The 114813-nt window shown below is 71.2% G+C and carries 101 protein-coding genes, 1 tRNA gene and 1 pseudogene (1 of these 103 running past the window's edge); 67 read left to right on the top strand and 36 right to left on the bottom strand.

All coding sequences use genetic code 11. From position 1 onward, the window contains the following. The 4 genes from OG782_RS17615 to OG782_RS17600 form a co-directional block, all read right to left on the bottom strand. Positions 1–964, bottom strand: partial view of an NAD-binding protein gene (locus OG782_RS17615; protein WP_406452046.1) — the 5' end (the start) only. It extends 1043 nt beyond the left edge of the window; the window shows 964 of its 2007 coding nt (coding positions 1–964); it begins with the start codon at positions 962–964; its stop codon lies beyond the left edge, outside the window. Positions 965–993: 29 nt separating this feature from the next. Then, positions 994–5994 (bottom strand): DNA repair ATPase, encoded by a 5001-nt coding sequence (locus OG782_RS17610; protein ID WP_406452044.1) that lies wholly within the window; start codon positions 5992–5994, stop codon positions 994–996. A 480-nt stretch (positions 5995–6474) separates the two neighbouring features. Continuing rightward, positions 6475–8583 (bottom strand): flotillin family protein, encoded by a 2109-nt coding sequence (locus tag OG782_RS17605; RefSeq protein WP_406452042.1) that lies wholly within the window; start codon positions 8581–8583, stop codon positions 6475–6477. A gap of 135 nt (positions 8584–8718) precedes the next feature. Then, positions 8719–9381 (bottom strand): hypothetical protein, encoded by a 663-nt coding sequence (locus OG782_RS17600; protein ID WP_406452040.1) that lies wholly within the window; start codon positions 9379–9381, stop codon positions 8719–8721. Positions 9382–9686: 305 nt separating this feature from the next. On the opposite strand from OG782_RS17600, the gene OG782_RS17595 reads away from it, so the two are divergent. Both OG782_RS17595 and OG782_RS17590 read left to right on the top strand, forming a co-directional pair. Further along, a complete protein-coding gene (locus tag OG782_RS17595) occupies positions 9687–10772 on the top strand; it encodes a PucR family transcriptional regulator (RefSeq protein WP_406452038.1) in 1086 nt (361 codons plus the stop codon). 152 nt (positions 10773–10924) lie between these two features. Continuing rightward, positions 10925–12505: an MFS transporter gene (locus tag OG782_RS17590; RefSeq protein ID WP_406452036.1), complete on the top strand. Its 1581-nt coding sequence runs from the start codon at positions 10925–10927 to the stop codon at positions 12503–12505. Positions 12506–12547: 42 nt separating this feature from the next. On the opposite strand, the gene OG782_RS17585 is transcribed toward OG782_RS17590, so the two are convergent. Beyond that, on the bottom strand, positions 12548–13801 hold the full coding sequence (locus OG782_RS17585) for a cation:proton antiporter (protein ID WP_406452034.1): 1254 nt from the start codon (positions 13799–13801) through the stop codon (positions 12548–12550). Positions 13802–13803: 2 nt separating this feature from the next. Continuing rightward, positions 13804–14274: a cation:proton antiporter regulatory subunit gene (locus OG782_RS17580; protein ID WP_406452032.1), complete on the bottom strand. Its 471-nt coding sequence runs from the start codon at positions 14272–14274 to the stop codon at positions 13804–13806. Positions 14275–14470: 196 nt separating this feature from the next. On the opposite strand from OG782_RS17580, the gene OG782_RS17575 reads away from it, so the two are divergent. After that, a complete protein-coding gene (locus OG782_RS17575; protein ID WP_406452030.1) occupies positions 14471–14866 on the top strand; it encodes a nitroreductase/quinone reductase family protein in 396 nt (131 codons plus the stop codon). 67 nt (positions 14867–14933) lie between these two features. On the opposite strand, the gene OG782_RS17570 is transcribed toward OG782_RS17575, so the two are convergent. From OG782_RS17570 to OG782_RS17560, 3 genes are all read right to left on the bottom strand, one after another. After that, positions 14934–16382 carry a flotillin family protein gene (locus OG782_RS17570; RefSeq protein WP_406452028.1) on the bottom strand — a complete coding sequence of 483 codons (1449 nt, stop codon included), beginning with the start codon at positions 16380–16382 and terminating at the stop codon, positions 14934–14936. A gap of 75 nt (positions 16383–16457) precedes the next feature. Then, a complete protein-coding gene (locus tag OG782_RS17565; RefSeq protein WP_406452026.1) occupies positions 16458–16967 on the bottom strand; it encodes a hypothetical protein in 510 nt (169 codons plus the stop codon). Between the two features lie 199 nt (positions 16968–17166). Continuing rightward, entirely contained in the window at positions 17167–17652 is a 486-nt protein-coding gene (locus OG782_RS17560) for a peroxiredoxin family protein (protein WP_406452024.1), read from the bottom strand. 96 nt (positions 17653–17748) lie between these two features. On the opposite strand from OG782_RS17560, the gene OG782_RS17555 reads away from it, so the two are divergent. After that, positions 17749–18486 carry an alpha/beta hydrolase gene (locus tag OG782_RS17555; protein WP_406452023.1) on the top strand — a complete coding sequence of 246 codons (738 nt, stop codon included), beginning with the start codon at positions 17749–17751 and terminating at the stop codon, positions 18484–18486. Here the strand turns inward: OG782_RS17555 and OG782_RS17550 are convergent. Then, complete coding sequence (locus OG782_RS17550) at positions 18447–19103, bottom strand: TetR/AcrR family transcriptional regulator (RefSeq protein ID WP_406452021.1); 657 nt, start codon at positions 19101–19103, stop codon at positions 18447–18449. The two genes, OG782_RS17555 and OG782_RS17550, sit on opposite strands and share 40 nt — an antisense overlap. A gap of 69 nt (positions 19104–19172) precedes the next feature. Here OG782_RS17550 and OG782_RS17545 point away from each other — a divergent pair, with 69 nt between their 5' ends. The 3 genes from OG782_RS17545 to OG782_RS17535 all read left to right on the top strand — a co-directional run bounded on the left by OG782_RS17545 (position 19173) and on the right by OG782_RS17535 (position 22937). Then, positions 19173–20645, top strand: coding sequence for an MFS transporter (locus tag OG782_RS17545; protein ID WP_406452019.1), 1473 nt, complete (start codon positions 19173–19175; stop codon positions 20643–20645). 157 nt (positions 20646–20802) lie between these two features. Next, entirely contained in the window at positions 20803–22500 is a 1698-nt protein-coding gene (locus OG782_RS17540; protein WP_406452017.1) for a SpoIIE family protein phosphatase, read from the top strand. A gap of 50 nt (positions 22501–22550) precedes the next feature. Further along, positions 22551–22937 (top strand): hypothetical protein, encoded by a 387-nt coding sequence (locus OG782_RS17535; RefSeq protein ID WP_406452015.1) that lies wholly within the window; start codon positions 22551–22553, stop codon positions 22935–22937. Positions 22938–22961: 24 nt separating this feature from the next. Here OG782_RS17535 and OG782_RS17530 read toward each other — a convergent pair whose 3' ends face one another. From OG782_RS17530 to OG782_RS17510, 5 genes are all read right to left on the bottom strand, one after another. Beyond that, entirely contained in the window at positions 22962–23810 is an 849-nt protein-coding gene (locus OG782_RS17530) for a GNAT family N-acetyltransferase (protein ID WP_406452013.1), read from the bottom strand. Between the two features lie 63 nt (positions 23811–23873). Continuing rightward, a complete protein-coding gene (locus tag OG782_RS17525; RefSeq protein WP_406452011.1) occupies positions 23874–24473 on the bottom strand; it encodes a hypothetical protein in 600 nt (199 codons plus the stop codon). After that, entirely contained in the window at positions 24470–25732 is a 1263-nt protein-coding gene (locus OG782_RS17520; protein WP_406452009.1) for an MAB_1171c family putative transporter, read from the bottom strand. Before OG782_RS17520 ends, OG782_RS17525 begins: the two co-directional genes overlap by 4 nt. An 80-nt stretch (positions 25733–25812) precedes the next feature. Next, on the bottom strand, positions 25813–26373 hold the full coding sequence (locus OG782_RS17515; RefSeq protein WP_406452007.1) for a toxin: 561 nt from the start codon (positions 26371–26373) through the stop codon (positions 25813–25815). Positions 26374–26375: 2 nt separating this feature from the next. Next, positions 26376–26822 carry a hypothetical protein gene (locus OG782_RS17510; RefSeq protein ID WP_406452005.1) on the bottom strand — a complete coding sequence of 149 codons (447 nt, stop codon included), beginning with the start codon at positions 26820–26822 and terminating at the stop codon, positions 26376–26378. Between the two features lie 637 nt (positions 26823–27459). On the opposite strand from OG782_RS17510, the gene OG782_RS17505 reads away from it, so the two are divergent. The 4 genes from OG782_RS17505 (at position 27460) to OG782_RS17490 (ending at position 30723) form a co-directional block, all read left to right on the top strand. Then, positions 27460–27807 carry a MerR family transcriptional regulator gene (locus OG782_RS17505; protein WP_406452003.1) on the top strand — a complete coding sequence of 116 codons (348 nt, stop codon included), beginning with the start codon at positions 27460–27462 and terminating at the stop codon, positions 27805–27807. A gap of 329 nt (positions 27808–28136) precedes the next feature. Then, positions 28137–28340: a cold-shock protein gene (locus OG782_RS17500; protein ID WP_015609674.1), complete on the top strand. Its 204-nt coding sequence runs from the start codon at positions 28137–28139 to the stop codon at positions 28338–28340. Positions 28341–28764: 424 nt separating this feature from the next. After that, complete coding sequence (locus tag OG782_RS17495) at positions 28765–30360, top strand: DEAD/DEAH box helicase (RefSeq protein ID WP_406452001.1); 1596 nt, start codon at positions 28765–28767, stop codon at positions 30358–30360. A 51-nt stretch (positions 30361–30411) separates the two neighbouring features. Beyond that, on the top strand, positions 30412–30723 hold the full coding sequence (locus tag OG782_RS17490; protein WP_406451999.1) for an SCO5918 family protein: 312 nt from the start codon (positions 30412–30414) through the stop codon (positions 30721–30723). 87 nt (positions 30724–30810) lie between these two features. Here the strand turns inward: OG782_RS17490 and crcB (OG782_RS17485) are convergent, their stop codons facing one another. From crcB (OG782_RS17485) to crcB (OG782_RS17475), 3 genes are read right to left on the bottom strand one after another with little or no spacing between them, the layout of a single operon-like run. Further along, complete coding sequence (gene crcB / locus OG782_RS17485) at positions 30811–31185, bottom strand: fluoride efflux transporter CrcB (RefSeq protein WP_406451997.1); 375 nt, start codon at positions 31183–31185, stop codon at positions 30811–30813. Then, entirely contained in the window at positions 31182–31535 is a 354-nt protein-coding gene (locus tag OG782_RS17480) for a DUF190 domain-containing protein (protein WP_406451995.1), read from the bottom strand. The genes crcB (OG782_RS17485) and OG782_RS17480 overlap by 4 nt, the downstream gene beginning before the upstream one ends. Continuing rightward, positions 31532–31948: a fluoride efflux transporter CrcB gene (gene crcB / locus OG782_RS17475; RefSeq protein ID WP_406451993.1), complete on the bottom strand. Its 417-nt coding sequence runs from the start codon at positions 31946–31948 to the stop codon at positions 31532–31534. The genes OG782_RS17480 and crcB (OG782_RS17475) overlap by 4 nt, the downstream gene beginning before the upstream one ends. 391 nt (positions 31949–32339) lie before the next feature. Between crcB (OG782_RS17475) and OG782_RS17470 the strand changes: the two genes are divergently transcribed. The 6 genes from OG782_RS17470 (at position 32340) to OG782_RS17445 (ending at position 38900) form a co-directional block, all read left to right on the top strand. Next, the gene (locus OG782_RS17470) at positions 32340–33077 is read left to right on the top strand and encodes a polyprenol monophosphomannose synthase (RefSeq protein ID WP_406451991.1); all 738 of its coding nucleotides are present in this window, start codon (positions 32340–32342) and stop codon (positions 33075–33077) included. A gap of 114 nt (positions 33078–33191) precedes the next feature. Beyond that, positions 33192–33956 (top strand): N-acetylmuramoyl-L-alanine amidase, encoded by a 765-nt coding sequence (locus OG782_RS17465; RefSeq protein ID WP_406451989.1) that lies wholly within the window; start codon positions 33192–33194, stop codon positions 33954–33956. Positions 33957–34041: 85 nt separating this feature from the next. Next, positions 34042–34662, top strand: a complete 621-nt coding sequence (locus tag OG782_RS17460; protein WP_406451987.1) for a GNAT family N-acetyltransferase — start codon at positions 34042–34044, stop codon at positions 34660–34662. Between the two features lie 170 nt (positions 34663–34832). After that, complete coding sequence (locus OG782_RS17455; RefSeq protein ID WP_406451985.1) at positions 34833–37052, top strand: MMPL family transporter; 2220 nt, start codon at positions 34833–34835, stop codon at positions 37050–37052. A 5-nt stretch (positions 37053–37057) separates the two neighbouring features. After that, entirely contained in the window at positions 37058–38245 is a 1188-nt protein-coding gene (locus tag OG782_RS17450) for a sensor histidine kinase (RefSeq protein ID WP_406451983.1), read from the top strand. 1 nt (position 38246) lies between these two features. Then, entirely contained in the window at positions 38247–38900 is a 654-nt protein-coding gene (locus tag OG782_RS17445) for a response regulator (RefSeq protein ID WP_406451981.1), read from the top strand. A gap of 102 nt (positions 38901–39002) precedes the next feature. Here OG782_RS17445 and OG782_RS17440 read toward each other — a convergent pair whose 3' ends face one another. Then, complete coding sequence (locus OG782_RS17440; RefSeq protein WP_406451979.1) at positions 39003–39341, bottom strand: P-II family nitrogen regulator; 339 nt, start codon at positions 39339–39341, stop codon at positions 39003–39005. Next, positions 39338–40660 carry an ammonium transporter gene (locus tag OG782_RS17435; RefSeq protein ID WP_406451977.1) on the bottom strand — a complete coding sequence of 441 codons (1323 nt, stop codon included), beginning with the start codon at positions 40658–40660 and terminating at the stop codon, positions 39338–39340. The genes OG782_RS17440 and OG782_RS17435 overlap by 4 nt, the downstream gene beginning before the upstream one ends. Before the next feature lie 289 nt (positions 40661–40949). Here OG782_RS17435 and OG782_RS17430 point away from each other — a divergent pair, with 289 nt between their 5' ends. Next, positions 40950–41912 carry an SMP-30/gluconolactonase/LRE family protein gene (locus tag OG782_RS17430; RefSeq protein ID WP_406451975.1) on the top strand — a complete coding sequence of 321 codons (963 nt, stop codon included), beginning with the start codon at positions 40950–40952 and terminating at the stop codon, positions 41910–41912. Between the two features lie 28 nt (positions 41913–41940). Here OG782_RS17430 and OG782_RS17425 read toward each other — a convergent pair whose 3' ends face one another. Next, a complete protein-coding gene (locus OG782_RS17425) occupies positions 41941–42765 on the bottom strand; it encodes a sugar phosphate nucleotidyltransferase (RefSeq protein ID WP_406451973.1) in 825 nt (274 codons plus the stop codon). A gap of 515 nt (positions 42766–43280) precedes the next feature. Between OG782_RS17425 and OG782_RS17420 the strand changes: the two genes are divergently transcribed. From OG782_RS17420 to OG782_RS17410, 3 genes are all read left to right on the top strand, one after another. After that, entirely contained in the window at positions 43281–44555 is a 1275-nt protein-coding gene (locus OG782_RS17420; RefSeq protein ID WP_406451971.1) for an LAETG motif-containing sortase-dependent surface protein, read from the top strand. A gap of 224 nt (positions 44556–44779) precedes the next feature. Beyond that, positions 44780–45454: a DUF998 domain-containing protein gene (locus OG782_RS17415; protein WP_406451969.1), complete on the top strand. Its 675-nt coding sequence runs from the start codon at positions 44780–44782 to the stop codon at positions 45452–45454. A gap of 107 nt (positions 45455–45561) precedes the next feature. Continuing rightward, positions 45562–45774, top strand: a complete 213-nt coding sequence (locus OG782_RS17410; protein WP_406451967.1) for a DUF4287 domain-containing protein — start codon at positions 45562–45564, stop codon at positions 45772–45774. A gap of 159 nt (positions 45775–45933) precedes the next feature. Here the strand turns inward: OG782_RS17410 and dacB are convergent, their stop codons facing one another. Then, on the bottom strand, positions 45934–47550 hold the full coding sequence (dacB, locus tag OG782_RS17405; protein WP_406451965.1) for a D-alanyl-D-alanine carboxypeptidase/D-alanyl-D-alanine-endopeptidase: 1617 nt from the start codon (positions 47548–47550) through the stop codon (positions 45934–45936). Between the two features lie 342 nt (positions 47551–47892). Then, positions 47893–48558 (bottom strand): signal peptidase I, encoded by a 666-nt coding sequence (gene lepB, locus OG782_RS17400; protein ID WP_406451963.1) that lies wholly within the window; start codon positions 48556–48558, stop codon positions 47893–47895. 205 nt (positions 48559–48763) lie between these two features. Between lepB and OG782_RS17395 the strand changes: the two genes are divergently transcribed. From OG782_RS17395 to OG782_RS17345, 11 genes and pseudogenes are all read left to right on the top strand, one after another. After that, entirely contained in the window at positions 48764–50104 is a 1341-nt protein-coding gene (locus OG782_RS17395; RefSeq protein WP_406451961.1) for a YncE family protein, read from the top strand. A 212-nt stretch (positions 50105–50316) separates the two neighbouring features. After that, positions 50317–50916: an RNA polymerase sigma factor gene (locus tag OG782_RS17390; protein WP_406451959.1), complete on the top strand. Its 600-nt coding sequence runs from the start codon at positions 50317–50319 to the stop codon at positions 50914–50916. Between the two features lie 917 nt (positions 50917–51833). Next, entirely contained in the window at positions 51834–53576 is a 1743-nt protein-coding gene (locus OG782_RS17385; RefSeq protein ID WP_406451957.1) for an acyl-CoA dehydrogenase, read from the top strand. A 426-nt stretch (positions 53577–54002) separates the two neighbouring features. After that, positions 54003–55526, top strand: coding sequence for a hypothetical protein (locus OG782_RS17380; RefSeq protein WP_406451955.1), 1524 nt, complete (start codon positions 54003–54005; stop codon positions 55524–55526). Positions 55527–55652: 126 nt separating this feature from the next. Next, positions 55653–57011, top strand: a complete 1359-nt coding sequence (locus tag OG782_RS17375; protein WP_406451953.1) for an AAA family ATPase — start codon at positions 55653–55655, stop codon at positions 57009–57011. Positions 57012–57142: 131 nt separating this feature from the next. Next, complete coding sequence (locus OG782_RS17370; protein ID WP_406459122.1) at positions 57143–58348, top strand: DUF2201 family putative metallopeptidase; 1206 nt, start codon at positions 57143–57145, stop codon at positions 58346–58348. A gap of 383 nt (positions 58349–58731) precedes the next feature. Further along, a complete protein-coding gene (locus OG782_RS17365; protein ID WP_406451951.1) occupies positions 58732–59385 on the top strand; it encodes a DUF1214 domain-containing protein in 654 nt (217 codons plus the stop codon). A 669-nt stretch (positions 59386–60054) separates the two neighbouring features. Continuing rightward, positions 60055–62001: a YncE family protein gene (locus OG782_RS17360; protein ID WP_406451949.1), complete on the top strand. Its 1947-nt coding sequence runs from the start codon at positions 60055–60057 to the stop codon at positions 61999–62001. Between the two features lie 38 nt (positions 62002–62039). Beyond that, on the top strand, positions 62040–62702 hold the full coding sequence (locus OG782_RS17355; protein WP_406451947.1) for an SDR family NAD(P)-dependent oxidoreductase: 663 nt from the start codon (positions 62040–62042) through the stop codon (positions 62700–62702). A 31-nt stretch (positions 62703–62733) separates the two neighbouring features. After that, positions 62734–63171 (top strand): NUDIX domain-containing protein, encoded by a 438-nt coding sequence (locus OG782_RS17350; protein ID WP_406451945.1) that lies wholly within the window; start codon positions 62734–62736, stop codon positions 63169–63171. Positions 63172–63482: 311 nt separating this feature from the next. Further along, a pseudogene (locus OG782_RS17345) lies at positions 63483–63746 on the top strand (site-specific integrase); the annotation flags it as partial. A gap of 595 nt (positions 63747–64341) precedes the next feature. Here OG782_RS17345 and OG782_RS17340 read toward each other — a convergent pair. Both OG782_RS17340 and OG782_RS17335 read right to left on the bottom strand, forming a co-directional pair. Then, positions 64342–64680, bottom strand: coding sequence for a thioredoxin family protein (locus OG782_RS17340; RefSeq protein ID WP_406451943.1), 339 nt, complete (start codon positions 64678–64680; stop codon positions 64342–64344). A 258-nt stretch (positions 64681–64938) separates the two neighbouring features. After that, positions 64939–66078 carry a CdaR family transcriptional regulator gene (locus OG782_RS17335; RefSeq protein WP_123460220.1) on the bottom strand — a complete coding sequence of 380 codons (1140 nt, stop codon included), beginning with the start codon at positions 66076–66078 and terminating at the stop codon, positions 64939–64941. Positions 66079–66163: 85 nt separating this feature from the next. Here OG782_RS17335 and OG782_RS17330 point away from each other — a divergent pair, with 85 nt between their 5' ends. Together OG782_RS17330 and OG782_RS17325 are read left to right on the top strand one after the other, a co-directional pair. Then, entirely contained in the window at positions 66164–67219 is a 1056-nt protein-coding gene (locus OG782_RS17330; RefSeq protein WP_406451941.1) for a ferredoxin reductase, read from the top strand. 7 nt (positions 67220–67226) lie between these two features. Next, entirely contained in the window at positions 67227–68345 is a 1119-nt protein-coding gene (locus OG782_RS17325; RefSeq protein ID WP_406451939.1) for a fatty acid desaturase family protein, read from the top strand. 344 nt (positions 68346–68689) lie between these two features. On the opposite strand, the gene OG782_RS17320 is transcribed toward OG782_RS17325, so the two are convergent. Continuing rightward, positions 68690–68763 (bottom strand) — tRNA-Gly (locus OG782_RS17320). Positions 68764–69314: 551 nt separating this feature from the next. Between OG782_RS17320 and dcd the strand changes: the two genes are divergently transcribed. Both dcd and OG782_RS17310 read left to right on the top strand, forming a co-directional pair. Then, a complete protein-coding gene (gene dcd, locus OG782_RS17315; RefSeq protein WP_406451937.1) occupies positions 69315–69890 on the top strand; it encodes a dCTP deaminase in 576 nt (191 codons plus the stop codon). A 6-nt stretch (positions 69891–69896) separates the two neighbouring features. Next, positions 69897–70397 (top strand): phosphoribosyltransferase, encoded by a 501-nt coding sequence (locus tag OG782_RS17310; protein WP_406451935.1) that lies wholly within the window; start codon positions 69897–69899, stop codon positions 70395–70397. An 84-nt stretch (positions 70398–70481) separates the two neighbouring features. On the opposite strand, the gene OG782_RS17305 is transcribed toward OG782_RS17310, so the two are convergent. The 4 genes from OG782_RS17305 to OG782_RS17290 form a co-directional block, all read right to left on the bottom strand. Further along, a complete protein-coding gene (locus OG782_RS17305; protein ID WP_406451933.1) occupies positions 70482–71450 on the bottom strand; it encodes a Yip1 family protein in 969 nt (322 codons plus the stop codon). 109 nt (positions 71451–71559) lie between these two features. Continuing rightward, positions 71560–72714 (bottom strand): FG-GAP repeat domain-containing protein, encoded by a 1155-nt coding sequence (locus OG782_RS17300; protein WP_406451931.1) that lies wholly within the window; start codon positions 72712–72714, stop codon positions 71560–71562. Positions 72715–72915: 201 nt separating this feature from the next. After that, on the bottom strand, positions 72916–75183 hold the full coding sequence (locus OG782_RS17295; protein ID WP_406451929.1) for a (Fe-S)-binding protein: 2268 nt from the start codon (positions 75181–75183) through the stop codon (positions 72916–72918). A gap of 141 nt (positions 75184–75324) precedes the next feature. Beyond that, positions 75325–76047 carry a sugar transferase gene (locus tag OG782_RS17290; protein ID WP_406451927.1) on the bottom strand — a complete coding sequence of 241 codons (723 nt, stop codon included), beginning with the start codon at positions 76045–76047 and terminating at the stop codon, positions 75325–75327. 325 nt (positions 76048–76372) lie between these two features. Between OG782_RS17290 and dnaK the strand changes: the two genes are divergently transcribed. The 4 genes from dnaK to OG782_RS17270 all read left to right on the top strand — a co-directional run bounded on the left by dnaK (position 76373) and on the right by OG782_RS17270 (position 80638). Beyond that, positions 76373–78232, top strand: coding sequence for a molecular chaperone DnaK (gene dnaK / locus OG782_RS17285; protein WP_406451925.1), 1860 nt, complete (start codon positions 76373–76375; stop codon positions 78230–78232). Then, positions 78229–78879, top strand: coding sequence for a nucleotide exchange factor GrpE (gene grpE / locus OG782_RS17280; protein ID WP_406451923.1), 651 nt, complete (start codon positions 78229–78231; stop codon positions 78877–78879). The genes dnaK and grpE overlap by 4 nt, the downstream gene beginning before the upstream one ends. Before the next feature lie 123 nt (positions 78880–79002). Then, complete coding sequence (gene dnaJ, locus OG782_RS17275; RefSeq protein ID WP_406451921.1) at positions 79003–80190, top strand: molecular chaperone DnaJ; 1188 nt, start codon at positions 79003–79005, stop codon at positions 80188–80190. A gap of 1 nt (position 80191) precedes the next feature. Next, entirely contained in the window at positions 80192–80638 is a 447-nt protein-coding gene (locus tag OG782_RS17270) for a heat shock protein transcriptional repressor HspR (RefSeq protein WP_018522258.1), read from the top strand. A gap of 120 nt (positions 80639–80758) precedes the next feature. On the opposite strand, the gene OG782_RS17265 is transcribed toward OG782_RS17270, so the two are convergent. Beyond that, positions 80759–81727, bottom strand: coding sequence for a helix-turn-helix transcriptional regulator (locus OG782_RS17265; RefSeq protein WP_406451919.1), 969 nt, complete (start codon positions 81725–81727; stop codon positions 80759–80761). A gap of 335 nt (positions 81728–82062) precedes the next feature. Here OG782_RS17265 and OG782_RS17260 point away from each other — a divergent pair, with 335 nt between their 5' ends. Next, positions 82063–82383, top strand: coding sequence for a (2Fe-2S)-binding protein (locus OG782_RS17260; RefSeq protein ID WP_406451917.1), 321 nt, complete (start codon positions 82063–82065; stop codon positions 82381–82383). A 97-nt stretch (positions 82384–82480) separates the two neighbouring features. On the opposite strand, the gene OG782_RS17255 is transcribed toward OG782_RS17260, so the two are convergent. Beyond that, entirely contained in the window at positions 82481–82885 is a 405-nt protein-coding gene (locus tag OG782_RS17255) for a pyridoxamine 5'-phosphate oxidase family protein (protein ID WP_406451915.1), read from the bottom strand. A gap of 195 nt (positions 82886–83080) precedes the next feature. Between OG782_RS17255 and clpB the strand changes: the two genes are divergently transcribed. Continuing rightward, positions 83081–85687 (top strand): ATP-dependent chaperone ClpB, encoded by a 2607-nt coding sequence (clpB, locus tag OG782_RS17250; RefSeq protein WP_406451913.1) that lies wholly within the window; start codon positions 83081–83083, stop codon positions 85685–85687. A 150-nt stretch (positions 85688–85837) separates the two neighbouring features. After that, positions 85838–86398 carry a YbjN domain-containing protein gene (locus OG782_RS17245; RefSeq protein ID WP_406451911.1) on the top strand — a complete coding sequence of 187 codons (561 nt, stop codon included), beginning with the start codon at positions 85838–85840 and terminating at the stop codon, positions 86396–86398. A gap of 245 nt (positions 86399–86643) precedes the next feature. Here the strand turns inward: OG782_RS17245 and OG782_RS17240 are convergent, their stop codons facing one another. Then, positions 86644–87246 carry an HAD family hydrolase gene (locus OG782_RS17240; RefSeq protein ID WP_406451909.1) on the bottom strand — a complete coding sequence of 201 codons (603 nt, stop codon included), beginning with the start codon at positions 87244–87246 and terminating at the stop codon, positions 86644–86646. Between OG782_RS17240 and OG782_RS17235 the strand changes: the two genes are divergently transcribed. The 7 genes from OG782_RS17235 (at position 87245) to OG782_RS17205 (ending at position 95780) form a co-directional block, all read left to right on the top strand. Beyond that, entirely contained in the window at positions 87245–87955 is a 711-nt protein-coding gene (locus tag OG782_RS17235) for a metallophosphoesterase (protein WP_406451907.1), read from the top strand. The two genes, OG782_RS17240 and OG782_RS17235, sit on opposite strands and share 2 nt — an antisense overlap. Continuing rightward, positions 87955–89181, top strand: a complete 1227-nt coding sequence (locus OG782_RS17230) for an ATP-grasp domain-containing protein (protein WP_406451905.1) — start codon at positions 87955–87957, stop codon at positions 89179–89181. The genes OG782_RS17235 and OG782_RS17230 overlap by 1 nt, the downstream gene beginning before the upstream one ends. Beyond that, positions 89178–90476 (top strand): ATP-grasp domain-containing protein, encoded by a 1299-nt coding sequence (locus OG782_RS17225; RefSeq protein WP_406451903.1) that lies wholly within the window; start codon positions 89178–89180, stop codon positions 90474–90476. Before OG782_RS17230 ends, OG782_RS17225 begins: the two co-directional genes overlap by 4 nt. Continuing rightward, on the top strand, positions 90473–91729 hold the full coding sequence (locus tag OG782_RS17220; protein WP_406451901.1) for an ATP-grasp domain-containing protein: 1257 nt from the start codon (positions 90473–90475) through the stop codon (positions 91727–91729). The genes OG782_RS17225 and OG782_RS17220 overlap by 4 nt, the downstream gene beginning before the upstream one ends. Positions 91730–91773: 44 nt before the next feature. Beyond that, positions 91774–93135, top strand: coding sequence for a TldD/PmbA family protein (locus OG782_RS17215; RefSeq protein WP_406451899.1), 1362 nt, complete (start codon positions 91774–91776; stop codon positions 93133–93135). Next, the gene (locus OG782_RS17210; protein ID WP_406451897.1) at positions 93132–94436 is read left to right on the top strand and encodes a metallopeptidase TldD-related protein; all 1305 of its coding nucleotides are present in this window, start codon (positions 93132–93134) and stop codon (positions 94434–94436) included. Before OG782_RS17215 ends, OG782_RS17210 begins: the two co-directional genes overlap by 4 nt. A gap of 78 nt (positions 94437–94514) precedes the next feature. Continuing rightward, complete coding sequence (locus OG782_RS17205) at positions 94515–95780, top strand: MFS transporter (protein ID WP_406451895.1); 1266 nt, start codon at positions 94515–94517, stop codon at positions 95778–95780. A gap of 91 nt (positions 95781–95871) precedes the next feature. Here the strand turns inward: OG782_RS17205 and OG782_RS17200 are convergent, their stop codons facing one another. Then, positions 95872–96900, bottom strand: a complete 1029-nt coding sequence (locus OG782_RS17200; protein ID WP_406451893.1) for a LuxR C-terminal-related transcriptional regulator — start codon at positions 96898–96900, stop codon at positions 95872–95874. Between the two features lie 309 nt (positions 96901–97209). Here OG782_RS17200 and OG782_RS17195 point away from each other — a divergent pair, with 309 nt between their 5' ends. The 7 genes from OG782_RS17195 to OG782_RS17165 are packed head-to-tail and all read left to right on the top strand — an operon-like array spanning position 97210 to position 104914. Continuing rightward, positions 97210–98406, top strand: a complete 1197-nt coding sequence (locus OG782_RS17195; protein ID WP_406451891.1) for an FAD-dependent oxidoreductase — start codon at positions 97210–97212, stop codon at positions 98404–98406. Next, positions 98403–99026, top strand: a complete 624-nt coding sequence (locus OG782_RS17190; protein ID WP_406451889.1) for a hypothetical protein — start codon at positions 98403–98405, stop codon at positions 99024–99026. The genes OG782_RS17195 and OG782_RS17190 overlap by 4 nt, the downstream gene beginning before the upstream one ends. Continuing rightward, on the top strand, positions 99023–100102 hold the full coding sequence (locus tag OG782_RS17185; protein ID WP_406451887.1) for a hypothetical protein: 1080 nt from the start codon (positions 99023–99025) through the stop codon (positions 100100–100102). Before OG782_RS17190 ends, OG782_RS17185 begins: the two co-directional genes overlap by 4 nt. A 30-nt stretch (positions 100103–100132) precedes the next feature. After that, positions 100133–100834 (top strand): TenA family transcriptional regulator, encoded by a 702-nt coding sequence (locus OG782_RS17180; RefSeq protein WP_406451885.1) that lies wholly within the window; start codon positions 100133–100135, stop codon positions 100832–100834. Positions 100835–100837: 3 nt separating this feature from the next. Further along, on the top strand, positions 100838–101953 hold the full coding sequence (locus OG782_RS17175; RefSeq protein ID WP_406451883.1) for an amidohydrolase family protein: 1116 nt from the start codon (positions 100838–100840) through the stop codon (positions 101951–101953). After that, positions 101940–103199, top strand: coding sequence for a pyridoxal phosphate-dependent aminotransferase (locus tag OG782_RS17170; protein WP_406451881.1), 1260 nt, complete (start codon positions 101940–101942; stop codon positions 103197–103199). Before OG782_RS17175 ends, OG782_RS17170 begins: the two co-directional genes overlap by 14 nt. Further along, complete coding sequence (locus OG782_RS17165) at positions 103196–104914, top strand: hypothetical protein (protein WP_406451879.1); 1719 nt, start codon at positions 103196–103198, stop codon at positions 104912–104914. The genes OG782_RS17170 and OG782_RS17165 overlap by 4 nt, the downstream gene beginning before the upstream one ends. A 377-nt stretch (positions 104915–105291) precedes the next feature. Here the strand turns inward: OG782_RS17165 and OG782_RS17160 are convergent, their stop codons facing one another. Then, positions 105292–105960, bottom strand: a complete 669-nt coding sequence (locus OG782_RS17160) for a gamma-glutamyl-gamma-aminobutyrate hydrolase family protein (protein WP_406451877.1) — start codon at positions 105958–105960, stop codon at positions 105292–105294. A 111-nt stretch (positions 105961–106071) separates the two neighbouring features. Between OG782_RS17160 and OG782_RS17155 the strand changes: the two genes are divergently transcribed. From OG782_RS17155 to OG782_RS17115, 9 genes are all read left to right on the top strand, one after another. Further along, positions 106072–106743 (top strand): hypothetical protein, encoded by a 672-nt coding sequence (locus OG782_RS17155; RefSeq protein ID WP_406451875.1) that lies wholly within the window; start codon positions 106072–106074, stop codon positions 106741–106743. A gap of 1 nt (position 106744) precedes the next feature. Beyond that, complete coding sequence (locus tag OG782_RS17150; protein WP_406451873.1) at positions 106745–107323, top strand: nitroreductase; 579 nt, start codon at positions 106745–106747, stop codon at positions 107321–107323. Beyond that, positions 107320–107850 (top strand): flavin reductase family protein, encoded by a 531-nt coding sequence (locus OG782_RS17145; RefSeq protein WP_406451871.1) that lies wholly within the window; start codon positions 107320–107322, stop codon positions 107848–107850. The genes OG782_RS17150 and OG782_RS17145 overlap by 4 nt, the downstream gene beginning before the upstream one ends. Positions 107851–107946: 96 nt before the next feature. Beyond that, positions 107947–108090 (top strand): hypothetical protein, encoded by a 144-nt coding sequence (locus OG782_RS17140; RefSeq protein ID WP_406451869.1) that lies wholly within the window; start codon positions 107947–107949, stop codon positions 108088–108090. A gap of 85 nt (positions 108091–108175) precedes the next feature. Next, complete coding sequence (locus OG782_RS17135; protein ID WP_406451867.1) at positions 108176–108619, top strand: hypothetical protein; 444 nt, start codon at positions 108176–108178, stop codon at positions 108617–108619. Then, positions 108612–109289: a DUF6445 family protein gene (locus tag OG782_RS17130; RefSeq protein ID WP_406451865.1), complete on the top strand. Its 678-nt coding sequence runs from the start codon at positions 108612–108614 to the stop codon at positions 109287–109289. Before OG782_RS17135 ends, OG782_RS17130 begins: the two co-directional genes overlap by 8 nt. Positions 109290–109295: 6 nt before the next feature. Then, positions 109296–110033 carry a pentapeptide repeat-containing protein gene (locus tag OG782_RS17125; RefSeq protein ID WP_406451863.1) on the top strand — a complete coding sequence of 246 codons (738 nt, stop codon included), beginning with the start codon at positions 109296–109298 and terminating at the stop codon, positions 110031–110033. After that, positions 110026–111258 (top strand): MFS transporter, encoded by a 1233-nt coding sequence (locus OG782_RS17120; RefSeq protein WP_406451861.1) that lies wholly within the window; start codon positions 110026–110028, stop codon positions 111256–111258. The genes OG782_RS17125 and OG782_RS17120 overlap by 8 nt, the downstream gene beginning before the upstream one ends. A 107-nt stretch (positions 111259–111365) precedes the next feature. Beyond that, positions 111366–112070, top strand: coding sequence for a nucleotidyltransferase domain-containing protein (locus OG782_RS17115; protein ID WP_406451859.1), 705 nt, complete (start codon positions 111366–111368; stop codon positions 112068–112070). A gap of 180 nt (positions 112071–112250) precedes the next feature. Here the strand turns inward: OG782_RS17115 and OG782_RS17110 are convergent, their stop codons facing one another. Continuing rightward, on the bottom strand, positions 112251–113411 hold the full coding sequence (locus tag OG782_RS17110; protein ID WP_406451857.1) for a pyridoxal phosphate-dependent aminotransferase: 1161 nt from the start codon (positions 113409–113411) through the stop codon (positions 112251–112253). Positions 113412–114277: 866 nt separating this feature from the next. On the opposite strand from OG782_RS17110, the gene OG782_RS17105 reads away from it, so the two are divergent. Beyond that, positions 114278–114799, top strand: coding sequence for a DUF2617 family protein (locus OG782_RS17105; RefSeq protein WP_406451855.1), 522 nt, complete (start codon positions 114278–114280; stop codon positions 114797–114799). The last annotated feature ends 14 nt before the right edge of the window (positions 114800–114813 follow it).

Genomic DNA, 114813 nt, shown 5'->3' with positions numbered 1-114813 from the left:
GCAGCCGGCGCGAGAAGAACTGGCTCAGCGGTGCGCTCCGGCCGCCCATCCGGGTCGCCGGGGCGGCCGGACCGTTCTGGCTGACGGCCTCCAGGACGATGGTTCCGCGCCCGGTCGCGGCGGCCACCTGGGCCCGGTCGGGCAGCAGCCGGGGGCCTTCGTCCCCGCTGCTGTCGGAGCCCTCGGTGCCGGCCGGGTCATGGGTGGTGGAGGAGAGCAGCGCCAGTGTGCACAGGCCCGGGTCGGCGATCTGCCCGTCCCGGGGAGGGGTGCGTTCGGCGGCCCGCAGGAGCAGGCCCTCCGCGTGGATGACCTTGCTGGAGCCGGCGAGCGCGGTCGCCGCGAGGGCGGGGGCCGCGGTGTCGGCGTCGGAGAGGACCGTGGTGGAGGCGTCCAGCGCGGTCGGGTCGAGGCCGGGCGAGGCGACGGCGGCCGCCTGGTCGAGCAGGGCCTCCAGATGCTGGCCGAGCTTGCGGTTGTAGAGCCGGATCACCAGCCGGACACGGGGGTTGATGCGGCGCGCGGTCAGCGCGGCACGGATGTTGCGCTCGTCGTCGTCGTAGACGAGGGCCAGCGCGGCGGCCGTGTCGATGCCCGCCTCCTCGAACGCCTCGTCGGACGGCTCCGCCGCCTGGAGGATGCGGACCGCCTCCACCCCGGCGTTGGTGTCGTTGTCCCCGCCGTTGCCGCTCGCGCCGTTGCCGTTCCCGAGTCCGCCGTTGCGGTTCATCGCCGACGACATGCGGCCGAACAGGGCGGCCGCCCGGCCGCGCCCGGTCAGCGGCAGCTCCGGCCGCACCGAGCGGGGATCCGGCGGCAGGACGAGGGTGACCCGCTCCCCGTAGACGTAACGCAGCTCCACCGCGAGCCGCTGGGCGAGCGCGTCGTCGCCGCAGACGACCATGTGTCCGGAGAACGGGGAGCGTTGGGGCTGCTGGGGAAGAGGAGGCACATGTCCCAGCATGCCCTGCTCCCTTCTGATGATCGGTACGGTCAGCCGTCCTCGTGTGTCCCGGAGTGTGCCCCGGGGTGTGTCCAGGGGTGGGCCTCGCCGTGCGTCCCGGGGTGCGTCGCGGACGGTGGCCGGGTGAGCAGACGGCGCGGGTCCGCCGCCCGGCTGATCGCCGACTCGACCGCCGCGATCCGGTCCGCGAGCAGTCCGAGTGCGGCCACCGCGCGGGTCAGCGGATCACCGTCCGGTCCGCCGAGCGCCTGGGCGCGGACGTACGAGGCGGTGACGGCGGACCACCGCTCGGCCTGCGCGGGGCTCAGCGTGCCGCGCAGGGCGGCGAGTTTCAGCAGGGACGCCTCGGCGCCCGTGGTGAGCGTCTGGGCCTCGCCGGCGTAGTGGTCGTCGATGACGGCGGACAGCTCGGCCCCGTTCATCACGGGGACGATCCGCTCGGCGATCCGGTTCATGTTCCGGTACGAGCCCTGGAGCCGGAACGGCGGCTCGGTGCGCGTCGCGTCCGTCTGCGCGGCCGACGCGATGTACGCGGCGTTGACGGCGAGCACCGTGTCGCGGGCGTGCAGCAGATGCCGCAGCACGGCGGTGATCCGGTCCACCTCGGCAGGTGCGTAGGGGTGTTCGAGCTGCTCCGCGCGGGCGGTGGCGTCGGTGCCGGAGGCGAGCCGCAGGAACAACGAGAGGTCCTCGCGGGAGCGCCCGGCGAGCGGGGCCAGCACCGGGTTGGCGGTCAGCGCGTTCTCGACGAAGCTCAGCGCGAAGACGTCCTCGTGGCCGCTCAGTACCTCGCCGAGGTTCCAGACGTCGGCCCGGTTGGCCAGCATGTCGGGGATCGTGAACCGCTCCCCGGACTCGGTGTACGGATTGCCCGTCATACAGACCGCGAACCGCTTGCCCCGCAGGTCGTAGCTGCGCGGCTCGCCGTCCCGCACACCCTCGATCCTGCGGGTGGCGTCGCAGAGGGGGATGAACTTCTGGAGCAGTTCGGGGGAGGTGTGCTGGATGTCGTCGAGCTGGAGCAGTGTGTTGTTGCCCGCCTCCAGCGCGAAGTTGATCTTCTCGATCTCCTGGCGCGCGGTCGCGCTGCGCGCCTGCGCGGGGTCGAGCGAGGTCACCTCGTGGCCCAGGTTCGGCCCGCTGATCTTGACCAGGACCAGGCCGAGCCGGTCGGCGACGTACTCCATGAGCGTGGTCTTGCCGTAGCCGGGCGGCGATACGAGCAGCAGCAGGCCCTGCGAGTCGGTGCGCCGGTCCGCGTCGGCGGTGCCGAGCTGCTTGGCGAGGCTGTCGCCGATCAGCGGCAGATACACCTCGTCGAGCAGCCGGTTGCGGACGAACGCCGACATGACGCGCGGCCGGTGGTCGTCCAGCCGCAGCCGGGAGCGCTCGGCGGCGGCCAGGGCGGTGCGCCGGCGCTGGTAGGCGCGGAAGCCGGGGACGGCGGCGGTGCGGAACTCCCCGGTACGGAAGAGGAGTTCATCGATGCGTACGGTCAGCAGGCCGCCGGTGATGCGCGGGTGGACGCCCAGCAGCCCCGACACGGTCGCGGTGAGGGGCGCGTCGCTCTCGTAGCGGGCCAGGACCGGCTCCGGGCAGAGCTCGACGGCGACGGCCTCCGCGAGATCGCCCGCGTCGAGTTCCGTCCCGCTCGACCGGGCGTACGAGGTCAGCCATCCCTCGACGAGCTGGCGGCGGGCGGGCAGATCGTCCACCACGCCGTTGGCGGCGAGATCCTCGTCGTACGCCGAAGTGCCGGTCGTGCGACGGAACTTGTCGAGGAAGGTGCGGACCGTGGCACTGGTGACGAAGCCCTCCGGGCCGCTCGTCAGTTCCTCGAAGAGGTACGAGGCGACGGCACGGGAGTTCTCGCCCGCGATGACGCCGGCCCACTCCTCCTGGAGCGTGGCGATGGCCGGGCTGAGCCCGAACGTCTCGCGGGCGCGGGCCAGTGAACGGGCCCGTCGCGTCCAGGACGTCCGGCGGGCCTCGTCGGCCCCGTACGCCCAGAAGAGCTGGGCGGCGGACCGGACGGCGGGCGTGCAGCGCAGCAGTCCGGCGGCTGTGTGCAGCTTCAGCAGGGCGCCGAGGATGGCGGTGGCGTCCTCGTCGTGGACCCCGCGCTGATGGCCCTCGTCGTACGCGGCTGCGGCCGACTCCCGTACGAGCGAGGCCAGTTCGCCTTCCGCGAGTGCCGTCAGCCGGTCGGCGCCCTGCTCGTCCAGCAGTCGGGCGGCCAGGTGCTCGCCCCGGTAGACGGACGGGGACTCGGAGGGCAGCGACTGGTCCCAGTACGGGCGGGTGACCAGGAAGTCCGGGTCGGTGACCGGCATCCGGTAGTCGGTCCCGGTGACGGCGAACGCGAGTCCGTCCTCCTGCGGAACCAGCGTCAGCTCGAACGGCTGGGTGTTCACCGCGAACCGGTGCCGGCCCAGCCGGATCGCCGTCCCGCCGTCCGCGTACAGCTCGCTGCGGTCGCGCAGCGCCCGCCCCGCCTCCTGGCGTGCGGCGAGCAGCTGCCCCTCGAGTTCCTCGGCCCGCACCGTGTCACCGAGTCCGCGCAGCTCGTCCGCGGTTCGGCGGACCTTGGCGACCATCGGGTCGGAGGCGAAGTAGGTGTGCACGGCGTCCGCGTCCGGCAGCGCGGCGCTGCGGCGGCCGACGGTGTCCAGCACCCGGGCGGCGGACTGTGCGAGGCGTTCGGTCCGCCGGGCGAGGGCGTCCTGAAGGGTCTGCCGGCGGGCCGAGAACGCCTCGTACACCTCCGTCCGCCGCTCACCCAGCTCGGTCAGGAAGTCGTCGAACTCGGCGAACCGCGCTTCCAGGTTCTCCAGTTGCAGCAGCAGCCGCGCGAGCTGGTCGTCACAGGCGGCCGGGGTGTCCGCTGCGGCCAGTGCGGCCGTGACGGCCTGCCCCAGCAGGGCGAACTCGGCGGCGAACTCGGCCCGGCCCTCGTGGTCGAGCAGCGCGCGCCGGCGGGCGTCGAGCGTGGCGCGGGCCCGGTTCACCCCGCCGAGCACCTCGGCGATGCGTTCCAGGATCGCGGTGCGGACCACGCCGTCACCGATGTCGAGACCGGTGACGACGTCCGTCACCGTGTTCAGCCCGTCCGTCATCCCCGCCAGCCGCTCGCCGAGCGCGGCGGCGTCGCTGACGGTGGCGAGGGCGGCGGCCTCGTCCGTGAGCCGGGCGATGTCCTCGTGATAGCCGGCGAAGGCCCCGTCCCCGGCCAGGAACCCGACCGCGCGCCGGCCGGCCGCGGTGAGGTCGTCCGCGGTGGCGGCGGTGAGCTCGGCGATCCGCTCGGTGTCCGCGTACCGCATCTCGGCGAGCGTCGCCAAGTGGCCGTGGGCGTTGCGCAGGTCGGTCAGCCGGTCGACCCATTCGGCGGCCGAGCGCGGCGCCTCGCCGCGGACCCGGCGCACCAGCGCGGTGATCCGGTCCGCCGTCTCGGTGAGCGCGTCCGCGGCCCGCCGGGTCTGTTCCTGCACCGCGTCGAACTCGGCCAGCACCTGCTGTGCGGTCGTGCGGAGTTCGGCCAACGGTTCGCCGAGGGCGCCGAGTTCGCCCTCGTCCAGCCAGTGGTACCGGTCGGTGGCGCGTGAGCAGTCGGCCACCAGCCGCGCGTACCCGGCGCCGGTCGGGGTGGTCCCGTCGGCGCTGTGCGCGATCGCCAGGCAGTCGGAGATGCCGCGCACGAGGTCGGCGTTGCCGACCCGGGCGAGCGGGCCGGTCCCGGCGGGGCGGGAGGCGGCGTAGGTGTCGGAGACGTACGGGGTCTGCCAGCGCTGCACCGGGTGAACCCGGACCGGGCCGCCGTCCGCGCCCTCGACCGGGTCCCGCAGGAGTACGAGCGTGCCGTCGTCGAGCAGGCCGTGGCCACGGCCCTGGAGCGGGGTGGCCACCTCCTGGCGGATCACGTTGTACGGGAGGAGCAGGCTGCGCCCGTCCTCCCGCGAACGGAACACGTACAGGACGTCCTCGCCGTTGGGGGAGCGGACGGCTCCCTCGAAGACGGGGTCGGCGAGCGGCTCCGCGATGTCGAAGGTCTTCGCGGTGCCGGCGGTCAGGTAGTAGCCGCCCGGGAAGATGATCCCCTGGTCCTCGGGGAGCCGGTGGCAGGCCGGACCGATCCCGTCCAGCCGCTGCACGGTGCCCAGGAGCCGGTTGTGGACGAGATGGCGGCTCGCCTCCTCCTTGTACGGCCGGATGCGGAGCAGGACGAGCGGGCCGGTCAGCGCGTACTCGACCTCGGCGTCGGCGAGCGACTGGAGGGGTTCGGTGACCGGCTCCCGGTAGATCCCGTCGGGGCTCTCCGTGTCGTCGGCGGTCTTGAGCGTGAGGTGTCCGCCGAGCGTGCTGACGAAGAGCGGGGCGTCCTTGCCGTCCTCGGTCCCGCCGACGGCGATGTGCGGGTGCCGGCCCGGGATGTGGGCCTCGCGCCCCGCGACGGTCCAGGCGAAGTCGTGCGACGGCGGGAACACGTGGTCGCGCTCGCCGCGGGCGTCGAGGAAGGCGCCGGGCGATCCGTCGGCGTTCAGCTCCCAGCGCAGGACGCGGATGTCCTCGGCGGTCTCGCCGGTACGGAACACGGCGAGCAGCCGTCCGTCGGTGCGGCGCAGCCGCAGCAGCCGGGCGTCGCGGTAGTAGCGGTGCAGGCCGTTGAACTCACGGACGAAGGCCTCGTCGGAGAGGAGTGGGTGGGTGCCGGGGGCGAGGTCGGCGCCGTACAGCGCGAGTACGTCGTCGACGGCGGGGTCGTCGGTCCGGCCTGCGCCCCGCTCGAAGCCGAACAGGAGCTGTCCGCCGATCGCGACGAGGTCGCGGGGGGTGGACGGCTGCGCGGTCCGGACCCGCTCGCTGCCGAGCAGCCGCAGTCCGGTGGAGCCGAACTCCTCGGTCCGGCGGGAGTTGAGCGCCTCGGCCCTGCGGGTGAGCTCCGCGGCCTGGGCGGCGAGCCGTCGGCGCAGCACGTCGTAGGCCCCGGCCTCCACGGGGCCGCCCGGGGGCGGCGGGGTTCCGGTGTCCATGCGGTGCGGGCTCCTTACGTGGATGTGCGGGGTGCGCCGGGCGGGCCTGCGGCCGGCGGTTGTCCTCAATCGCCGGACGGGCTTGATTTGGGCCTGATGGGGGTTCGGGTTCCGGGTGGTGTGGGGGTTGTTGGGCGTGCCGGTCGTCCTCAATCGTCGGACGGGCTTGATTTGGTTGGGGTTTCGGGTGGCGTGCGGTTTCTTGTGCGCGCCGTCTGTCCTCAATCGCCGGACGGGCTTGTACTGCCTGGCGTTGCTGTGAGCGCGAGCGGGAGTGATCCCGGCCGTGCGGCCACATCCAGCCCGTCCGGCGATTGAGGACGGACGGTGCTCCGGGGGACTGCCACGGGACAGGTCCGGCCGCATCCAGCCCGTCCGGCGTTTGAGGACGGACCGACGCCCCGGGGGGCATCCGCCGGACAGGTCACGGAACACACCGAGCCTGTCCGGCGATTGAGGACAGGGAGACAGGGGACCCGGCTACCCCACCGGCGTACCGTTCCTCGACGGTGACGGGTTCGGCACCGCGCCGACCGGCAGGTCCGCCAGGCCCAGGGACCGGGCGTGCTCCAGGAGCTCGCGGACCTGGTCCGCACCCACGCCCCCCACCCCCGGCGCAGCCATCATCCGCATCAGGAGCGCCGAAACCGTCAGGTTCTGTACGTCACCCGACGACACCGACCCCAGCACCCGCGTCACGTCGTCCGTGAACGACGACGTGCCGTTCAGCCACGCCCCGCCGAGCGCCTTCGCCGTGTCCGAGTTCTCGACGAACCCGTCCAGGCTCTTGCCCATCGAGATGGACGAGACCAGCCGGTCGAAGAAGACCGACTCCCCGCCCACGATGTCGATGTCGGCGTTCTCCAGACCCGCGGCCACAATCGTCGCCTGCGCCTGGGCGACCTGCCGCTGCACATCGAGACCGGCCAGCCGGATCTCCTTCTCCGCCGCCAGCCGCAGCCGGTACTCCTCGTGGCCGCGCGAGGCGTCGTCCAGCGCCGCCATCGCGGCCGCCTTGTCCGTGAGCCCCGCCGCCTCGGCCTTCAGCTTCTCGCCGATCATCGCCGCGTCGGCCGTCGCCTGGGCCTGGGTGCCCTCGGCCGTCGCGAGCGCCTTGAGCCGGGAGCCCTCCGCCTCGGCCCTGAGCCGGGCGGACGTCGCCTCGGCCTCGGCCCGGCCGGTCTTCTCGATGACATCGGCCGCCGCGTCCCGTACCTGCACGTCCGCGAGTCCGGGCGCCGCCGACTCCGCCTGGACGCCCTCGGCCAGCCGCAGCTTCGCCCGCGCGTCCAGGTCCGCGGTCTTCAGCCGGGCCTCCGCCAGCGTCAGCGCCTCGGCGGCCCGGTGCGTGGCCGCGGCCTCGGCGGCCTCCGCGGCCTTGATGTCCTTGACGAGCTTCTCCTGGGCCTCCGCCTCCGCGGCGATGATCACCGACTTGCGGGTCCGCTCGGACTCCTCGACGGCCCGCAGCGTCTTGATGGACTCCTCCTGCTCGGCGACCGTACGGTCCACCGCGATCCGCTCCCGGATCACATCGGCCACCTCACGGCGCTCGGCCTCGACCTCCTTCGTCGCGGCGATGCGGTTGAGCTCGGTCTGCCGTTCGCGGCCGATGACCTCGATCAGCCGGTCCTTCTCGATGCGCTCGTTCTCCACCGCGATGACCCGCTCGCGGTTCTTCTGCGCGACGGCGATCTCCCGCGCCTGGTTCTCCCGCTGAACGCCGAGCTGCTCCTCGGTCCGGATGAACGCGGCCTGGGCGCCCAGGCGTTCCTCCTCCTGGACCCGGGCGGTGGCGGCCTCCTCGCGGGCGCGCAGCGTCTCGACCTCGCGGCGCTGCTTGATCTCCGCCTCGGCCTGCCGGCGCTCCAGCTCCAGGATGGTCTCCCGGGCGTCGACGTCCTGCCGGGTGATCTCCTTCTGCTCGGTGCGCTGGAACTCGTTGGTCCGCACATGCTCGATCGCGGTCAGCTCGGTGATCTTGCGAATGCCCTGTGCGTCAAGGATGTTGGCGCGGTCGAGCTGCGTCATCGGCGTCTGCTCGAGGAAGTCGATCGCCGCGTCGTCGAGGTGGTAGCCGTTGAGATCGGTGCCGATGACCCGGATGATCCGGTCCCGGAACTCCTCGCGCTTGGTGTACAGATCGACGAAGTCCAGCTGCTTGCCGACGGTCTTGAGCGCCTCGGAGAACTTCGAGGCGAAGAACTCCTGGATCTCCACCTTGTCGCTGGCCCGCTCCGTACCGATGGCCTGGGCGACCTTGATGACGTCCTCGACGGTCTTGTTGACGCGTACGAAGAAGTTGATGTGGATGTCGGCACGGATGTTGTCCTGGCAGATCAGGCCCTCGCGCCCGGTGCGCCGGATCTCGATGGTCTTCACCGAGATGTCCATGTACTCGGCCTTGTGCAGCACCGGCAGGACGACCGCGCCGGTGAAGGTCACGTCGACCTTCTTGGTCTTGGAGATGATCAGGGCCTTGCCCTGTTCCACCTTGCGGAAGAGCCGGGTGACGATCAGGAGCAGGGCGATCGCGATGAGCAGGACCACGGCGATGAGCAGGCCGAGGCCCAAGGAGATGGCTTCCATGACAGTCCTTGGCGGCTGGTGGTACGGAAACGGGAACGGGGACGGAAACGGGAACGGAGATGGGGACGGAGCCGGAAGAGGAGAGGTGCGCGGGCAGCACGGTGCGGCGCGTACCGCGCGGACGGGGTGCCTGGATCAGGCGGAGTGGCCCGGTGGTCCGGGGCGGCGCGGGCGCCGCGCGGCCGGCGGCGGACCCGGGTCGAGCGCACGGTCGTACGGCGAGACCCAGAAGAACTCGCCCGCCTCGTCGTACGCGTAGAGCAGCCCCGAACTCCCCGCCGTGAACTCCGCGTCGGTCGGCTCCAGTTGGCGTACCTGGACGATCGCGGTGGATCCGTCGGCAGCGGCGACCTCGGCCTGGCCGAAGTCCGTGCCGACCGAGCCCGTACGGATCGTGCAGACGCGGCCCAGGAAGTCCTGGCGCGATGGAGGAGGCTGGTCCGGGAAGACGCGGCGGAAGTGGCGCACCAGCAGCCGCACCACGGCCCAGGCGATCAGCAGTGCCCCGGCCAGGACGCCGAGGGCCAGCGCGGTCCGGGCGGTGCCGGTGGCGTCGGTGCGGTGCAGCAGGACCGAACCGGTCAGGGCGCTGAACCAGCCGACGGCCACCATCACCGAGACCGAGACGGTGACGGGCACCCCGCCGATGCCGGCGAGATCGGTGTCGAGGTCCGCGCCGAAGGAGTGGTGGTCGGCCGCGCCGGCCAGGACGAGCAGCCAGAAGGCGATGACGACGACCAGCGCCGCGGCGAAGATCACGGCCGGGAAGGACAGCGTCGCGGTCACGAACTCCTGCATCGGTCCACCCCCTGCCGTTCCGCCGGCAGTCGCTGCCGGTGGCTGTGCAGGGTCCGGCGATGACCCCGGTGCTGCGGTACCGCCGTCAGCGGTACCGCAGCAGCCGGGTCTTCCCCCGTCCCCCGTGCACCCCCGTGTTTCCCCCGTGGTCCCCCGGTCGGTGCTGATGGGATCGTGTCATCCGGGGCGGGACAGCCGCATTGCCGGAGTCCGGCAGTCTTTCTTCGCGCTCGATGCCGGGCACCGGCATTCGCCCGTACGCGTTGTGTAAATATCACTGATGCATCAGGAGCGGAGGCGGACGCGTGGCGGAACCGGAGATTCCCGACGGTTTTCTGGAGGGCTACGCCCGGATTCTGGCTGAGGTCGCCGTCTCCGGGCGCAGGCTCACCCGGGAGGAGCTGGACGCCCGCCGCGCGCTGGGCCGGCAGGCCGCCGAGGCCGGACACCAGCTGCGCGCCCTGGTCCGTATCCATCTGGCCGAGACCCGGGCCAACTGGCCGCAGGCCGTCCCCGGAGCGTCGGCGTCCGCCGCCGCCGCGTCCGCCGGGAGTGTGCTGGCCGCGGTGGAGCAGGCGGTCGACGCGTTCGCCGAGGGCTTCGAGCGGGCGCAGCGCCTCACCGTCCGGCGGGAGGAGGCCGCGCGCCGGGAGTTCATCGACGACCTGCTGTACGGGCGCAGCGACCTGGGCCGGCTCGCCGAGCGCGCCACCCGGTTCGGGCTGCGGCTCTCCCGCGCCCACGCCGTGGCGGTGGCGTCGGGCCCGGAGGCGTACACCGAGACGGATACCGTGCCGCGGCACGTGGAGTCGGCGCTGCTGGCCCGGTTCGACGGCCGGAAGATCCTGCTCACGACGAAGGACGGCCGGCTGATCTGCATCGCGCCCGGCAGCCAGCCCGATGTCCTGCGGTTCTTCGCCAAGCAGGCACACGCGGCGACGGACGGCGGCCGGGTCGCCATCGGCCGCGCCCACCGGGGTCCCGGCGGCGTCGTCCAGTCCTACGACGAGGCGCTGGACGCACTCGGCCTGGCGGAGCGGATGGGGCTGGACGATCCGGTCCTCTACTCCGCGGACCTGCTGGTCTACCCCGTGCTGACCCGGGACCGGCAGGCGATGGCCGATCTTGTACGCAGCGAGCTCGGCCCGCTCCAGCAGGCGCGGGGCGGTGCGGAACCGCTGCTGAGGACGCTCACCGTGTACTTCGAGGCGGGCTGTGTCGCGGCGGAGACCGCCCGCCGGCTGGCGCTGAGCGTGCGCGCGCTCACCTACCGGCTGGAGCGGATCCACCAGCTCACCGGCTCCGACCCGGCCGACCCGGTGCACCGCTACACGCTGCAGACCGCGGTGATCGGGGCCCGGCTGCTGGACTGGCCGGCCAAGGAGGTCTGAGCAGCGGCTTCCGCTGCCCGCCCGCCCTCCGTTGCCGGGTCCCGGCAGGTTCGCCGGACCACGACGCTCCCCGCATGCGGGGACGGCGACCTCGGCCTAGCGTGATCAGTCGGGGGATTCCGGCGGTGCGCGCAGCGAGGGAGATCTGCACCATGGCCCGTCATGCACGTCAGCCGGGGGAACCGGCCGAGGACGGAGAATACGGGCGGTCGGCGACCGCGGCGGCGTCCCGGTCCGGACCCGGACAGGGAAGCGGCCGGCAGAGCGGCCCGGACGACGGCAAGGAGAGCGGCCCGGCCCACCGGTGGTGGGTCCTGGGCGTGATCGGGCTCGCCCAGCTGATGGTGGTGCTCGACGCGACGATCGTGAACATCGCGCTGCCCTCCGCCCAGCAGGACCTCGGCTTCAGCGACGGAAACCGTCAGTGGATCGTGACGGCGTACGCCCTGGCCTTCGGCTCGCTGCTGCTGCTCGGCGGCCGTATCGCCGACCTGGTCGGCCGGCGGGTGGTGTTCCTGACCGGTCTGGTCGGCTTCGCGGTCGCCTCGGCGATCGGCGGCGCCGCCCCGAGCTTCGAGGTCCTGGTGCTGGCCCGCGCCCTGCAGGGCATGTTCGGCGCCCTGCTGGCCCCGGCCGCGCTCTCCCTGCTCACCACGACGTTCACCGTTCCCAAGGAGCGGGCGAAGGCCTTCGGTATCTACGGCGCCATCGCGGGCGCGGGCGGTGCGGTGGGCCTGCTGCTCGGCGGGGTGCTCACCGAGTACCTGAACTGGCGCTGGTGCCTGTACGTGAACCTGCTGTTCGCGTTCGTCGCCTTCGTCGGCGGTTCGCGCCTGCTGACGGCGGGCGCACCGGCCGACCGCCCGAAGCTCGACATCCCGGGGACCGTGCTGGTCTCGGCGGGCCTCTTCTGCATTGTGTTCGGCTTCTCCAAGGCCGAGACGAATCCGTGGAGTTCGCCGCAGACCTGGGGGTTCCTGCTGGCCGGTGCGGTGCTCGTGTCCGCGTTCGCGTGGTGGCAGACCAGGGCCGAACATCCGCTGCTGCCGATGCGGGTGGTGCTGGACCGGGACCGTGCGGCGTCGTTCCTGGCGATGTTCATCTCCGGCGCCGGCATGTTCGGTGTGTTCCTGTTCCTCACCTACTACCTCCAGAAGAGCCTGCTGTACTCGCCGGTCTCCACGGGCGCGGCCTTCCTGCCCATGGTCGCCGTCATGATCGTGACGTCCGTGACGACGACCAACTCGCTGGTGCCGCGGTTGGGGGCCAAGCCGATCGTGCCGCTCGGCATGGGCCTCTCGGCGGCCGCGATGATGTGGCTGACCACCCTGAACCTGAGCAGCAGCTACCTCGCCCATGTGCTGCCGCCGCTGATCTGCCTGGGGCTGGGGCTCGGCATGATCTTCGCCACGGCGATGAACCTGGCCACCGCCGGGGTCGGGGCGAGGGACGCCGGGGTGGCCTCGGCCATGGTCAACACGAGCCAGCAGGTGGGTGGTTCCATCGGTACGGCGTTGTTGAACACCCTTGCCACCAGTGCCGCCGCCGACTACCTCGTGGGCCGCAGGCCGACCCCGGCCGCCGTCGCCCAGGCCCAGCTGGAGAGCTACTCCACCGCGTACTGGTGGTCGGCGGGCTTCTTCGCCGTCGGACTGCTGGTCACGGTGATCCTCTACCGGCGGGGCGCGCCCAACCCCCACCCGGTGGAGGAACCCGCACCGGCCCGGGCCTGAACGCACCGGCCCGGGCCTGACGGGGAGCAGGTCGCCCGGGAGTCAGTCCGCGGACGCGGCCAGCTCCTCCTTGGCGGCGGGTGCCCGGGTGGCGGGGACCGCGGCGTCCGCACCGGCGCCGGTCGCAGGCCCGTCGTCGCGGCCGCGCCACTTCTGGATCTGCTCGACGGCCGGCTGGGTCCAGCGCGCGGTGAGCGGTCCGACGATGACCAGGATGAGCACGTACGCGGTGGCGATGGGGCCGATCCGCGGCTCGGTCGCCACCGCCAGCCCGGCGATGACGATGGAGAACTCGCCGCGGGCCACGAGCGTGCCGCCCGCCCGCCAGCGCCCGCGCGCTCCGATGCCCGCCCGGCGGGCCGCGTACCAGCCGGTGGCGATCTTGGTGAGGACGGTGACGACGGCCAGCAGGGCGGCCGGCAGCAGCACCGGGGGGATCTCCGCGGGATTGGTGGAGAGCCCGAAGAACACGAAGAACACGGCGGCGAACAGGTCCCGCAGCGGGGTCAGGAGCTTGCGGGCCCCCTCGGCGACCTCTCCGGAGAGCGCGATGCCGACGAGGAACGCGCCGACGGCCGCCGACACCTGCAACTGCTGGGCCACGCCGGCGACCAGGACGGTCAGCCCGAGCACGACGAGCAGCAGCATCTCCGGATTGTCGGAGGACACGGCCCGGCTGATCAGCCGCCCGTGGCGCAGCGCGAGGTAGAGGACGAAGCCGACGGTGCCGAGCGCGACGAGCAGCGCGATGCTGCCGCCGGCGAAGCCGACGCCCGCGAGCATCGCGGTGAGCAGGGGCAGATAGACGGCCATCGACAGGTCCTCGATGACCAGCACCCCGAGGATGACGGGCGTCTCCCGGTTGCCGAGGCGGCCCAGATCCGCGAGGACCTTGGCGATCACCCCGGACGAGGAGATCCAGGTGACCCCGGCCAGGGCCACGGCCCCGACGGGTCCCCAGCCGAGCAGCAGCGCGGCGACGGCGCCCGGGGTCGCGTTGAGCACGAAGTCGACGGCGCCGGACGGGTACTGGGTCTTGAGACTGGTGACGAGTTCGGAGGCGCTGTACTCGAGCCCCAGCAGGAGCAGCAGCAGGATGACACCGATCTCGGCGCCGACGGCGGTGAACTCCTCACTGGCCCCGAGCGGCAGCAGCCCGCCCTCTCCGAAGGCGAGCCCGGCCAGCAGGTACAGGGGGATCGGCGAGAGGCCTATCCGTCCGGCGAACCGCCCGATGATGCCCAGCCCCAGGATGACGGAGCCGAGCTCCACCAGCAGTGCGGTCGTGTCGTGCACGGTCAGCCCTCCGCAATGATCTCGGAGAGCGCGTCCACGCCCTCACGCGTACCGACGACGACGAGCGTGTCCCCGATGGCCAGCCGGAAGTCCGGTCCGGGTGACGGATGTGCGCTGTGCGTCCGCAGCACCGCCACGATCGAGGCCCCGGTACGGGTCCGTGCCCGGGTCTCGCCGAGCAGCCGGCCGCCGTACGGGGAACGCGTCCCGAGCGGTATGTGCTCGGTGACCAGATCGATGCCCTCGGTCCGTACGGCGTCGATCGGTGCCGCGTCGATGAGGTGCGCGAGTCCCGTGGCCTCCTGTGGGGTCAGGGGTACGGAGAGGCGGCACGAATCAGGATCGTCCTGGTCGTAGAAGCCGATGAAGCGCCGTCCGTCGTGGTGGACGACGACGGAGATGTGCTGTCCCGACTCGGTGGTGTAGTCGTACTGCACGCCGACTCCGGGCAGCGTGGTGCGGTGGGTTCCCATGGCTTCCTCCCGAGGAGCGCGGTGTGCGGTGATGCACTTGGTTAACTCTTTAGGTTCGCATTACCTTATCCGGAGGGTCCCGCCGCCTTGTCCGGACGGGTCCCGGCCCCGGCCCCGGCGGGCAGCCCATAGGCTCGCGACGACGGTGGGACCGCCTCATCGCGGGACCCGGGCGAACGGGCGGAAGGGGCACGCGATGGCGGGCTTTCGGGATCTGAGGTTCAGAGCGGTCACCGCGCTCCAGCGGCACGTCGTCAACCCGCTCGCCCGGCGCAGCCCCGGGCAGATCCTCCTGGAGACCACCGGCCGCACGTCCGGGCTGCCGCGGCGCACCCCCGTCGGCGGCCGCCGCACCGGCCAGGAGTTCTGGCTCGTCTCCGAGTTCGGCGACCGGTCCCAGTACGTGCGCAACATCCGGAAGGACCCGCGGGTCCGGGTCCGGATCAAGGGCCGCTGGCACCGGGGGACCGCCCATCCGCTTCCCCGGGACGACGCCCGGGCCCGGCTGCGGACCCTGCCGGCGTACAACAGCGCGGTGGTACGGGTTATGGGGACGGACCTCATGACCGTACGGGTGGACCTGGAGGACTGAGGCCCGACGCACACGTGCCCGGCCGGTCCGCGACCGGCCGGGCACGCGAGGGTGCCGACGGCCCGGATCAGTCGCTGATCTCGATCTTGCCGCTCGGCGCGGCGGCAGCCGTGGTGGTGTCCGACTGGGCCGGGACGGATGCCTTCGGGCCCGCGCCCTTCAGGTTCTTCAGCAGCGCGGCGAGGTCGACTCCGGTGGTGGAGCTGAGGAGTTCCATGCCCTGGGCGACGTTGTCCGTGACCGTGCGCGACAGCTGGCTGGCGCCGTCCGTGGAGATCACCGTCATCTTGTCGATGGCGCTCAGCGGCTCGGACGCCTTGGCGACGACCTGCGGAAGCACCTCGACGAGCATCTGGAGGACGGCCGCGTCGCCGTACTGGGCGAACGCGTCGGCCTTCTTCTGCATGGCCTCGGCCTCGGCCGAACCGCGGGCGGCGATGGCGGCGGCCTCGGCCTCGCCCTCGATGCGCACGGCCTCGGCCAGCGCGGAGCGGTGCAGCTTCTCGCCCTCACCGGTCAGCCGCGACCTCTCGGCGTCCGCCTCGGCCTCCTTGACCTGGGCGATACGGCGGGCCTCGGCCTCCTGCTCGGCCCGGTAGCGGGCGGCGTCGGCGGGCTTGCGGACCTTGGTGTCGAGCTCGCGGTCGGTCAGCGCCGCCTGGCGCTCGGCGACCTTCTCCTGCTCCGCGAGGACTTCCTGCTGACGGGCGGCCTCGGCGAGCGGTCCCGCGGCGTTCGCCTTCGCGGCGGCCGCTTCCGTCTCGGCCTTGATCTCGGCCTGCTTCAGGTTGAACGTCCGCTCGGCGATGGCGATCTCCTCGGCGGCCTTCAGCCGGGCCTGCTCCGAGGCACGGCGGGCGATCGCCTCGGCGATGTCCGCCTCCTGCTTGGCGCGCGCGGCCTCCGGGCGGCCCAGGTCCTCCAGGTAGGAGCCCTCGGTGGTGATGTCCTGGATCTGGAACGCGTCCAGGATCAGGCCCTGACCGGACAGGCTGGCCTCGGCCTCCTCCGCCACCTGACCGGCGAACGCGGCCCGGTCGCGGATGATGTCCTCGACCGACATCCGGCCGACGATGGCGCGCAGCGCACCGGAGAGCACTTCCTGGGTGAAGCCGACGATGCCGTCCTGCTGCTGGAGGAAGCGCTGGGCGGCGGCGCGGATCGCGTCCTCGCTGCCTCCGACCTTGACGATCGCGACGCCCTCGAGGTGGGACTTGACCCCGCGCAGGGTGACGGCTCCGCGCACCGCGACCGGGATGTGCCGGCTGGAGAGGTCCAGGGTGAACCTCTGCTGGACGAACGGCACGACGAAGACTCCGCCGCCGACGACGACCTTCTGGCCGCTGTTGTCGATGCTGGACTGCCCGGTCACCGGGTCGACGGACTTCTTGCCGCGGCGCCCGGTGATGATGAACGCCTCGCTGGGCCCGGCGACCTTGTAGCGGGTGATGACGACGAGGGCGAGGAGTACGAGGAGTACGACGACTCCGATGACGGCGAACAGGACTGGACTCATGAGGATGTCCCCCTCTGCCTCCCGACGGGACGGCAGTTCTGTGGCGAGCGGTGGTGTTCCGGCCGGTGAGCCGGCTCAGCGTTCGACGGGGCGGACCGAGACCGACGTGGTCGAGAGCGTGGCCTCGACCCAGATCTCGGCGCCGCGTTCGACCGGCACCGGGCTCTTGGCCGCCAGCTTCACGGGCTGTCCCCCGAGCCGCAGCACTACCTCCCCGTAGCCGTCGGCCGGAATGGCCGTGACCACGGACCCGGACGTGCCGAGGAGATCCTCGCCGCGCGGTGTGGCGGTGGTCCGGTCCCGCATCAGCGCCCGGCTGAACTTCCAGGTCAGCCAGGCGGCGGCCAGACCGGCGAGCACACCCGCGGCGGTGGCGGCGATCGTGCCGGCACCGGTCGTGCCGAGCACGAGGGCGCCGCCGAAACCGAGCATCGAGACGAAGCCGGCGATCACCGGAAGGGAGAGCAGCCCGTCGAAGAGACCGTCCAGCACACCGCCGAAGAGTCCTTCGAGGATGCCGTCGAAGACCAGGGACAGGGCGAGCAGAACGACCCCCGCGATACCGAGACCGAGAAACAGCGTCATGTGTACACCCCTCCCGGTCTGCGGACCCCCGAAGCCTGCGGAACCCTCCGGACTCCGCGGAATCTCCCGAAGCCTGCGGAACCCTCCGGACTCCGCGGAATCTCCCGAAGCCTGCGGAACCATTCGAACAATTCCGTCGAACTGGCTGGATGATCCCATACCTGCCCGACCGCCGGTACTGCCGGGTTCCGGCAGTCTTTTACGTGTTCTTGATGCCGGTCAGGTGATCGGCCAGGGTGTCCAGCGACTGGAACGTGGCCCCGAGCAGCGCCACGTGCTTCCAGCGCAGCACCCCCTCGGCGTCGACCAGGAACACCGCACGCCGCACCCCGATCCCGGGCGCCGCGACCCCGAACGCCCGCGCGGTCTCCCGGTCCGGGTCCGCCAGCAGCGGCATGCGCAGCTGGTGGGTGCGTGCGAACGACTCGTGGCTGTCCACACCCTGTGGACTGATTCCCCAGACCTCCGCGTCCAGCCCTTCGAAGGTCTCCATGCCCGAGGAGTACGAGCAGAGCTGCTTGGTGCACACGGCCGTGTTGTCGCCCGGGTAGAAGGCGAGGACCACGGCCCGGCCGCGCGCGGCGGAGAGCGTGTAGTCGCGGCGCTCGAAGGAGTCCCCGTCGAGGACCCCGCCCGCGAGCGTGAAGTCCTGTACCTGCTGTCCGAGTCGGGGTGACGATCCCATGCGATGTCCTTAGAGGGTCGGCGCTGCGTGAGGGTGCTGCCCGTGCTCCGTACAGCATGCTCGGTACGTCCTCGATCACCGCACCCGGAGGTACACATGACCGTGCGACGCCCGCCGGCGGCTGCGGTGCTCCTGCTGCACGGCGGCCGGGAGGCCGGTCTCGGTCCGCCGCCGCCCGGCCCGCTCAACCTGCCCGCCGTGCGGATGCGCCCGTTCGCGGGGGCTCTGCGAAGGGCGTCGGCCGGGGACGTCCTGGTCCGGGCCGTCCGTTACGGGCACCGGGGCTGGAACGGTTCCCGGGCGGACCCGCTGCACGACGCCGTACGCGCCCTGGACGAGCTGCGTCGGGTGGCGGGGGAGATCCCGGTGGTGCTGCTCGGGCACTCGATGGGCGGCCGCGCCGCACTCGGTGCCGCCGGTCATCCGCTGGTACGGGGTGTGGTGGGCCTCGCCCCGTGGTGTCCGCAGGGGGACCCGGTCACCCAGCTCGCCGGGCGGGACGTCGTCCTGGTCCACAGTCCGCTCGACCGCATCACCAGTGCCAAGGCCTCCGCCGCGCTCACCGCCGGGGCCCGCGCGGCCGGCGCCCGGACCTGCCTGGTCACGGTGCAGGGCGGCGATCACGCGATGCTCCGGCGCGCCCCCGCCTGGCACCGGCTGACGGTCTCCCTGGTGGCCGGGCTGCTGGGCCGGGCCCCGCTCCCCGGACCCGTCGCCGACGCGCTGCGGCTGCCGCCGGGCGCCACGGCCGACGAGGGCACGGTGGACCTGGAGCGGCTGCTCGCACCCGGCTCCTACCCGGCGGGCGAGGCGGGCGAGGAGGGCGGGGCGTAGTAGCCCAGGAACATGTCCACGCCGTGGGTGACCAGCCGGTCGGTGGCTTCGTCGTCGATCGTCGTGCCGTACGAGCCGAAGACCAGGTGCGGGAAGACCAGCAGCGCGTACAGCTGGATGATCGCCGTCTCCAGGTCGGGGATGACCAGCCGGCCGCGGCCGGCCAGTTCGCGCAGGGCGTCGGCGACGGCCGGGTGGTGGCCCTCGGGCCCGTTGCCCTGCCAGCCGTGCGCGAGTTCCGGGAAGCGGTGCAGTTCGGCGGCCACGAGATTGCGCAGGGCGATCACATCGGCGTTGCCCCGGACGGCCGCCACCCAGCCGCGGGCCGCCTCGACGAAGGCGGTCCGCAGGTCGGGGGCGTCGGCGAGGGCGGCGAGCGCCGCGGTGGAGGCGCCGCCCAGCGGTTCGTCGAGCGCGCCCGCGACGACCGCGGTGAACAGGGCTTCCTTGCTGCCGAAGTGGTTGTAGACCGTCACCTTCGACACGCCCGCCTCGGCGGCGATGACGTCCATGCCGACCCCGAAACCGTCCCGGAGGAACGCCTCGCGGGCGGCCTTCACGATGGCCTGCCGCTTGGCCTCGGCGCGGGGTCCGGCGGGGCGGGGCTTGGTGTCCATGGAGCGATGCTAACAGCGACCTGAACTGAACGGTTGAGTTCATCTGTACTGAGCCGTACAGTTCAGTTCATGACCCATGACACCTCCCCGCAGACCACCGCACACAGCCACGGACATGACCACGGGCACGACCGGGACGCCCAAAGCCCGCCCGCCGTCCGGCGGCCCGGGACGATGCTCGCGCTCATCTGCGTGGCCCAGTTCATGCTGGTGCTCGACGTCACCGTGGTGAACGTCGCGCTGCCCGACATGGCCGCCGACCTGCACCTCGACCGCACCGCGATGACCTGGGTGGTCACCGCGTACACCCTCTGCTTCGGCGGCCTGATGCTGCTCGGCGGACGCCTCGCCGACGTCCTCGGGGCCCGGCGCACCCTGCTCGCGGGCCTGGCCGTCTTCACCGCCGCCTCGCTGGTCTCCGGGCTCGCCACCGGCGCCCCGGTGCTGATCGGGGGCCGCGTCGCCCAGGGAGTGGGCGCCGCACTGCTCTCCCCCGCCGCGCTGTCGCTCGTCACCACGTCCTTCCACGGCCCGGCACGCAACAAGGCGCTCGGTGTGTGGGCCGCCATCGGCGGCACCGGTTCGGCGATCGGGGTGCTGGTGGGCGGCGCCCTGGCCGGCGGGCCCGGATGGAGCTGGGTCTTCTACATCAACGTGCCCGTCGGCATCGCCCTGCTGGCCGCCCTCCCCGTCTTCGTACCGGCGCGCGCACCGCAGCCGTCGGCCCGGCTCGACGTGCCCGGCGCCCTGCTGGTCACCGCCGGCACGGGCGCGCTGATCCACGGACTGGTCCGGGCCGGGGACGGCGGGTGGGGCGCGCCGGCCACGCTGCTGCCGCTGGTGGCCGCGGTGGCGCTGTACGCGGGGTTCGCGGCGGTCGAGCGGAAGACCCGGGAGCCGCTGGTGGACCTGCGGATGTTCACCCGGCGGCCGGTGCTCGCCGGGGCGTTCCTGATGCTGATCGCCACCGGACTGCTGATCGCGTTCTTCTTCCTCGGCTCGGTCTACCTCCAGCACGGCCGGGGCTACGGGGCGCTGCGGACCGGTCTCGTCTTCCTCCCCGTGGCGGTCGCGGTCGGTGCCGGGGCGCATCTGGGTTCGCGGCTCGTCACCACGGCCGGGAGCCGGGCCACCGCCGTCGGCGGCATGGTCATCGCCACCGCCGCCTGCGTCCCGCTCACCCGGATCGGCGCGGGCAGCAGCGCCTACGGGGTGCTGCTGCCGGGTCTCGCGGTGGCCGCGTTCGGGCTCGGGGCGGTGTTCGTCACCGCGACGACCACGGCCCTGGGCATGGTCGCGCACGAGGAGGCGGGGCTGGCCTCCGGGGTGGTCAACACCTTCCACGAGGTGGGCGGGGCGATCGGCGTCGCGGTCGTCTCCGCCGTGGCGGCAGCGGGGATCGGGGGCGCGGTGGGCTCGGTGGCCGGCTTCGCGGACGCGTTCACGGTGTGCGCGGTGGCCGCGGGCGGCTGCGCGGCCGTGTCCGCGGTGCTGGTGCCCCGGGGGAAGCCGGAGACCGGGGGCGCGATGCCGGTGCACTAGGCCCTCTCGTTCGGATCGGGCCGGGCTCGCGGGGCCGGCCCGGTCCGAACGAAAGACCCGGTACGGCCGGCGGTCTGCGGATGCGGGGCCGGTGCGGGCGGCCGACGATGAAGGGCCGGGCAGTCGGGTGGCCCGCGCCCTGCCCCTGGAGGTTGCCTTGCAGGCCGATGCGTACGGCAGTCCGTCGCCGCTCGACATCGTGGCGCTCGCGGCGCTGATCGACGGCACGACAGCCGGTGTGGGCGTCCTCGACACCGGACTTCGCTACCTGTACGTGAACCCGGCCCTCGAACGGCTCAACGGCGTCCCGGCCGCCGCCCATCTGGGCCGTACGGTCTCCGAGGTGCTCCCCGACGTCGAAGCCCGCGAGGACATGATGCGCGCGGTGCTCACCGACGGCAGGGCGCGCGAGATCACCTCCAGCGGCCGTACCCCCGCCTCCTCCGGCTCCGCCACGCGCTACTGGCACGGTGCCTACCACCGGCTGGAGGTGGCCGGCCGGGTCGTGGGCATCGCCGGGATCGTGCTGGAGGTCATGGCCTCGGACGAGGAACAGCGCCAGCTGGCCCAGGCCAGGCGCCATCTGAACCTCCTGGACACCGCGAACACCCGGATCGGCACCACGCTCGACATGGACACCACCTGCGCCGAGCTCGTCGACCTCGTCGTCCCGGGGCTCGCCGACCTCGCCACGGTCGAGGTCTTCCCGCGCGACGTCGCCCCGCCCGTGCGCCCCGCACCGCCCGGGGTGATCCGGCTGCGGAGGGCGGCGCTGACGGCGGTGCCGGGGCTACGCGAGGAGGTCGCGCGGTTCGGGGTCGCCGGCGACTACATCGACTACCAGGAGGACGCGGCCGTACCGCGCTGCCTGGCCACCAACCAGCCCGTCGTCGAGAACCTCACCGGCGACGAACAGCTCGGCCGCTCGGCGCCCTCCCCGGAGCGGGTCGCCGCCTACCGGGCCCTAGGGATGCACTCGGCGGTCATCGTGCCGGTCACCGTGCGCAGCGGGCCGATCGGCATCCTCGGCCTGGTCAGGGCCGGGGACTCGCCCGTCTTCACGGACGCGGACGTGGTGGTCGCCCGGGAGCTCGCCGGACGGGCCGCCGTCGACCTCGACCACGCACGCCGCTTCACCCACGAACACACCATCGCCCTGGAGCTCCAGCGCTCGCTGCTCTCCGAACCGCGCCCGCCGCACCCCCACATCGAGATCGCCACCCGCTATCTGCCGGCCGACCGGAGCGTGCTGGTCGGCGGCGACTGGTTCGACGTCATCCCGCTGCCCGACGGACGCCACCTCAAGGCGATGGGCGACGTGATGGGGCACGGCGTCGAGGCGGCCGTCGCCATGAGCCACTACCGCTCACTGCTGCGGCTGCTGGCCGACGAGGAACTGCCGCCCCACCGCATCCTGGAACAGCTCGACCGGATGGTGGAGCGGTCCGGCCTCGACCGGGCGGCGACCTGTCTGCTCGCCGTCGTCGACCGGACCGGCGGGGTGTGCGAGGTGTCGAGCGCCGGCCATCTGCCGCCGGTGTTCATCGATCCCGGTCCTGCCGGGACCCGGCTGGGCGACGTACTGGCGGGCCCGCCGCTCGGCACCGGCTTCGGCGGCTACCGGACCACGGTGGTGGAGTGCGGTCCCGGCACGGTGCTGTTCATGTACACCGACGGCCTGGTGGAGCGGCGCGACGAGGACATCGACGTGTCCGTCGGCCGCCTCAAGGAGCTGACCCTGCCGCGGAGCGGCGATCTGGAGGAGCTGCTGGACACGGTGCTCGACCGGTTCGGTCCGGGCGCCGAGGACGACATAGCGGTGATGGCCTCGCGGTCCCGGGCGACGGCCGGGTGACGGACCCGGTCCGGCGGGCGTTGTCAGTGGCGGGTGCGACGATCGAGGACATGAAGCCGTTGCTCCTCGCCGACATCGAGGCCGCCGTCCGCAGCAGCTGGGGCGCCGACACCACCACGCCCGTGCACCGGCCGCACTGGACCCCGGCGAATCCCGCCCGCGACCAGTGCGGGGTCACCGCCCTGGTCCTGCACGACCTGCTGGGCGGTGAGCTCATACGCGGCGAGGTCCACGTCGACGGCGTACGCACGGACTACCACTGGTGGAACCGGCTGGGCCCGGGGACGGAGATCGACCTGACACGCGAGCAGTTCGGACCCGAGGAGCTCGTCTCGGGCGGCACGGTGATTTCCCGCCCGCCGCGGATCAACCGGCTGCGCGAGGAGTACGAGCTGCTCCGCGACCGGGTCCTGGACCGGCTGCACGCTCACGCGTAGCGGTGTCCCGGCCGTCTCGGCGGATCACCCCAGTTCGAGGCTGGTGATGCCGAACAGCCCCGTGTGATCGACGTCCGGCGCCGGCCCGGTGTACATGCGGGCCGTCTCGAACGACGGCTTGAGCCCCAGCTGCTCGGCCAGCCGCACCGCCGCCGGGTTGGCGTCGGGCACGTCCACGGCGACCGGGGTGGACGGATCGGTGGCCGCGAGCGCACTCACCAGCGCCCCGGCGATGCCGGGCGTGGCCGCGTACAGCGGACCGATACGGGAGGACGTGCGGCACGCGCGCAGCACGGCGAGCCCCCGCACCTCGCCCTCGCACAGCGCGACGAACGCGGTGCGTCCCGGCGTGGTGGTCCAGGCCGCCAGGAAACCGTCGCGCTCCGCAGGGAAGAACCGGCGGTCGTACGCGGTGACCTGACCGAAGGGCAGCGTGCGGGCGTCCACCAGGGTGACGCCGGACGGAGGCGGGATGTCGACCGGGACGAGCCCCTCGTACCGCATATTGGTCCAGGCCGGACGGAAGCCGGAGCTGCGGTAGTTGGACTGCTGCTCCACCACCCCGTCCAGTCCGGTGTTCCGCCCGGCCAGCCGCGCCGTCCCGGTGGCCCAGAGCCGGCTCCCGTAACCCTGGCCACGCAGCTCCGGGCGGGTCAGATAGAAGCCGAGGAAGCCGAATCCGGAGCCGTAGCGGACCACGGAGACACAGGAGGCGGGCACCCCGTCGAGCCGGCCGATCAGGAAACCGCACGGATCGGCCGCGAAGAACGCCTGACCGTCGGTCAGACCCGGGTTCCAGCCCTCGGCATGGGCCCAGTCCGCCATCAGCCTGATGTCGTCGGCGCTTGCTGTGGTGATCTCGAAAGTCGGCACGGACCCACCATGGACCCCGCGGGCGGCGCGTTCAACGACGCCTCGCCCGCCCGCCGGACCCGCTCAGACGAACAGGAACACGCCCGCCGTCGCCGCGCCCAGCACCGTACCGGCGCTCACCTGGCCGACCGTGTGGTAGCCGAGCGCGACCCGGGACCAGCACACGGCGGCCGTCAAGACGTACCCGAGCAGCCACCACGGCGAGTGCGCCGCGGCGAGCAGAGCGACCACGCCCGAGGCGACCGAGGCGTCCACCGAGATCTTCCAGACCGTGTTGACGGCCAGCAGGACGACGGTCATCGCCCAGAGCCCGAGCATCGCGGCCAGGATTCCGGTGGGGGCGCCGCCCAGCAGCATGACCGCGGAACCGGCGCCGATGGAGCCGAGGATGACGAAGAAGATCGGGGCCCGCTTGGTCCGGTCGACGACATGGCGGTCGCCCCAGGTGCCGCGCCCGCGCTCCCACTCGATGTAGCCGGCCGGGACGATCCCGGCGCACAGGGCGCCGAGGAGCCCCCAGAGCAGCCCGGTCCAGTCGCCGGCCGCCGCCAGTCCGACGCCGGGCATGCCGGCCAGCAGGAGGTTGCGGGGCTGGAAGACGTCCGTCACCGTGCGCGCGGCGGAGTCCTCGCGGGCGGCCCCCGGTACGTCGGTGGTGCTCATGCCGGCTGCTCCTTGACCGTTGCCGATGATTCCAGGACCTGCCGGGCCCGTTGCGGGGTGACCGTGCGGTAGGCGGCGGCCACCCGGACCAGCCAGGCGACCTCTCCGTCCTGGTCGGTCGCGTGCTGGGTGCCGAAGGCCGCCGCGTCCCCGGCGGGCGCACCGGCGCTCCGGGCCGCGAGCGCCGCCCCGATCCAGTACGCGTCGGCGAGCGGCCCGGCCTGCTCCCGGCCGGTGCCCCCGTCCGCTGCGGCGGCGGCCTCGGAGGCGTCGAGCAGGGCGTCGGGCACGTAGTGGCGCAGCTTCTCCACCGCGTCGGCGATGTCCGCGGCCCATCGGTCGATCCGCAGGTCGGCCGGGGTGGAGAAGCGGGTCAGTTCGCGCAGCAGCGGAGCCGGGGGTTCGAAGGGCTGGTCGGGGAAGGCCGTCATCAGCTCGGACCAGAGCCCGTGCAGTTGCACCTGCGCCCGCCAGAGCTTCGCGCGGCGGCGGACGCCGCCCAGGGCGGGGATGGAGGCACCCACCGCGAAGAAGGCGAACAGGACGACCTGCGCGGCCTCGGTGATCTCGTCGAAGTCCAGCGCGAAGGCCTCGCTCGGCCGGTCGATGACGCTGACCCAGAGGAACAGTGTCCGGCTGACGGTGTAGCCGACCCCGATGAACATCGCGAACGTCATCATCGCGAGGCCCACCCGCAGATGGCGCACGCCGGCGCTCGCGGTGGCGAGCGCCCACTGGTAGGCGCAGACGGCGGAGGCGGCACCGAGGTAGAGGTAGAACACGCTCATGTACAGCGTCGCGCCCCACTGCCCGGCGTGGTCGGCGACGAAGCGGTCCGACGGCGTGGAGCGGTCGACGACCGTGAAGAACAGCACCGTCAGCAGCACGAGCGTGGCGACGGACGCCTTCGCCGCCACCTGCTGGATCAGCCGCGCGAACCGGACGTGTCGCGGGATGTCCCCGGCATCGGGGTACCGGCCGTAGATCGCGACGATGTAGCTGAGAATGGCCAGAATCGCGACGGTCGCCGTGTAGTGCTTGATCAGCACCGCGAGGTCGGTCACCACGCTGTCGTTGAGCCCGGTGCGCACGACGCGCGTCTTGGTCCACAGGGCGAGCGCGAAGCCCGCGTAACAACCCCACAGGGCCCGGCGGCGCCGGTCCTCCTCGTCGCCCCACAGGGCGGCCGGCATGCGCCACAGGGCGACGGCTGTCATCAGGCCGGCCACCAGATAGCCGGCGAGGTCGAGCGGGGTCACGGCAGAAGTCCTCGGGGGTGGGGTCGAAGGGTCGGGCGGGGCGGACGGCGCTCACGCCGCTGCACGCGGCGGTCGCGTCGCTACGTACGGCGGAACAGGCCCCGCCGGCGGTGGGCGACCGGGCGGGAGAGCGAGTTGGTGAGCCGCCCCACCATGTCATCGCTCGTCACGTCCCTCGCCATCCGGGGGATGAGCGAGGCGCCGAATTCGGCCATGCGTTCGTCATGGGTGTCGTACTGCGCGCGGGCCTGCACGGCGTCCGGGGTCAGCGGCGCGTCGGTGCCGATGACCCGGCTGATCAGAGAGGTGTCGAAGACGGGCAGCAGCCGCTGGAGCTGCTCCGCGTCCAGCGAGGTGCCGTGGTCGAACCACTCGTGGCACAGCTCGTGCAGGATGACGTGCTGCGTCTGGTACGCCGTCGGGCGCCGGCGGTAGAGCACGAAGCTGGTCCCGCCGGTCTTCAGGCGCAGCCCGCACGCGCCGTTGACGCGCGCCAGCCGGTCGGGCATCTCGTGCAGCACGATGGTGCGCCCGCGGGCCGCCTCCATGTTGGCCACCAGAGCGGCGACGGTGAAGGGTGAGGGCAGCGGGAGCCCGGCCAGCCCGGCCTCGCACTCCCTGCGCAACTCGCGCATGGACACGTTTAGGGCCTCTGTCCGCCGTCGGCCGGCGGCCGGCGGTCCTGGGCGTCCTGGAGCAGGGCGAGCGCGAACTGCAGCAGCTCCGACGGGAGCCCCTCCTCGTCCAGTCCGCGTCCGGCCAGTCCGCTGATCTCACCGGTCCGCCGCTTGGCCAGGAACTGAAGCCCCGCGACGACGTCGTCGACGACCTCGGACTCCTCCTTGAAGAAGCGCCAGTCCACGCCGAAGCCCAGACCGAGCGCCTTGAGGATCTCCTCGGAGGGCTGGGTGACCTTGCCGGCGAGGATGTTGGAGAAGTAGCTGTGGGAGAGGGACCCGCCGCGTTCCCTGACCAGGTCGGCGAAGACCCGTCCCGAGATCCTGCGGCCGGGGAAGGTCTTCTCGACCATGTACTCGACCTTCTGCCGCAACGTCCGCAGCTCCGGCGAGCGCTCTTCGCCGTTGTCCATCCGGCCCCCACGTTCACGTCCACCGCCCGGGCGTCTCTCCGGCGCCGCGCGGTGCTCGATTCGGTCAACGGGCTCGTACTGTAACCAACCCTGACGTGCCGTCCCCGGCGGGGACAACCGCGGCGGGACACCGTACGGGGGCGAATCCGAACATCTCTATGGGGAGCCCGGAGCGGGCTTGCGCAAATACTCTACGTCACTGTTAACTCGAAAAAACATGGACAGGGGACCACGAGGGGAGTCCCTTGTCCATGAGGCCGCCGGTGCGCCACCGTCCCGCGAACGGGGCCGGGCGCACATGGGTGTAGCCCTTCACGACGGGGGATGCGTGAAGGGCTACGCGTGCATTATGGCCCCTGGTCAGGCAGTCATCAACTGACCGGTCGGTCAGTGTCCTTACGGGCAGGCGCCCGGACTGCCGGGTCCCGGCAGTCCGGCGGGACCCGCGCCACGGGGTCCATGTCGGGGCGGGGCAGGGTCCGGAGGGTGGCCCGTACAGGGGTGCCGGACCGGCCGGAATCAGATTATTTCGCCCGTCCGGCCAGGGAAATCTGTCGCGGCTATGCTAGACACGATGGCTCGCACAATGAGAGTTTCTCGTTCGGTCAACGAAGTCAGCGATACGCGGCAGGTGCACATGCCCCCCGAAACCCCTCCGCAGGCCGCCGACCGTCTCGATGACGACGACTACCCCGCCTTCACCATGGGCCGTGCCGCGGAGATGATCGGCGCCACGCCCGGATTCCTCCGTGCGATCGGCGAGGCCAGGCTGATCACACCCCTGCGGTCGGAGGGCGGGCACCGCCGCTACTCCCGCTACCAGCTGCGCATCGCCGCCCGTGCCCGCGAACTGGTCGACGGCGGGGCGCCGATCGAGGCCGCGTGCCGCATCGTGATCCTGGAGGACCAGCTCGAGGAGGCGCTCCGGCTGAACGAGGAGCTGCGCCGCCCCGCCGCGGACTCCGACGGGCAGCCGGGCGGCTGAGCGCGGCGGACGGTCCGTGGAGCACTGTGTTCGGGGCCGGTGGATATCTATAGCGGCAAGCACAGAATTTGATGCAATGCGCGGTGAGGGTTTATGACACGCCGGGCGTGGCGTAATTAGTTGCCCTGCCTGCCCGCATTCATTGTGCTACTGTTGATCCCAGTTGCAGTTGTGGTTCCCAAAGACTCCAAGTGCTCTCCTCAGCTAAATGGGCTGATGGGTGCACTTTTGTATTTTCCGGTTCATTATCCGGATGGGGTAATCATCGCGGCGACGCGGGACTGGCACAGTGCGAGTCCCACGGGCTCTGCCCCAGAAGGAGATAAAACATGGCTACTGGCACCGTCAAGTGGTTCAACGCGGAAAAGGGCTTCGGCTTCATCGAGCAGGATGGTGGCGGCGCTGACGTCTTCGCCCACTACTCGAACATCGCCGCCAGCGGCTTCCGTGAGCTGCAGGAGGGCCAGAAGGTGAACTTCGACGTCACGCAGGGCCAGAAGGGCCCGCAGGCGGAGAACATCACCCCCGCGTGAACCTGATCGCACCGGCGCTCACGCGCTGAGATGCATCGCGCAGCTGGGGCCCGCACCTTGGGGTGCGGGCCCCAGCTCGTTGCTGTTCCGGGTCCGCCCCCCGTGCATGCCGTGCCGGTCTCACCGCCACGAGCCGCCGGGGAAGCGCACAGGACCCGCGTTTATCACCGTGCGGCGGACGATCCGCCATGGCTCCCGGACCACCGGTCCGCCGGAGCCCCGTGATGTGACCCGCAGGCCCGTTCCACAGGCCGGCTCGTCCCGTCATTGCGAAGCACCGGACCCGGTTCTACCGGGCCCGTATCGGCTCAAGACCGGCTGCCGGGCTTCGTTCACGTATGCCAACGGCCCGTTCTTGCGATTCTTGTGCCGCTCGTCGCGCAATGAATTCCTCGATACGCGCCATATCGAGGAAGGGTTCTGTATGAACCGCGACCGCACGACTCGCTCCAACGATCGTTTCTCCCGCACCCCCCGCAGCGGTGGTGCCACCGGTTCCGGCGGCTCCCGTTCGGGCGGCGGCTTCCGCTCGCAGGCCCCGGGCCGCCAGGGCGGCGGCCAGGGACGCTTCGGCGCCCCGGCCCAGCGCTCCGGTGGCTACGGACGCCGGCCCGCCGCCAAGCAGGGCGAGTTCGCCCTGCCGAAGACCATCACCCCCGCGCTGCCCCCCGTCGAGGCCTTCGCCGACCTCGACATGCCCGCGCCCCTGCTGTCGGCGCTCGCCACCGAGGGCGTCACGGTCCCGTTCCCGATCCAGGCGGCCACGCTGCCGAACTCGCTCGCCGGCCGTGACGTGCTGGGCCGCGGCCGCACCGGCTCGGGCAAGACGCTCGCCTTCGGTCTGGCCCTGCTGGCCCGTACCGCCGGACGACGCGCCGACTCCCGCCGTCCGCTGGCCCTGGTCCTCGTCCCCACCCGGGAACTGGCCCAGCAGGTCACCGACGCGCTCACCCCGTACGCCCGCTCGCTCAAGCTGCGGATGGCCACCGTCGTCGGCGGTATGTCGATCGGCCGGCAGTCCGCCGCCCTGCGCGGCGGGTCCGAGGTCGTCGTCGCCACTCCGGGCCGGCTCAAGGACCTGATCGAGCGCGGTGACTGCATCCTGGACCGGGTCTCCATCACCGTCCTGGACGAGGCCGACCAGATGGCCGACATGGGCTTCATGCCGCAGGTCACCGAGCTGCTCGACCAGGTGCAGCCGGAGGGCCAGCGGATGCTGTTCTCGGCCACCCTGGACCGTAACGTCGACCTGCTGGTCCGCCGCTACCTGCACGACCCGGTCGTCCACTCGGTCGACCCGGCCGCCGGTGCGGTGACGACGATGGAGCACCACGTGCTCTACGTCCGCGGCGCCGACAAGTACGCCACCACGACGGAGATCGCCGCCCGCGACGGCCGGGTGATCATGTTCCTGGACACCAAGCACGCCGTGGACAAGCTCACCGACCACCTGCTCAGCAGCGGTGTGCGGGCGGCGGCGCTGCACGGCGGCAAGTCCCAGCCGCAGCGCACCCGCACCCTGACCCGGTTCAAGACCGGACACGTCACGGTGCTGGTCGCCACCAACGTCGCGGCCCGCGGCATCCACGTCGACAACCTCGACCTGGTCGTCAACGTCGACCCGCCGAGCGACCACAAGGACTACCTGCACCGCGGCGGCCGCACCGCCCGGGCCGGCGAGTCCGGCAGTGTCGTCACGCTGGTGCTGCCCAACCAGCGCCGCGAGATGACGCGCCTGATGGCCGACGCCGGCATCACCCCGCAGGTCGCCGAGGTCCGCTCCGGCGAGGCCGAGCTGAGCCGGATCACCGGTGCGCAGGCCCCTTCGGGTGTGCCCGTCACCATCACCTCGCCGGCGTCCGAGCGTCCCAAGGGCGGCTCGTCGTCCCGCGGCCGGCGCAGCCGCCCGGCCCAGGCACGCCGCTCGTCCTCGTCCTCGACGGGGTCGTCCGCGTCGTCCTCCTCCCAGCCGCGGGGCGGCGGCGCGCCGCGTCACTCCTCCGGCAACCGCGCCGCCTGACCGACCCCCGCGTTCCCGTCCGGTTCCGCACCCCGACCCCGTTGAGGCACTATGCGCTGCGTCATCGCCCGTTTCCCGTTCGACCTGTTCAAGCACGAGGTCGAGGAATCGATGAAGGGCATCAAGCCCGAACCCGTCACCGGGGAATCGGTGATCATCAGCCGTCGTGTGTACCCGGTCAAGCAGGTGGGCGAAGTGATCACCCGGCAGGACCGCCGCGACTTCACGGCCGGTGAGGTGACCCGGGCGCTCTCGCGCCTCGGCTTCACCTGCCGGTCCGTCCCGGCCCCCGCCGCTCCGGTGGAGCTCAGCCCCATGGAGGCGGCATCGGCCGCGCTGGGAAGCCCGGGCCAGGACGCCTGAGCCGATCGGAACCACAGGTCATACGCCGGAGCCCGGCCTCCCTCGTCAGGGAGGCCGGGCTCCGGCGTATGACGTACGGGTGCCGGGTCAGGTCCAGAGCGCTTCGGCCAGCGTGACGCCGGCGAACACCGCGCCGGTCCCCGCGACCACGCTCGCCACCGCATTGGCCGCCGCGTAGAGGCGGGCACCGCCCTCGGCCAGCCGCAGCGTCTCGTAGCTGAACGTGGAGTACGTGGTCAGCGCCCCGCAGAGCCCCGTACCGAGCAGCAGCTGTACGTGCGAGGAGGCGGCGCCGGCCGCCACGGCGCCGGTCAGCGTGCCCAGCACCAGACAGCCGGTCACGTTCACCGTGAAGGTCCCCCACGGGAAGACGGTGTCGTGCCGGGCCTGCACCGCCCGGTCGGTCAGATACCGCAGCGGGGCGCCGGCCGCCGCCCCGATGATCACCAGCAGCCAGTTCACCGGGGTTCCCCCGTGCCGCTGCCGGGGCGGACGATCTCGCAGGCGTCCAGCGTGACCGGGCCGTCCCCGGTCAGCTCGGTGATCAGCGGCAGGAACGCGCGCACCTCGGCCTCCGGGGCCACGATCACCACCGCCACCGGAAGGTCCTCGCTCAGCGAGAGCAGCCGCTGGGTGTGGATCATCGACGAGGCGCCGAAGCCCTCGATCCCGCGGAACACACTCGCGCCAGGCAGCCCCGCCGCGTGCGCCCGGTGCACGATCTCCGTGTAGAGCGGGCGGTGGTGCCAGAGGTCGGCCTCGCCGACCAGGACGGTCAGCCTCAGGCCCGGTTCCGTTCCCGGTGTCGTCATGCCTGCCTCCACGCCAGTGCGCGGCGCGTCAGCCACACCGCGCTCCACACCGCCGCGAGGGCCGCGAGCAGTGTCACTCCGAGATAGACCAGACCGGTGCGGGTCCGGCCCCCGTCGACGAGCCGTTCGATGTCCACGGCGTACGTGGAGAAGGTGGTGAACCCGCCCAGCACTCCCGTACCGAAGAACGGCCGAACCAGCCGGTGGGCGGACCACACCTCGCTGATCACCACCATGAACACGCCGATCACCGCGCAGCCGGCCACGTTCACCACGAGCGTCGTCCAGGGGAACCCGCCGGGCGCGGTGGGCCACAGGAGCGAGGCCCCGTAGCGGGCGGACGCCCCGACGGCGCCGCCGAGCGCGACCACCGCGACGACGGCCGTCTGCGGGTTCCGGGTCTTCGTGGACACACGTCTCCTACCTGCCGGGCGCCCGCCGGACGCGGGTGCGCGCGTACGCAAGTAGGGACCGTTGGCGGCCGGTCCGGCCGCGGTTCGGGTACGGCGGGCCCCACCGCCGCGCAGCGACCGTCGCCGGTCCCTGCCGCCTTCAGGATATCGCCCGTGCCGTTGGCGGCGTTCAGGCATCGGCCCTGCTGCGGGACCGGGACCGGGGCCGTTTCCGGGGCGACGGGCAGAATGCGGAATTCCGTTTGTACGCGTGAATTCACCGGAAATCCCCTGTGCGTGTTGTGGGAGTGGTGCTGCCGGCATTGCCGATCTTGGGTGCTAGGCTCTCGCGGCCTTCCGCGTGAATGAGAAGTCCACGCGGACCCGGAGGAACGACGCGAGGGAATTACCCGTGGACAAGACGCCCCCGAGGATCGTGGTGGTCGTACCCACCTACAACGAGCGGACGAATCTGCCGGTCCTCGTCGGTCTGCTGAGCGACCTGGACCTGCCGGGCCTGCACGTCCTCGTGGTGGACGACAACTCGCCCGACGGCACGGGCGCGGTGGCCGACGGGCTCGCGCGGGACACCGGGGGCATGGTGGGTGTGCTGCACCGCAAGGAGAAGGACGGGCTCGGGCGGGCCTATGTGGCGGGGATGGCCCGTGCGCTCGCCGAGGACGCGGATGTGGTGATCCAGATGGACGCCGATCTCTCCCACCCGGCGTCCAGGGTTCCGGTCATGGTCGAGACGCTGCTGGCCGACGATGTCGCCGTGGTGATCGGTTCGCGCTATGTGGCGGGCGGTTCGCTCGCGACGGAGTGGCCGTGGCACCGCAAGGCACTGTCCGTCTGGGCGAATTTCTACGTCAACGCGATTCTGCGGCTGGGCGTGAAGGACGCCACCGCCGGATTCAAGGCGTGGCGGGCGTCGGCGCTGCACACGATCGACGTTCCCTCGGTGCGCAGCAACGGATATTCGTTCCAGGTGGAGATGAACCACCGCGCGGTCCGGCGTGGGCTGAGGATCGTGGAGGTGCCGATCCGGTTCGAGGAACGGGTCAGCGGCGAGTCGAAACTGGGTCTGCGGGTGCAGATCGAGTCCGCCCTCGCCCCGTGGAAGCTGCTGCTGGGGCGGCGCGGGCGCTGACACCGGCCGGGGATCCGGGCCGCGCCCCGGGGTGCCACCCCTGCCCCGAGCTGCTGTTTCACCCGATCGGCCACCGCATCTGCGGCCCGGGCGGCAAGGCCGCAGGGTGGTCCCATGTGGCCCCATCGAATCCTGCTGGGCGCCGCGGTCCTCCCGCTCACCCTGCTGATGCTGCGGGATGCCCCGGTGCCCCTCGTGCTGCCCGTACCGGCCGCTCCCGCTCACGAGCGACCGCGCGGCGGGGTGCCGCAGCCGGTGATCGTCAGCCGCGCGGCCTGGCACGCGGACGAGGGCATGGTCAGGGAGCGGGCGGTCTACACGGGCGCGGTGCGGGCGGTCTTCATCCATCACACGGGGGAGTCCAGCGACTACGACTGTGCGGACGTGCCGCGCATGCTGCGGGCGGTGGAGGAGGCCCACATCGAGGGCAACGGCTGGGACGACATCGGCTACAACTTCCTCGTCGACCGGTGCGGGACGATCTACGAAGGCCGGGCGGGCGGGATCGGGCGCGCGGTGCGCGGGGCGCACACCACGGGCTTCAACGCCGACAGCGTGGGCATAGCCGTGCTGGGCAACTACGGGCGCGGGGCCCAGGTGCCGCCGGTCGTCGTACGGGCCCTCGCGAAGGTGGCCGCGTGGAAGCTGCGGCCCGGGTCGGATCCGCGCGGCACGGTGCGGCTGGTCTCGACGAACGACGCGAGCAGGTACCCGAAGGGCAAGGCCGCCGTGCTGCACGTCATCTCGGGCCATCGCGACGCGTACCAGACCAACTGCCCGGGTGAGGCCCTGTACGGGGAGCTGCCCGCGATCCGGGCCGCCGCTGCGGCCCTGCGGGCGGCGCGGACGGGCACGGCGGACGCGGAGCCGCCCCGCTGAGTGCGCCGCTTTTCCGTCACTGCTGCCGATATTGCACTAGTGCATATCGATGTTCTGTCTAGTTCGAAGTGGGTTAGCATGCGGCATGCCTGCTACGACTCCGCTTCCCGTAACCCTGACCGGCCGCCACGTCCGCGTCGAGCCACTGGCCCCGGACCATCTCGACGACCTCTTCGCGGCCGGCGGCCACGACGAGGAGGTCTGGCGCTGGCAGGGCGGACCGGCTCCCCGTACTCCGGAGGAGCTCGGCGAGAAGCTCGCGGACGTGCTCGAGAAGGGGCGGCAGGGTGAGTACGCCCCGTTCGCCGTCGTCCACCGGGCGAGCGGCCGGGCGGTCGGCTGGACCGCGTACCTGGACATCGACGTGAGCAACGAGCGCCTGGAGATCGGTTCGACCTGGTACGGGCGGGCCCACTGGCGTTCGGCGGTCAACACCGAGACGAAGCTCCTCCTGCTCACCCACGCCTTCGAGGAACTGGGGATGGGGCGCGTCCAGTTGAAGACCGACCATCTCAACGAGCGTTCGCAGGCCGCGATCGCCCGCCTCGGTGCCCGGCGTGAGGGAGTGCTGCGCCGCCACCGACGCCGGCCCGACGGCACGTGGCGCGACACGGTCTACTTCTCGCTGCTCGCCGACGAATGGCCCGAGGCGAAGGCCCGCCTCGCCGCCCGCCTCGATCCCGCCTCCGAGCCGTCCTCGGTGTAGGCGGCCGTATCAGCCGTCCTCGGTGTAGGCGGCCGTATCCGGGCCGTCCTCGGTGTAGGCGGGGCCCGTACGGGGGAAGGCCCCCGGGCCCGTGTCCACCGACCGGTGGACACGGGGTTCCACCGGCCGGGGCTGCCGGGCGGGCGGGCCCGCGAACCAGCATGGACCGCATGAGAACGCGACCCGTACACATGGCCCGCTGGAGCGCCCGGCACCCCTGGCGCGCGATCGTCGGCTGGTTCGTCTTCGTGCTGCTGTGCCTCGGCGCGGGCATCACCGCGGGCAGCAACGCGGCCACCACCAAGGACTTCTGGGTCGGCGAGGCCGGCCACGCCGAGTCGATGGCCACCGACGGCGGCCTCCAGCGCCGGCCCACCGAACACATCCTGATCCGGGCCAGGTCCGGCCCCCTGGACACGGCACGTGCCACCGGGGCGGCCCGCGACCTCACCGCCCGGATGAACCGGCTCGCCGAGGTGGACAGCGTGGCGCCGCCCGTCCGCTCGAAGGACGGCACCGCCCTGCGGGTCGCCGTGGTCATGAAGGGCGCCGCACTCGACGCCAGGAAGAACGTCGTCCCGCTCCTGGACCGGACCGCGGAAGTGGCCGACGCCCACCCGGACCTGATCGTGGAGGAGACCGGGTCGCCGGCCATCAGCAAGGGCGTCAACGACCAGCGCGGCGAGGACCTCGCACTGTCCGAGCGCCTCTCCCTGCCGGTCACACTCGTCATCCTGCTGGTCGTGTTCGGCTCGGTGGTCATGGCCGGAGTGCCACTGCTGCTGGCGCTCTCCTCGATCGCCGCGACGATGGGCCTGGCCATGCTGGCCTCGCACCTGATGCCCGACCCGGGCGTCGGAACCAACATGATCCTGCTCATGGGCCTCGCGGTGGGTGTCGACTACACGCTCTTCCACCTCAAGCGCGAACGCGAGGAACGGGCCAGGGCGGCCGGACGGCTGAGCCCCGAGGCGCTGGTGGAGCTCGCGGCGGCGACGGCGGGCCGGGCCGTCGTGGTCTCCGGCCTCGCGGTGATCGTCTGCACCGCCACCCTCTACCTCGCCACGGACGTCATCTTCTCCTCGCTGGCGACCGGCACGATTCTCGTCGTCGCCGTGGCCGTGCTCAGCTCGCTCACCGTGCTGCCCGCGCTGCTGGTGAAGCTCGGCCACCGCACCGAGCGCCGCGCCGCGAAGAAGGCCGCCCGGCGGGCGAAGCGGGGTGTGCCGGCTGCCATGAAGCCCGTGAAGCCGGAGAACGGCCGGGTGTTCGGCGCCCTGATGCGCCCCGCGCAGCGCCATCCCGCGATCACCCTGTGCGTATCGGTCCTGGTCATGCTCGCCGTGGCGGCGCCCGCACTGGGCCTCAAGCTCATCGACCCGGGCAAGGACACCTTCTCCCGCTCCATCCCGGCCATGCGGGTCTACGACCGGCTGACCGCCGCCTACCCCGAACTCCTGGTCAAGCACGAGGTCGTGGTGCGTCTGGCGCCCGGCCGGGCGCCAGAGGCCGGGCGGGCGCTGACGGAACTCGGCCGGCGCGCCCAGGCGGACCCGCTCTTCGCCCGCACGGGGGAGCCCGTGGTGCGGACGTCCGCCGACGGCCGGATCAGCGTGCTGGAACTGGCGGTGCCGCACCCGGCGCCCTCCGACGAGGCGATCGCGTCGCTGGACCACCTGCGCCATCGCTACATCCCCGCCACGGTCGGTGAGTTGAGGGGCGTGGACGTGGCGGTCAGCGGTGACGTGGCCCGCGGTCAGGACTATGTGCACCACGAGCGGAGCAAGCTGCCGCTGGTGATCGGCTTCCTGCTGCTGCTCACCTTCGTGACCACCGCCGTGGCGTTCCGCTCCGTGGTCGTCGGCCTGCTCGGAGTCGTACTCAACCTGCTCTCCGCAGCAGCCGCGCTCGGCGCCCTCGTCGTGGTCTTCCAGGGCACCTGGGCGGAAGGACTGCTGGACTTCGACTCCCTCGGCGCCATCGCGTCCAGGGTGCCGCTCTTCCTCTTCGTGCTCCTGTTCGGCCTGTCGATGGACTACCAGGTCTTCGTCGTCAGCCGGATCAAGGAAGCCATGGACCACGGAATGACGGCCCGCGAAGCGGTACTCGACGGCATCGCCCGGTCGGCGAAGGTGGTGACGAGCGCGGCACTGGTGATGGTCACGATCTTCGCGGCCTTCGTCTTCCTGCACCTCACCGAGATGAAGCAGATGGGCTTCTGCCTGGCGGTGGCGGTCCTGCTCGACGCCGTGGTCATCCGGATGATGATCCTGCCGTCCGCGCTGCTGCTCCTCGGGGAGCGGGCCTGGCGGCCGCTGCGCCCCTCGCGCCGCAAGGCCGCCGGAACCCCGTCCGTTCCGGCTGCCCCGTCCGTCCCCCACGTAGGCTGACGGGCATGCTTCAACGGCCTCAGCGCGGTGACCCGTTCTGGATATGGGTGCTCCACGGTTGGGAGGGCCTGTCCTGGGCCCTGATCGCCCTCGTCATCCTGATCACCATGGTGGGCGGCACCCCGGCGGACCGGAAACTCGCCGTCCTCGCGCTGACGGCCGTGCTCGCGCTCTGCTACGCGCTGGTGCGCACGCGCCCCGGCGACCGGGTGCCGGGACCGTACGGCTATCTGTGCGTGCTCGTCGTGGTGCTGGGCGGCCTGGCGTACGCGGGCGACGGGTTCGGGGTGTTCTACACCGTGATGCTCACGCAGTTCATCGTCTACGCGGACAGCCCCCGGGGCGCGATCCTCTTCACCGGCCTCGGGGCTCTGGCCATCACGCTCGGCGGCAGTCTGCGGGAGGGTGGCGGGGCGGATGTGTTCCGGACCAACACCATCTCCTCCGCCGCCGTCTGGGCGGTGGCCGTCGTGATGGCGCTGCTGACGCCCAGGGCGCTGGCGCAGCGGGACGAACGAGCGGCGCTGCGCGCCGAGTTGAAGAGTACCCAGGTCGAACTGGCCGAGGTGTACCAGCGCCAGGGCGCCGCGGAGGAACGCGAACGGCTCGCCCGGGAGATCCACGACACCCTCGCCCAGGGCTTCGCCTCCATCATCGTGCTGGCCGAGGCCGCCAGGTCCCAGCTGGCCGTGGACGCCGAACGGAGCGCGCAGCAGCTGCAGTCCATCGAGCAGACGGCCCGGGAGAACCTCGCCGAGGCCCGGGTCCTGGTCGGCGCCGCCCCCAGCAGCGGAGTGGCGGCCGGGTCGGTGGCCACGACGCTCCGCCGCACCCTGGACCGCTTCACCGAGGACACCGGACTCGTGGTCACGGCGGAACTGGCGGACGTCGAGTGCGACCAGCCGGCCCGGATCGCCCTGCTGCGGTGCACGCAGGAGTCACTGGCCAACATCCGCAAGCACGCGGCGGCGACCACGGTCGGGGTCGTCCTGGCGTACGGGGCCGACGCCGTCGAACTGGAGATCACCGACGACGGCCGCGGGTTCGTCGTCGAGGACTCCCACGGCTTCGGCCTGGACGGCATGCGCCGCCGCCTCGCCGAGTTCGGCGGAGGCCTCACCGTCACCAGTTCGCTCGGCGACGGCACCCGCGTCCTGGCCACCATCCCTCTCGCCCTTGACGGTCAGGTCTGACATGACAGCCGAGACGACCACCCCGCCCCCGCTGCGGATCATCCTGGCCGACGACCACACGGTGATGCGTGCCGGACTCGTCGCGCTGCTGTCCTCGGAACCCACGGTCGAGATCGTCGGCGAGGCGGGCGACGGCCGCGAGGCGGTCCGGCTCGTCGAGCGGCTCCGGCCCGATGTGGCGCTGCTGGACCTGCGGATGCCCGTGCTGGACGGGGTGGGCGCCACCCTGGAGATCGTCGCGGGCGGGGCCGGGACCCGGGTGCTGATCCTGACCACGTACGACACCGACGCGGACATCGAACGGGGTGTGGAGGCGGGCGCCACCGGCTACCTGCTCAAGGACGCCACCCGCGACCAGCTGGTGGAGGCGATCCACTCGGCGTCGCGGGGGGAGACCGTACTGGCCCCGCGCGTCGCCCAGCGCCTGGTGGCCAGGATGCGCCGGCCGGCGCCCGTCACCCTGACCGGCCGCGAGTCGGAGGTGCTCCGGGCCGTCGCGGACGGGCTGTCGAACGCGGACATAGGCCGGCGGCTGTTCATCGGCGAGGCCACGGTGAAGACCCACCTCCTGCGCATCTTCGCCAAGCTCGACGTCAACGACCGCACGCGCGCGGTGGTGGTGGCGATGAACACGGGTCTGCTGCCGGGGCGTTAGGGCCCTGCCGGCACCGGCATCGGCACAGCCCTCCAGCGCCGAACCGGTACAGCTCCGGAGTGCCGAACGGGCACAACGCTCCAGCACCGAACCGGCACAGCTCTACAGCGCGTCGGGTCCGCGCTCGCCCGTGCGGACCCGCACCACCGTCTCCACGTGCTGCACCCACACCTTGCCGTCCCCGATCCGGTCGGTGCGGGCGGCACGCACGATCGCGTCGAGCACCGCCTCCTCGTCCGGATCGGCCACGACGACCTCGATCCGGACCTTGGGCACCAGGTCGACCCGGTACTCGGCGCCCCGGTACACCTCGGTGTGCCCGTGCTGACGCCCGTAACCGCTGGCCTCGGTGACGGTGAGCCCTTGCACGCCGAGTTCCCGCAGCACGGTCTTCACCTCGTCGAGACGGTGCGGTCTGACGATGGCGGTGATGAGCTTCATGGGGCGGAGTTCCTGTCCTTCGAGAGCGGCGACGGGCGGACCACGGCCTGCGGCGCGCCATGACCCAGGGCGCCGTGATCGTAGGCGCTCTCCGCGTGCAGCGTCTGGTCCAGGCCCGTGAGCTCCTCGTCCGCGGAGGCCCGCAGGCCCATGAACCGGTCGATCGCCTTGCCGATCCCGTACGTCATGAGGAACGTGTACGCCGCCACGGCGAGCACGGCGACGGCCTGCCGGGCCAACTGGCCGAGCCCGCCCCCGTAGAGCAGCCCCTCCGGACCGCCGGTCATCGTGGCGGTCGCGAACAGGCCGATGAGCAGGGTGCCGATGATGCCTCCGACGAAGTGCACGCCGACGACGTCCAGCGAGTCGTCGTAGTCGAGGCGGAACTTCCACGCGACGGCGTAGGAGCACACGATGCCCGCCGTGAGGCCGACCGCGGCTCCGCCCAGGATGCCGACCGTGCCGCACGCGGGCGTGATGGCGACCAGCCCGGCGACCGCGCCCGAGGCCGCGCCGAACGTGGTGGGGTGGCCGTCGCGCTTCTGCTCGACGAAGAGCCAGCCGAGCAGACCGGTGCAGCTGGCGACGAGCGTGTTGAGCATCGAGGCCGCAGCCAGTCCGTTGGCGCCGAGGGCGGAGCCGCCGTTGAAGCCGAGCCAGCCGAACCAGAGCAGACCGGCGCCGAGCATGACCATCGGCAGGCTGTGCGGGCGCATCGCGTCCTTCTTGAACCCGATGCGCGGCCCCACCACGAGGGCGAGGGCCAGCCCGGACGCCCCGGAGGCGATCTCGACCACCAGCCCGCCCGCGAAGTCCAGTGCGCCCAGCGAGTCCTTGATCCAGCCGCCGGGACCCCAGACCCAGTGCGCGACGGGGGCGTATACGAGCAGCGTCCACACCGGTACGAAGACCAGCCAGGCGGCGAACTTCGTACGGTCCGCGACGGCCCCGCTGATCAGCGCCGCCGTGACGATCGCGAAGGTGAGCTGGAACGTGCTGAACAGCAGGGTGGGGACGCTGCCGGTGAGGGCGCCGGGACCGATGTCCGCCATGCCCAGGTGGTGGAGGTTCCCGACGAGCCCGCCGAACGCGTCGTCACCGAAGGCCACTGAGTAGCCCACGACCAGCCAGACGACGGTGACCAGGGCGATCGACACGAAGCTCATCATCAGCATGTTGAGGACGCTCTTCGTACGGACCATGCCGCCGTAGAACAGCGCGAGTCCGGGAGTCATCAGCAGAACGAGTGCGGTGGCGGCGAGCAGCCAGGCGGTATCACCTGTGTCGAGGCCTGCCGCGGCCACGGTCACGGGGGTCACGGTGGGAGTCCCTCCTCGGGGCGGCGTGCGGTGGGGGCGACTGCGAGCGTGACCGGCCCGCGTTTCGTCGAGGGGACCCGTGTGTTTCCGCCGCATTTCATTGCGCGGGGGTTGCCGGGATCTCACCGCGGGACGCGGTGTGTCAGGCGGGGCCGGCCGGGCGGCGGGCGGCGCACGGTGGCGGGCGCCACCAGGACGGCCGCTTCTCCGGCTCGTCTTCCCATCCGGTTCCTGTCCGTAGATCATTCGATGTCTGTCGAAGGCGGTGTCTGCCGAAGGATGGAGTGCCATGAGCAGCGAGGGCCCCGGACTGTACGAACTCCTCGACGACCGGTTCCGGACCGGGCGGTGCATGAACGGTGACGACGCCCTCGAGGTCCTGTACACCGGCTGCCGGTGGGCCGAGGGGCCCGTCTACCTGCCCGCCTGGCGGCAGTTGGTCTGGAGCGACATCCCCAATGACCGGATGCTGCGCTGGGACGAGGAGACCGGAGCCGTGAGCGTCTTCCGCCGCTGCGCCGGGCACACGAACGGCAACACCCTCGACCGCGAGGGCCGGCTCATCACCTGCGAGCAGGGCAACCGCCGGGTGACGCGGACCGAGCACGACGGCACGGTCACGGTGCTGGCGGACCGCTGGCAGGACAAACGCCTGAACAGCCCGAACGACGCGGCGGTGAAGTCCGACGGCTCGATCTGGTTCTCCGACCCGGACTTCGGGATCACCAGCGACTACGAGGGCTATCGCGCGGAGAGCGAGATCGGCGCCAACAACGTCTACCGCATCGACCCGTGCACCGGCGAGGTGCGGCTCGTCGCCGACGGTTTCGGCGCACCGAACGGCCTGGTCTTCTCGGCCGACGAACAGCGGCTGTTCGTCTCCGACACCCGGGACGGCCTCATCCGCGTATTCGACGTGCGCGATGACGGAACGCTGTCGCACGGCGAGATCTTCGCCGAGGCGGGGGCCCGCAAGGAGGCCCGCTTCGACAACCTCCGGTTCGACGACGGCGGGCGGCTATGGGTCGCGGCGATGAACGACGGGGTGCACTGCTACGACCCCGACGGCACGCTGATCGGACGGCTCAACGTCCCCGAGGCGGTGGCCAACATCTCCTGGGGCGGCGCGAAGCGCAACCGCCTCTTCATCGCCGCGGAGACCAGCCTCTACTCGGTGGTCATGGGCGTCACGGGGCTGCACCCGACGGGACCGGGCCACAGGCCCTGGCTGGGCCAGGGCGCTTTCCGGTAACGCGCGGCGTCCCAGGCGATGTCCGGTCTCACACCTGCGCGGCCGCGTTGTTCGCGGCGAGCCATCCGGCGGTGTTGCCGCAGTCGTAGTACTGCCCGCGGACGGGATGGATGAGGACGTCGTGGTCGCGGGCGTACGCCGCGACGGCGTCGGTGGCCTGGTACTCGCCGTTGGCCGCCGGCTTCAGGCTGTCGAAGTACGGCACCGCGTCGCCCGGCAGCAGGGTGCGGCTGATGTTGATGTAGGCGGACGGCTGCCGGTACTCGGTGGGCTTCTCGACGATGGCGTCCAGCACCTGGTGCCCCTGGCCCGAGGTGCGGGGGCTGAGGATGCCGTACCGGTGTGCGTCGGCGCCGGGCACGGTGGCGGCGGCGACGGCGGCCGGGGTGCCGGCGGCGGTGCGCGCGGCCACGAGGTCGGCGAGGTCCGATCCGCCGTCGGTGCGGAGCAGGAGGTCGTCCCCCGCGAGGAGGAGGAAGTCGTCGCCGTCGATGAAGTCGCCCGCGATCATGGCGGGCAGGGCGGTGCCGTACCTCTCGTCGCGGGGCTGCTCGATGAAGGTGAAGTCGGCCTGGTCGTGCAGATGCGCGATGGCCTCGTACTTGGCCTGCCAGCCCCGGTCGGTGAAGTACTGCTTGAGGTCCAGATCCTGGGTGAAGTAGTGGCGGACCTGACGGCCGGTCTCCCCGGGTGCGGTGATGATCGCGATCCGGTCCGCGCCGGCGGCGAGGCAGTCGGCGACCGCGTACGCGACGACGGGCTCGTTGAGTACCGGGAGCATGCACTTGTTGATCGTCTTGGCGACCGGGAAGAAGCGGCTTCCCATGCCGGCGACGGCGACTACAGCCTTCACACGCGATCCTTCGAACGGAGGAGATTCGAGATCGGCCCGGGGTAACCCGTGGGCCGGCCCGTTGGTGATGGGACGGGACAGCCTACGGCGTCAAGGTTTGGCGCATGCGTAGTGCACAACACGCCGCGCGGTGAGGGGCCGGGTACGGCGGCTCGAGCGCGGCAGGAAACACGAGGCAGGAACGCGCGTTACGAGCACGCGCTATGAGCACGCGTCAGGAGCACGCGTCAGGAGCACGCGTTACGAGCACGCGCTACGAGCACGCGTCAGGAGCACGCGTCAGGCAACATGCGTCCAAGATCATGTGGCATTCCCCACAGCGAAATCGCGGCCGGTCAAAGCAACTGCGCCCTTTGATCTCTTTGTCTGGCCCGGGGCTGCGATTCCGGCCGGAACGGGTGAAGAATTCATGGCGGCCGGTCGTCGCCCCCGCCATACGATCACCTCAAGTCGCATCTGCGTGCCCCATTCCGCTGCGACCCCTTCTTCTCTTTTTCGAATCCCGAAGGGCTTTTGTGAAGATTCGCCGGATTCTTGCCACAGCTGTCGCCGCCGCGGTGACCACGCCTGTCCTCCTGCTGACGGTGACGCCTGCGTTCGCCGACGACAAGCCGGCGGCTCGGACGCAGGAGAAGCCGTCCATTGCCGAGCTGGAGAAGGCGGCCGAGGCGGCGCAGGTGGCGTACGACGAGGCCGTGGCGGCCAAGATCGCCGCCCGCGACGCCCTGACAGCGCTCCAGTCCGACTCCGCGCCCCTGGCCCTGGCGCTCACGGCCGCCAAGGCGGTGGCTGCCGACGCCGCCACCGCGAAGACCGAGGCCGACCAGGCGGTCGTCGACGCCCAGGCAGCGGTCGACGCCCTCCCGGAGACGGCCACCGAGGCGGAGAGGACCGCCGCGAAGACGGCTCTCACGGAGGCGGAGGCCGCGGCTCTGGCTGCCGCCGATGCCAAGACCGCAGCCGACACCAAGGTCGTGGAGGCCGACGACGCGCGGGATGACGAACTGGTCGCCGCCGCACGGAAGGTGAGCCTGGCTCAGGGGGCCGTCGACGCGGCGCTCGCTGACAAGACCGCCGCCGACGAGGCGCTGGCCAAGGCGAAGGAAGAGGCCGGGGAGGAGGGGGAGGACGAGGAGTGTGTCTCCGAGCCCAAGCTCACCACGGTCGTCACGGGTCTGCCGGACACAGTCGTCGCCGGTACGAAGGTCGTCTTCAAGCTCCGGGTGACCAACGGCACCGACAAGACGATGGACGAGGTGCTTCCCTTCGCCTACGTCCACGCGACCGACGGCAGTGAGCGCAACAGCATCGAGGACATGGTCCACCTGCAGTGGTCGTCCGCTTCCTCCACGAAGTGGAAGTCCGTCGACAACAAGCACTACATGGACGCCATCAGTCCGCTGAAGGCCGGCGCCCACGCTGACGTGAAGATGCGCCTGACGATCGACGCCTCGGCCCCCAAGGGCAACGGCGTGACGTTCGTCGCCGGTGACTACTTCAACGAAGACGGTACGTGCGGCGGGAACCCGGACCTCGAGGGCTACGAGTTCCTGATCGCCGCCTCGAACGAGTACGACGACATCGAGTACGGCAAGCCCGTCACGACCGAGCCGTCCACCTCGGGCGTCAAGCCGCAGGGCGGCACGTCGGCCGGTCCCGTGGGCAGCCTCGCCGCCACGGGCTCGTCCTCGGCGACGCCGCAGCTGGCCCTCGCGAGCGGCGCGGCCCTGGTGATCGGTGCGGGCGCGGTGTTCGCCGGACGCCGTCGCAAGGCGGGCTCCCACGTCTGAGGCATGAGGCGGGGCGCCGACCAGGCGCCCGCCGGATGCCCCGACTGCCCATCGGGCCCGACACCGGACGGTGTCGGGCCCGATGCCGTGAGGCGACAGGTCCGGGCGGGGGCGCCCGGCTCCCGGACACCCCGCACCGATCCAGCTCGTGCGGTTCGCACCGATGACTTCCACGTCCGTCGCCGGTCATACATGCGACAACGTTCGAACGAGGAAGGCCCGCCATGACCCAGACGTTCAGTGCCCGCCCGCTCGTCGCCCGTACCGCTTCCGATTCCTCGCCCTCGGCACGGAGGCTGCTGGCCGGCGCGGTCGTCGCGGGCCCGCTGTTCCTCGTGGCGGGCATCGTCCAGGGGCTGACGCGGGAGGGCTACGACTTCACCCGTAACGCGATCAGTCAGCTCGCCCTCGGTGGCATGGGGTGGATCCAGACGGTGAACTTCCTGCTCGCCGCTGCCTTGTTGTCCAGCGGGGCGATCGGGCTGCGCCGGATGCTGAGAGGGGAGCCGGGAGGCACCTGGGGGCCGGTGCTGATCGGCGTGTTCGGCGCTTCGTTCCTGGCCGCCGCGGCGTTCCCGGCCGATGCCGGGGCGGGCTTCCCCTCCGGCGCCCCCGAAACGGGCACGATGAGCGCACACGGCGCCGCCCACATGGCTTCCGGGATGGTCGGCTACCTCGCGCTGTGCGCCGCGTTCCTCGTCCTGGCCCGTCCGCTCGCGGCCCGGGGCCACCGCGGCTGGGCCCGCGCCTCACGGGTGGTTCCGTTCGTGGTCCTGGCCGGCTTCATGTGCTCGGCCGTCGCCGTCCTGGCGTTCACCGCCGGAGCGGGTCTCGGATTCTGCTGGCTGGCAGCCGTCGTGGTCCGCCTGCGCACCGGGGCCACGCCGGACAAGCTGTAGCCGGACGGCGATCCAGCCGCCGAACCTCGAACACAACAAGGTCACGATCAAGGTCACGATCAAGGTCACGATCAAGATCGGTTCAATCGACAGACGGGACACCTCCCATGACCGACGCCGCAAAGGGCCCCGCCGCCTACTTCCCCTCGATCGAGAAGAAGTACGGCCGCCCGGTCTCCGAGTGGAAGAGCCTCATCCGATCGTCGCCGCTGACCAAGCACATGGAACTGGTGGCCTGGCTCAAGTCCGAGCACGGCCTGGGCCACGGCCACGCCAACGCCCTGGTCGCGCACACCCTCGCCGAGGACAGCGGCCAGTAGGCAGGGCTCCGGCCCCAGCTCGTCCAGGCAGCGAGGAAGCCCCCAGGCCGTCGGCCCGGGGGCTTCCTCCGTCTGCGACACCGTCCAGCGGTCATCGCGGCCACTGGTACCGAGTGGAACGCGACCGCTTCCGGCCGCGAGGCAGTCCTCTCTCAGCTCTCAGCCTTCTCGCCGCGCCGCCCCCTCCTGCAAGTACGCGGAGATCATGGCGAGGTCATTGCCGATGTCCAGCACGCCCTGGACGTCGGTCGTCGGGGTCGAGGCCCCGTTGACGCCGGCGAAGAAGACGTCGAAGCGGCCGTGCCCCTTGTCCAGGTAGCCGGCGATCGTGATGGCGCCGACGGCCAGGCGGTTGTTGAGCGCGTCAAGACCGACTGCGGCGCCGGTCTTGGCGAACACCTTTCCGCGCGCGGGGCAGGCGGTGCAGTTCTCGGCGAGCAGACCGTCGACGCCGAGGATGGGCAGCGCGTTGCGGAACCGCTTCGCCTCGGGGGTGTGATGCCAGTACGTCAGCAACTGCACGACGGCGTTGGGGGTGGTCCGGTCGACGGGATTGCCGCCACGGCCGTCCAGGAGCTGGACCTGCTTGCGGTCGACGCCCGCGCGGTCCAGGAAGCCGGCCAGCACCGGGAAGCCGTCCATGCAGTCCTTGCTGCCGGCCGCGACCGCCATCAGGCAGATGGCGAGGTTGCCGCCCAGGTTGTGGCTGACCTTGAAGATGAGCTTGGCGTACTGGGCGTACGGCGGCGAGGTGTACTGAGCCACGCGCGGGCGCCCCGCGTACGAGCCGGGGAGCCGCCCGACCGGGTTGGCCCCGGTCGGATTCGCCGTCACCTTCACCCCGGCCCGCCCCAGCGCCTCGATCAGCGCGGTGCGTCCGAAGGCTGCCGGATCGGTGATGGGCGACACCTTCAGGGCCGGTTCGGAGCCGGCCGCGATGGTGCCGGAGAGCTGGATCCGGGTGCCGTTGCCGGAGGTCGTCACCTCGATGTCGGTCGGCTGACCCGCCGCGACGGTGCGCACGGTCGACGTGACGCGGTACGGGGCGACCTTCGGCCGCCAGTCCAGCCGCGCGGGCGCGCCGGGGCGGGCGCCCGGGGTGGTCAGCAGGTCGATCAGGTTGTCGTTGATGATCAGCGGGGTCGGGACCGGGATGAAGACCGGCTCGGGCCGGAACAGCCGGTCGTCGACGATCACGTTCCCGTCGACGCGGGTGATGCCGGAGTTCCGTACCTGCCGCGCGATCTGATCGATCCCGGCGAGAGGGTTCTCCGGAGTGAGCGTGGCGCCGGGGAAGTCATTGGCGTACGTGTGGTCGAGATCGGTGTAGTCGACCGTGCCGTCGGGGCGGGTCCTGCCGCCCATGGTCAGGTCGCCCTGGGCTACGAGGCCGAGATCGCCGTCCAGTGTGGACCCGCGGCGCTCGCCGACCGCGTAGAGCGGCGTCTTGAAGCGGTGGTCGCCGCCGAGGGTGTTCCACGCTCCGGAGGTGCCGAACAGCTTGGCCACCGACCCGGGGATGAAGAGCTGATCGGCGAACCGGCTGTGGATGACCCGCCCGCTGTCCGGGTCCTGCTGGAGCAGGCCCCACTGGGCGTTGGGGTAGTCCGGCTTCCGCATGATCTCCGTGATCCGCGGGTCGAGCCGGCCGGAACCACCGTCGCCGGGCGACGAGGCCGCCTGGGCTGCCGCACCCGACGTCACGGCCAGGAGCAGCAGGGCACTGGCCCCGGCGACCACGCGACGCCGAAATGATCCGGACTTCTCTCCTCGCACCGCAACACGCACCGTTCGTCTCGGCAGTTTCCTGTCCATGGGGTCAGGTATGGACCCCGACGGGCGCCGGATACGGGCGGCGCGAACGGTTGTCACCCGAACAGCGCGGCGTATGGGTCGAAGTGCGCAGAAGCGGGCTTCGATCGGGACGGCCCGGAGCCTCGGGCGGACTGTTTCGACACCGGCTGGGCCCGCCAAGCCATCAGCCCGTGCACCAGCAGGGCCGCAGCAGCGACCACCGCTGCCATGCGAGTCGCGTTCCCCCGCACGGCGCCATGACCCGGCAGAGCAGCTGACTCCTCTCCCCCAGGTCCACAACTGACCTCGGATTCTTGCGTGTTCCTAAGCCACGGGGTGCGGCGGCACAGCCGCGAGTGCCCGCCGGGCACTCCGTCCGGCAACGTACCCCCCGATGCCCAGACCGGTCCCGACCAGGGTCATCAGGATCCCAAGGACTCCGAGCACCCCCGCCGCCGCCGGCGCCGCGAGACTCTCCTGCACCCGCCCGAGCACCCCGGAGGCCGCGACGCTGCCCGACTGCTCGTCGAGGAAGAACCGTGAGTCGCGCGAGTTCCCCCGGTGGTCGCCCAGCAGGAAGAGCCGGCCGTCCGGCACGCGCACGTCGTACGGCCCGTTGGCCGGGTTCACTTCGCCGCGCATGACGTACGGCTCGTCGACCGGCTTCCCGTTCACCGTGATCCGGTTTCCGTCGCACACCACATGATCGCCGCCCATCCCGATGACCCGCTGAAGGACCGGACCGCCCTCATAGCGTTCGGGTACATCGACGAGCACGACATCACCCCTGCGTATCTCGCCGGCGTCGATGCGCTCGATGACCAGCTGCCGGCCCTGGCGGTACGTGGGCTCCATCGCCTGGCTCATGACGGTGGCCCCCTGGTAATGCGTGAAGAAGTACCCGATGCCTCCCACCGCCAGGAGCAGCCCGAGTGGCACCAGTACCCAGGCCGCGACTCTCATTCCGCTGCCCGCTCCGCGCTGCTGCATGAACACCCTCCCTCGAAACGGCCGACCGCCCGGCGGCCCAGCAGAGGTTAAGCGGTCCCGGAACGTAGACGCACCCCATCCCCGGGGCCGCATGGGGTGTTGGGGTCCGACCGGGTCAAGTGCCGCAGTGACACATGTCCACCGGCCGGCGCTCTTTTACCGGGAGGCCGACACGGCCATCCCCAATCGAGGAGGTTCTGTTCACTTGCGCATCCACAAACGCACCGCCCTCGCGCTGGCAGCGGCACTGGCCGGCTCCCTGCCCCTGATCGTGACGGGGGCAGGGACGGCCACGGCCGAGGAGACGGGCGTGGCGCTGCCCAGCGCCTCATTCCGGGACATCGCCGTCGACGGAGTGCACGACCGGGTGTTCGTCAGCGACCCGGCCGGCGGCACCATCGTCGTCACCGACTACGCGGGCGAGGTCGTCCAGCAGATCACCGCCGAGGAGGGGGCGGCCGGCCTCGTGCTCTCGGCGGATTCCACCAAGCTGTACGTGGCCCTGTCGACGGCCGGCGCGATCGCCGAGATCGACACCGCCACCCTCACCGAGACCCGCCGCTACCCGACCGGGGCGGACACCGAGCCGCAGAACCTGGCGATGGCGGGCGGCAAGCTGTGGTTCGGCTACACGGTCGCCGGCGCCGGCGGCATCGGTTCGCTCGACGTCGCCTCTTCGGCCCCGGAGGCGGCGCTCGTCCCCAGCGGTCGGTACTGGTACTACGCCCCGTCCCTGGCCACGTCCCCCGCTGACCCGAACGTCCTGGTGGCGGGCGAGGAAGGCGTCAGCCCGGCCTCCCTGGCGGTCTACGACACCGCGGCCGGCGACCTGCAGAAGCGCACCGAGCGCTCCTTCATCTCGTCGCCGTCGATCTCGTACCTCAATGACTTCGCGGTGACGGCGGACGGCCAGAGCGTCATCGTCGCGGCGAACAACCCGTCCGACCACCTGGTCGTGCGTCTGTCGGACCTGTCGTCGAACGGCTCCTACTCGAGCTGGCAGTTCCCGAACGCGGTGGCCGTGGCGGCCGACGGAACCGTGGCGACGGGAGCGGACGGCGACTTCGTGAAGACCTACCGCCCGGGAGCCACCTGGCCGGCGTTTCGCGAGTACGTCGTGAACGACCTCCAGCGCGACGGCCTCGCCTGGGCCCCGGACGAGAACCGCCTCTTCGCGATCTCCGGTTTCTCCTACGGCAGCGCCCCCACGCTCCACGTCCTCCCGGACGCCGGCAAGCTGGACACCACCCTCAGCCTTCAGGCCCCCGCGACCTCCCCCAGGGGCAAGGACCTGACGGTCACCGGACAGCTGTGGGCAGCAGGGGAGCCCTTCCCGGCCGGCACCGCGGTGGAAGTGACGCGCACAGACGCGGCGAACCCGGCCGGCACTCCGGTCGGCACCTTCCCCGTCTCCACGACGACCGGCGAGTTCACGATCACGGAACGCCCGCGCGCGACGGGTGACATCACCTACTCCGCCACCTACAAGGGCGACGGCGGGCACCTGCCGGCAACGGCCCGGGCGACGGTGACGATCACCAAGTAGCCACCCCGAGCACACCATCAAGGGCCCCGTACCAGCCAGGTACGGGGCCTTCGGGCTCAGTGACTGCGGATCGCGGCAGCCGCCTGCCCCTGTCCTCCGCATGTGGGGGAGTCTGCGGACGGTGACGCTCCATCAGTCACGTTTCCACCCTTGCGAACGCAGGGAGAGAAGGGGCGGCACGTTCCACAGGGTGCCGGTACGGAGAGGGAAGTGTGGGGGCGTACGACGCAGAGCTGGGTGCTGCCGTTGAGCGGGCTCAGCAGGGAGACGACGAAGGGTTCGCGATCGCGTATCGGCTGGTGCAGCCGGGCCTGATCGGCTACGTCCGGGGGCTGGTCGGCAACGACGCCGAGGACGTGGCCTCCGACGCCTGGCTGGAGATCTCGCGCGACCTGGGCCGCTTCCGCGGCGACGGCGCGGGTTTCCGGGGGTGGACGGCGACGATCGCCCGGCACCGCGCCCTGGACCATCTGCGCAGACAGAAGCGGCGACCGCGCACCTCACTGCTGGAACAGGGCACGCTGGAGATTCCCGGCGGACACGACACGGCCGCCGCGGTCCTGGAGAAGATCTCCACGGAGCAGGCTCTCGAGCTGATCGGCAGCCTGCCGCGCGATCAGGCGGAGGCCGTACTGCTGCGCGTGGTCGTCGGGCTCGACGGGCCGGCGACCGCCCGGGTGCTGGGCAAGCGCCCCGGGGCCGTTCGCACCGCGTCGTACCGGGGCCTGAAACGGCTGGCGGCACAGTTGACCAAGGCCGGCGCAGGCGGTGTGGCGCCTGAGACGCAGCGCACGCTGAAGGATGAGAGATGAATCCTGAACGGGAAGGCCCCCATACCCCTGAACTGGAGGCGCTGTTCGACGCGGCGAACCGTCCCGGCGCCCTCAGCCCGGCTGCCGAGGAGAAGGCGCTGCACGCCTTCCGCACGGCGCGGGAGCAGGGTGTGCACGCGGCCCCGCTGAGGTGGCGTCGCGGACGGGACGACTGGCGGCCCGCCGATGAGCGACGCTTGACACGGCCCCTCAAGGCACTGCTGGCGGGCGTCGTCCTGGCGGCGGCGCTCGGCGGGGTCGCGGCGGCGGGGGACGGTTCCCTCTCCTTGCCGTTCGGCGGTGGAGCGGAGCCGAAGCCCGCGCGGAGTGCGCCCGCGGTACCCGGAGCGGGCGAGGAATCGGTCCGTGACGGGCGCTGGGGTCCACAACGTTCGGCGACGCCTTCCCCGTCCGCCTCGCACGAGTCACCGAGGAAGCGCCCGCGCGCGGCGCAGGACACTGTCGCGCACTGCCGCGTCTACCTGGCGGCAGCGGAGGGACGGGGAAGACCTGGGAATACGGTGACAACCCGGCTTGCGGAGGCGGCGGGCAACCGGGATGCCGTACCGGGCTACTGCGAGCAGCTGTTGACGGGCGAACAGCCGGGGAGACGTGGGGCGACCCCGGCGGGGAAGGGCCCTGAGCGTCCCGGAAAGTCGGAGAGGAGGGACGTGCGTGGACCCGCCGGCCCAGGCGCGGCGCGAGACTCCAGGACGGGGTGACTCGGCTTTCGGGGCGGTTACGGGAGCCAAGTGCGGTTCGGAGCCCCAGGGGCGGATTACCGGGAGGGGCCGGGCGGCTGACCGGTTACGGAAAGATCGTTTCTGTGAACGGGCCCGCTCGTTGGGTCGAGCATGGTGATCTACATCGATGTGCAAGCACCAAATGACAGGCAACTAGCCCCCCGTATCAATGAGTTGACCGAAATTCTCTTCCGGGACGGGGATGAGGGGCCGGAGGTCCACGGCTCCTGGCGCAAGGTGATCTCGACCGACCGGTTCCGCCATTGCGCCGATATGCGCGCCGAGGAACGGTGGCAGCTGTCGTACGACCGGCTGCGCGCTCTGAACGAAGAGGTGCTGTGTCCGGAGTCCCTGGGCCGGGACCCCCGTGGGCTGGCCGCCCTGCACGAGTGGACCTCGGTGGTGGACGGGGCCACGGCTACCGTGGCCGGCATTCACTACAACCTCTTCCTCGGCAGTCTGCTCGACGATGACGCCTCGCCGGCGCGTGACCTCGGCCAGTTCGCCGCACTGACCCGCACAGGAACCTTCCTGTGCACCGAGCGCGCACACGGCAACGATGCGGCGGCGCTGGAGACCGTCGCACGCTACGACCGTGAGCGTGACGAGTTCGTGCTGCACACCCCGCACGAGGGGGCGCAGAAGTACATGCCCAACACCAGTCCCGCCGGCGGGCCGAAGACCGCGGTGGTGGCGGCCCGGCTCCTGGCCGACGGCCGGGACCAGGGCGTCTTCCTGTTCCTCACCCCGCTGAGCGACCACCACGGAACCCTGCCGGGTGTCACGGTGACGGTATTGCCGGAACGCATCGGCAGCCCGGTGGACCACTGCGTCACCGGCTTCGACCAGGTACGCCTGCCGCGTACCGCCCTGATCCAGGGGGAGCACGGAAAGCTGCTGCCGGACGGCACCTTCACGAGTGCGGTGGGCAGCCCGCGCAAGCGGTTCCTGCACGCGATCCGCCGGGTGACGGTCGGAAAACTGTGCATGAGCGCAAGCACCCTCGGTGGAAGCCGCGCAGCCCTGGCGATCGCGGTCCGCTACGCGGGCATCCGGCGTATCTCCGGCCCCGCGGCCGGACAGAGCGTTCCGCTGGCCGCGCACCGCAGCCATCACGCCAGGCTGCTCACCTGCACGGCCACCGCCTACGCCATGACCTTCCTGCACCGGGCCGTCACCGCGCGCTGGATCACCCACGCCGCTGAGGACCGGGCCGAGAGCGAACGGCTGGTCGCGGTGGCAAAGGGCTGGATCACCTGGCAGGCCCGCGAGATCACGATCGAGAGCCGGGAACGCTGCGGCGCCAGAGCGCTGTTCCCGGTGAACGGTCTGGCGGAGTTCGCCGCCAACGCGGACGGAGCCATCACCGCCGAAGGGGACAACCTGGCGATCTGGTGCAAGGCCGGGGCCGAGATGATCTTCGGCCACTCGATCCTGCCGGAGCCGGCGCAGGCGACCGGCCAGGAGCCCCTGACCGACCCCGCCTTTCTGCGCCGGGCCCTGGCCACCGCCGAGCGCCATTGGCACCTGGCCGCGCGACGCGACCTGCGCGGCGGTGCCGGGGGCGACGCACTCGGCCGCTGGAACCATGCGTCCGCCGCCGCCCTCTCCCTGGTCGAGACGTACGCGGTGGGCCAGGCCGCCGACGCCTTCGCCACGGCCTGCGCCGACGTCACCGACCCGGGCACCCGCGCCACCCTGGACGACCTGCGCGCACTGTTCCTGCTCGACCGGCTGACCGCGCTCAGCGGACTCCTCCTGGTCGAGAACGCACTCACCACCGACCAGGTCCGCTCCTTCCCCGATGCGGTGCGCGCGCTGACGTCCCGGCTCGCACCTCACCTGCCGACGCTGACGGAAGCCTTCGACATCCCGGAGGAGTACCTGATGTCCCTGCCGATGCTGACATCCGCCTGAAACGGGCCGCCGACCGCAAGACCCGAGCGCGAACCGGCCGGCCGGGAGGGCCGGTCGGCCGTCCCTCCACGAGTCGGCCGACTGCGGATCGCAGGATCCGGCAGCCGGACTGGCGGCACGGTCCGGCGGCCTGACCGGGCGCGCTGTCGTCTTGAGCGGAAAGGGTCTCCGATGGGCCGGCGGCAGACGCGGCAGGCCGGCTCTCGGGCGCCCGGGTGCGGAGCACCCGGTCCCCATGCGGCGATCAGTCTTCGTACGGAGCTTCGGTACTCGCCACGCGACTCCGGGAGTTGCGGCATGCGCCGGGGGAGGTCGACGGGCGGTCGATCAGGACTGACAGATCCTCATCGTGGTGCCTATGATGCCGGGGATGAAGAACTTCTCCTCGTACGGATCGGGGGAATCGTTCGCGCAAGGTGAGTGCTGATGGCACATCACTTGGCGAATCCGATTCCGGCCCACCTGTTGATGTGGCATCGCGTGCGCGAGTACGCCGTGCCACCGTCCATGATCGAGACTGCGACCGCACGGCGTGCGGTCGGCGACTGGGCCGGCGCATGCGCAGCCGCCCGGGTCGACATCGATTTCGATCTGCGCGCCGTGCGCGACCGCCACGGCACTGATCTCGTCACCCGCCTTCGTGCAGATCTGCGCCGCCTGGCTCCAGATCTGCTCCGCTGGCACATTCCCCGGATCGCGCCCGACGGGCGGCTCCGCGCCGGCCTCACCATCTCCCTTGCCCATTACCGGAGTTCGGGTTCCATGCCGCTGCAGCTGGTGGTGCGGACACCACCGGCCCGGGCGGACGCGGGACAGAGGCTATCCCTGGCTCTGTGGGAGGAGTCCGGGAACAGCCCAGGGTGCCTTCCCCATCCGCATCCGCACCCCAATCCGCGTTTCCGGTTCGACCTGCACCGGCATCTCTGGGACTCCGGGCGGAGCGGCGAACTGGCGGTGCGGAGCGGTGCGGGCGGGGCGCCATTCCTGGTGCCGCCCCACCGGCCCCACCCACCCGCGCGGCCGGACGTGCTGGACTTGCCGGATCGGCCCGCCGCCCACGATTCCCCGTGGGAATGGGCAAGGTGGGCTGCCGAGGCGGAGTTGCTGTTGCGGGCCGAGGGTTGCCCTGGCGGAGCCTTCACCGTGCGGCTCGGTACGCGGAGCCGCGCCGTGCTCGAACTCGTCGCCCCCGACGACAGTCATGCCCCGACGTTCCGGCCGCTGCGGGAGGTGCTGCCGCCGCAGGAGATCGCGGCGCTTCCGGTGCTGCCGGAGGTGGCGGCCCGGGTCCTTCCGGATCTGGAGCTGCTGCGGGCCGGGCTGGTCGCGGCCGACCGGCTGCATCCGCTCGTCGCCACAGCACTCGCGGCGTTCGGCTCGGCGGAGTTGTTCAGCTCGGGACCGGCGACCGGCCCCGCCCCCCGGCCCGGTGATCCACACCGGGTGGAGTGCCTGGGTGAGGTCCACCGGATAGCGCTGCGGGACGGGACACTCACGGCGATCGATCACGATCCGGCACAACTGCGCCGGGAGGAGCTGCTGGTAGCGCTCGGCGGGCCCGCGCTGCCCTGCCTGCGTGCCATCGACGACGTGCACCGTGATCCGGAGGCACTGCCTGCGGTCCGGGAGCGGCTGGGCCACGGCGACGTCGCCGGGGCCCTGGCCGTGGTCGAGGGGCTGCTCGGTCCCGGTGCGGTCCTGCGCGACGGGCCGCTGCGGGAGGAACTGGAGTCGGCTGCGGCCCACCGCATCGACCACGGGCTCTTCCGCTCGGGGCTGGTCAACGTGCACCCCGGTGCAGGTTCGGCAGCGGGCGGAAAGGCCTCGGACCTGAGGCACGCGGAGGCGGGCCACCGCCCCCGACTCGACCGCCGTACGCCTCTCACGATGCGCCTCAAACAGAGCAGCAGGGCCCGGCCCCGTACCGGATTGAACCTGCGTAGCAGCTGAGCGGCTGTCCGAAGCCTCATTGCCGCCTTTACCCGAGTCCCGTGCACACACCGCGCGTTGCGCACGGCACGCCCATGACATCCGGGACGGGCCGTCCCGTTCCCTATCCCACCCAAGGTGATGCCCATGACCTCCAGTACCCTCCTGCCCGCCTCGGTCCGGGCCGTCGGTGCACCCGACCCTGCCCCTGTCGGTGCGCCCGCGCCCATCCCCCCCGACGCACCCGGAACCGGCCGCCCCGCCGGCGCACCCGGATCAGGCTCCCGACTCGCCGTCGCCGACGACCTCCTGGCCCTGCTGCGTACGACCACCACCGAGCCGCGCCCCGACGAGCAGCTCGAAGCCCTCACCCTGGCCGTCGCGGCCGACCTGCCCGTGCTGCTCTGGGGTGAGCCGGGCATCGGCAAGACCGCAGCCCTGACACAGCTCGCCACATCCCTCGACTTGCCGCTGACGACAGTGATCGCCAGCGTCCACGAGCCGACCGACTTCTCCGGGCTGCCCATCGTCGGCGACGACCCGGCGGTGCAGGGGGTGCCGATGGCGCCGCCGCAGTGGGCCGTGGAACTGGTGCGGGCCGGGCGGGGTCTGCTCTTCCTGGACGAACTGTCCACCGCCACACCAGCCGTCCAGGCCGCGCTGCTCCGGGTCGTCCTGGAGCGGAGGGTCGGTGCGCTGCAACTGCCGCCGGAGGTACGGATTGTGGCCGCGGCCAATCCGAGCGCGTCGGCGGCGGACGGGTGGGAGCTGAGCCCGCCGCTGGCCAACCGGTTCGTGCATCTGTACTGGGTGCACGACCGGGAGGTGGTGGTGCGCGGGCTGGGCGGGGTCTGGCCCCGGGCGGAGCTGCCCCGGCTGGTGCCGGAGCGGTTGCCGGAGGCGGTGGCTTTCGCTCGGCGCGCAGTCTGCGGATTCCTGCAAGCCCGGCCGACGCTGATCCACCGGCTGCCGAGCACGGAGGCGCGGCGCGGCGGCGCCTGGCCCTCGCCCCGGAGTTGGGAGGCCGCGTTGACTCTGCTCGCCTTCGGCACGGCGGCATCCGTCTCCCGGGAGGTGCTGGCACTGCTGGTGCGGGGCACGGTGGGGGACGGGCCGGGGCTAGAACTCCTCGCCCATCTGGACCGGATGGACCTGCCGGACCCGGAGTCCCTGCTCGCCGATCCGGCCTCCGCGGAACTGCCGGTGCGGGGCGATCTGCGTCAGGCCGCGCTGGAGGCGGTGGTGGCCGCCGTCGGGGCGCGGCCCGAGCGGGCGCGGTGGGAGGCGGGCTGGGCGGTGCTGGGCCGGGCGCTGGAGACCGGGGCCCCGGACCTGCTGGTCGCCCCCGCGACGGCGCTGGCCGCACTGCGGCGCGACGACTGGGAGGTGCCGGCGGCGGTGGAGCGGCTGGTCGGGGTGATCGGCCTCGCACAGAGGGCGGACCGGTCGGTGGGGCGGGTCGCAGCGGCGGCCGACGCCCGGCGTGCGACGAGGGTACGTCGATGACGGGGGGCGCGAAGCACCCTGTGCCGCGCCCGATGGCCCGGCCCGCGCCACCGCGCCCGGTGCGGGCCACCGTGCCGACGCCACCGGCCGGATCCGGCGCTGCGTACGGCCCGCCCGGACTACCGCTGGACATGGAGAAACTGCTGGCCGCCCGGCTGCACGCGGTGAAGGTCCGTCCATACCTGGCAAGCGCGCTCTTCGCGCTGCACGTGGTGGAGGACCGGTCGGTGCCGACGATGGCGGTGGACGCACATTGGCGCTGCTACGTCTCCCCCGGCTTCGTGGCGCGCACCCCGGTGGAGGAGCTGGCGGGCGTCTGGGTGCACGAGGTCTCCCATCTGCTCCGGGACCATCACGGGCGGGGCGAGCGCTACGCGCGGGAGTGCGAGGAGCACGGGCCGGGCGCGCGGCTGCGGCGGAACATCGCCGCCGATTTCGAGATCAACGACGACATCTACGGTGACGGTCTGCCCCTGCCTGCTGGTGCGGTGCTGCCATCTCTGCTGCGGCTGCCCGACGGGCTGTTGATGGAGGAGTACCTGCGGACGGCGTCGATGTCAGGGCTCACCGGGGAGCTGGCCTGGCTGGACTGCGGCAGTGGTGCCGACGGGCAGGTCCGACCGTGGGAGCTGGGGCCCGACGGCGCACACGGGCTGAGCAAGCAGCAGCGGGACGCGGTCCGCTTCCGGGTCGCCGAGGGGATCAGGGGCCGGCCGGGCGACGCTCCGGAGGGATGGCGCCGGTGGGCCGACGAGGCGTTCCATCCACCGCAGCCGTGGCGGCGGTTGCTGGGGGCGGCGATCCGCTCCGCGGCAAGTGCGCCTGGGGTGGGCGAGGACCACAGTTACCGGCGTCCGTCCCGGCGCTCGGCCAGTGTCCCCGGAGTGCTGCTGCCGGGCCTGCGTCGTACGCCGCCCCGGGTCTGCGTCGTGATCGACACCTCCGGGTCGGTGAGCGACGCCGAGCTGGGCAGCGCGCTGCTGGAGGTGGCGGCGATTTCGCGGGCGGTGGGCGGGCGGCGGGACCTGGTCTCGGTGATCTCCTGCGACGCGGCGGCCGGGGTCGCGGTCCCGCTCTGCCGCGCCGAGAACATCGAACTGGTCGGCGGCGGGGGAACGGATCTGCGCTCCGGCTTCACTCGGGCTCTCCGCTCCCGGCCCCGCCCGGACGTGATCGTCGCTCTGACCGACGGTCAGACATCGTGGCCCGCCACAAAGCCGCCCTGCCGCACCATTGTCGGTCTCTTCCCCCGTCCCGTCCGCGTCGCGGAAGAGGAGAACCCCGACTACGTCCCGGACACCCCGCCACCCTGGGCGCATGTCGTCACCATCACCTGAGAGAACGAGGCGGCGCGATGTCGCCGGCCGGGCTGCTGTTCGTGGGGAGCGCGGAGCCGCGCCGAGGAGTCTCGGACGGCTCGTACGACGGCGGGATCGACGTCATCACCACGACCGCTGCCGAACGGCACGCACTGTGCGTGCCACCCGGATTGGCTCTCGCAGCACCCCGGGGGCCGTAACACCCGCTGTCAGCCGCGTGCCGTCCTGTCCGTCAATCGTTGCCGAGTGACCGCCGGCCGGCCAACCACAAACAGGCCCTGGTCTCCGACCAGGTCCCTATTGCGTCGCGTCGCAAAGGGCGGACAGCCCCCGACCCGGGGCGCGGTCCGGGCGCGGGGCTCTCCGGCGCAAGGGAGTCGCCCGTTCGGGGGCGAAGTGACGTGTCCGCTGTTCCGGGCGAAGAGGCCCTGTACGCCCTCTTCCGCTCCCTCGTGGACGAGGCCACCGCCAGCCCGCAGTCGGCAGAGGCACTCCGGGCGGAGGCCGTCGACGCGAACGCCACCCTGGTGCAGGATCTCGTCCAGTTCCGCAACATCGGCGTCCCGCTCGACCACCACTGGAGCACCCAGCGCAACGGCGCGGCGTTCGGCGGCGACTACCTGAGCCGCACAGCCATGGGCAAGGCGAACATCTTCGTCAACACCCCCACCGAGACCACGTACTTGTACAAGGACCAGGACGCGACCGGGGAACCGCTCACCGGCGAGCACGGCCACACGCTCACCTTCCCCGCCGGCTCCCTGCCCCCGGTGAAGGGTTTCTGGTCGGTGACGCTCTACAACGAGCACCACTTCTTCCACCGCGACGAGCTGCAGCGCTACTCCCTGGGCACGAAGAACAAGGGCCTGCGCTACGGGGACGACGGCTCGCTGACCCTGTACGCCGGCGCCCGGCCGCCCGCTGACAAGGAACTGCCCAACTGGCTGCCCGCCCCACCCGGACCCTTCTCGCTCTACCTGCGCGCGTACTGGCCCGAGCCCGCAGCCCTCGACGGAACTCGGCGGCCCCCCGCGGTGCGCCGGACGTCGGATTGACGACAACCTGCCTCCGGCAGCCCCACCGGGCCGGTCCGCCTCCGGGCGGTGAGGCCGCTCGGTGCAAGCCCCGGGCCGTCGGCCGTCCGCTCCGAAGGGCACGGATGGGGCACGCCGTCAGTCATCAACCCGAGGTTTCTTGCCGGAGCAGGTGACAGCAAGCGGAAGCCACCTGTGGTGCAGAGGTTGCGGTGGCGCAGATGTCAGGCCCAGAAGGCTTCGGTGACGACGATCTGTGGGGCGGCGTGGCAGCGCATGAGGCACGGCCTCCTGTGAGGGGGCAGGGGGAGACGGTTGATTAGAGGCTTGAATGCGGTGATGGTCCTGGCGTCCGAGGGGCCGCTGTCGCCCGCCGAGAATGCGTAGCCCACTGCACTTGGGGAGGCTCAAGAGCGGAGCGCGGCCTTGACCATGGGGGAGGCCGGCCCGAGATGCGGCCACGACCTCCCACGGTGGCCGGGCCGCTCCAGGCGCCCTCGCCCGACCCCTTCGGGTGAGCGCGCCTTCTCCGCGCGGGAAACTCCCCCCTCATTTGTCGCTTTCATGTCATACGCTGCCGATAGCAGCCGCGCGCCCCGCGTCACCGCGCTCCGCGGACACATCCGGGTGCTGCTCGGCGCTTTCAACTCCCGGTCATCCACCGGGGTTTCTCGTGGGGGTAAAACTACTGTGCGTACGCGCAGCATCTCGGCCGCGACAGCGCTAGCGGTCTTCTTCAGCTCGGTGGTACTGAGTGTCGCCGCGGCCGGTCCCGCGTCGGCGGTCACCGTGACCATCGGCTCGCCCGCGGGCATCGTCGTCGACGGCGTCGGACGACGGGTCTTCGTCGGCGACGACACGAACGACAGGATCATCGCCGCCGACTACAGCGGCAAGCTTCTCGATTCGGTGAGCGGCATCGACGGGATCTTCGACCTGGCTCTTTCCGACGACGGCACCACCCTGTACGCGGCGGCGCGGGTCAGCCACGAGATCGTGGCCCTCGACGCGGCCACCCTCGACATCAAGGCCCGGTACCCCGTGGCCACCAGTATCGGCCCGCTGTACGTCGAATTCACGGGGGGCAAGGCCTGGTTCACCTACGAAGGCCAGTTGGACGGCCACGGCAACCTGGGCTCGGTCGACCCGGCGGTGGACCCGGTCGGCGGGACGGATCCGGTGACGCTCGGACAGCTCTCCCGGGATTCCGGATTCGGGGGCGGGCCGTTCATCGACTCCGACCCGTCCGCACCCGGACTGCTTGCCGTCGGCGCGACCGACTTCTTCGACATGACCAAGGACCTGATGGCCGTCGTCGACGTCTCCGGCGCCACGCCCCAGGTGACCGCCTGGCACAACGGCGACTACTCGCTGAACCACGTCAGCGACATCGACCTCGTGCCCGGTTCCTCCGAGGTGTTGATCGACGGCACGGACCGGCACGCCTATGCAGACGGGAAGTTCACCGCTGCCGGCGCCTACCCGGCCGGGCAGCGCGCGGACATCGCTCCGAACGGTCTGGTTGCCCAGATCAGCGACGCGAACGTGTCGGTCTACCGGCCCGGCGCTGCCAAGCCGATCCGCACATACGCCGCCGACACCTCCGACCTCGCCTGGGCCCCGGACGCCTCCCGGATCTTCGCGCTCGAGAGCTCGCCCCGCGGCTACACCCTCAAGGTGCTCACCGACCCAACGCTCAACGTCCCGAGCCTGACGGTGAACGCACCGTCGACCGCCACACGCGGAAGTAAGGTCACCGTGATCGGGAAGCTGTCAGCGACAGTGCCGCTGCCGAGTGGCCCCCAACTGCAGGTCACCCGCACCGACTTGGAGAGCCCCAAGGGCAAGGCGCTGCCCGCTGTCACCCTGAAGGCAGACGGCTCGTACTCCTTCACGGACACCCCGCAGGCCGGCGGCACGGTCACGTACAAGGTCGCCTACGCGGGCGACGCCGCGCACATGGCGGTCAGCGCGTCCGACAACGTCACGGTTCCCCTCGCGAAGCCGACGCTCACCCTGAACAAGAACGGCAACGTCTACAACTACGGCACCGATGTCTCCTTTACCGCGCACCTCGGCTCGACGTACAAGAACCGCACGGTCGAGATCTGGGCGAACCCTTTCGGCGGCGACAAGCCCAACAAGTTGCTGAAGACAGGGACGGTCAACTCCAGCGGCAACATCTCCGCGACCGTGGACATGACGCGGGACACGGAAGTCACCGCGGTCTTCAAGGGGGACACCCGCATCGCGCCCAGGACGGTCAAGTCCACGGCATACGCCCGGGTCAAAGTTTCCACCGCCGTTTCCAAGCACTACAAGACGGCCAGGATCGGCTCGACGTCGTACTACTGGTTCCACAAGAGCTCCGATCCGCTGCTCACTACGACCATGTCCTACTACAAGGGGCGTAAGCAACGCTTCGACCTTCAGGTCTACTCGGGCGGAAAGTGGTATTCCGCCGACTCGGAGTACTTCGCGCTCGGCATCAACGGAAAGTCGGGGGTACGCCTTGAAGCGCCGGGGAAGTCCGGGATCAAGGCGCGGATGCGGTCGGTGTACGTCAACGGGTCGTCCGGCGACACGGTGAACTCCACGACGTATGGCTCCTGGAAGTACCTGTACTTCTCCAGCTAGGCCGTTCCGTCCGGATCACTTCACGGATCCGATGTCTTGTGAAGGGCTCTACCGCTCGCGGTGGGGCCCTTCGAGGTTCGCCGCACGGCGCAGCACACACCCGGCCGCCGGGGGCTTCACCATGTCATCGATACCCGAGATGGGCATGGCGACCGGCGACGCTGACCGGCCTCGTCCGCGCCGAGATCGGACCCGTCGACATCCTGGTGAACAACGCCGGTTCTTACCCCCGCGTCGCCTGGCAGGACACCGACGAAACCGCCTGGAACTACTCCCTCGACGTGAACCTCACCGCCCACTACCGCACCTGCCACGCACTCACCCCCGGCATGATCGAACGCCGCTGGGGCCGGATCGTGAACATCGGCAGCGTCAACGCCCGCGCTGGCCGGACGAACCTCGTCGCGTACAGCACCGCGAAGGCCGGGCTGCTGGGACTGACCCGCTCCCTCGCCCGCGAACTGGGCCCGTACGGGATCTGCGTCAACACGGTCATGCCCGGGGCCATCCAGGTCGAGGCCGAGAACACCCTTCCCGCCCAGCACCGTGCGCGGCCGGAGGATCAGATCAAGCGCCAGTGTGTCCCGCGTCGTGGCCGGCCCGAGGATGTCGCTGCCCTGGTGGCGTTTCTCGTGGGCCCCTCCGCCTCGTTCATCACGGGGCAGTCCGTCCACGTCGACGGCGGCCGGCTGCTGCACTGAGACCCACCAACAAGCAAGGAGACAAACCAGAATGATGGAACGCGTCCGAGCCGTCCTCGTCACCGCCGACGACACGATGCTGGTCATCCGCCGCACCCGGCCCGGCATCCCCGAATACTGGGTCCTGCCCGGCGGCGGCGTCGAACCCAGCGACGAGTCCCGGGAGGCGGCCCTCCACCGGGAGATCCACGAGGAGATCGCGGGGAAGGCCGACATCGTCCGCCTCCTCCACACGATGGAGTCCGACGACGAGCGGCAGCTCTTCTACCTCGCGCGCATCGCGACTTGGTCCTTCGACGACCGAACCGGTCCCGAGTTCAGCGCCGAAGGCCGCGGTGAATACGCGCTGGAGGAGATTCCGTTGACCACGGAGGGGCTCGACGGCATCGAGCTCAAGCCCGAGGAGATCGCCCACGTCCTACGGGGAGCCATCAGTGCCGGAAGCTTCGGAGTCGAGGCATCGCTCTGAGCCTTCGAGTACGTCAGCACGCCATCAGGGCCGACTCTGAGATGACCCGGCCCTGACGGCGTCCGTACGCACTACTGGCTCAACGTCGCCTCGATGCCGCACGTCCTGGGCGTAGTGATGGGAAACGAGCCAACGAGCCCCGCTCGCGTCTCCTCGGGTCGAGCGGCGCTGGTACGCGACCAGCCGGAGAGCATCGGCTTCTGTTCCTGAACGTCCAGCAGGTTCTGCACCCTCTCACTTGTCCACGCCAGCTCATGAGCCAGTCGGGAAACGGATAGCCAGCTTCCCTGGCAGCCAGCTCGAAGGCTTGTCTGCGGCACACGGGCAACACGCTCGCCGCCGACACCGGCGCGAACCTCAAGGACCTCATGGTCCGAGCCGGCCAGTCCTCCGAGCGCGCGCAACTGATTTACCAGCACTCCACCAAGGAGCATCAGCGCAGGCTCGCCGCCAACATCGATCTCGACGTGCGCCGCCAACGGTCGGCTGCGGCCTCGGGGCGTGGTGGGGCGACCGTTCACCCGCTGGTGCCACGTCCGCCCGGACCATCCGCCCCACGGGCTGCGTGGCGTTGATCGCGCAGGAGCAGACAGTCCGCACTGTGCGTGTGACGCAGGGCACTTGGATGGGATCTCGCGATGCGGGACCCGGTAGTGAGGCGCTCGCCCTGAGGGGTGACGAATCCGCGATTGGTGCAGGCCGGGAGAGTCGTTATGGCAGGCGAATGGCACGGGCCCTGAAAGTGCTCTAGACAACAAGCAAGGCCCTGGTCTCCGACCAGGGCCTTGATCAAAGAGCGGGTGACGAGAAGCGAACTCGCGCTCTGAGCTTGGGAATCAGCGGTTCTTGAGCGGTCGTTCCTGCGCCTCCGAACTCGCCACCACCCGCCCAACCCGATGACCGGCGGAACCGGCGCGCGGGCCGACCCACCGGTCTGCATGCGGCGCTGGACGAGGGGACCGTGCCTGGCGGTCTCCGGGGTTACATCGGAGGCCGCACCCATGAAGCGAAGCTCTGACCGGGGGCCGCATTGTCCCGCCGGTACCTGAGCACGGTCTCGCGCACGACCTCGAACCGCCCTGTGGTGGTAAGGCGGGCGATGGGCTGCCATCCGCCCGCGTCCGCTTCGAACGCGACGAGAAGCGGCGGTCCGGGCGCCGCAGCGGCCGCTCAGAGGTGACCGTCCAGGAACTTCCGTACCTCGTCGATGGTCATGGGCCCCGTGCTGTGCGCCACCGCCGCTCCCTCCTTCAGCAGGAGGCAGGACGGGGCTCCGGTGATCCCGTATCGCTCGGTTGCCGCCGGGCAACGCGTGATGTCGGTGCGGACGACCGCCAGGCGGCCCGTGTAGGCGGCGGCGATGTCGCCCACGACGAGATCCATCACCCGACAGGGTTCGATTGCCTTGGGCCATGCCCCGGTGAAGTACGCGAGGACCGGAACCTTGCTTCTCCCGAGGATGAAACTGAACTCCGCGTCCTCACGAGGTCGGTGAACCAGCTTTGTCATGGGAGCTCCTGACCTCACGTTTCGTACTCCGTCCCATCATCCCTCGCGCGGTGTGCCAGGTCGGTCCTGGCCGGTCGTCCGGCCGGCTGCCGGGAGGGAGGTACGGGCCGTCGCAGGACGGCGGTGGTCCCTGGGGCGAGCGGCCAGGCCCCTTGTCGCGACGACCGGAAGGCCGTTTTCCAGGGTCATAGCGGCTTGGCACCGGGAACGAGCACGATTTCTGGACGCTCGCGGACGCGGCGGTATGCGGGTGACGCGTCAGCGGACCCGGAGACCGACCGCCAGCGTCAGTTCGAGGACCCGGTGTGGTGATGCGAGATCGGGAAACAGCTCCCGCAGTTGCGACATCCGGTATCGAACCGTCTGGGGATGGACGAACAATGCCGCCGCGACCTCGTCCCGCCTGCCCTGGTGCAGCAGCCACGCTCGCAACGTCTCCTCCAGCCGTCGTGCGGTTGCGGCAGGCAAGGTCTGCAACGGTGCGAGGGCTCGGGCGCGCAGGTCCGCGAACGCGTCCTCGTCGGCGCTGAGCACCAGGTCGGGCAGGTGGTCCTCGGTGTCGCGAATGTCGGAGGAAAGGGAGCGCGCGCGTAGGGCTCGTGCGTACGAGGCGGACGCGTGGGTCCATGGCCGGGCCGGGCCGACCACGGCGGCGCGGTCGGTCAGCTGCCGTAGGAGACGTGATCGGTCGGCATCGGGGACGAGGAGCACACCGGTGGCATCCGGCAGATCGTCGAGGACGAGGGTGCTCGGGTCGAGTGTCCGGTAGGCAGGCCGGGCCTGGGCGGCGGGCAGCAGGACGGCGGTCAGCGAAACCGGGGGCTGCCACCTGGCCCGTTGGCCGGAGGCCAGCAGCACGTCCGGGCTCGCGCCGGCGAGGAGGTCGCGGGCCAGGTGTTCCAGGTGGCGCTCGTGGGCTCTGCCCCGGGCGGCCAGTTCGTCGGCGTGGCCCGCGGCGCTCGCGGCGGAGAGCTCGTCGATGTAGGCGAAGGTCAGCTCGGCGAACTTTGCGACCTCGGCGGCGGGCAGACCTGCGGGTACGGCACCCGCTGCCAGACATCGCCAGGCGACCCGGGCGCCGACGCGGTAGGCGCTGAGCAGGGCATCCATTGAACGGCCGTCGCGCACCTCGCCGCGGCCCAGCTCGTAGGCGGCGTCCCCGGCGTCGCCGCCTGTGGCGTTCCCGCTCGCAAGGTCCAGGTAGTGCGCCAGGGCGGTGCGGACGGCTCTGCGGATGGTGGCGCCCATGCGGCCCGACAAGGCATGGGCGTAGGGAGGAACCTCGTCGATGATCGCCTGGACGACTTCGTCGGCGGTGGTCTTCAGTGCGGCCCGAAGGGCGGTGACCGTCGTCTCATCCAGGCTCAGTTCGCTGGCTCTCCGGATCGCATAGCTCATTTTTGTTCCCTGCGAACAATTCAGTCGACCAGATTTACGTCCTGTGGTCAGGACTTTACGCCTGGAGGCGCAGCAAGCTGGAGCCATGACGAGTGGAGCCCTCCGCAGGAGGGCGTGGAAACTGCTGGAGATGGTCACGACGCCGCTGCTGCCGTCGGACTACCTCGACCTGGTCAGCCCGCTGCGTGCGGGCGCTGACCTGTGTGGGCGCATCGAGGCCGTGCACTCCGAGACCGATAACGCCGCGACTGTCGTGATCAGGCCGGGGCGGGGCTGGCGCGGCCACACAGCCGGCCAGTACGTGAGGATCGGAGTCGACGTCGACGGAGTGCGCCTGTGGCGTGCCTACTCCATCACCTCGCCGACAAACCGCCGGGACGGCCGTGTAACGATCACCGTGAAGGCGATCCCGGACGGAAAGGTCAGCAACCACCTGGTCCGCAGGGCGAAACCGGGCACGCTGATCCAGCTCGACCAGCCGACCGGTGACTTCGTCCTGCCGCAGGCCAAGCCCGCCAAGGTGCTCTACCTGACGGCCGGCAGCGGCATCACGCCCGTGATGGGCATGCTGCGCGACATCGAACTCGACGACGTCGTCATGGTCCACTGCGCGCCACAGCCTCAGGACGTGATCTTCCGCAAGGAACTGCACAGTCTGGTCGCGGACAAGAAGCTTCGGCTCACCGAGGTGCACACCGACACGGACGGCAAGCTCGACATCGCCCGTCTCCAAGAACTCGTGCCCGACTGGGCCCAGCGCGAGACCTGGGCCTGCGGGCCCGCAGGTCTGCTCGACGCCGCCGAAGAGCACTGGACCGAAGAGGGCGTCCAAGAACGCCTGCACACCGAACGGTTCCGCCCCGGCATCGTCGTCGCCGGCGACGGCGGCGAGGTCACGTTCAGCGCCACCGGCAAGACCATCGACGCGGACGGCGCCACGCCGTTGCTCGACATCGGCGAGGAGGCCGGCGTGCTCATGCCCTCCGGGTGCCGTATGGGCATCTGCTTCGGCTGCGTCACGCCGCTCAAGGCCGGCGCTGTCCGCGACCTGCGCACCGGGGAGATCACCGAGGCCGAGCCGGGCGTCCTCATCCAGACCTGCGTGTCCGCCGCGGCGGGCCCCTGCGACATCGAACGGTAGGAACACCTTGACCGCCATCGCCCCCACCGCCCACCTGACCGCGGAGCAGATCGAGGAGCTGGGCCGCGAGCTGGACGCGATCCGCGACGAGGTGATCGCCGGCCGCGGTGAGAAGGACGCCGCCTACATCCGTAAGGTCATCTCGGTGCAGCGCAAGCTCGAACTGGTCAGCAGGGGTGTGCTGCTGTTCTCGATCTTCCCGCCCGCGTGGGTGCTCGGCACCGCCGGGCTGTCCGTGGCGAAGATCATGGACAACATGGAGATCGGCCACAACGTCCTGCACGGCCAGTGGGACTGGATGCGAGACCCGAAGATCCACTCCACCACCTGGGAGTGGGATCACGTCTCGCCGTCCGATCAGTGGAAGCACTCGCACAACGAGCTGCACCACACGTACACCAACGTGATCGGCAAGGACAACGACCTCGGCTACGGCATCATGCGCGTCGACGAGGACCAGAAGTGGCACCCCTTCCACCTCGGCCAGCCGCTGTGGAACTTCCTCAACGCCTGTTTCTTCGAGTACGGCATCGCAGCGTACGACCTGGAGCTCGGCAAGAACCTCACCAAGCGCCGCCGCAAGAACCCGGAGTTCCGCGCGCGGGCCAAGGCCGTGGGCCGTAAGATCCGCAAGCAGGTGCTCAAGGACTACGTGATCCACCCGTTGCTGTCGGGCCCCTCATTCCTCACCACACTCGCCGCCACGTTCACCGCGAACCTGGTCCGCAACATCTGGACCCACTCAGTGATCATGTGCGGGCACTTCCCCGAGGGCGTACATGTCTTCGAACGCCAGTCGATCACGGGCGAGACACGCGGCCAGTGGTACCTGCGCCAGATGATGGGCTCGGCGAACATCAGCGGCAGCAAGGCCATGCACTTCATGACCGGCAACCTGTCGCACCAGATCGAGCACCACCTGTTCCCGGACCTGCCGAGCAACCGGTACGCCGAGGTCGCGGTGAAGGTGCGCGCGCTGTTCGAGAAGTACGAGCTGGAGTACATCACCGGCCCGCTGCCCAAGCAGGTGTTCTCCGCGTGGCACAAGGTCTTCCGGCTCGCGCTGCCGAACAAGCAGCCCAAGGTCGGAACGCCGGACCGTGAGCAGGACCTCATCGCCGCCTGATTCCCCAGCCGCACCTCAAGCCCTTGATGACGTCACTGCTGCGACACGACGGCCTACTCGGCCAGTGGAGTTTCCCCGCTGCCCGGGTCCCACAGCTTGGTGAGCGCACGCCGGAGAGCAACTGAGTGGGAGTTTCTCTCCGGCTTCCACGACAAGCCACGCCAGATCGGACGCGACAATGTCGTGAGTAGGTCGCTGGTACAGCACGAGGGCGGGGCGGCGCGGCAGGACCCATTTTGAGCTGATGTACACCCCGGCCTGGCTGACCGAAACCAGTCGGCGACATCCGGATTCCGCTCCGGGCCAACAAGAAGGCCCCGGGCGGCTGGCCTGGGGCTCTTTCGTGGAGCGGGTGACGAGAATCGAACTCGCGCTCTGAGCTTGGGAAGCTCATGTTCTACCATTAAACTACACCCGCGTAACGCAACTGGCTGACCAGCGACGCATCGTCCCACACTGTACCCCATCGCAGACCCCCCGAGGTGTGGCTCCGGGAGCGGGTCGCGGTGGGGTTGTGTTGTGTCGGGGGGTGGATGCGGGTGTCCGGGGCGGGAGTTGGGGGCGTAGCGTGGGTTGCCGGAGTGCCGCGTGGAGTGGCGTCCCGTTCATCCCCTAATGTGGCTTTCTCGTCCACGGCTTGATGGGGAAGGGACTTGATGGACTCCATGGAGCGCACCGTCGTCCGCTGTGCCGAAGGGCACGTTTTCGCTACCGCCTCGTTCCCGATGCAGCAGCTCGGGGCCGGGCGGATCGGTCCCGGGCGGCTGATCCGCTGTCCTCGTTGCGCACGGTTGCGGCATGCCGTGCCCGTCGTGTTCGAGGAGCGGTAGGGGAGCAGCAGGAGCGCAGTAGGAGAGCAGTAGGGGGCCGGTCGGCGAGCCGTAGGAGGGTCTGCGGCTTGCAGTCGGCGACAGGCGCGCGGGGCGGCCCGATGAGGGCGGGCCCGCGCGTTCTGCGTATCCTCGGTGGGTGCTTCTCTCAGACAAGGACATCCGGGCCGAGATCGACGCCGGACGCGTACGTATTGATCCGTTCGATGCGTCGATGGTGCAGCCGTCGAGCATCGATGTGAGGCTCGACCGCTTTTTCCGGGTGTTCGAGAACCACCGCTATCCGCACATCGATCCGGCCGTCGAGCAGGCCGATCTGACCCGTACCGTCGAGCCGGACGGGGACGAGGCGTTCATCCTGCACCCCGGTGAGTTCGTGCTCGCCTCGACGTACGAGGTCATCTCGCTGCCCGACGATCTCGCCTCGCGGCTCGAGGGCAAGAGTTCGCTCGGCCGGCTCGGGCTGGTGACGCATTCGACGGCCGGGTTCATCGACCCCGGGTTCTCCGGGCACGTGACGCTGGAGCTTTCGAATCTGGCGACGCTGCCGATCAAGCTCTGGCCGGGGATGAAGATCGGCCAGCTGTGCATGTTCCGGCTGAGCTCGCCGTCGGAGTTCCCGTACGGCTCCGAGCGGTACGGGTCGCGGTACCAGGGGCAGCGCGGGCCGACCGCGTCGCGTTCGTTCATGAACTTCCACCGGACCCAGGTGTGATGCCCGATGGGCGATGACGTACGCGAGAACCTGACGTACGACGGTTTCGGGCATGCCGTGCGGGAGCTGGCGCAGACCGTGGCCGACGACGGGTACGAGCCGGATGTGGTGCTGAGCATCGCGCGTGGCGGGGTCTTCGTCGCGGGCGGGCTGGCGTACGCGCTGGACTGCAAGAACATCCACCTGGTGAACGTGGAGTTCTACACGGGCGTGGGCACCACGCTGGACATGCCCGTCATGCTGGCGCCCGTGCCCAACGCCATCGACTTCTCGGACAAGAAGGTCCTCATCGCCGACGACGTCGCCGATACCGGGAAGACGCTGAAGCTGGTGCGTGACTTCTGCATCGATCATGTCGCCGAGGTGCGTTCCGCCGTGATCTACGAGAAGTCGCACTCGCTCGTGCAGTGCGAGTACGTGTGGAAGAAGACCGATCGCTGGATCAACTTCCCGTGGAGTGTGGAACCGCCCGTCGTGCGGCGCAGCGGGCAGGTTCTCGACGCCTGACCGTTCGCATGCGTGCGGAGCGAGGACGCAGAGAAGAACCCCCGGGGCCCGGTGAATCGGGGCCCCGGGGGTTCTTGTTCTTCGTCAGATCGTGCCCAGCTTGAGGATCGAGACGAGCGCGAGCAGCTGGATCGCGGACGCGCCCAGCGCCTTCGGCCACGGCAGGTCGTGGGACTTGCTCACCATCGAGGTGAACAGCGCTGCCGCTGCCAGCCAGGTGATCCAGCCGAGGATCTGGACCAGCGAGTTCTCGCCGCCCAGGAACATCGCGAAGATCAGGCGGGGGGCGTCCGTGATCGACATGATCAGCATGGAGAGGCCCACGGTCGGCTGCCAGGCGCCGTCGCCGCCGAGCTGGCGGGCGAGGGTGTGGGTGACCGCGCCCAGGACCAGACCGCCGATCACGAAGCAGAGGCCCGTGATGATGACGTAGGGGACGGCGTTGGAGACCGGCGCGTTGATCGCGTCGTCGCGGGCCTGGTCGAAGCCGAAGAGTGCCAGCAGGCCGTAGATGAACGTGACGACGATCGCCGGGCCCCAGACCGGGTAGTCGCGCATCTGCCAGAACGTCGGGCCGGGGCGCGTCACGATGCCGGTCAGCAGCTGCTTCCAGGGCAGGCGCGGGCCCGAGGGCTGGGCGGGGGGCTGGCCGGCTCGGTAGGAGTTGCCGTCGTTGTACGGGTCCTCGTTGATGCTGAACGCCTGGGTGTGCCCCGGGCTGTTCGCGTACGGGTCGCCCTGGTGCGGCTGCCGGCCGTGGGGGGCCTGCGGGTACGGGTCGGCGAAGTACTCGGGCTCGTCGGCGCCGCCGCCGGTGTACCCGCCCGTGTGGTGGCCACCGCCACCGGGCGCGCCGTTGTAGCCCTGGTTGTAGCCGGGCGCTGCGGGGTAGCCGCCGCCGTTGTGCGGGGCGCCGTTTCCTCCTGTCGGGGGCCATGGCTGCTGCCCGTACGGCGGTGGTGCCTGATTGCCGTACGGCTGCTGCCGCGGTTGCTGTTGCCCTTGCTGCGGGGTGCGGTTGTCCCGGCCGCGTCCGATCCTGAATCCAGCCACGTAATCGAACGTACCTGGTCCGGGAGGGTCGGGTGGTTGGGGCGGGGGAACTCGGCCGCCTTTGCGGCCTAGCTGTGACATCCCCTGAGGGAACCCTGGGGGGTTGGCCTCAGCCCGCTGTGAACAGGGCGGTGGTGAAGGTGATCAACGGGCGGTCGGGTACTGCCGCCGGGTACAGCGCGATCAGGTCCGCCGTCTCGCCCCGGTGCGTACGCACCACCGTGTCCGGCTTCCCGTCGCCGTCGTAGTCCGCGTACCGCTGGAGCAGGGTCGTTTCCGCGTGGGCCGGGGCGGTGCTCCCCGTCGCCTTGCGGAGCGGTGCTGCGGGCAGCTTCCCGGCCGGGGCCTCGAAGCGGTACGCGCCGCCCGGGCGGCCCGGTCCGTCGGGGCTGCCGAGCAGCAGCGCGCCCTTGCCGGCGGTGCCCGGCTCGTGGGGGCGGGCGGTGTACACCAGGTCGTCGTAGCCGTCGTCGTTCGTGTCCGCCCGGGGCTCGGGCGCGGACAGGGCGGGGCCGGCGCCGGGGATGGTCCCGCCGGCGGCGTGCGGGCGGCCGTCGTGGGTGAAGGGGCCGCGCAGGAAACTGATCCGGCCCGAGCTCGCCGTCACCGCCAGATCCGGTTTCCGGTCGCCGTCGAAGTCGCCGCAGACGGGGTGGTCCGGCCATTCGTTGCCGAAGCGGGCCCGGTCCGGGATGCGGAGCGTGACCGCCTTGCCGGTGAGGCCCGCAGGCGAGCCGAACAGGATCTGCAGCGGTACGGGCGGGCGGCCGATGCCGTTGTACGCGGGGTCGGTGGCCACGATCAGATCGGTGAAGCCGTCCTGGTCCAGGTCGCAGGACGCCTGCGCGTCGAACGCCGACGGCAGGGTGTCGCCGATCTTGGCGGCGTTCGCGTGCGCGCTGACCAGCTGGCGTACCGAGGGGTCGAGACCGCGGGCCGCGGAGCCGTACACGATGCCGATCCCGGCGTCGTCGCCGTGGCTGTCGGCCGCCGGTTTCACCAAGTTGTCGATGACGAGGTCGCGGTGTCCGTCGCCGTTGAAGTCGTCGGGGGTGCGGCTGCCGGTGCCGTGCGGGACCGCGTGGCGCTCCGCGCCCGTGAGGCCGGTCAGGGCGGCGGGCGGGGTGTCACCGTTCTTGGTGGCCGGGGTGGTGGGGGAGCCCGCGCAGGCGGTGAGCAGGAGTGCGCAGGCGGCGGTGGCGGTGAAAGCCGTTCCAGCCCTTGTCGTCGCGCCGGCCCTTGCCCTCGGGATGCGTATCCGCACAGGGAACCTCCGATACGTATCCCCGCAGGAATACCTCGTACGTCTCACCGGTCCCGGCCGTCCGCCGGCGCGCACCCGTCCCCCGGGCCGCCCCACATGATGCGTCACCGGGCGGGGAAAGCAGAAGCGGCCGGTCCTGCCCCCGAGGCAGGTCCGGCCGCTTGAGGCTGTCCAACGCGGTGACGCGTCGGCGGTTACCCCTTACTTCACCGGTTCCGGCTCCGGTGCGTCCGCCGTCTCCGGTTCGCCCGCCGGGTCGGCCGGGGTCCGTACGGAGTCGAGCAGCAGCTGCGACACGTCGACCACCTGGATCGACTCCTTCGCCTTGCCGTCGTTCTTCTTGCCGTTGACCGAGTCGGTCAGCATGACCAGGCAGAACGGGCAGGCGGTGGAGACGATGTCCGGGTTGAGGGAGAGGGCCTCGTCGACGCGCTCGTTGTTGATGCGCTTGCCGATCCGCTCCTCCATCCACATCCGGGCACCACCGGCGCCGCAGCAGAAGCCGCGCTCCTTGTGGCGGTGCATCTCCTCGTTCCGCAGACCCGGGACCTTCGCGATGATCTCGCGCGGAGGCGTGTAGATCTTGTTGTGACGGCCCAGGTAGCAGGGGTCGTGGTACGTGATCAGACCCTCGACCGGCGTCACCGGGATCAGCTTGCCCTCGTCGATGAGGTGCTGGAGCAGCTGCGTGTGGTGGATGACCTCGTACTCGCCGCCGAGCTGCGGGTACTCGTTCGCGATCGTGTTGAAGCAGTGCGGGCAGGTCGCGACGATCTTCTTCTTCGCCTTGGCCTTCTTCGTCGAGTCGTCCTCGTCGTCCTCGCCGAACGCCATGTTCAGCATCGCGACGTTCTCCTGGCCGAGCTGCTGGAACAGCGGCTCGTTGCCCAGGCGGCGGGCCGAGTCACCGGTGCACTTCTCGTCGCCGCCCATGATCGCGAACTTGACGCCCGCGATGTGGAGGAGTTCGGCGAAGGCCTTCGTGGTCTTCTTGGCGCGGTCCTCGAGGGCGCCGGCGCAGCCGACCCAGTAGAGGTAGTCGACCTCGGTGAGGTCCTCGATGTCCTTGCCGACGATCGGGACCTCGAAGTCGACCTCCTTGGTCCACTCGACGCGCTGCTTCTTGGCAAGACCCCAGGGGTTGCCCTTCTTCTCCAGGTTCTTGAGCATCGTGCCCGCCTCGGACGGGAACGCGGACTCGATCATCACCTGGTAGCGGCGCATGTCGACGATGTGGTCGATGTGCTCGATGTCGACCGGGCACTGTTCCACGCACGCACCGCAGGTGGTGCAGGACCAGAGGACGTCCGGGTCGATGACACCGTTCTCCTCGGCCGTGCCGATCAGCGGGCGCTCGGCCTCGGCGAGGGCGGCCGCGGGGACGTCCTTCAGGGCCTCGGCCGAAGCCTTCTCGTTGCCCTCCATGTCCTTGCCGCCGCCGGCCAGCAGGTACGGGGCCTTGGCGTGCGCGTGGTCGCGCAGGGACATGATCAGGAGCTTCGGGGAGAGCGGCTTGCCCGTGTTCCAGGCGGGGCACTGCGACTGGCAGCGGCCGCACTCCGTACACGTGGAGAAGTCGAGGATGCCCTTCCAGGAGAACTGCTCGACCTGGGAGACGCCGAAGACGGCATCCTCGGCCGGGTCCTCCCAGTCGATCTCCTGGCCGGCGGACGTCATCGGCTGGAGCGCGCCGAGGGCGACCGCTCCGTCGGCGTTCCGCTTGAACCAGATGTTCGGGAAGCCGAGGAAGCGGTGCCAGGCGACACCCATGTTGGTGTTCAGCGAGACGGTGATCATCCAGATCAGCGAGACGCCGATCTTGACCATCGCGGTGAAGTAGATGAGGTTCTGCAGCGTGCCGAGCGCGAGTCCCTTGAAGGCGAGGACCAGCGGGTACGAGACGAAGTACGAGGCCTCGTAGCCGTCGACGTGGTGGATCGCACCCTCGAGACCGCGCAGGGTCAGGATCGCCAGGCCGATGACGAGGATGACGTACTCGACGAAGTACGCCTGCCAGGCCTTGGAGCCCGCGAACCGGGACTTGCGGCCGGCCCGGGAGGGCAGGCTCAGCAGCCGGATGGCGATCAGTACGAGGATGCCGACCGTCGTCATCAGGCCGATGAACTCGATGTAGAGCTCGAACGGCAGCCATTCACCGATGACCGGCAGCACCCAGTCGGCCTTGAAGAGCTGTCCGTACGCCTGGAGCAGCGTCGGCGGCAGGGTCAGGAAGCCGATCGCGACGAACCAGTGCGCGAAGCCCACGATGCCCCACCGGTTCATCCGGGTGTGGCCGAGGAACTCCTTGACCAGGGTGATCGTGCGCTGCTTGGGGTCGTCGGTGCGGCTGCCTGCCGGTACCGGCTGTCCGAGGCGGACGAACCGGTAGATCTGCGCGACGGCTCGGGCGATGAGCGCAACGCCGACGACGGTCAGCACCAGCGACACGATGATCGCGGCGAGTTGCATTTGGGGGCTCCTCGGGCCTGCGAGGGTGGGATCCAGCGATGATTGCTGATTACTCGGTGATGACGTTACTCAGTGATGACGCGGGATGACTCAGGTGATTACTAAGCAGTAACTTAATCAGTCTGTGCTGACACTATCCACTTATTCCGCCGCTCTGTAGCCGGGCAGGCGGTGATCTGTGTCGCTCAGGTCTGCCTTGCCGTACCGCGCAAGGGTGCGGGCCGCCTCGCGCAGGGGTGCGCCGACGGCTTCCGCGAGGATCGCCAGGTCCAGCCCGAGCCACTGGTGCTCGGCGTAGTGCTGGTCGAGGAGAGCGGCCTCGTCCCACGGCATCGTGGAGCGGTGGCGCACCTGGGCCAGGCCGGTCAGGCCGGGCTTCAGTTCCTGCCGCCAGTCTCGCGCACCGGCGGGCGGCCTCGTCACGTGGGCCGGTGCGAGCGCTACCGGGCCGACGAGGGAGAGGTCTCCCCGTACGACATGGGGCAGCCGGGAGATGACGTGCAGCCGCAGCCGCCGGGTGCGCAGGGACCGCAGGACGAAGGGCCTGCCGCCCGCCCCCGTCCGGGCCGACCGCGTCAGTACGCCCCCGGGACCGCGCTGCACGGCGAGGATCAGGGCGGCCACGGCGAGCAGGGGGGCGGCCAGGATCAGCAGGGCCGAGCCGAGCGTCAGGTCCAGGACGCGCTTCGCGGTGGGGCGGCGCGGGGCCGCCGGTGCCAGTGCCCCCAGGGCCCGCCGGGCGGCCGGGATGCGGGAGGCCCGCGGTGGCTGCCAGGTGCGCCTGCCCGGTCTCCGTTCCGCTCTCCGTCCCGGCCGCCGCCGCTGCCACGGCTCCTGACGCTGCCCTTGCCTCTGCGTCTGCATCGTTCGCACCTGCCTGGGGTCGGCGGATCGGGTGCCGGTTTTGCGCGGCTCACGGCATTTTGTGACAGAACGATCCCATGAGGCGATGATGGGGAGGGCTGTGTGGCCCGTGGGGCGGGCGGATGTCGCCCGTACGCGCGCCGGGTCTCTCGCCGATCACTCGTATGTGAGGTGTGTCCGCCCTCGCCCTTGGTGGTGTTCCTGCTGCTGGCATGGGGTGCGTGCACGATAGTTGAGTCGACTCGACTCAGGTCTGTTGACTCTGGGACGGGTGTCATGCATTCTTGAGTCAGATCCACTCAAGTAGTCAGTAGGAGGAATTGAAATGGCACGTGCGGTCGGCATCGACCTGGGCACGACTAACTCCGTCGTCAGCGTTCTGGAAGGCGGCGAGCCCACCGTCATCACCAACGCCGAGGGCGCCAGGACCACGCCGTCCGTCGTCGCTTTCGCGAAGAACGGCGAGGTGCTGGTCGGCGAGGTCGCCAAGCGCCAGGCAGTGACGAACGTCGACAGGACGATCCGTTCGGTCAAGCGCCACATGGGCACTGACTGGAAGATCGAGATCGACGGCAAGAGCTTCAACCCGCAGCAGATGAGCGCCTTCATCCTGCAGAAGCTCAAGCGTGACGCCGAGTCCTACCTGGGCGAGAAGGTGGCCGACGCGGTCATCACCGTCCCGGCGTACTTCAACGACTCCGAGCGTCAGGCGACGAAGGAGGCCGGCGAGATCGCGGGCCTGAACGTCCTGCGCATCGTCAACGAGCCGACGGCCGCCGCGCTGGCGTACGGGCTCGACAAGGACGACCAGACGATCCTCGTCTTCGACCTCGGTGGCGGCACCTTCGACGTGTCCCTCCTGGAGATCGGCGACGGCGTCGTCGAGGTGAAGGCCACCAACGGTGACAACCACCTCGGTGGTGACGACTGGGACCAGCGCGTCGTCGACTACCTGGTGAAGCAGTTCGCCAACGGGCACGGCGTGGACCTGTCCAAGGACAAGATGGCTCTCCAGCGTCTGCGCGAGGCCGCGGAGAAGGCGAAGATCGAGCTGTCGTCCTCGACGGAGACCTCGATCAACCTGCCCTACATCACGGCGTCGGCCGAGGGCCCGCTGCACCTGGACGAGAAGCTCACGCGCTCGCAGTTCCAGCAGCTCACCGCGGACCTCCTGGACCGCTGCAAGAACCCGTTCCACAACGTCATCAAGGACGCGGGCATCCAGCTCTCCGAGATCGACCACGTCGTTCTCGTCGGTGGCTCGACCCGTATGCCGGCCGTCGCCGAGCTCGTCAAGGAGCTCACGGGCGGTCAGGACGCCAACAAGGGAGTGAACCCGGACGAGGTCGTCGCCATCGGCGCCTCGCTCCAGGCCGGTGTCCTCAAGGGCGAGGTCAAGGACGTCCTGCTCCTCGACGTGACCCCGCTGTCCCTCGGTATCGAGACCAAGGGAGGGATCATGACGAAGCTCATCGAGCGCAACACCACGATCCCGACCAAGCGTTCCGAGATCTTCACGACGGCCGAGGACAACCAGCCGTCCGTGCAGATCCAGGTCTACCAGGGCGAGCGCGAGATCGCGGCGTACAACAAGAAGCTCGGAATGTTCGAGCTGACCGGTCTGCCGCCGGCCCCGCGCGGTGTGCCGCAGATCGAGGTCGCGTTCGACATCGACGCCAACGGCATCATGCACGTCGCTGCCAAGGACCTCGGCACCGGCAAGGAGCAGAAGATGACCGTCACCGGTGGCTCCTCGCTGCCGAAGGACGAGGTCAACCGGATGCGTGAGGAGGCCGAGCAGTACGCGGAGGAGGACCACCGCCGCCGCGAGGCCGCCGAGTCGCGCAACCAGGGCGAGCAGCTCGTCTACCAGACGGAGAAGTTCCTCAAGGACAACGAGGACAAGGTCCCCGGCGACGTGAAGACGGAGGTGGAGACCGCGCTCACCGAGCTGAAGGAGAAGCTCAAGGGCGAGGACACCGCCGAGATCCGTACCGCCACCGAGAAGGTCGCGGCCGTCTCCCAGAAGCTGGGCCAGGCGATGTACGCCAACGCCCAGGGCGAGGGCGGCCCGCAGGCCGACGCGCAGCCGGGTGCCGAGCAGGCCCAGGCCGACGGCCAGGACGATGTCGTCGACGCCGAGATCGTCGACGACGAGAAGGACTCCAAGGGCGGTGCGGCGTGACCGAGGAGACTCCGGGCTTCGAGGAGAAGCCCGACGTCCCCTCCGGCACCACCCCTGATGAGGCCGAGCCGAAGGCCGCCACCCCCTCTTCGGAGGAGGCGGCGGCCCCGGCCGGGGACGCGAACCAGACAGCCGGTCTGACCGCTCAGCTGGACCAGGTCCGTACCGCGCTCACCGAGCGCACGGGCGACCTCCAGCGGCTCCAGGCCGAGTACCAGAACTACCGCCGCCGCGTGGAGCGGGACCGGGTCGCGGTCAAGGAGATCGCGGTCGCGGGTCTCCTGTCCGAGCTCCTGCCCGTGCTCGACGACGTCGGCCGGGCCCGCGAGCACGGTGAGCTCGTGGGCGGGTTCAAGTCGGTGGCCGAATCGCTGGAGACGGTCGTCGCCAAGCTGGGACTCCAGCAGTTCGGCAAGGAGGGCGAGCCCTTCGACCCGACGATCCACGAAGCCCTGATGCACAGCTACGCACCGGACGTCACCGAGACGACCTGCGTGGCGATCCTGCAGCCGGGGTACCGGATCGGCGAGCGCACCATCCGTCCCGCACGGGTGGCGGTGGCCGAACCCCAGCCGGGGGCGGCGCCGGCCGGTACGAAGGAAGAGAAGGCAGACGACGAGGAGAGCGGTGGCGGCGAGGAGGTCTGACATTCTGTCCGACCACCTGGCAGTGCACCGTCCGGCCACCGGGCCTCTCGTCGGGATCAGGCCGCAGCCCGGCATGATCCGCACGAGAGGCCCCGGGCCGGTCGTCCGGAAGGAGGGACGTCGATGAGTACGAAGGACTTCGTCGAGAAGGACTACTACAAGGTTCTCGGCGTCCCCAAGGACGCCACGGACGCCGAGATCAAGAAGGCGTACCGGAAGCTCGCCCGCGAGTTCCACCCGGACGCCAACAAGGGCGACGACAAGGCGGAGGAGCGCTTCAAGGAGATCTCCGAGGCGAACGACATCCTCGGCGACACCAAGAAGCGCAAGGAGTACGACGAGGCGCGCGCCCTCTTCGGCAACGGCGGATTCCGTCCCGGACCCGGTGGCGGCGGAGGTAACTTCAACTTCGACCTGGGAGACCTCTTCGGAGGGACCCCGGGCGGGGGCCAGGGCGGCGCCGGCGGCGGTTTCGGCGGCGGCGGCATCGGCGATGTCTTCGGCGGCCTCTTCAACCGGGGCGGCTCCACCGGCACACGGGTGCAGCCGCGCCGCGGCCAGGACATCGAGTCCGAGGTGACGCTCAGCTTCACCGAGGCGGTCGACGGGGCCACGGTCCCGCTGCGGATGTCCAGCCAGGCGCCCTGCAAGGCGTGCTCCGGCACCGGCGACAAGAACGGCACCCCCAGGGTCTGCCCGACCTGCGTCGGCACCGGCCAGGTCTCGCGCGGCAGCGGTGGCGGGTTCTCGCTCACCGACCCCTGCGTGGACTGCAAGGGCCGGGGCCTCATCGCCCAGGACCCCTGCGAGGTCTGCAAGGGCAGCGGCCGGGCGAAGTCGTCCCGCACCATGCAGGTCAGGATTCCCGCGGGCGTCCTGGACAGCCAGCGGATCCGGCTGCGCGGCAAGGGCGCACCGGGCGAGCGCGGCGGACCGGCCGGCGACCTCTACGTCGTCGTCCACGTCGACGCGCACCCGGTCTTCGGCCGCAAGGGCGACAACCTCACGGTCACCGTGCCCGTCACCTTCACGGAGGCGGCGCTCGGCGGCGAGGTGAAGGTCCCCACGCTCGGCGGGCCGCCGGTCACCCTGAAGCTTCCGGCGGGCACGCCCAACGGGCGCACCATGCGCGCCCGCGGCAAGGGCGCGGTGCGCAAGGACGGCACCCGCGGCGACCTGCTGGTCACCGTCGAGGTGACGGTCCCCACGGACCTGGCCCCCGAGGCCCGGGAAGCCCTGGAGACCTACCGGAAGGCGACCGCGGACCAGGACCCGCGGGCGGAGCTGTTCCAGGCAGCGAAGGGAGCTTGAGGTGGACGGCCGACGACGCAATCCGTACGAGCTGACCGATGAATCCCCGGTGTACGTGATCTCGATCGCGGCCCAGCTCTCGGGCCTCCATCCGCAGACGCTGCGCCAGTACGACCGCCTCGGTCTGGTCTCGCCCGACCGTACGGCCGGGCGCGGCAGGCGTTACTCGGCCCGCGACATCGAGCTGCTGCGCACCGTGCAGCAGCTGTCGCAGGACGAAGGCATCAATCTGGCCGGAATCAAGCGCATCATCGAACTGGAGAACCAGGTCGCGGCGCTCCAGCAGCGCGTCGCCGAACTCTCGGCGGCCGTGGACGGAGCGGCGGCGGCGATGCAGCAGCGCGAGGCGCAGGTGCATGCCTCCTACCGGCGCGACCTGGTGCCGTACCAGGATGTGCAGCAGACCAGTGCGCTGGTCGTCTGGCGGCCCAAGCGGCCCAAGGACTGAGCCGGTTCGGCCATGTGCGGAGGGAGCCCGTCACCCCGGATTCTCAGGGGGTGGCGGGCTTCTCCGTCGTATGCGGGGGCGGAGGCCGTGTGCGGGGCTGAGCGGGGCCGGCCGGGCCGGTCAGGAGTCCTGTTCCAGGATTCCCGACTGGGCGATCAGATAGCCCAGCTGGGCCCTGCTGTTGCTGCCGAGCGCGGCGCTGAGCTTGGCGACATGGGCGCGGCAGGTCCGTACGTTCATGCCGAGCCGGCGGGCGATCGCCTCGTCGACGTACCCCTCGATGAGGAGCTTGGCTATGGAGCGCTGGATGCCGGTGATGCCGTCGTTGGGCGGGGTGTACGGAGTCTCTTCGCTGAGCGGGGTCGCCAGCTGCCAGAACTGGTCGAAGACGGAGACCAGGTAGTCCACGAGCCCGGGGTGGCGCAGTTCGAGCGCTACCTGCCGGTCGCGGCGCGCGGGTATGACGGCCACGGTGCGATCGAAGATGATCATGCGGTCGATGAGCTCTTCCAACGTCCTGACCTCGACGTTGCCCGCGTGCAGCCGGTCCAGGTAGGCGAAGACTCCGGGCCCGTGGCGGGCCGTGTGCTGGTAGAGGGTACGCAGGCGCACGCCGCGGTTGAGGGGCCCCTCCACTCGTTCGAGTGATTGGGTGAGCACATCGAGATTCCGGACACCGCCGGGTTGGATCGTGAGTATTTCCTTGGTGCACTGGGCAGTTGCGGTGTCCAATGTCGCGTTGATGGTCTGGAGCCCCTCCAGAACGGTGATCGCGTGTGTGGTCACCGACGGCTGTGAGCTGATAGCCATGAACGGTTCGAACGCGTCGGCCAGTTCGATGGTGATGCGCCGGCGGTCCCGGATCTCCCGCTCCAGGGGGTGCAGGCGCTGGGCGAGTACGGCCGAGGGTGGAACGGGACGGAGCCAGTTCGCGTCGTCCGGGTCGGGGTGCAACAGGCCGAAGTCGAGCAGGCAGGGTGCCAGGCCTATCTCCGACCGGGCGATCCGGCCGGCACCCAGGGCGCTGGCGTACAGGCGCGCGCCCTCATCACAGAGTTCGGTGATGGGGTGGGGATGCGTAGGTTTCATGCTTGTTGTGAGCAAATCTCCACCCCCCAGGGTCCTGAACGTACAGGAACATGATGCATCGGTTCTGTGGCTTCGACGTGCTCTGTTGCGACATGGTCTTGGTAGAGCCGGGGGAGAGGGACCTACCAAGTGAGGACGAAGCCGACTATGTACAAGAGATTGCTTCGCTCGGTTCTTGCCGTCGCCTTCGCTGCTGCGGCGTTTGCTGTGGCGGTTCAGGCGGACGTCTCGATTCCGAGCGGGGGGGACGTGTCCTGGGACAGCACATCGGCGGGCAAGCTCACCACCACTGATGTGTCATGGGATGTCCTGCCCGCAGGTAAGACCGCAGGCGCATGACCACCCCGCCGGACGACCGGACCTTCCGGCGTGAAATGGCAACCGCCTACCGCTCAGGGTGGCATTTCATCGACCTCGTCACGGCTGTCCCCCACCGTGGTGATTCGTTGATGGTCACTCTGTTCGGTGACCCTGTCGTCGTCGCCCGTGAGGCCGACGGCGAGGTCCGCGCCTACCGCTGTCTCCGCAAGCCGCGTGGAGCACCGCAGCCCGTTCGCTGCGCTATTCGTTACGACATGATCTTTGTGAACCTCGCGCAGCGTGACCACCAGCTGTTCGAACCCGAAGCCATCTCCGCCACCCCCCGCAGTGCCTGAGCGATCCCCCGTCGTTCCACGTCGCTCAGACACTCCCCCACACAGCGGCGCCACCGTGACCTGAACACGGTGGCGCCGTTGTGCTGTCCGGGTGCGGTCAGCCGCGGCCGAGCGCCCGGTCCAGGGTGATCTCGATGACGACCCGGTCCGGGTTGGGCGACGGCGTGCGCTCGTAGCGTTCCATGTGGCGGCGTACCGCCTCGTCGACCCTGTCCCGCTCCGTACGGACCCTGGCGACGCCCTCCAGCGTCGCCCAGCGCGCCCGGTGCACCTGGCACGCCGCGACGCGGGCGCCGTCCGGGCCCGCGGCCAGGATGTTGGCGACCTTGCGGCTGTTCCTGTTGGTGATGATGCGGGCGAGGCCCGCCCCGGGGTCGTACGTCACGCACACCGGGACCACGTGCGGGGTGCCGTCGGGGCGGGGGGTGGTGAGCGTGCAGAGGTGGGACTCGCGCCAGAAGGCGAGGTACTCGGGGCCGGGGTTGCGTACGTCTACTGCCATGCGGTCAGCGTAAGCAGTCGGCGCCGGGCGGCTCTGCGGTGGCGGGTGGGCGGACCGGCCGGTTCACTCGGACAAGGGTGCGGCCAGGTCGGGGATGGGGCGTTTTTGCCTTGAGTGGAATAGACTCAACTTTGTGCACGTTGATCGTGTCAGTAGTGAGGACGGGCCAGTCACCGCAAGGAGGAGAGCGCGCACGTGGACGCCGAGCTGACCAACAGGAGCCGGGACGCCCTCAACGCGGCCAGTAACAGGGCCGTGAAGGACGGGCATCCCGATCTGACCCCGGGGCATCTGCTGCTCGCGCTGCTCTCGGGCGAGGACAACGAGAACATCATCGACCTGCTGGCCGCCGTCGAGGCGGACCAGATCGCCGTACGCACCGAGACCGAGCGGCTCCTGGGCGCACTGCCCAGCGTGACCGGCTCGACCGTCTCGCCGCCGCAGCCCAACCGCGAACTGCTCGCCGTCATCGCCGACGCCGCGCAGCGGGCGAAGGAGCTCGGCGACGACTACGTCTCCACCGAGCACCTGCTGATCGGGACCGCCGCGAAGGGCGGCCGCGCCGGTGAGATCCTCGACGGGCAGGGTGCCAGTGCGAAGAGGCTGCTGGACGCATTCGAGAAGAACAGGGGAGGGCGCCGGGTGACGACACCGGACCCGGAGGGCCAGTACAAGGCCCTGGAGAAATTCGGTACGGACTTCACCGCGGCCGCGCGCGAGGGCAAGCTCGACCCGGTCATCGGGCGCGACCAGGAGATCCGCCGCGTCGTCCAGGTGCTGTCCCGCCGTACCAAGAACAACCCGGTGCTCATCGGTGAGCCCGGCGTCGGCAAGACGGCCGTCGTCGAAGGGCTCGCCCAGCGCATCGTCCTGGGCGACGTCCCGGAGTCCCTGAAGAACAAGCGGCTCGTCTCGCTGGACCTGGGCGCCATGGTCGCGGGCGCGAAGTACCGCGGTGAGTTCGAGGAGCGCCTGAAGACCGTCCTCTCCGAGATCAAGGAGAGCGACGGCCAGATCATCACGTTCATCGACGAGCTCCACACCGTCGTGGGCGCGGGCGCCGGCGGCGACTCCGCCATGGACGCGGGCAACATGCTCAAGCCCATGCTGGCCCGCGGCGAGCTGCGGATGGTCGGCGCCACCACGCTCGACGAGTACCGCGAGCGGATCGAGAAGGACCCCGCCCTGGAGCGCCGCTTCCAGCAGGTGCTGGTCGCGGAGCCGTCCGTCGAGGACACCATCGCGATCCTGCGCGGGCTCAAGGGCCGTTACGAGGCCCACCACAAGGTGCAGATCGCGGACTCCTCGCTGGTCGCCGCAGCCACCCTCTCCGACCGCTACATCACCTCCCGCTTCCTGCCCGACAAGGCCATCGACCTCGTCGACGAGGCGGCCTCCCGGCTGCGCATGGAGATCGACTCCTCGCCCGTCGAGATCGACGAACTCCAGCGCTCCGTCGACCGGTTGCTCATGGAGGAGCTGGCGCTCAAGAACGAGAAGGACCCGGCCTCCAAGCAGCGGCTGGAGAAGCTGCGCCGCGACCTCGCCGACAAGCAGGAGGAGCTGCGCGGCCTCAACGCCCGCTGGGAGAAGGAGAAGCAGGGCCTCAACCGCGTCGGTGAGCTCAAGGAACGCCTCGACGAGCTGCGCGGACAGGCCGAACGCGCCCAGCGCGACGGTGACTTCGACACCGCGTCCAAGCTGCTGTACGGGGAGATCCCCGGCCTGGAGCGGGAGCTGGCCGAGGCCGACGAGGCCGAGCAGGAGGCCGCGGGCGAGCCCAAGGAGACCCTGGTCAAGGAAGAGGTCGGACCCGACGACATCGCCGATGTCGTCGGCGCCTGGACCGGCATCCCGGCCGGACGCCTGCTGGAGGGCGAGACCCAGAAGCTGCTGCGCATGGAGGAGGAGCTGGGCCGGCGCCTCATCGGGCAGACCGAGGCCGTGCAGGCCGTCTCGGACGCGGTACGCCGCACCCGGGCCGGGATCGCCGACCCCGACCGGCCCACCGGATCGTTCCTCTTCCTCGGCCCCACCGGGGTCGGCAAGACCGAGCTGGCGAAGGCGCTCGCCGACTTCCTCTTCGACGACGAGCGGGCCATGGTCCGCATCGACATGAGTGAGTACAGCGAGAAGCACAGCGTCGCCCGGCTGGTCGGTGCCCCGCCCGGGTACGTCGGCTACGAGGAGGGCGGCCAGCTCACGGAGGCGGTCCGCCGCCGCCCGTACACCGTCGTCCTGCTGGACGAGGTGGAGAAGGCGCACCCCGAGGTCTTCGACATCCTGCTCCAGGTCCTCGACGACGGCCGGCTCACCGACGGGCAGGGCCGGACGGTGGACTTCCGCAACACCATCCTGATCCTGACGTCCAACCTCGGCAGCCAGTACCTGGTCGACCCGCTGACCAAGCCCGAGGAGAAGAAGGAGCAGGTCCTGAACGTCGTGCGGGCCTCCTTCAAGCCGGAGTTCCTCAACCGGCTCGACGACCTGGTGGTCTTCTCCGCCCTGTCCGGGGACGAGCTCAGCCACATCGCGGGGCTCCAGATCGACCGGCTCGCCAAGCGGCTGGCCGACCGGCAGCTCGCCCTCGACGTCACCCCGGCCGCCCTGGCCTGGCTGGCCGAGGAGGGCAACGACCCGGCCTACGGTGCCCGGCCGCTGCGCCGCCTCATCCAGACGGCGATCGGCGACCGGCTCGCGAAGGAGATCCTCGCGGGTGAGATCACGGACGGCGACACGGTGCGCGTGGACCGGGTGGGCGACGGCCTGAGCATCGGCGTGAGCGGCGCCCGTACGCCGTAACCGGAACGCACGCGTCGTACCGGAGCACGTCCGCGGCCCCGGTTCGCACCGGCTGGATATCAGCTTGTGGCGGATCGGGGCCGTTCGGGCTTGCCATGCCCCGCCCGCCATGGGAGAGGATGGCAGCCAACCGCACGAAGGGAAATTACGGTGAGCATCGATCCGTCCTCGATTCCTAACTTCGGGGGCCAGCCCGAACCGCAGGCGGCAGGACCGGAGGGCCCCGTCGTCCCTGACCAGGACCTCGTCAAGCAGCTCCTGGAGCAGATGGAGCTGAAGTACGTCGTCGACGACGAGGGCGACATCGCCGCGCCGTGGGAAGACTTCCGCACGTACTTCATGTTCCGTGGGGAGGGCGAGCAGCAGGTCTTCTCGGTCCGTACGTTCTACGACCGCCCGCACGACACGGACCAGCGCCCGGTCCTCCTCGACGCGATCGACGACTGGAACCGCCGCACCCTGTGGCCCAAGGTCTACACGCACACCCACGAGCCCGAGGAGGGCTCCGAGGACACCGGCGCCTCGGTCCGGCTGATCGGTGAGGCGCAGATGCTCATCGGCACCGGCGTCGCCCTGGAGCACTTCGTCTCCTCGACGGTCAGCTGGGTGCGGGCCTCGATCGAGTTCGACAAGTGGCTGCTGGAGCGCCTCGGCCTGGCACCGGCCGAGGAGAAGGCGGACGGCACGGAGCAGGACGCCACGGACGCCTGAGCCGCGGCACACGACGAGAGCCCGGCCCGGGCGGCGGTCCCCACGGACCGCCGCCCGGGCCGGGCTTTTCTGCTGCGGGGCGACGGCCGGCCGTCCGGAATAGGCGGGATGACGGGAAAGGGTGCAATGGCCACCCGTCCATTGCGCGCCAGCGCGTGACACGACACCTTCGGGACGTAGCTCCGGTCCGTACGGCGCGCAAGGATACTCGGGACGTTATCGGCCCCGGGAGACAGTTTGTCCGCTCAGAGCGAGAACAGGGGTGCCAGGTTCTCTTCGAGTTCCGCGGCGCCCCGGAATTGCAGAGCGGTGATGCCGCAATTCTCGGCGGCCTCCGCATTGGCGGATTTGTCATCGATGAAGAGTGTCTCGCCGGGTGATGCCGAAAGGGCCGAGAGGGCCTGCTGGAATGCGCGTGGATTCGGCTTCTTCGCGCCGAGGTCGCACGAGAAGATCCAGGCGTCGAAGCACGCGGCGACCTGCGGCATGACGCGCGGGAGCGCGTCGAGCAGCAGCGCGTCGTTGTTGGAGAACAGCGCCGTGCGCCGGGGGCGTACGGCCTTCACGAGCCGCAGGACGTCGTGATCGGGCTCGAAGGCCGTGGCCCACAGCTCCTGGAGCGCCCGCAGCCCGCCGGTGAACCCCAGTTCGGTGCGGACGACCTCGTGGATGCGCCCGGCGGTGGCGTCACCCAGGTCCCACGCGTCGATGAGACCGGTCGCGTAGAGCGCGGACTCGACGTCCCCGGGGCTCACTCCGCATGCTGCTCCCAGCTTTTCCAGACGGCGTTCCGGGACGTAATGGCAGACCACATCGCCCAGGTCGAAAAGAATCACTTCGGGGTTCATGGGGGTGGACGATAGCATGGCGAGGTTTGCCGTAATTTCGGATCTGCATGGAAACTCCGCAAACTTCCGGGCTATTGCGGAAGCTGTCCGCGGGCGTGTGGATTCGATCATTCTGACCGGTGATTACCTGGAAGCGAAGATATCCAAGAAGGATATGATTCCGGGTTCTGTGTGGCCGCCCGAGGACGTGGTCGGCCACGATCCGGACCTCTGGTCCCGGCTCGCCCGCTGCGTCCTGGTCCGGGGCAACCAGGAGGAGCGCATCGCCACACTGCTGGGCGGCCGGACGGTCCCCGGACTTGCGCCGCTGCTGGCGGCGCCCGCGCGGTGGAGCACGCCGCTGACCCGGTTCGAGCACGGACACCGCTTCGTCTGGGCACGCGACGGGGACGTGCTCACGCACCCGGTGCTCGACGAGGAGGCCGGCGGGCCGGTCGTGGTCCACGGCCACAGCCACCGCCGGATGCTCACACTCGGCCGCGCCGAACCCGAACCCGAACCCGGCCCCGGCCCCGAACCCGGCCCGTACCGGGCGGTGCCGGTCACCGGGCGGGTCCACCGGCTGCCGCCCCACGGGATCCGCGTGGTCAACGCGGGCGCCGCCTGCGAGGCGGCGGCCCACTGGGTGCTCTACGACGAGGAAGCCCGCACGGTCACCTTCGAGACCGCGGGCGGCACAGGCACGACGGGCGAGACGGGAGAGGGCTGATGGAGAACGAGGAAGAGCGGCGTGCGCGGGGGGCCGGCCGGCCGCGGGTGCTGGTGGTCGCCGGCCGTGCGGGCAAGCTCCAGGTGGCCAGGGACGCCGGGTTCGAGGTCGTGTACGTCCAGGCCCCGCAGGTCTTCACACCGGCGCACCGGGCCGGGCTCGACGAGGCGCTGCTGCTCGACTACACCCGGCCGGAGCGGGTGATACCGGTGGTCGCCGCCCTGCACGGGGCCGCCCCGCTGGACCTGGTCGTCTCCTTCACCGACCCGGGGCTGGACCTCGCGGCGGCCCTGAGCGAACAGCTCGGGCTGCCGGGCAACCCGGCCGCCGTGTCCGCCCTGCTGCGCGACAAGTACGCCCTGCGCCGCAGGCTCGCCGAAGCGGGCATCGAGCACCACCCGTGCGCACGGGTCCGGACGGCGGCCGACCTGCGGGCGTTCGGCGAAGTGCACGGCTACCCGCTGATCCTCAAACCGCTGGACGGCACCGGCAGCCAGGGGGTCCGGAGGATCGCCTCGCCGCGCGACGCCGATCTGGCGTTCGCCGCCGAGACGGTCACCGATGTGCCGCTGCTGGCCGAACGCTTCCTGACCGGCACGGAGATCAGCGTCGAGACGATCTCGCAGCACGGCCGCCACCTGGTCGTCGCCCTCACCGCCAAGTTCATCGACGAGAACTTCGTCGAGAAGGGCCACGTCGTTCCGGCGGGTGTCGGCGCCGGGGACCGCGCCGCCGTGGAGAGCCTCGTACGGAAGCTGCTGGACGCCGTCGGGCTGACCGAGGGCTGCGCCCACACCGAGGTGATGCTGACCGCCGACGGACCGGTGATCATCGAGTCGCACAACCGCATGGGCGGCGACCGGATCTACGAACTGGTCAAGCTCTCGCACGGCACCGACCTCGAACGGCTCAGCTATCTGCTGCCGCTGGACCGGGGGCACCTGCCGGAGGCATCGCCGAGCCCGCAGTGCGCGGCGGCCATCTGGTTCGTCCGGGCCGAACCCGGCCGTGTCGTGGCGGTCGACGGCCAGGACAAGGCCACCGCCCTGCCCGGGGTGTGCGAGGTGGTGGTGACCGCGGCCCCGGGCGACACGGTCGGCCCCGTGCGCTCCAGCGGCGACCGCATCGGCTACGTCATCGCGACCGGCGCCGACTCCGACGAGGCCCTCGGGCGCGCCCGGCGGGCGGCCACGACCATCGTGGTGCGGACCGAGGACGTGCGGTGAGCGGGACGGGCCCGGACGGGGCAGCTCACATCACCCATGTGATGGCCGGTTTCGGCGCGGCCCTCATGCCGGACCTGGACCGGCTGCTGCCGCCGCGCTCGCTGCTCGTCGTCGAGGAGCCGGACGTCGTCGCCGCACGCAGCATCGCCGCCCGCGCGGCGGACCACCGCTGCTTCGCCGGACTGGTCACCGCGCCGATCCACGACGAGGACGACCCGGCCGCCGTGCTCGCCGCGGTGGACCGGCCCGATGCCGTACGGGCGGTGCTCCCCGGCGTGGAGTACGGCGTCACGGCGGCGGCCGCCCTCGCGGAGGCCTGGGGTCTGGCGGGCGCGGGTGTCCCGGCCGCCCGGATCCTGCGCGACAAGGCGCTGCTGCGGGAGGCCGCCGACCGGGCCGGGCTGCCGCAGCCGCGATGGCGCAGGGTGGCGTCGGCGGACGAGGCCGAGCGGTTCCGGGCGGAGTCCGGCGGGCGCTGTGTGCTCAAGCCCGCCAACCGGCAGGGCAGCCTGGGGGTTCAGCTCCTCGACGCCGGCGACGACATCGGGGCGGCGTGGGCGCACACCACCGGGGCGGACGAGCCCCGGCTGCGCGCCCGCCGTCCGCTGCCCACCGCCTTCCTGGCCGAGCAACGGCTCGACGGGCCCGAAGTCAGCGCCGAGGCCGTGGTGTTCAAGGGCCAGGTGCTGTTCCGCAATGTGACCGGGAAGGTGGTCACGCCGGGCCGGTATCCCGTCGAGGCGGGGCACCGGGTCCCCGCCCGGCTGCCGGACGGTGTGGACGGGCGGATCGCCGAGGTGATGGACGCACTGGTGGCCGCCACCGGATTCCGTACGGGTGTCCTGCACGCCGAATGGATCCTCGCGGACGGCGAGCACCCGTGTCTCGTGGAGTGCGCGGGGCGCGTCCCCGGCGACGGCATCCACGAACTGATCGACCTGGCCCACGGAGGCTCGTTCGTCGCCGACTTCCTGACCGTGCTCGGCGGGTCCGGTGAGGTGACACCCCGTACTCCGCGGCTGCACGCCGGGGTGCGCTTCCTGGACTGTCCGCCGGGCACCGTGGACTCGGTCACCGGCGCCGACACCGCGCGCGGCCTCCCCGGTGTGGTGCGGGTCCATGTCGCCGAGGTGACGGGGCGGCGGGCGGACGTCGTGGCGAGCTCCCAGGAGAGGGCCGGATTTGTCATGGCGACGGGAGCGACGGCGCACCTGGCCGAGCGGCGGCTGGCGGAGGCCGCCGCGGCGGTCCGGTTCTCCGTGCGGCCCCGTCCGGGCAGCGGGGAGCGGGCATGAGCGAGCACATCCTGGTGGTCGGCAGCGGACGGGACCTGCCCGGCCGGGCCCGCGCCGCCGGGCCCGGCAACCGCACCTCGGTGATCTGCCGCATCGACTACCTCGGGCGGCTCCGGGAGCGGGACGAGCACAGCCGGATCATCGCCGTACGGCATGACGCGCCCGACGGCGAGTGGGTGGCGCTCGCCGCCGCCGCGCACGCCTGCGACCCCTTCACCCGGATCGCGACCTTCGGCGAGCGCGACCAGGACCGGTGCGCGCTGATCGGCCGGGAGCTCGGTCTGCGCACCCATACGCCCCGCACCGTCGAACTGGTCCACGACAAGGCCGCCATGCGCGTCCGCCTCCGCGCCGCCGGCCTCGACCCCACCCCTTCGGCCGCCGTCGGCTCCCTGGCCGGACTGCGGTCCTTCGTCGCGGAACACGGTCTGCCGTGCGTGGTGAAGCCGGTGCACGGCTCGGCGAGCGTCGGCGTCGCCGTGGTGCGCGAGCCGTCCGCCCTGGCCGCGGCGTACGAGCGGGCCGGCGGCGAGTTCTACGGGCTGTCCGGCACGGGTGTGCTGGCCGAACGGTTCCACGAGGGCCCGCAGTTCAGCGTCGAGGCGTTCTCGGAGGAGGCGGAGCACCAGGTGGTGGCCGTCACCCGCAAGTACTCCGATCCCGGGCACTTCGTCGAGCTGGGCCATGTCGTCCCCGCCGGACTGGACCCCGGGCAGGAGGAGTCCGTGCACCGGATCGTCGGCGCCCTGCTGGACGCGCTGGGCGTGGAGTCCGGCGCCACCCACACCGAGCTGGTGCTGACCAAGGACGGGCCCCGGGTGATCGAGACGCATCTGCGCCTGGGCGGCGACGAGATACCCGTCCTGGTGCGGGAGGCGACCGGAGTGGACATGGGCGGCCTCCTCGCACGGCAGGCGGCCGGCGAGAGCGTGCTGCCGGAACTGCGCCGCACGCTGGCGGGCGCACGGCCGGGCCGCGCCGCGGCCATCTGGTTCGCCGCGGCCCCGGTCCAGGGCGTGCTCACCGGCATCGGCGGGGTGGACGAGGCCCGTGCGGCGGCCGGGGTGGACGAGGTCGTGCTGCTGGCGGAACCGGGCGCGGTCTGCGAGGGGCTGGAGTCCTCCGACTCCCGTCTGGCGTCGGCCCGGGCGCACGGCGGCACCGCGGACGAAGCCGTGGACACCGCCCGTACCGCGCTGGCGGCGCTGGAGTTCCACGTCCTTGCCCGCATGCCGGCAGGGGACACGGTGTGAGGCCCGCCGGGCCGTTCACCGGAGACGACTCAGGAGGCAGCACCATGCAGCACACCGTCCACCGACCGGGCACGCTGCGGGCCGCCGCCGGTGAACTCGGCGACGAGATGCGCCGCCGGGGCCCCCGGGGCGTGGTGAGCGCGTCGGGGGCCGTCCAGTCCTGGCACCGGGTCAGCGGACGGTTCGCCGAGAGCCGGGTCAGCGATCTGAGCCTCGAACACGGCAGGGCGACCGCCGCGCGCTACGTCCTGCCCGACGGGTTCCGTCACCGGGCCCTGCCCGGGTACGACCCCTCGGCCGCGCGGCCGGACGGACGGCCGTCCGGGTACACCCCGGCCGCCGCGGACCCGGACGGCCCGCCCGGCTGGCTGGAGATCCCCGCCGTCCTGCGGGCGCTGCACGCCCTGGAGGACGCGGCACGCGGCTACGACCCGAGCATCGCCCAGGTCGTCATCGACTTCGAGCTCAGCGAGCAGGACATGTGTCTGGTGTCCGGCGGGGACGACCGGCGCGTCCACGACGAACGGCGGCTGCTCAGCTATCTCTCGGTGCGCGTCATCGCCCGGCGGGGCGGCAGGGTCGCCACCGGCTTCTACACACCGGGCACCTGCGGCCCGCTGGCCGGCATCGATGTGCGCGCCTGCGGCGCCGAGGTGTCCCGCAGGGCCGTCACGGGGCTCGACGCCCGGCCCGCCCCGGTCGGACGGATGCCGGTGGTCGTCGCGGGAGGCCGCGGCATGGTGCTGCTGCACGAGGCCTGCTGCCATCCGCTGGAGGGCGACGAGGTGGTCCGTGGCTCCGTGTACGCGGGCCGGCTCGGCGAACAGATCGCCTCGCCGCTGGTCACGGTGCGGGACGACCCGACGGTCCCGGGCGCGGTCGGCTCGTACGCGTACGACGACGAGGGCACGCCGGCCGCCCCCACCACGGTCATCGAGGACGGCAGGCTCACCGGCTATCTCACCGACCAGGAGTCGGCCGCCCGGCTCGGGACGGCCTCCAGCGGCAACGGGCGCTGCACCACCGTGCTTCAGCCGCCGCTGCCCCGGATGACCAACACCTGTCTGGCCGCGGGGACGTCGAGCGTGGCGGAGATCATCGCGGACACGGAGTACGGCATCTACGCGGAACACGTCGGCGGCGGCGAAGTCGTCGAGGCCACCGGGGAGTTCACCTTCCGCGTGACCAACGGCCATCTGATCGAGAAGGGCCGGATCACCGACCCGATCCAGGAGACGACCATCGCGGGGTCCGGTTCCCGGATGCTCGCGGACGTCGACGCGGTGGCGGACGACCCCGCTGTCGGGGCGGCCAAGTGCGGCAAGTTCGGGCAGTGGGTGCCGGTCGGCGTCATCGGGCCGACGCTTCGGGTCCGGTCCCTGCTGGTGGGAGGGACGGAGCGATGACGGGCAGCGAGGCGCTGATCGAGGAGGCCGCCCACAGCGGCGCCGACTGCGAAGTGTGGTCCGTGCGGCGGGAGTCGGAGGAAGTGGTGTGCCGGGGCGGTGCGGTCGAGCGGCGCAGCGATGTCGTCTCCGGGGCCACCGCCGTGACCGTGTGGTGCGACGGCGCGGAGGGGTACGCGGTCCAGGCGCTGCCGGACTCCGCCGATCCCGGGCTCGTGCGGTCCGCGCTCGCGGTGGGCCGGGCGCTGCCCGCCCGCGTCGCGGCCCCGGACCTTCCGGCCGCCGTCCCGGACGGGCCTGAGCGGCCGGTGTACCGGCCCCGGCTGGACGAGGAGACGGTGGGGGCGGTCCGGCGGCTGAGCGAGGCGCGCGCGGGCCTGGACATCGAGCTGCGGGCCAGGGCCGAGCGGTCCGCGGTGCGGCTGCACCGGCGGGGCGGCGCGGCCCGCGGCTACGGCTCGGGGCTCTTCCAGCTCCAGGCCCGGGTCACCGCCACCACCGCGGACGGTGTCGGCTTCGTGGCGCACCAGATGTTCGGGGACCGCGCCGCCGGCCCGCTGGACGCGGCGGGCCGGCGGGACCTGCCCGAACTGTGCGCGCTGGCCCAGGTGCTGGCCGGACCGCCGGTGGCGGACCTGCGGTACGACGACGTGCTGGTCACCGGCTGGGTGATGGTCAAGCTGCTGGCGCTGGTGGCGCCCGCCTTCCAGCTGGACACCGTCCAGGAGGGGCGCTCGCCGCTGGCCGGGCGGACGGGGGAGCGCGTCTGCGCCCCGGGGGTCGGCCTCGTCGACGACCCGGCCGCGCCGGAGTATCCGCTGGCCGCCCCGTGGGACGACGAGGGGACACCGGCCAGGGCCGCGGCCCTCGTCACCGACGGCGTCCTGCTGCGCTTCCTCGGGCACCGCCGCAGCGCGCCCGGTCCCGAGGGCCGGGGTTCGGGATGGCGGGGCGCCTCGGGTGAGATGCCGAGGGTGCGGCCGAGCCACCTCTCCCTGCGCCCGGGGCCACCGCTCGGCGATCAACCCCGGGACGGGCGGCGGCTGTTGAGGGTGGTGCAGGCCAACGGCGCGCACACCTCCAACGGCATCACGGGCGACTTCTCCATCGGCGCCAACGCCGTGCTGGAGGAGCCCGGCGGGGTGCGCCGCAACGCGGGCGCCCTCACCCTCGCCGGCAACGTCTTCGAGCTGCTGCGCAGGATCGAGGGCCATGACGGCGTCGTACGGGTCAGCCGGTCGCACACCGCCTTCCTCGCCAGCCCGGGTGTCTGGGCGAATCATCTGACGATCGGGCGCTGAGGGCGTATGCGGATCACGAAAGGCATGCGGAACACGACGGGTATGCGGATCACGAAAGGCATGCGGAACACGACGGGTATGCGGAACACGGAAGGTACGCGGATCACGAAACTGCCGGAGTTCCGGACGTTCTGGGCCTCCCAGAGCCTGAGCATGCTGGGTACGGCGGTGAGCAGGTCCGCCGTACCGCTGCTCGCGGCCACCGTGCTGTCGGCGACGCCCTTCCAGATGGGACTGCTCCAGTCCTCGCTGACGGTCTCGTTCCTCGTACTGGGACTGCCCGCGGGCGCCTGGGTCGACCGGATGCGGCGCCGCCCGGTCATGATCGTGTGTGATCTGGCCAGGGCGCTGCTGATGACCTCGCTCGTGGTGGCCGCCCTGGCGGGACGGCTCGGCTTCACCTGGCTGATCGTCGTGGGGCTGCTGCTCGGCGCCGCCCGGACCTTCTACGAGATCGCCTACCAGTCCTACATCCCCTCCCTGGTGGGCCGGGACCGGCTGGTCGAGGGCAACTCCAAGCTGGAGAGCACCGCGTCGGCCGCCCAGACGGCCGGTCCGGCGGTGGCGGGTGTCCTGGTCCAGGTGGGGGCGGCGGCCGCCGTGAGCGTCCAGGCGGTCAGCTACCTCTTCTCCGGGCTGCTCCTGCTGCGCATCCGCAAGCCGGAGCCCGTCGCCGGACGGGCCGGCCGGGGAGGCATGGGGGCGGAGATCAGGAGCGGACTCCGCTTCGTCCTGGGCAACCCGCTGATGCGTGCCGTCGCCGGCTCGGCCGCCACGTACAACTTCTTCTACGCCGTGCAGTCCCCCCTGGTGGTGCTCCTCCTCGTCGGGGAGGCCGGATTCTCCGGGGCGACGGCCGGTGCGCTCATGGCGGCCGGCGGAGCGGGCGGGCTGCTCGGGGCGGCGACATCGGGGTGGATGGCGCGGCGGTTGGGGCAGGTCCGGGTGATCTGGCTGGCCTATCTGGTGACCATCCCCACGGTCGTCCTGCTTCCGCTGACGGGGCCGGGGTGGCGCGTCGTGTTCTTCGTCGTGCCGTGGTTCACCGCCGCGTACGGGCTGGTCGTCTACAACGTGGCGCAGGTCAGCTTCCGCCAGGCGATGTGCCCCGACCAGCTGCTCGGGCGGATGAACGCCAGCGTCCGGTTCCTCATCTGGGGCATCATCCCGTTCGGCGGACTCGCCGGCGGGGCGCTCGGGGAGTGGCTGGGGGTGCGCGGCGCCCTGCTGGTCGCCGCGGTGGGGATGAGTTCGGGTGTGGTGTGGCTGCTGTGTTCGCGGCTGCGCGGGATGCGGGACATTCCCGTGGACGCGATCGCGGAGCCGTACGTGAGGTCCGGCTGAGGACGTGCCGGGCGCGGTGAGGGGTGGGCGGCGGGGCGGCAGAACCCTTCGGCGACGCTGGCGAGGGGTGCTGCGTCCCATGGGCGTGGCGTCACTGTCCGCCGGAGTCGGAGAGCAGACCGCGCTCGCTGATCAGGAACCCGACGTGGGCGCGGTTGCGGGCGCCGATGCGCTGCATGATCTCGGAGATGTGGCGCTGGCAGGTGCGCGGCGAGATGCCGATGGTGCGGGAGATGACCTTGTCCTCCTCGCCGCGGACCAGGAGCCGCATGATCTCCGACTTCACGTCCTCGCCCACCGCGTGCACGCGGCCGCGGTCGTACTGGGTGGGGAACGGCGCCGCGTTCAGCCAGGACCGCTCGAACGCGGACACCATGAAGTCCACCACGCTCGGCTCGTGCACCAGCACGGCGCCCTGGGGCGCGCCCCGCAGCTCGATCAGGGCGGCGGCCGAGTCGAAGACGATGAGACGGGTCAGCGAGCCCGCGATGGTGCGTACTTCGGCTCCGCGCGCCGTCACGTTCTCGACGAAGGCGATCGTGGGCAGGTCGTACTGGGCCGCGTACTGGTAGAGGGTGCGCATCCGTACGCCGTGGTCCAGCAGCACCGACGTCCGGCCGGCCGACTCGGCCAGCACGTCCTCGGGCCTGCCCCCTCCCGGCTGGGAGGTCAGGACCTCGCTGCTACATCGCTCGGACATCTCCGTGATGAGCTGCCTGACGGTGTCGAGGTCCTCGATGAGCTGGACGGACTGGCTGCCCATCCGCTGCAGCAGGCTGTTCTCGTAGATCGGGATGAGGTTGGACAGCTCGTACCGGGTCTGGTCCACCTCGCGGATCAGCCGGTTGAGCTTGCGCACGGGCTCGCCCAGCAGCAGGGTGCGCGCGCGGTCGGGCGGCACCGCGACGAACCGTCCGGGGCCGTCCTCGCTCCTGGACACCAGCCGGTACCGGTGCAGTTGCTCCATCGCCGTCTGCGCCTCCGAGGGTGAGAAGCCCTCGTGGTCGATCAGGTCCGCGGCCCGGAAGGACTTGCGGGTGACGGCGAATTGATAGGCACGTGTGGCGAGCGGCCCGAGACGGGTCGGCCCGGTAGGGGCATGAATGTCAGAAATTGACACCGTTCATCTCCCTGTCCTGTTGGAGTCAGTCGGAAAGATGATCCTGTCCCCATGCGGCGGACACAACTGGCTCCTGGTCAAAATAGCGATGTCTTCCAAAAGAAATTCTGAAGGCGATTTCATTCGAACTGTGAATGGGAGGGAATGCGTCGTGAAGATCTTCTGTCGATGTATCCAGTCATGTGTGGTGCTGGGCGTGGTGACCGCCGGCGCCACCGTGGTCGACCTCTCGATTGCGTCGGGCGATCTGGGCTGGGGCTGACGTTGCCCTGTCCGTCGTCCGGTACGAGTGATCGACAGGAGGAACGAATGTCTCAAGCGGGTCCGCGGCCGGGGCGCTGGCGTCTCGTGGTGGTGGGGGGCGGATCGGCCGCCGCCATCCAGGTGCGCAGGGGCGATGTACCGCCCCAGGAGGTCCTCGTGGTAGCGGAGCGGCTGGGCACGGGCATGGCCTTCCTCGGCCACAGCACCCTCCAGTCCTACGCCGGTGAACTGCTCCTGTCCGGCCGGCCGGAGGAGCTGCGGGCGGTGATGCGGCCCGGTGATCTGCGGCCGAGCGCGAACGAGTACGACACCTACGTCCAGGAATCCCTGATGCGCTCGGGGGCCTCGGTGACGCTGGCCCGGGTGATGGACATCCAGCAGGACGCACAGGGCTTCGTCCTCAGCCTGCGCACCCCCGGCGGCGTGCGCCGGCAGGTGTACGCGGACGGGGTGGTCCTGGCGACCGGCAGCACCCCGCGACGGCCCCCCGAGGATCTGCGCGCGGCCGGGGCCATCACCTACGACACGGTCCACCGTGAGCTCGCCGCGGGCAGTACCCGCCGGTGGGAGGGGATGTCGGTGGTGATCGCGGGTGCGGGCAACTCGGCGATGCAGACCGCGGGCCTGATGGCTCCGGACGCCCGGGACGTCACGATCCTGGCCAACCGCTACATCGGCATGTACCCCGCCGAGAGCAATGACAGGTTCGCCTGGCGGGCCCCCTCGCAACTGGCGTACGAGCTGGTCGTCAAGAGCGCCCGGGAGTGCGGCCGGCAGCCGTGGAACGTGCCCTGTGTCCGTCACCTGGTCCACGAGACGCTCACCGCCGACGGCGGCGCGATCCGCTGGCGCTACCGCGAGACGGACAACCTCGGGGTCCTGGGCTCGCACTCCACCGCGGGCCGCTGCCGTCACGCACGCGCCCACCGGGTCGGCGGCGACGACGCCGACGGGCTGTGGGAGGAGACCCGGCGCGCGGACTCCACGGTGGTCGTCTGGGCGGCCGGCTGCACCCCCGTCTACCCGCCCGGTGAGCTGACGGGCTCCCTGGCGCGGGAGCCGGACGGCACGCTCCGGCGCGACGCGCACGGCCGCACGGACGTGCCCGGCCTCCATGTCACCGGTGCCTGCGCCGGCCAGCGTTCGGTCAACGAGACGGTCCCGGCCCGGACCCGGGGCCCGGTGACCGGCCCGGCGTCCGGCGAGGAGCCGGGGCTCCCGGTGGAAAGGGTGACCGCATGAGGGCGGACGCCCGGCCGTACCGGATCATCGCGCTGGAGGGGATAGACGGTTCCGGCAAGACCACGGTGGTGCGCCGAATCGCCGAAGAATTCGGAAATTCTGTGCGTACGGAACGGCTTTCGCCGCACATGGGCGCGGTCTTCCGTGAACTGGTCGGAGAATCGCCGGAATCTGCGGCACGTTACCAGGACGTAATTCCTGGAGATCTGCGGCGCGGGGCGTACGTGATCGACGCGATATCCCAGTTCCATTATCTGGACAGCGAATACACAGGATTCGATTGGCTGGTTTTCGATCGTTGGCTCCCCACCTACGAGGTCTACTGCGGGGGCCGCGGCGTCCACGACGCGTGGTACCGGCGGCTCGCCGGCCTGCTGCCCGTCCCCGACCTGCTCATCAGGGTGCGCACGAGCCCCCGGGTGGCAGCCGGCCGGGTGGCCGCCCGGGGGGACTGGACGGCCGACCACTGGAGCGAGGAACGGCTGCTGGCCGATCTCACGCGGCTGGATCGCGGCTACGACCGCGCCTTCGAGGGAGCCGCGCACCGGGTCGTCGACGGTGACCGCGACGCCGATGTCGTATACGAGGAGATCGCCTCGCTCCTGCGGGAGGCCGGGTGAGCGAGGACGGGAGCACCCCGCTCCTCCTGGTCGCCGACAGCTCCGCCTCGGACGCGCTCGGGCCCTTCACGGCCCTGCGCGGGTGGCTGACCGCCCAGGGGGTCGACCTCCAGGTGCGCAGCTACCGGCAGGTGGCCGGCGGGCTGCCCCCGATGCCCGGCAACACCGTGGTGATCCTCTGTTTCCCGCACACGTTCTGGGACTCCGAGGTCGAGGGACGGCTGCCCGGCCCGTACGGCACCCGGGCGTACGCCCGTGCGCTGCACACGTACCTGCTGCGCACCGGGCGGAAGCTGGCGGCGACGGCCGGCGGATCCGTGCGGTACCTCAACCCGCCCGGGGCCGTCGCCCTGACCCGGGACAAGGCGGCGGCGCAGGGCCGGCTGCTCCGGTACGGCGTGCCCGTGCCGGAGATCCTGGAGCGGCCGGACCCCGCAGAGCTGCTGGCCGAGCTGGAGAGGGGCAACTCCCTTTATGTGAAGGCCGTCTGCGGTTCCATGGGCAAGGGCCTCACCCACCTCGCCCCGGACCGCTGGCGCACCAACTACCACTACGACGGCCGGAGTCTGCTCGCCCCGGGCGGGCCCGTGGGCCGCGCCGACTGGGAGCGCCGCGAGCAGTGGCTCTTCCGGGAGGTGCCGGTGGGCGAGCGCCGGTTCCTGGAACTCCTCTGCGGTACGCCGGGGTTCCTCTTCGAGCGGCAGATCGGGGCGCCGCGGGACGGGGCGCACCGCACCGAGCTCCGGATCACGGTCGCGGGCGGCACGGCCGTCGCGGCCGACGAGCGGACCGCCCCCCGTGACGCGCTGACGACCCGACGGGCCGAGGGCGGCTCCGGCCGCCCCGCCGCCCCGGGCGACCCCGTGGTCCGCGCCGCCTCACGGGCGGCCGTGCGGGCGGCCGCGGCGCTCGGGCTGGGCTACGGGGTGTTCGACGTGGTCAGCGGCGCCGACGGCGAACCGTACGTCGTCGACACCACCGCGTTCCCGGCCACCGGCACACCGGCCGGGCTCTGGAAAGACCTTCTCGACCTGCTGGTCGTGCGCCCCGCCGTGGGCGCCCGGCCGGCCGTGTGAGCAGTCAACCCCTACTGAAGGAGATCCGGCATGCAGTCCCTCGATGAGTTCTTCACCGGTCTGAACGCCGAGGTCAAGGCCACCGACTGTGTGGACAACGACTTCTTCGCGGCCTTCCGCGCCCAGAAACTGACCGTCGACGACGTCCAGCGGTTCGCCGACCAGTACTACCTCTACATCCGTACGTTCCCGCAGATCCTGGCCGGTCTCGCACACCGGGTCGACAACGAGGAGATCCGCCGGGAGCTCGCCAAGACCATCGTCTCCGAGCTCGGCGGGGGCGGCGAGGGCGGCATGGGGCACTACAAGATGTTCAAGAACTCCTGCGAGCCGCTGGGCATCGAGGTCGCCAAGGCCGGCTCGATCGACTACCTCCCGGAGACGACCGCCCTCGTGGAAGGGATCCGCACCCTCTTCCTGGAGGGCAGCGTCGAGGCGGCGCTCGGCGGGCACTACACGATCGAGCTCAGCGGCCTGCCGATGATCAACAGCTTCTACGAGGGCTTCCGCGCCCTTCCCGGATCGACCGTCGAGAGCATGGAGTACTTCTACCTCCACCTCCTGATCGAGCGCGAGCACGTGGAGTGGATCCACGCCGCGGTCGAACAGGCCACCGGCGGCCCGGAGTCGCGTGCCGAGATCGAGCGCGGTGCCCTGCTCATCGCGGGTCTGCTGGGCGACTTCTGGGGCGCGCTCCACCGCGAGCTGGTCCTGAAGCCGGTCGGGGTCTGATCCATGAGGCAACCCGATGGATTCCGCGTCATCGACGGGGACGGGCACGTCATGGAGCCCGACAGCATGTGGAGCGAGTACATCGATCCCGCCTTCCGCGACCGGGCGCCGCGCCGGGCACGGTCCGACGGGCAGGGCTGGGCCCAGATGCTCGTGGACGGCCGGCCGATGTACCGGCACTACCCGGACGAGCTGGTGGCGGAGTTCCAGCGCCGCACGATCGCGGAGTACGGCGAGTACGCGGCGCGGGGCTTCGACGCCCCGTCCCAGGTGAAGTCCCTGGACGACCAGGGGATCGAGATGTCGTTCCTCTACCCGTCGCTCGGGCTCGGCACGGTGGCGATCGACGGGATGGACCCGAAGCTGGCCGCCGCGATCTCCCGCTCCTACAACCGGTGGCTGGCGGACTTCTGCTCGCACGCCCCGGACCGGCTGAAGCCCGTCGCGCTGCTGAGCCTGCACGACGTCGGCCTGGCCATCGGTGAGCTGCGGTACGCGGTCGAGACGCTCGGGATGCGCTCGGTCATGCTCCGGCCCAACATGGTGTCCGGACGGTCGGTCGGGCACCCGGACACGGGGCCGTTCTGGGCCGAGTGCGCGGAGCTCGGGGTGTCCGTCAGCTTCCACGAGGGCTGTCACACCATGCTCCCCGCCGCCGGGGCCGACCGGTTCACCACGCACTTCGCCATGCACAGCGCCTGTCACCCCATGGAACAGATGATGGCGTTCATCGCGCTGGTCGACGGCGGCGTGATGGAGCGCCATCCGGACCTGCGGTTCGGCTTCATGGAAGCCGGCTGCGGCTGGGTGCCGTACCTGCTGTGGCGGATGGACGACCTGGAGTACCGCAACTGGAAGTTCCAGATCCCGGGCGTCAGGCACCGGCCCAGCGAGTACTTCCGGCGCCAGTGCTGGGTCAGCGCCGAGGGATGCGAGCCCTACCTCGACAAGCTCGCCCCGGACATCGGCACCGACCGGCTGCTCTTCGCGAGCGACTACCCGCACCCGGACCACGAGTTCGGTGAGGAACTGGAGGACGTGCTCAAGTCCCCGCTGTCCGAAGACGTCAAGCGGGCCATCCTGTGGGACAACCCCGCCGCGTTCTATGGCGTCGTCTGACCTGCTGCCGGTGTCCGGGGCCCTCGCGCCCCGGGCGCCGGCCCCGGACGTCTACACCCACACCGACGCGCTCGCCGAGCGGTACGCGGCCCTCAACCTGGGCCGCGGAGCACCGGACTTCGACGGCCCGCCGGTGCTCCGGCGCGCCGCGGCGGCCGCCATGCGGGCGGGCGTCAACCAGTATGTCCCCTCGGCCGGCCACCCCGAACTCCTCGCCACACTCGGCGCACTGGCGGTGCCCGCCGGCACGCGCTACGACCCGGGGACCGAGATCACCGTGACCGCCGGGGCCACCGAGGCGCTGGCGACGGCGCTGGAGACGCTGCTGCGGCCCGGCGACGAGGTCCTGATGCTGGAGCCGTTCTACGACTCCTACCCGGCGCTCGTCCGCAGGGCCGGCGGCATCCCCGTCCCCGTACCGCTCGTCCGCCGGGACGGCGGCTATGTCCTGGACGCCGACGCGGTGTCCGCCGCCGTCACCGCACGGACCCGGGTGCTGCTGCTCAACACCCCGCACAACCCCACCGGCTGGGTCGCGTCGGCCGCCGACCTGGAGGCACTCGGCGCGCTCGTGCTGCGCCACGGCCTGTACGCGGTGTGCGACGAGGTGTACGAGCAACTCGTCCACGTACAGGGGCAGGGGCCGAAGCAGGGAGAGGAGCTGGGGCTGGGGCTGGACGGCGGGCACCGGAGCATCGCGGCGCTGCCCGGCCTGCGGGAGCGCACCATCGTCTGCTCGGGGGCCTCCAAGTCCCTGAGCGTGTGCGGCTGGCGGGTGGGCTGGGCGTTCGCCCCGGCGAAGCTCACCGGGCCGCTGCGGGACGCCCACCGGATGCTGTCCTACTGCGCCCCCGCGCCCCTCCAGCTGGGGGTCGCCGCCGGGCTCGCCTGGGCCCACCGCACCGGCTGGTTCGACGTACAGCGACAGGAATACCTGGAGCGGCGCACCGCTCTGCTGGCCGGACTGGAAGCCGCCGGGATGCGGCCCGTCACTCCTTCGGGGGGATTCATGATCATGGCGTCCACGGGCGCGGCACTGCCCGCCGACCCACTGCGGGCCAATGAACTGCTGGCCCGCGACTACGGCGTGACCGGGCTCCCGCTCACCGGATTCCACCACCGGCCCGAGGCGGCGGACGGTCTGCTGAGGTTCGCGTTCTGCAAGGAACCGGGTGTACTCCAGGAGGCCGCGCGCCGCCTGTCGGCGCTCGCTCCGGCCACTGAGAAGGGGACACTCCCGGCATGATCACCGATGACATCGAACCCGCCGCCCGCGCAGCCGGGACGGTCCCCGGCCCGGACGCCCCCGTCGAGTCCGTCTGGGCCGGCTTCAGCACCGGGCACCGGGTGCTGGACACCGCCGAACTCGCCGAGCTGTGCACGGCGTTGCACGGCCACGGACCGGCCGGAGTGCCCGCAAGGGCGGCCCGGGAGCTGATCTCGTACACCGCGCCGGCGGACGCCGGCCCCGGCGCCCAGGCGCCGCCCGCGGTCATCCTGCACTCCGCGACCCGGACCACGCGCGGCTTCGACGGGGACCTCGCCGACGTCCGGGCCGGCCGGGACCCGTACGACGTGGCCGGATACCTGGAGAGCCGGGCGGTCTCCCTCGCCGCGGCGGGCGATCTCGCCGTGGGCCGGACCAGCCCCTGGCGGGACGCGGTGGACCACTACGGCGCCGACTCGCTCGACATCGGCCTGACCGACCACTACTACCTCTCCGACGCGCTGCTCACCGCGGCCGCCGCGCACGGGCCCGGCGGTACGGGCCCGCTGACCGCGCTGATCGACTGGCTCCGCGAGCGGCCATCGGCGGTGGTGCGGCTCTACGCACTGGACCCGGAGACCCAGGTGTTCCTGCTCTGGCTCAAGGAGCGGGCCGGTCTGGACGTGCTGTACGTGGACGCGAACAACCCCGTGGTCTCGGAGCGCTGGAACCGGAAGAACCACATCCATCCGACGGTCGCGGACGCCCTCACGGTCCCCGTCGACGGTCTCGGCCCGGCCGGGCTGCTGGCCGCGGAGCAGCGGCAGTCGGAGGCGTACCGGCTGCTGGGGATGGACGTGCCGGTCCTCCCCGGCTATCTGGTGCTCCGCACAACGGACGAGGAGTCCTTCGCCGACGGGCTGGTGGCCGCGGCCCGGCTCCTGGCCGGTCGGCACGGTCTGGAGCGCGGCTGCCTCAAGCCGTGCGAGGCGGGTGACGGGGCGCGGATCGTGCCGGGCCTCGCGCTGAAGGACGAGGCGGGCCTGCGGGCCCACGCCCGTGAGGCGTACCGGCACGGCGACGCCTATGTGCTGGAGGCCCACCTGGACTTCCTCCGCTGCGGCATCGGCGGCCGTGACTTCATCGTCAGCCCGTCCGGGCACATCCGGGGCGGTCAGGTCGCGCCGGGCATGACGCTCCAGCTGATGAACGGGGTCTCCTGGGAGGGCAATGTCACGCTCACCGCGCAGGACTGCGCGCGGATGGGGATGCCGGCGGAGCACCATGCGTCCATGACGCGTGCCATGGACGCGGTGCGTGACGCCTTTCGCGGTCCCGGCAGCGAGGCGCAGGGGTGCCGGGGCGGCATGGTCACCGGCGGCGTCGACTTCGGGGTCGGCCGGATCGGCGGGATCCACGGCGACGGGCTCGTGCTCGGGGCGATCGACTTCAACCTCTCCTCGCACGGCGCCGAGTACATGCGGGTGTTCCAGGACGAGGTGGCCGGGGACCCGGACGCGGGCCATGTGGCCACCCGGGTCTACCGGCCCGGCGCCGAGGCCGGCATGGCCGCGACCCGGGCCGCGGTGGAGCGGCTGACGCCCCCCGGGCGCCGGAGCAAGGTGGTGGCGAGCGTCCCCGGGCGCTGGGGCATGGTCGCCGTCACCGGCAGCGGCCTGGAGGACGCAGCCCTGGCCGCCGAGGCCCTGGTCGACGGATTGCGCGCGGCCTCGCTGGCCCGGGGACCGGCATGAGCGGTGACGGCATACCGGCGGATCCCCGCGCGGGCGGGAGCGCCGGTACGGCTCCGGTGACCGGCCGGGCCGGTCACCGGAGCGGGGCGGGATCCGTGGGGGCCGAGGATCGCGGCCCCCGGCTGGGCCGTCCGCGGCAGCCCGGTCACCGGCGCGGGGCGGGGTCAGCCGGGCCGGGGGAGCGTGATCGCCTGGGCCGTCCGCGGCAGCGCGGTCACCGGAGTGGGGTGGGGTCAGCCGGGCCGCAGGATCGCGGCCCCCGGCTGGGCCGTCCGCCGCAGCCCGGTCACCGGCGCGGGGTGGGGTCAGCCGGGCCGCAGGAGCGCGGAGACCGCCTGGGCCGTCCGCGGCAGCGCGGTCACCGGGGCGGGGTGGGGTCAGCCGGTCCGCAACAGTGCGGAGACCGGCTGGGCCGCCCGCAGCAGCGCCGTCACCAGGCGTTGGCTGCTCGCCGGATGGCCGGGCGGGAGCTCCTCCGGATGCCACTGCACCCCCACCGCGAACCAGTCCGCGTCGGCGCCCGCGGCCTCGATCGCCTCGGCCGTGCCGTCCGACGCCCGGGCGCTCACCCGCAGGCCGTCGCCGGCCACCCGGACCGCCTGGTGGTGGCGGCTGTTGGCGGGCAGCCGGCCGGCTCCCAGGATGCCGTGCAGCCGGCTGCCCGGGTCGACGACGAGCTCGTGGTGGCGGGTGGGTTCGCCCTCCGCCCCGCCGTGACCCACCGCCCCGCACTCGGTGGGCAGATCCCGCCAGAGCGTGCCGCCCAGTGCGGTGTTCAGCATCTGGGCACCCCGGCAGATGCCGAGCAGCGGCACCCGGTCCTGCCGGGCCCAGCGCGTCAGCAGCAGCTCCGCCCGGTCCAGCTCCGGATGCACCTCGCCCTCCGGCCCGGGCCCGCCGCCGTAGGAGCGGGGATCCAGGTCCATGCCGCCCGGGAGCAGCAGGGCGTCACAGTTCTCGTAGAGCACGCGCAATTTCCGCTCCGGCAGCGGGGGAATTCCCAGCGGAATTCCCCCGGCGGCCTCCACCGCGGTGAAGTAGGCCATGCTCTGCATCCATCGGTCCGCTTTTCCGGGACGCCTCCACGGGCGTAGCGGAACACCAACGACAGTGTCTCTCATGGCAGTTGATTGAATCACACGGATGAGGACTGGGGTATGGAGAGAAAGTATTCGCTCGTTGCGGTCGAAGGTGTCGACGGAAGCGGAAAATCCACCCTGGTGGAGAATCTCCGGAAGAGCCTCCGTGGCAGCGCGCGCGTGGAAGTGGCCCGCCCCGCAAGGGCGATGACCGCCGCATTCCAGGAAATGGCCGAGACCGGCCGTGCGGAGTCGGTTCTGTACCAGGACCGGATACCCGCCGACTTCCGGCACGGCACCTATCTCCTGGAGACCGTCGTGCAGTTCCGCTACTGCCGGGAGCGGTTCGAGCGAGCCGATGTCGTGCTCTTCGACCGGTGGTTCCAGACCTGGGACGTGTACTGCGAGGAGATCGTCGAGCACCGCGACTGGATGGAGCGCCTCGCCGCCTCCGCGCCCCGGCCCGACCTCCTCCTGTGGGTCCGGGTGGACCCCGAACTGGCCTGCCGCCGGCTCGTGGAACGGCAGGACCGCTGGGCGCGGATCTACTCCCCGGCCGCCCTGCTCGACAAGATCACCCGGCTGACCGGGCGGTATGAGACGGTCATGAAGGAGACCGGCGCCGACCTCGTGGTGCTCGACGGCGCGCAGCCGCCGCAGCAGGTCCTGGCCGAGGCCCGCAAGCACACCGGCGCGCTGCTCGACGCCCGCCGGGACGCCCTCCCGGCCACCGCCGCGCGGGAGGCCTGAGATGGAGACCCTGCAGAGCGTCCGCACCCGGCGCAGCGCCCCCCGCCTCGGGGCTCCCGCACCGGACGACAGGGAGCTGCTCGTCCTGCTGGAGGCCGCGATGGGCGCCCCGGACCACGGCCGGCTGCTGCCCTGGCGGCTGGTCTCGCTGCGGGAAGGGGAGCGGGAACGGCTGGGGCGGGAACTCGCGGCATGCGCGGGCCAGGACCCGGAGGCGCGGCGGCGCGCCGCCGCCAAGACGCTGCGCGCCCCGCTGCTCGTCGCGATCGTCCTGTCGCCGGTGGACCATCCGAAGATCCCGCGCTGGGAGCAGCTGGCGTCCGCCGCCGCCGTGGTCAGCACCCTGTCCCTGCTGCTCCACGACCGGGGATACGCCTCGATCTGGCGCACCGGCCCCGCCATCGAGGACCCGGGGGTACGGACCCTGCACGGCCTGGCCGGCGGTGAGCAACTGCTGGGCTGGCTGTACGTGGGCACGGCCGCGGGCGCCGCACCGCCGCGTCCGCGTACCGACCCGGGGCGGTATCTCAGCGCCCTCACCGGCCTGGGGTCGCGGGCCCTGTCGGAGGGCGGGCGGTGAGCGTCGAACCGCAGGAGCTGCGCCGGGCGATGTCGGCCGTCCCCGCCGCGGTGAGCGTGGTCACCACGCTGGCCCCCGACGGCTCGCCACGGGGCTTCACCGCGACCTCCGTGGTCTCCCTGTCCCTCGACCCGCCGCTGGTCCTCGTCTGTGTCGGCCGTACGAACTCCTCGCACCGCGCGTTCGTGCGCGGCCGCGGATTCGCCGTCAACGTGCTTGCCGCGCACCACCCGTCCCTCGCGGCGAGGTTCGCCCGGGAACCTGCCGGAACGCGTTTCGAGGACGGCGATTTCGCCTTTTCGCCGGAGGGATTCCCGGTCCTTCCGGACGCCGTTGTCCAGCTCTCCTGCGAGCGCCACGAGGTGCTGGACGGCGGTGACCACGACATTCTGATCGGCCGTGTCGTGGGAATCGGGGGAACGGGCGGCGACCCCTTGATGTACGGCCGCAGACAATACCTGACTTTGTCTCGATTGCCCCCCTGTCCGGTCACCGCCACCGTCGTATCCGAGGGTCTGAGTGCCTAGCCCGTCCGGCCGCGGAAACGGGAGGATGAAGAGGCCCGGCCGGCAGATACGTCGGTGGGTTCGTAATTCCGTCAAGACAAAGATTGGTGGAACGACATGAATCCCGACATCAAGCTCGGCGAGTTCAACGAGAAGGAGTTCACCGACTCCTCCGTGAACAACATGATGCGGTTCACGGACTTCTCGCCGCTGTCGCGGACCGAGGAGAGCGCGGCCGAGAGCGCCATCGCTCTTCACTGATCGGATCCGAGGACCGCCGGGGCGGGCCGCACGGCCGGCCCCGGCGATTCCGGTGATCTCGGCGATTTCGGCGGAGGGGTACGGAGTGCGAAACGCGTTCTGCACGATGGCGGGCCCGGCGGCCGGAGGACCGGCCTCCCCGGGTGTGTACGCGCTCGGGCTGAGCACCCAGGAGGTGGACGGCTGCGACCGGGAGGCCCTCGTCCATCTGATCGGCCGGCTGGTGCGCCGCGCCGGTGAGCTGCCCGCGACGACGGTACGAGAGCTCCCGCAGGACACCCCGACGGCGATCGGCGCCCCGGACGGTGGCTGGCTGGCCGTGGTCAACACGGCTGCGGAGAACGCGGGCTGGGTGGTCCTGGACCCGTCCGCCTCGGCGCTGGCCCGGCTCGGCTCCGGCAGGCTCGTGCTCTGCGGCAGCCCCGGCGCCACGCTCACCCATGTGCCGGCGGCCTGCGCCGACCGGCTGCCACCCGCGCCCGCCCCGCAGTGGGGCACCAGCGCGCCGGGAAGGAGCCCCCATGTCTGAGCGCGGCCGCATCATCGTCGTCGACGACTTCTACGCGGAGCCCGGCAAGGCCCGGGAGTTCGCGCTCTCCCACAACTACCGCAGCGCCGCCGCGTACAACTACCCCGGCTGGCAGAGCGAGAAGATGCTGCACAGCCCGGCCCTCATGGAGGCCTTCGCCGGACTGACCGGACATCAGGTCGACGTGGACGCCGACTCGTTCACCTTCGGCGGTTTCAGGCTGGCGACCGAACAGACCGGCCGGCTGGCCAACGTGCACGCGGACCAGGCGGCGGACTGGGCCGCCATGGTCTATCTGACGCCGGACGCCCCGGACAGCGCCGGTACGGGCTTCTTCCGGCACCGCAGGACCGGTCTGGAGCGGCCCCCGACCGACGCCGAGGCCCGCGCCGCGGGATACGGCGACGCCTTCGCGTACGAACAGGCCGTCATCATCCCCGAGTACGCCGACGCCGGCGCGTGGGAGCTCATCGAATGGGTGGCCCCCGTCCACAACCGGCTGATCCTGTTCCAGGGCTGCGAGCTCTACCACGCCTCGCTCGGCGGCTGCGGAAGCACTCCGGCCGACGCCCGGCTGACCCACATCTTCTTCTTCAACGAGATCGCCCGCAGAGGACCGGTGTCCCTGCGCGACGGCTCCCGACCCCTGCCCGCCGGCGCCGGACGATAGGACACCGTGGTGCGCACCCTCCTCTCCGCCGTCGCACACGACCTGCCGGCCGCGGCGACGTTCGTCGCCCTCTCCGGGGCACTGCTCACCCGCGAGGGCGAGAACATCGTGGAACCCGGGCTCCCGGGAGACCCGTTCTCCCCCTCACGGCACATCGCCACCGCACCCGACGCCGCCCGGCTGCGGGCGGTGTCCGGCCTCGGGCTGCGCACCCTGGCCCTCGTCACCGAGCATGACGCCGGGCCCGCAGACGTGCAGCGGCTGGTTCTGCACACCGTCCTGGACGGCTGGAACCTGGTGTGCGTCCACGGCCGTGAACTCGACCTGAGCGGGGCCGACCTGCGCGGCGCGGCTCTCGCCCACGCCGACCTGCGGGGCGCGGACCTGAGCGGTGCGGACCTGAGGGGCGCGGACCTGGAACGGGCCGACCTGCGCGGCGCCCGGCTCGACGGCGCGGACCTGCGCGGCGCGGTGCTCAAGCGCACGAACCTCATCGAGGCCGGGCTGCGGGAGGCGGACCTGCGCCGAGCCGACCTCAGCCACAGCGACTTCCGAGGTGCGGTGCTGGACCGGGCGGCGCTGCGCGGAGCCGAGGTGTGGTCGGCCTTCGTCGGCCACGCGTCGATGAAGGACACCTACCTGGACGGCGTCGACATGTCCCGGGCCGACGAACGAGGAAGGACGGCCACCGATGAGGATGCCGCGCGGTCGGACGGCCGCGGCCCCGCCCCGGACGGTGAGTGAGCCCCCGCCCGCCGCCGTACGCAGACTGCTGCTCGCCCTGCTGCTGAACTTCGGGATCACCAGCGTCGCCTGCTACGCCCTGCTGCCCGTTCTGCCGGTGCTGCTGGAGGGCTGGCGGGCCGGTCCGCTCTCCGTCGGCGCGGTGCTCTTCCTCTTCAGCGCGCTGCGGTTCTGCGGGTTCGTCCTGGTCGACCGGGTGGACTTCAGCCGCGTACGGCCCGTCCTGACGCTCTCACTCGCCTCGGCCGCCGCCATGGTGGGCGTCGCGGCCCTGGTGCAGAGCCGCCGCATCGCAGTCGTCGCCCTGCTGCTCGGGGTCGCCGTGTGCATGAGCGTCAACTCGGTCACCGTGCGCACCTGCGTCGGCGAGTACGTGACCGATCCCGGGGAACGGGTGGCCGCCTACGCCCGCCTCATGGTCGTCACCAACCTCTGCTCGGCCGCGGGACCGATGCTCGGGGCCGTGCTCTTCTTCCGTTCCCCGGACGTCTGGCTGCTCGTCGTCGCCGCCGTCTTCGCGCTCTCCGCCCTGGTCACCGCGGTGGCCGTGCCGGCCGGACTCCGGCTGCGGACCGAACGGGGGAAGGCCGCGGGCGGCTGGCTCCGCACGGCGGCCGGCAACCGTGAGATGCGCCGCACCGCCGTGGCCTCGTTCCTCTGCTTCGTCCTCTACTCGCAGCTGTTCTCCGCGATGCCGCTGTACGTATTCGGAACCGGCCGCCCCGCCCTGGCCGGCTCGCTCTTCCTGCTCAACGCGGCCCTCGTGGTGGTGCTCCAGGTCCCCGTGGGCCGGATCGCCGGCCGGCACATGGCACACCGCGAAGGCGCCTTCCGGATGTTCGGCGTGGTCGCCCTGTTCATGGCCGCGTCCTTCGCGGTGACCGGGGCGGCGCACCTGAACCTGCCCGTACTGCTCGCCGGCATCGTCCTTTTCACCCTGGGCGAGACGGTCCTGGGCGCGATGAACGACCAGGCGTTCGTGGCGGTGAAGGGCGAACTGGACACCCTCTCCGCGGTGAAGTCGCGCATGCTCGTCACGGCGCTCGGTCAGTCCGTGGGCGCGTTCATGGGCGGCAGCCTGGCCCTGGCCACCGCCCACACCTGGGACTTCGCCGTGTACTGGTACGCGGCGGCCGCACTCGGCACCGCGGTGGCCGCAGCCGCCCGGCTGCACGCCCGGCGCCGTCCCGCGGTCAGCGGCCGGAGCCCGGCCGCAGCCCCCTGAACCGCTCCACGGCCTCCCTCCGACAGCACCTCCGCGCGCTTGCAGAAGGCGAAGCGCACAAGAGAAACCCCATGCGCACGACCGGCAGGGTGCTGAATAGTTGCTGCATGGATGCGATCGATGCCGCACGTGCCGTTGTGAAGGACCACCACCCCGACGCCCGAGCCGCGTTCCTGGGAGGAAGCGTCCTGACGGCCCGCCGTACGGCGACGTCGGACCTCGACATCGTGGTGCTCCTTCACGGTTCCCCAGCCCCGTACCGGGCGAGCCTCCAGCACGGTGAGTGGCCGGTGGAGATGTTCGTGCACACCGAGGCAACGTGGCACGCGTACGTCGAGCGCGAAGTGCGCAAGCGCCGGTCACCACTCCTCTGGATGTGTGCCGACGGACTGCTGCTCCTCGACGCCGATGGAGTCGGGGCGCGCCTCGCAGCGCAGGCCCGGAAGCTGACCGTCGCGGGGCCACCCCCGGTGTCCGCCGAAGAGATCGATGACCGCCGCTACGCGATCACCGACCTCCTCGACGACCTCGCGGGGAGCACCGACCGGAGCGAACGACTGTTCATCGCCACCGAACTGGTCAGACGAACCGGCGAGTTGGCGCTGGCCGTGGGCGGATCCTGGAACGGGGGCGGGAAGTGGCTCGCACGCCGTCTCGAGACCATGGCACCGGAGCTCGCCATGCGGCTGCACGACGGCATGCGTGAAGTACTTGAGGGGCGGATCGAATCCCTCGTGGCAGCCGTGGCCGAGGTGCTGGAGCAGGCCGGCGGCCGGTTGTGGGCCGGGTACAAGCGCGGTGGAACTCCATGAACGAGGCCGCCGCAGGTCGCCAGGCCCGCGTTGGAGTGGCCGCGCACAGCTGAGTGGCCTGTTGTTCGCCGTCTTCCCCCACCGGCGTCCTCCCACGTGGTGAATGTGCGGGCCGACCCCGTCCGTTGGAGGGCGAAGCGCGATGCGACGTTCTGTCCGGGTCCGGGCCCACAAGCGTGACTACCGCCGTTGCAGGCGGGTAGCGGCCTCGCGCAGGACGTCCGTTCTCTTGCAGAAGGCGAAGCGGACCTGGCTCCGGCCGACCTCCACGTCGTCGTAGAAGACCGAGTTGGGGACTGCGACCACACCGCACCTCTCCGGGAGGCTGCGGCAGAAGGCCAGAGCGTCCTTCTCGCCGAGGGCGGCGATGTCGGTGGTGATGAAGTACGTGCCCTGGGGGCGGAAGACCTCGAAGCCCGCTTCGGTGAGTCCGCCGGCGAGGATGTCGCGCTTGGCACGCAGGTCCTCGCGGAACCCGCTGAAATAGTCGTCCGGCAGGCGAAGGGCTTCCGCGACCGCGTACTGGAACGGCCCGGACGACACGTACGTCAAGAACTGCTTCGTCGTGCGGATGGCCGCTACCAGCGGGGCGGATGCGGTGACCCAGCCAACCTTCCATCCCGTGAACGAGAAGGTCTTGCCGGCCGAGGAGATGGAGACGGTGCGGTCGCGCATTCCGGGGAAGGAGATGAGCGGGGTGTGCTCGCCTTCGAAGACCAGGTGTTCGTATACCTCGTCCGTCACCACGATCAGGTCCCGTTCGACCGCCAGCTCGGCGATGGCCCTCAGCTCCTCCCGGGTCAGCACCATGCCCGTCGGGTTGTGCGGGGAGTTGAGAAGCAGCAGGCGGGTGCGGTCCGTGACCGCGTCGCGGAGGGCGTCGAGGTCCGGGCGGAACGCGGGCGCGTGGAGGGTCAGGGGAACACGGGTCGCGCCTGCCATGCTGATGCAGGCCGCATAGGAGTCGTAGTACGGCTCGAAGGCGATGACCTCGTCGCCCGGCTCCAGCAGGGAGAGCATCGTGGCGGCGATGGCCTCGGTTGCGCCGGCGGTGACCAGGACCTCCGTGTCGGGATCGAAGGCCAGGCCGTAGAAACGCTGCTGGTGCTCGGTGACGGCCGAGCGCAGCTCGGGGATTCCGGGACCGGGCGGGTACTGGTTTCCCTTGCCGTCCCGCAAGGCGCGGACGGCGGCCTCGCGGATCTCCTCGGGGCCGTCGGTGTCGGGGAAGCCCTGGCCCAGGTTGATCGCGCCCGTCGCGGTCGCCAGTGCCGACATCTCCGCGAAGATCGTTGTCCCGAGTCCGTTCAGCCTTCGGTTCAGCAGTGGCCTGGTGTTCATGTCTCCACCGTTCTCACTCGGGTACCCGTCGATCCTCTGGGGACCATCCTGACCCATGGCCGCTCCGTCATCCGGGGCGGAAGCTCTGGAGTTGCTCAAGTCTGCTTTGGCCGTGCGGGGGCGGGGGCATCCCCCCTCCACGCAGGAATCGGTGCGGAGCGGGGGGCCTCGCTTCGGGGGACGGAAGGACGTGAGGTCCGTGGGTGGTGTGTTCGTGGCGGGGATCGTGATCGTGGCGGTCGTCGTCTTCGGTGCGTCGATGGTGAGCAGCGCGAACCGGGGCAAGGCGTCGTCACGGCGCGGGCGCCGCGGTGCGGCCGGTGGCGCCGGTGGCGCCGGTGGCAGCTGGTGGGCCGGCGGCGGGGGCGGCGGCTCGTCCTGCGGCAGTGGCAGTGGCGGCGGGCACTCGGGCGGCCACTCCGGAGGCCACTCGTGCGGCGGCGGTCATTCGTGCGGCGGGGGGTCGTCCTGCGGCGGAGGGGGCGGATGCGGCGGAGGCAGCTGACACGGGGCAGCTGGTCCGCGGACGGGCAGGGGCACAACGGCCCGGTGCCCGCGAGGTGCCCGGCGGGGGCGGGACGGCCCGGAACGGCCGAAGGTCCCGAGTCCCGTCGGGCACCTATTTGTTGAGCCCTGCGGCGAGCCTGCGGTGAACAGATGAGCGGAAGGCCCCCGAGGGGATGGAAACCCCGTCAAGTTGGGCAAAAACGCTGTGAGTGAGGCGTAGTTCGTGATTCCCTCGGTTGAGAGAACATTCAGCCCTAGGACCCCAGTTGGACCTGATCGGGCGCTTCCCACCTCCCACGTGCATCACGTCGGAGGCGTCCCCTGTCCATGGGTCCATGTGTGTTTTGCGGAGCCGACCCATGCTCACGACCCTTCATACGGCCTATTCCGACACCCGAGCCGCCGATCTGGCCTGGGCGCTGGGGCGTGAACCGCTCCCGGCGCTGGCAGTGCTCGATCTCCATCTGTCCGGTGCGCAACTGCAGTTGCGTCTGCTCGGAGCATCCCATCAGGTGCTTCTCGAGGAGGAGCACGGCAGTTGCTCCGAGACCGTCGCCTGTATCCCCGGCAGCAGCACCCCGCTGCCCCTCGGGGTCTCCAAGCGGCTCGGCGACTGGGACTACGAGTTCGCCGCGCGTGTCGAGACCCTCGGTGCGGGTTCCTTCGCGGGGCGCGCGCAGGAGCTCCTGGCGCTCGTCGCCGACCACCCCCACGGGCTGGCCGGGACGTTCCCGGGCAGCCCGCACGCCTTCACCGCCATGCTCGCCCAGCGGACCGAGGGCCAGGTGCGGTGGCGCACATGGCATGCGTACCCGCAGGAGGGACAACTGGTGGTGACGCGGACCCGGGTGGGGGTGCGGATGCCCGCGGGGGCGCTGTGACGGGGGCGAACTCC

It is taken from the genome of Streptomyces sp. NBC_00876, assembly GCF_045207435.1.
Lineage (GTDB): Bacteria > Actinomycetota > Actinomycetes > Streptomycetales > Streptomycetaceae > Streptomyces.
Note: the sequence above shows the minus strand (reverse complement) of the source record. Positions and strands in the feature narration are given on the sequence as shown.

What these genes read in the sequence shown, in the direction of transcription:
- OG782_RS17610 (WP_406452044.1), bottom strand. Translation starts at nt 5,994, where the DNA reads ATGGACACCGGAACCCCGCCGCCCCCGGGCGGCCCCGTGGAGGCCGGG.
- OG782_RS17605 (WP_406452042.1), bottom strand. Translation starts at nt 8,583, where the DNA reads ATGGAAGCCATCTCCTTGGGCCTCGGCCTGCTCATCGCCGTGGTCCTG.
- OG782_RS17600 (WP_406452040.1), bottom strand. Translation starts at nt 9,381, where the DNA reads ATGCAGGAGTTCGTGACCGCGACGCTGTCCTTCCCGGCCGTGATCTTC.
- OG782_RS17590 (WP_406452036.1), top strand. Translation starts at nt 10,925, where the DNA reads ATGGCCCGTCATGCACGTCAGCCGGGGGAACCGGCCGAGGACGGAGAA.
- OG782_RS17580 (WP_406452032.1), bottom strand. Translation starts at nt 14,274, where the DNA reads ATGGGAACCCACCGCACCACGCTGCCCGGAGTCGGCGTGCAGTACGAC.
- OG782_RS17575 (WP_406452030.1), top strand. Translation starts at nt 14,471, where the DNA reads ATGGCGGGCTTTCGGGATCTGAGGTTCAGAGCGGTCACCGCGCTCCAG.
- OG782_RS17570 (WP_406452028.1), bottom strand. Translation starts at nt 16,382, where the DNA reads ATGAGTCCAGTCCTGTTCGCCGTCATCGGAGTCGTCGTACTCCTCGTA.
- OG782_RS17565 (WP_406452026.1), bottom strand. Translation starts at nt 16,967, where the DNA reads ATGACGCTGTTTCTCGGTCTCGGTATCGCGGGGGTCGTTCTGCTCGCC.
- OG782_RS17560 (WP_406452024.1), bottom strand. Translation starts at nt 17,652, where the DNA reads ATGGGATCGTCACCCCGACTCGGACAGCAGGTACAGGACTTCACGCTC.
- OG782_RS17555 (WP_406452023.1), top strand. Translation starts at nt 17,749, where the DNA reads ATGACCGTGCGACGCCCGCCGGCGGCTGCGGTGCTCCTGCTGCACGGC.
- OG782_RS17550 (WP_406452021.1), bottom strand. Translation starts at nt 19,103, where the DNA reads ATGGACACCAAGCCCCGCCCCGCCGGACCCCGCGCCGAGGCCAAGCGG.
- OG782_RS17545 (WP_406452019.1), top strand. Translation starts at nt 19,173, where the DNA reads ATGACCCATGACACCTCCCCGCAGACCACCGCACACAGCCACGGACAT.
- OG782_RS17535 (WP_406452015.1), top strand. Translation starts at nt 22,551, where the DNA reads ATGAAGCCGTTGCTCCTCGCCGACATCGAGGCCGCCGTCCGCAGCAGC.
- OG782_RS17525 (WP_406452011.1), bottom strand. Translation starts at nt 24,473, where the DNA reads ATGAGCACCACCGACGTACCGGGGGCCGCCCGCGAGGACTCCGCCGCG.
- OG782_RS17510 (WP_406452005.1), bottom strand. Translation starts at nt 26,822, where the DNA reads ATGGACAACGGCGAAGAGCGCTCGCCGGAGCTGCGGACGTTGCGGCAG.
- OG782_RS17505 (WP_406452003.1), top strand. Translation starts at nt 27,460, where the DNA reads ATGCCCCCCGAAACCCCTCCGCAGGCCGCCGACCGTCTCGATGACGAC.
- OG782_RS17500 (WP_015609674.1), top strand. Translation starts at nt 28,137, where the DNA reads ATGGCTACTGGCACCGTCAAGTGGTTCAACGCGGAAAAGGGCTTCGGC.
- OG782_RS17495 (WP_406452001.1), top strand. Translation starts at nt 28,765, where the DNA reads ATGAACCGCGACCGCACGACTCGCTCCAACGATCGTTTCTCCCGCACC.
- OG782_RS17490 (WP_406451999.1), top strand. Translation starts at nt 30,412, where the DNA reads ATGCGCTGCGTCATCGCCCGTTTCCCGTTCGACCTGTTCAAGCACGAG.
- OG782_RS17480 (WP_406451995.1), bottom strand. Translation starts at nt 31,535, where the DNA reads ATGACGACACCGGGAACGGAACCGGGCCTGAGGCTGACCGTCCTGGTC.
- OG782_RS17465 (WP_406451989.1), top strand. Translation starts at nt 33,192, where the DNA reads ATGTGGCCCCATCGAATCCTGCTGGGCGCCGCGGTCCTCCCGCTCACC.
- OG782_RS17460 (WP_406451987.1), top strand. Translation starts at nt 34,042, where the DNA reads ATGCCTGCTACGACTCCGCTTCCCGTAACCCTGACCGGCCGCCACGTC.
- OG782_RS17455 (WP_406451985.1), top strand. Translation starts at nt 34,833, where the DNA reads ATGAGAACGCGACCCGTACACATGGCCCGCTGGAGCGCCCGGCACCCC.
- OG782_RS17450 (WP_406451983.1), top strand. Translation starts at nt 37,058, where the DNA reads ATGCTTCAACGGCCTCAGCGCGGTGACCCGTTCTGGATATGGGTGCTC.
- OG782_RS17445 (WP_406451981.1), top strand. Translation starts at nt 38,247, where the DNA reads ATGACAGCCGAGACGACCACCCCGCCCCCGCTGCGGATCATCCTGGCC.
- OG782_RS17440 (WP_406451979.1), bottom strand. Translation starts at nt 39,341, where the DNA reads ATGAAGCTCATCACCGCCATCGTCAGACCGCACCGTCTCGACGAGGTG.
- OG782_RS17430 (WP_406451975.1), top strand. Translation starts at nt 40,950, where the DNA reads ATGAGCAGCGAGGGCCCCGGACTGTACGAACTCCTCGACGACCGGTTC.
- OG782_RS17415 (WP_406451969.1), top strand. Translation starts at nt 44,780, where the DNA reads ATGACCCAGACGTTCAGTGCCCGCCCGCTCGTCGCCCGTACCGCTTCC.
- OG782_RS17410 (WP_406451967.1), top strand. Translation starts at nt 45,562, where the DNA reads ATGACCGACGCCGCAAAGGGCCCCGCCGCCTACTTCCCCTCGATCGAG.
- lepB (WP_406451963.1), bottom strand. Translation starts at nt 48,558, where the DNA reads ATGCAGCAGCGCGGAGCGGGCAGCGGAATGAGAGTCGCGGCCTGGGTA.
- OG782_RS17380 (WP_406451955.1), top strand. Translation starts at nt 54,003, where the DNA reads ATGGCACATCACTTGGCGAATCCGATTCCGGCCCACCTGTTGATGTGG.
- OG782_RS17375 (WP_406451953.1), top strand. Translation starts at nt 55,653, where the DNA reads ATGACCTCCAGTACCCTCCTGCCCGCCTCGGTCCGGGCCGTCGGTGCA.
- OG782_RS17370 (WP_406459122.1), top strand. Translation starts at nt 57,143, where the DNA reads ATGGAGAAACTGCTGGCCGCCCGGCTGCACGCGGTGAAGGTCCGTCCA.
- OG782_RS17350 (WP_406451945.1), top strand. Translation starts at nt 62,734, where the DNA reads ATGATGGAACGCGTCCGAGCCGTCCTCGTCACCGCCGACGACACGATG.
- OG782_RS17340 (WP_406451943.1), bottom strand. Translation starts at nt 64,680, where the DNA reads ATGACAAAGCTGGTTCACCGACCTCGTGAGGACGCGGAGTTCAGTTTC.
- OG782_RS17335 (WP_123460220.1), bottom strand. Translation starts at nt 66,078, where the DNA reads ATGAGCTATGCGATCCGGAGAGCCAGCGAACTGAGCCTGGATGAGACG.
- OG782_RS17330 (WP_406451941.1), top strand. Translation starts at nt 66,164, where the DNA reads ATGACGAGTGGAGCCCTCCGCAGGAGGGCGTGGAAACTGCTGGAGATG.
- OG782_RS17310 (WP_406451935.1), top strand. Translation starts at nt 69,897, where the DNA reads ATGGGCGATGACGTACGCGAGAACCTGACGTACGACGGTTTCGGGCAT.
- OG782_RS17295 (WP_406451929.1), bottom strand. Translation starts at nt 75,183, where the DNA reads ATGCAACTCGCCGCGATCATCGTGTCGCTGGTGCTGACCGTCGTCGGC.
- OG782_RS17290 (WP_406451927.1), bottom strand. Translation starts at nt 76,047, where the DNA reads ATGCAGACGCAGAGGCAAGGGCAGCGTCAGGAGCCGTGGCAGCGGCGG.
- dnaK (WP_406451925.1), top strand. Translation starts at nt 76,373, where the DNA reads ATGGCACGTGCGGTCGGCATCGACCTGGGCACGACTAACTCCGTCGTC.
- dnaJ (WP_406451921.1), top strand. Translation starts at nt 79,003, where the DNA reads ATGAGTACGAAGGACTTCGTCGAGAAGGACTACTACAAGGTTCTCGGC.
- OG782_RS17265 (WP_406451919.1), bottom strand. Translation starts at nt 81,727, where the DNA reads ATGAAACCTACGCATCCCCACCCCATCACCGAACTCTGTGATGAGGGC.
- OG782_RS17260 (WP_406451917.1), top strand. Translation starts at nt 82,063, where the DNA reads ATGACCACCCCGCCGGACGACCGGACCTTCCGGCGTGAAATGGCAACC.
- OG782_RS17255 (WP_406451915.1), bottom strand. Translation starts at nt 82,885, where the DNA reads ATGGCAGTAGACGTACGCAACCCCGGCCCCGAGTACCTCGCCTTCTGG.
- OG782_RS17235 (WP_406451907.1), top strand. Translation starts at nt 87,245, where the DNA reads ATGGGGGTGGACGATAGCATGGCGAGGTTTGCCGTAATTTCGGATCTG.
- OG782_RS17240 (WP_406451909.1), bottom strand. Translation starts at nt 87,246, where the DNA reads ATGAACCCCGAAGTGATTCTTTTCGACCTGGGCGATGTGGTCTGCCAT.
- OG782_RS17230 (WP_406451905.1), top strand. Translation starts at nt 87,955, where the DNA reads ATGGAGAACGAGGAAGAGCGGCGTGCGCGGGGGGCCGGCCGGCCGCGG.
- OG782_RS17220 (WP_406451901.1), top strand. Translation starts at nt 90,473, where the DNA reads ATGAGCGAGCACATCCTGGTGGTCGGCAGCGGACGGGACCTGCCCGGC.
- OG782_RS17215 (WP_406451899.1), top strand. Translation starts at nt 91,774, where the DNA reads ATGCAGCACACCGTCCACCGACCGGGCACGCTGCGGGCCGCCGCCGGT.
- OG782_RS17210 (WP_406451897.1), top strand. Translation starts at nt 93,132, where the DNA reads ATGACGGGCAGCGAGGCGCTGATCGAGGAGGCCGCCCACAGCGGCGCC.
- OG782_RS17205 (WP_406451895.1), top strand. Translation starts at nt 94,515, where the DNA reads ATGCGGAACACGGAAGGTACGCGGATCACGAAACTGCCGGAGTTCCGG.
- OG782_RS17195 (WP_406451891.1), top strand. Translation starts at nt 97,210, where the DNA reads ATGTCTCAAGCGGGTCCGCGGCCGGGGCGCTGGCGTCTCGTGGTGGTG.
- OG782_RS17190 (WP_406451889.1), top strand. Translation starts at nt 98,403, where the DNA reads ATGAGGGCGGACGCCCGGCCGTACCGGATCATCGCGCTGGAGGGGATA.
- OG782_RS17180 (WP_406451885.1), top strand. Translation starts at nt 100,133, where the DNA reads ATGCAGTCCCTCGATGAGTTCTTCACCGGTCTGAACGCCGAGGTCAAG.
- OG782_RS17175 (WP_406451883.1), top strand. Translation starts at nt 100,838, where the DNA reads ATGAGGCAACCCGATGGATTCCGCGTCATCGACGGGGACGGGCACGTC.
- OG782_RS17170 (WP_406451881.1), top strand. Translation starts at nt 101,940, where the DNA reads ATGGCGTCGTCTGACCTGCTGCCGGTGTCCGGGGCCCTCGCGCCCCGG.
- OG782_RS17165 (WP_406451879.1), top strand. Translation starts at nt 103,196, where the DNA reads ATGATCACCGATGACATCGAACCCGCCGCCCGCGCAGCCGGGACGGTC.
- OG782_RS17160 (WP_406451877.1), bottom strand. Translation starts at nt 105,960, where the DNA reads ATGGCCTACTTCACCGCGGTGGAGGCCGCCGGGGGAATTCCGCTGGGA.
- OG782_RS17155 (WP_406451875.1), top strand. Translation starts at nt 106,072, where the DNA reads ATGGAGAGAAAGTATTCGCTCGTTGCGGTCGAAGGTGTCGACGGAAGC.
- OG782_RS17150 (WP_406451873.1), top strand. Translation starts at nt 106,745, where the DNA reads ATGGAGACCCTGCAGAGCGTCCGCACCCGGCGCAGCGCCCCCCGCCTC.
- OG782_RS17140 (WP_406451869.1), top strand. Translation starts at nt 107,947, where the DNA reads ATGAATCCCGACATCAAGCTCGGCGAGTTCAACGAGAAGGAGTTCACC.
- OG782_RS17130 (WP_406451865.1), top strand. Translation starts at nt 108,612, where the DNA reads ATGTCTGAGCGCGGCCGCATCATCGTCGTCGACGACTTCTACGCGGAG.
- OG782_RS17115 (WP_406451859.1), top strand. Translation starts at nt 111,366, where the DNA reads ATGGATGCGATCGATGCCGCACGTGCCGTTGTGAAGGACCACCACCCC.
- OG782_RS17110 (WP_406451857.1), bottom strand. Translation starts at nt 113,411, where the DNA reads ATGAACACCAGGCCACTGCTGAACCGAAGGCTGAACGGACTCGGGACA.
- OG782_RS17105 (WP_406451855.1), top strand. Translation starts at nt 114,278, where the DNA reads ATGCTCACGACCCTTCATACGGCCTATTCCGACACCCGAGCCGCCGAT.